The sequence below is a fragment of the Brevibacillus sp. AF8 genome (assembly GCF_021270385.1).
Lineage (GTDB): Bacteria > Bacillota > Bacilli > Brevibacillales > Brevibacillaceae > Brevibacillus.
This window is the reverse complement of sequence record NZ_JAGQDN010000008.1, coordinates 115,343-225,126: the sequence shown is the minus strand read 5'-3', so window position 1 is coordinate 225,126 and position 109,784 is coordinate 115,343. Positions and strand designations below refer to the sequence as shown.

Annotated in this window: 115 protein-coding genes, 4 tRNA genes and 1 pseudogene (1 of these 120 cut by a window edge); 88 read left to right on the top strand and 32 right to left on the bottom strand. The window is 47.3% G+C overall.

Annotated features, from left to right (window positions below; all coding sequences use genetic code 11):
• The first annotated feature begins 78 nt into the window (after positions 1-78).
• Positions 79-166, top strand: a tRNA-Leu gene (locus KB186_RS13570).
• 14 nt (positions 167-180) lie between these two features.
• Positions 181-254, top strand: a tRNA-Gly gene (locus KB186_RS13565).
• A 291-nt stretch (positions 255-545) separates the two neighbouring features.
• Here KB186_RS13565 and KB186_RS13560 read toward each other — a convergent pair.
• Positions 546-1,712, bottom strand: a complete 1,167-nt coding sequence (locus KB186_RS13560) for a sensor histidine kinase (RefSeq protein WP_173612245.1) — start codon at positions 1,710-1,712, stop codon at positions 546-548.
• 213 nt (positions 1,713-1,925) lie between these two features.
• Here KB186_RS13560 and KB186_RS13555 point away from each other — a divergent pair, with 213 nt between their 5' ends.
• The 13 genes from KB186_RS13555 (at position 1,926) to ytfJ (ending at position 11,048) form a co-directional block, all read left to right on the top strand.
• Positions 1,926-2,576 carry a TerC family protein gene (locus KB186_RS13555; protein ID WP_173612246.1) on the top strand — a complete coding sequence of 217 codons (651 nt, stop codon included), beginning with the start codon at positions 1,926-1,928 and terminating at the stop codon, positions 2,574-2,576.
• A 121-nt stretch (positions 2,577-2,697) separates the two neighbouring features.
• Positions 2,698-3,282: a YkoP family protein gene (locus KB186_RS13550; protein WP_173612247.1), complete on the top strand. Its 585-nt coding sequence runs from the start codon at positions 2,698-2,700 to the stop codon at positions 3,280-3,282.
• Positions 3,282-4,403, top strand: a complete 1,122-nt coding sequence (locus tag KB186_RS13545) for an MGDG synthase family glycosyltransferase (RefSeq protein WP_173612248.1) — start codon at positions 3,282-3,284, stop codon at positions 4,401-4,403. The genes KB186_RS13550 and KB186_RS13545 overlap by 1 nt, the downstream gene beginning before the upstream one ends.
• Positions 4,404-4,491: 88 nt before the next feature.
• On the top strand, positions 4,492-4,698 hold the full coding sequence (locus KB186_RS13540) for an alpha/beta-type small acid-soluble spore protein (protein ID WP_047068578.1): 207 nt from the start codon (positions 4,492-4,494) through the stop codon (positions 4,696-4,698).
• Between the two features lie 150 nt (positions 4,699-4,848).
• A complete protein-coding gene (locus KB186_RS13535; protein ID WP_007717150.1) occupies positions 4,849-5,055 on the top strand; it encodes a DUF1657 domain-containing protein in 207 nt (68 codons plus the stop codon).
• Between the two features lie 82 nt (positions 5,056-5,137).
• Positions 5,138-5,998, top strand: a complete 861-nt coding sequence (locus KB186_RS13530; protein WP_173612249.1) for a DUF421 domain-containing protein — start codon at positions 5,138-5,140, stop codon at positions 5,996-5,998.
• A 15-nt stretch (positions 5,999-6,013) separates the two neighbouring features.
• Positions 6,014-6,487: a stage V sporulation protein AC gene (gene spoVAC / locus KB186_RS13525; RefSeq protein ID WP_173612250.1), complete on the top strand. Its 474-nt coding sequence runs from the start codon at positions 6,014-6,016 to the stop codon at positions 6,485-6,487.
• Between the two features lie 3 nt (positions 6,488-6,490).
• Positions 6,491-7,507: a stage V sporulation protein AD gene (spoVAD, locus tag KB186_RS13520; protein WP_173612251.1), complete on the top strand. Its 1,017-nt coding sequence runs from the start codon at positions 6,491-6,493 to the stop codon at positions 7,505-7,507.
• Positions 7,508-7,511: 4 nt separating this feature from the next.
• Complete coding sequence (spoVAE, locus tag KB186_RS13515; protein WP_007717126.1) at positions 7,512-7,862, top strand: stage V sporulation protein AE; 351 nt, start codon at positions 7,512-7,514, stop codon at positions 7,860-7,862.
• 94 nt (positions 7,863-7,956) lie between these two features.
• Positions 7,957-8,604, top strand: a complete 648-nt coding sequence (gene sleB, locus KB186_RS13510) for a spore cortex-lytic enzyme (RefSeq protein WP_232773785.1) — start codon at positions 7,957-7,959, stop codon at positions 8,602-8,604.
• A gap of 146 nt (positions 8,605-8,750) precedes the next feature.
• The gene (locus tag KB186_RS13505) at positions 8,751-9,731 is read left to right on the top strand and encodes an S-layer homology domain-containing protein (protein WP_229088102.1); all 981 of its coding nucleotides are present in this window, start codon (positions 8,751-8,753) and stop codon (positions 9,729-9,731) included.
• 66 nt (positions 9,732-9,797) lie between these two features.
• Positions 9,798-10,457: a DUF2953 domain-containing protein gene (locus KB186_RS13500; protein ID WP_173612253.1), complete on the top strand. Its 660-nt coding sequence runs from the start codon at positions 9,798-9,800 to the stop codon at positions 10,455-10,457.
• 108 nt (positions 10,458-10,565) lie between these two features.
• On the top strand, positions 10,566-11,048 hold the full coding sequence (ytfJ, locus tag KB186_RS13495; protein WP_173612254.1) for a GerW family sporulation protein: 483 nt from the start codon (positions 10,566-10,568) through the stop codon (positions 11,046-11,048).
• A gap of 68 nt (positions 11,049-11,116) precedes the next feature.
• Here ytfJ and KB186_RS13490 read toward each other — a convergent pair whose 3' ends face one another.
• Positions 11,117-11,803 (bottom strand): hypothetical protein, encoded by a 687-nt coding sequence (locus tag KB186_RS13490; RefSeq protein WP_173612255.1) that lies wholly within the window; start codon positions 11,801-11,803, stop codon positions 11,117-11,119.
• Positions 11,804-11,876: 73 nt separating this feature from the next.
• Positions 11,877-15,323 (bottom strand): pyruvate carboxylase, encoded by a 3,447-nt coding sequence (locus KB186_RS13485; RefSeq protein WP_232773784.1) that lies wholly within the window; start codon positions 15,321-15,323, stop codon positions 11,877-11,879.
• Positions 15,324-15,435: 112 nt separating this feature from the next.
• Between KB186_RS13485 and KB186_RS13480 the strand changes: the two genes are divergently transcribed.
• From KB186_RS13480 to KB186_RS13425, 12 genes are all read left to right on the top strand, one after another.
• A complete protein-coding gene (locus KB186_RS13480) occupies positions 15,436-15,879 on the top strand; it encodes a gamma-glutamylcyclotransferase family protein (protein ID WP_232773783.1) in 444 nt (147 codons plus the stop codon).
• A gap of 48 nt (positions 15,880-15,927) precedes the next feature.
• Positions 15,928-16,461 (top strand): hypothetical protein, encoded by a 534-nt coding sequence (locus KB186_RS13475; RefSeq protein ID WP_173612257.1) that lies wholly within the window; start codon positions 15,928-15,930, stop codon positions 16,459-16,461.
• A gap of 89 nt (positions 16,462-16,550) precedes the next feature.
• Positions 16,551-17,072, top strand: a complete 522-nt coding sequence (gene tpx / locus KB186_RS13470; RefSeq protein WP_015892342.1) for a thiol peroxidase — start codon at positions 16,551-16,553, stop codon at positions 17,070-17,072.
• A 177-nt stretch (positions 17,073-17,249) separates the two neighbouring features.
• The gene (locus tag KB186_RS13465; RefSeq protein ID WP_173612258.1) at positions 17,250-17,879 is read left to right on the top strand and encodes a TetR/AcrR family transcriptional regulator; all 630 of its coding nucleotides are present in this window, start codon (positions 17,250-17,252) and stop codon (positions 17,877-17,879) included.
• Positions 17,880-17,886: 7 nt separating this feature from the next.
• The gene (locus KB186_RS13460) at positions 17,887-18,591 is read left to right on the top strand and encodes an MBL fold metallo-hydrolase (RefSeq protein ID WP_232773782.1); all 705 of its coding nucleotides are present in this window, start codon (positions 17,887-17,889) and stop codon (positions 18,589-18,591) included.
• 74 nt (positions 18,592-18,665) lie between these two features.
• On the top strand, positions 18,666-19,145 hold the full coding sequence (locus tag KB186_RS13455) for a hypothetical protein (RefSeq protein WP_232773781.1): 480 nt from the start codon (positions 18,666-18,668) through the stop codon (positions 19,143-19,145).
• Positions 19,146-19,228: 83 nt separating this feature from the next.
• Positions 19,229-20,149 carry an RluA family pseudouridine synthase gene (locus tag KB186_RS13450; protein WP_173612261.1) on the top strand — a complete coding sequence of 307 codons (921 nt, stop codon included), beginning with the start codon at positions 19,229-19,231 and terminating at the stop codon, positions 20,147-20,149.
• A gap of 391 nt (positions 20,150-20,540) precedes the next feature.
• Positions 20,541-21,458, top strand: coding sequence for a fumarylacetoacetate hydrolase family protein (locus KB186_RS13445; RefSeq protein ID WP_173612262.1), 918 nt, complete (start codon positions 20,541-20,543; stop codon positions 21,456-21,458).
• Between the two features lie 25 nt (positions 21,459-21,483).
• The gene (locus tag KB186_RS13440) at positions 21,484-22,644 is read left to right on the top strand and encodes a homogentisate 1,2-dioxygenase (RefSeq protein ID WP_173612263.1); all 1,161 of its coding nucleotides are present in this window, start codon (positions 21,484-21,486) and stop codon (positions 22,642-22,644) included.
• A gap of 19 nt (positions 22,645-22,663) precedes the next feature.
• Positions 22,664-23,284 carry a flavin reductase family protein gene (locus tag KB186_RS13435; protein ID WP_173612264.1) on the top strand — a complete coding sequence of 207 codons (621 nt, stop codon included), beginning with the start codon at positions 22,664-22,666 and terminating at the stop codon, positions 23,282-23,284.
• A 115-nt stretch (positions 23,285-23,399) separates the two neighbouring features.
• Positions 23,400-23,750, top strand: coding sequence for a PspC domain-containing protein (locus KB186_RS13430; RefSeq protein ID WP_173612265.1), 351 nt, complete (start codon positions 23,400-23,402; stop codon positions 23,748-23,750).
• 149 nt (positions 23,751-23,899) lie between these two features.
• Positions 23,900-24,079: a hypothetical protein gene (locus KB186_RS13425; protein ID WP_047068559.1), complete on the top strand. Its 180-nt coding sequence runs from the start codon at positions 23,900-23,902 to the stop codon at positions 24,077-24,079.
• Between the two features lie 65 nt (positions 24,080-24,144).
• Here the strand turns inward: KB186_RS13425 and KB186_RS13420 are convergent, their stop codons facing one another.
• The 3 genes from KB186_RS13420 to map all read right to left on the bottom strand — a co-directional run bounded on the left by KB186_RS13420 (position 24,145) and on the right by map (position 26,707).
• On the bottom strand, positions 24,145-24,741 hold the full coding sequence (locus KB186_RS13420; RefSeq protein WP_232773780.1) for a TetR/AcrR family transcriptional regulator: 597 nt from the start codon (positions 24,739-24,741) through the stop codon (positions 24,145-24,147).
• Positions 24,742-24,755: 14 nt separating this feature from the next.
• A complete protein-coding gene (locus KB186_RS13415) occupies positions 24,756-25,781 on the bottom strand; it encodes an LLM class flavin-dependent oxidoreductase (protein WP_173612267.1) in 1,026 nt (341 codons plus the stop codon).
• 179 nt (positions 25,782-25,960) lie between these two features.
• Positions 25,961-26,707, bottom strand: coding sequence for a type I methionyl aminopeptidase (gene map, locus KB186_RS13410; protein ID WP_173612268.1), 747 nt, complete (start codon positions 26,705-26,707; stop codon positions 25,961-25,963).
• Between the two features lie 132 nt (positions 26,708-26,839).
• On the opposite strand from map, the gene nadE reads away from it, so the two are divergent.
• The 3 genes from nadE to KB186_RS13395 all read left to right on the top strand — a co-directional run bounded on the left by nadE (position 26,840) and on the right by KB186_RS13395 (position 28,705).
• On the top strand, positions 26,840-27,592 hold the full coding sequence (gene nadE, locus KB186_RS13405; RefSeq protein ID WP_173612269.1) for an NAD(+) synthase: 753 nt from the start codon (positions 26,840-26,842) through the stop codon (positions 27,590-27,592).
• Between the two features lie 2 nt (positions 27,593-27,594).
• Positions 27,595-28,419, top strand: coding sequence for an MBL fold metallo-hydrolase (locus KB186_RS13400; protein WP_173612270.1), 825 nt, complete (start codon positions 27,595-27,597; stop codon positions 28,417-28,419).
• 64 nt (positions 28,420-28,483) lie between these two features.
• Complete coding sequence (locus tag KB186_RS13395) at positions 28,484-28,705, top strand: hypothetical protein (RefSeq protein ID WP_232773779.1); 222 nt, start codon at positions 28,484-28,486, stop codon at positions 28,703-28,705.
• A 63-nt stretch (positions 28,706-28,768) separates the two neighbouring features.
• On the opposite strand, the gene KB186_RS13390 is transcribed toward KB186_RS13395, so the two are convergent.
• Complete coding sequence (locus KB186_RS13390; protein ID WP_173612271.1) at positions 28,769-29,254, bottom strand: DUF2062 domain-containing protein; 486 nt, start codon at positions 29,252-29,254, stop codon at positions 28,769-28,771.
• 225 nt (positions 29,255-29,479) lie between these two features.
• On the opposite strand from KB186_RS13390, the gene KB186_RS13385 reads away from it, so the two are divergent.
• The 7 genes from KB186_RS13385 to KB186_RS13355 all read left to right on the top strand — a co-directional run bounded on the left by KB186_RS13385 (position 29,480) and on the right by KB186_RS13355 (position 36,845).
• Entirely contained in the window at positions 29,480-30,097 is a 618-nt protein-coding gene (locus tag KB186_RS13385) for a DedA family protein (RefSeq protein WP_255688732.1), read from the top strand.
• Positions 30,090-30,608, top strand: a complete 519-nt coding sequence (locus KB186_RS13380) for a YkvA family protein (protein WP_173612272.1) — start codon at positions 30,090-30,092, stop codon at positions 30,606-30,608. The genes KB186_RS13385 and KB186_RS13380 overlap by 8 nt, the downstream gene beginning before the upstream one ends.
• 18 nt (positions 30,609-30,626) lie before the next feature.
• Entirely contained in the window at positions 30,627-31,574 is a 948-nt protein-coding gene (locus KB186_RS13375; protein WP_173612273.1) for a 3'-5' exoribonuclease YhaM family protein, read from the top strand.
• 123 nt (positions 31,575-31,697) lie between these two features.
• Positions 31,698-33,260: a YcdB/YcdC domain-containing protein gene (locus KB186_RS13370; RefSeq protein ID WP_173612274.1), complete on the top strand. Its 1,563-nt coding sequence runs from the start codon at positions 31,698-31,700 to the stop codon at positions 33,258-33,260.
• A gap of 166 nt (positions 33,261-33,426) precedes the next feature.
• Positions 33,427-34,422: a hypothetical protein gene (locus KB186_RS13365; RefSeq protein WP_173612275.1), complete on the top strand. Its 996-nt coding sequence runs from the start codon at positions 33,427-33,429 to the stop codon at positions 34,420-34,422.
• On the top strand, positions 34,419-34,694 hold the full coding sequence (locus KB186_RS13360) for a hypothetical protein (RefSeq protein WP_173612276.1): 276 nt from the start codon (positions 34,419-34,421) through the stop codon (positions 34,692-34,694). The genes KB186_RS13365 and KB186_RS13360 overlap by 4 nt, the downstream gene beginning before the upstream one ends.
• An 81-nt stretch (positions 34,695-34,775) precedes the next feature.
• A complete protein-coding gene (locus tag KB186_RS13355; RefSeq protein WP_232773778.1) occupies positions 34,776-36,845 on the top strand; it encodes a YecA family protein in 2,070 nt (689 codons plus the stop codon).
• Between the two features lie 71 nt (positions 36,846-36,916).
• On the opposite strand, the gene KB186_RS13350 is transcribed toward KB186_RS13355, so the two are convergent.
• Positions 36,917-38,134 carry an MFS transporter gene (locus KB186_RS13350; RefSeq protein WP_221868813.1) on the bottom strand — a complete coding sequence of 406 codons (1,218 nt, stop codon included), beginning with the start codon at positions 38,132-38,134 and terminating at the stop codon, positions 36,917-36,919.
• A gap of 228 nt (positions 38,135-38,362) precedes the next feature.
• On the opposite strand from KB186_RS13350, the gene KB186_RS13345 reads away from it, so the two are divergent.
• The 9 genes from KB186_RS13345 to KB186_RS13305 all read left to right on the top strand — a co-directional run bounded on the left by KB186_RS13345 (position 38,363) and on the right by KB186_RS13305 (position 47,223).
• Complete coding sequence (locus KB186_RS13345) at positions 38,363-39,316, top strand: carbohydrate kinase family protein (RefSeq protein ID WP_232773777.1); 954 nt, start codon at positions 38,363-38,365, stop codon at positions 39,314-39,316.
• 57 nt (positions 39,317-39,373) lie between these two features.
• Positions 39,374-39,511, top strand: a complete 138-nt coding sequence (locus KB186_RS13340) for a hypothetical protein (RefSeq protein ID WP_007717021.1) — start codon at positions 39,374-39,376, stop codon at positions 39,509-39,511.
• Positions 39,512-39,741: 230 nt separating this feature from the next.
• Positions 39,742-41,190 carry an LCP family protein gene (locus tag KB186_RS13335; protein ID WP_173612280.1) on the top strand — a complete coding sequence of 483 codons (1,449 nt, stop codon included), beginning with the start codon at positions 39,742-39,744 and terminating at the stop codon, positions 41,188-41,190.
• A gap of 174 nt (positions 41,191-41,364) precedes the next feature.
• Entirely contained in the window at positions 41,365-41,679 is a 315-nt protein-coding gene (locus tag KB186_RS13330) for a hypothetical protein (protein WP_007717017.1), read from the top strand.
• Positions 41,680-41,754: 75 nt separating this feature from the next.
• Positions 41,755-42,225 (top strand): hypothetical protein, encoded by a 471-nt coding sequence (locus tag KB186_RS13325; protein ID WP_173612281.1) that lies wholly within the window; start codon positions 41,755-41,757, stop codon positions 42,223-42,225.
• Between the two features lie 147 nt (positions 42,226-42,372).
• Positions 42,373-44,376, top strand: coding sequence for an FAD-dependent oxidoreductase (locus KB186_RS13320; RefSeq protein ID WP_173612282.1), 2,004 nt, complete (start codon positions 42,373-42,375; stop codon positions 44,374-44,376).
• A 165-nt stretch (positions 44,377-44,541) separates the two neighbouring features.
• Positions 44,542-44,838, top strand: coding sequence for a hypothetical protein (locus KB186_RS13315; protein WP_173612308.1), 297 nt, complete (start codon positions 44,542-44,544; stop codon positions 44,836-44,838).
• Positions 44,839-44,911: 73 nt separating this feature from the next.
• Entirely contained in the window at positions 44,912-45,760 is an 849-nt protein-coding gene (locus KB186_RS13310) for a YtnP family quorum-quenching lactonase (RefSeq protein ID WP_221868817.1), read from the top strand.
• 227 nt (positions 45,761-45,987) lie between these two features.
• Positions 45,988-47,223 carry an MDR family MFS transporter gene (locus tag KB186_RS13305; protein ID WP_173612284.1) on the top strand — a complete coding sequence of 412 codons (1,236 nt, stop codon included), beginning with the start codon at positions 45,988-45,990 and terminating at the stop codon, positions 47,221-47,223.
• Here KB186_RS13305 and KB186_RS13300 read toward each other — a convergent pair.
• Positions 47,215-48,003, bottom strand: coding sequence for a GDSL-type esterase/lipase family protein (locus KB186_RS13300; RefSeq protein WP_173612285.1), 789 nt, complete (start codon positions 48,001-48,003; stop codon positions 47,215-47,217). The two genes, KB186_RS13305 and KB186_RS13300, sit on opposite strands and share 9 nt — an antisense overlap.
• A gap of 129 nt (positions 48,004-48,132) precedes the next feature.
• Between KB186_RS13300 and KB186_RS13295 the strand changes: the two genes are divergently transcribed.
• The 3 genes from KB186_RS13295 to KB186_RS13285 all read left to right on the top strand — a co-directional run bounded on the left by KB186_RS13295 (position 48,133) and on the right by KB186_RS13285 (position 50,582).
• Complete coding sequence (locus tag KB186_RS13295) at positions 48,133-49,092, top strand: ABC transporter ATP-binding protein (protein ID WP_173612286.1); 960 nt, start codon at positions 48,133-48,135, stop codon at positions 49,090-49,092.
• Complete coding sequence (locus KB186_RS13290) at positions 49,058-50,053, top strand: ABC transporter permease (RefSeq protein WP_088908637.1); 996 nt, start codon at positions 49,058-49,060, stop codon at positions 50,051-50,053. The genes KB186_RS13295 and KB186_RS13290 overlap by 35 nt, the downstream gene beginning before the upstream one ends.
• 88 nt (positions 50,054-50,141) lie before the next feature.
• Positions 50,142-50,582 carry a small multi-drug export protein gene (locus tag KB186_RS13285; protein WP_173612287.1) on the top strand — a complete coding sequence of 147 codons (441 nt, stop codon included), beginning with the start codon at positions 50,142-50,144 and terminating at the stop codon, positions 50,580-50,582.
• A 48-nt stretch (positions 50,583-50,630) separates the two neighbouring features.
• Here the strand turns inward: KB186_RS13285 and KB186_RS13280 are convergent, their stop codons facing one another.
• Positions 50,631-51,089, bottom strand: a complete 459-nt coding sequence (locus tag KB186_RS13280; RefSeq protein ID WP_173612309.1) for a GNAT family N-acetyltransferase — start codon at positions 51,087-51,089, stop codon at positions 50,631-50,633.
• 146 nt (positions 51,090-51,235) lie between these two features.
• Between KB186_RS13280 and KB186_RS13275 the strand changes: the two genes are divergently transcribed.
• Positions 51,236-51,496, top strand: a complete 261-nt coding sequence (locus tag KB186_RS13275) for a DUF2573 family protein (RefSeq protein ID WP_047068533.1) — start codon at positions 51,236-51,238, stop codon at positions 51,494-51,496.
• 46 nt (positions 51,497-51,542) lie between these two features.
• On the opposite strand, the gene KB186_RS13270 is transcribed toward KB186_RS13275, so the two are convergent.
• The 4 genes from KB186_RS13270 to KB186_RS13255 all read right to left on the bottom strand — a co-directional run bounded on the left by KB186_RS13270 (position 51,543) and on the right by KB186_RS13255 (position 55,487).
• Positions 51,543-51,701 (bottom strand): DUF1835 domain-containing protein, encoded by a 159-nt coding sequence (locus KB186_RS13270; protein WP_173612288.1) that lies wholly within the window; start codon positions 51,699-51,701, stop codon positions 51,543-51,545.
• A gap of 124 nt (positions 51,702-51,825) precedes the next feature.
• Positions 51,826-53,220, bottom strand: a complete 1,395-nt coding sequence (locus KB186_RS13265) for a hypothetical protein (RefSeq protein ID WP_173612289.1) — start codon at positions 53,218-53,220, stop codon at positions 51,826-51,828.
• On the bottom strand, positions 53,201-53,770 hold the full coding sequence (locus tag KB186_RS13260) for an RNA polymerase sigma factor (RefSeq protein ID WP_007716978.1): 570 nt from the start codon (positions 53,768-53,770) through the stop codon (positions 53,201-53,203). Before KB186_RS13260 ends, KB186_RS13265 begins: the two co-directional genes overlap by 20 nt.
• Positions 53,771-53,822: 52 nt before the next feature.
• Positions 53,823-55,487, bottom strand: a complete 1,665-nt coding sequence (locus KB186_RS13255; protein WP_232773776.1) for a DNA repair helicase XPB — start codon at positions 55,485-55,487, stop codon at positions 53,823-53,825.
• Positions 55,488-55,628: 141 nt separating this feature from the next.
• Here KB186_RS13255 and KB186_RS13250 point away from each other — a divergent pair, with 141 nt between their 5' ends.
• The 5 genes from KB186_RS13250 (at position 55,629) to KB186_RS13230 (ending at position 60,987) form a co-directional block, all read left to right on the top strand.
• Positions 55,629-56,948: a hemolysin family protein gene (locus tag KB186_RS13250; protein WP_221868824.1), complete on the top strand. Its 1,320-nt coding sequence runs from the start codon at positions 55,629-55,631 to the stop codon at positions 56,946-56,948.
• Between the two features lie 133 nt (positions 56,949-57,081).
• On the top strand, positions 57,082-58,086 hold the full coding sequence (locus tag KB186_RS13245) for an ABC transporter substrate-binding protein (RefSeq protein ID WP_221868825.1): 1,005 nt from the start codon (positions 57,082-57,084) through the stop codon (positions 58,084-58,086).
• Between the two features lie 91 nt (positions 58,087-58,177).
• On the top strand, positions 58,178-59,233 hold the full coding sequence (locus tag KB186_RS13240) for an ABC transporter substrate-binding protein (protein ID WP_173612293.1): 1,056 nt from the start codon (positions 58,178-58,180) through the stop codon (positions 59,231-59,233).
• Between the two features lie 28 nt (positions 59,234-59,261).
• Positions 59,262-60,197 (top strand): ABC transporter permease, encoded by a 936-nt coding sequence (locus KB186_RS13235; RefSeq protein ID WP_173612294.1) that lies wholly within the window; start codon positions 59,262-59,264, stop codon positions 60,195-60,197.
• Positions 60,190-60,987, top strand: a complete 798-nt coding sequence (locus KB186_RS13230) for an ABC transporter ATP-binding protein (protein ID WP_173612295.1) — start codon at positions 60,190-60,192, stop codon at positions 60,985-60,987. Before KB186_RS13235 ends, KB186_RS13230 begins: the two co-directional genes overlap by 8 nt.
• A 10-nt stretch (positions 60,988-60,997) precedes the next feature.
• Here the strand turns inward: KB186_RS13230 and KB186_RS13225 are convergent, their stop codons facing one another.
• A complete protein-coding gene (locus KB186_RS13225) occupies positions 60,998-62,221 on the bottom strand; it encodes an MDR family MFS transporter (protein WP_221868826.1) in 1,224 nt (407 codons plus the stop codon).
• Between the two features lie 134 nt (positions 62,222-62,355).
• On the opposite strand from KB186_RS13225, the gene KB186_RS13220 reads away from it, so the two are divergent.
• From KB186_RS13220 to KB186_RS13190, 7 genes are all read left to right on the top strand, one after another.
• Positions 62,356-64,158, top strand: a complete 1,803-nt coding sequence (locus tag KB186_RS13220; RefSeq protein ID WP_232773775.1) for an SgrR family transcriptional regulator — start codon at positions 62,356-62,358, stop codon at positions 64,156-64,158.
• A 100-nt stretch (positions 64,159-64,258) separates the two neighbouring features.
• Positions 64,259-64,690: a tellurite resistance TerB family protein gene (locus KB186_RS13215; RefSeq protein ID WP_173612298.1), complete on the top strand. Its 432-nt coding sequence runs from the start codon at positions 64,259-64,261 to the stop codon at positions 64,688-64,690.
• Between the two features lie 108 nt (positions 64,691-64,798).
• Positions 64,799-65,620 (top strand): 5'/3'-nucleotidase SurE, encoded by an 822-nt coding sequence (gene surE / locus KB186_RS13210; protein WP_221868828.1) that lies wholly within the window; start codon positions 64,799-64,801, stop codon positions 65,618-65,620.
• Positions 65,621-65,623: 3 nt separating this feature from the next.
• Complete coding sequence (locus KB186_RS13205; RefSeq protein ID WP_173612300.1) at positions 65,624-66,664, top strand: hypothetical protein; 1,041 nt, start codon at positions 65,624-65,626, stop codon at positions 66,662-66,664.
• A gap of 149 nt (positions 66,665-66,813) precedes the next feature.
• A complete protein-coding gene (locus KB186_RS13200) occupies positions 66,814-67,296 on the top strand; it encodes a hypothetical protein (protein ID WP_173612301.1) in 483 nt (160 codons plus the stop codon).
• A 64-nt stretch (positions 67,297-67,360) separates the two neighbouring features.
• A complete protein-coding gene (thpR, locus tag KB186_RS13195) occupies positions 67,361-67,957 on the top strand; it encodes an RNA 2',3'-cyclic phosphodiesterase (protein WP_232773774.1) in 597 nt (198 codons plus the stop codon).
• Positions 67,958-68,006: 49 nt separating this feature from the next.
• Positions 68,007-68,675 (top strand): hypothetical protein, encoded by a 669-nt coding sequence (locus KB186_RS13190; protein WP_173612303.1) that lies wholly within the window; start codon positions 68,007-68,009, stop codon positions 68,673-68,675.
• Between the two features lie 66 nt (positions 68,676-68,741).
• On the opposite strand, the gene KB186_RS13185 is transcribed toward KB186_RS13190, so the two are convergent.
• Both KB186_RS13185 and KB186_RS13180 read right to left on the bottom strand, forming a co-directional pair.
• Entirely contained in the window at positions 68,742-69,221 is a 480-nt protein-coding gene (locus KB186_RS13185; RefSeq protein WP_173612304.1) for a chemotaxis protein CheW, read from the bottom strand.
• Positions 69,222-69,363: 142 nt separating this feature from the next.
• Positions 69,364-69,885, bottom strand: a complete 522-nt coding sequence (locus KB186_RS13180) for a hypothetical protein (protein ID WP_015892281.1) — start codon at positions 69,883-69,885, stop codon at positions 69,364-69,366.
• 86 nt (positions 69,886-69,971) lie between these two features.
• Here KB186_RS13180 and KB186_RS13175 point away from each other — a divergent pair, with 86 nt between their 5' ends.
• On the top strand, positions 69,972-70,652 hold the full coding sequence (locus tag KB186_RS13175; RefSeq protein WP_173612305.1) for a TerC family protein: 681 nt from the start codon (positions 69,972-69,974) through the stop codon (positions 70,650-70,652).
• A 41-nt stretch (positions 70,653-70,693) separates the two neighbouring features.
• Here the strand turns inward: KB186_RS13175 and KB186_RS13170 are convergent, their stop codons facing one another.
• Entirely contained in the window at positions 70,694-71,782 is a 1,089-nt protein-coding gene (locus tag KB186_RS13170; RefSeq protein WP_173608349.1) for an HD-GYP domain-containing protein, read from the bottom strand.
• Positions 71,783-71,936: 154 nt separating this feature from the next.
• Entirely contained in the window at positions 71,937-72,554 is a 618-nt protein-coding gene (locus KB186_RS13165; RefSeq protein ID WP_221868831.1) for a MerR family transcriptional regulator, read from the bottom strand.
• A gap of 232 nt (positions 72,555-72,786) precedes the next feature.
• On the opposite strand from KB186_RS13165, the gene KB186_RS13160 reads away from it, so the two are divergent.
• The 3 genes from KB186_RS13160 to fabI all read left to right on the top strand — a co-directional run bounded on the left by KB186_RS13160 (position 72,787) and on the right by fabI (position 74,589).
• Positions 72,787-73,512 (top strand): ZIP family metal transporter, encoded by a 726-nt coding sequence (locus KB186_RS13160; RefSeq protein WP_173608347.1) that lies wholly within the window; start codon positions 72,787-72,789, stop codon positions 73,510-73,512.
• A 54-nt stretch (positions 73,513-73,566) separates the two neighbouring features.
• Positions 73,567-73,719 (top strand): hypothetical protein, encoded by a 153-nt coding sequence (locus KB186_RS13155; protein WP_173608346.1) that lies wholly within the window; start codon positions 73,567-73,569, stop codon positions 73,717-73,719.
• 96 nt (positions 73,720-73,815) lie between these two features.
• Positions 73,816-74,589, top strand: coding sequence for an enoyl-ACP reductase FabI (gene fabI / locus KB186_RS13150; RefSeq protein WP_016742464.1), 774 nt, complete (start codon positions 73,816-73,818; stop codon positions 74,587-74,589).
• A gap of 150 nt (positions 74,590-74,739) precedes the next feature.
• On the opposite strand, the gene KB186_RS13145 is transcribed toward fabI, so the two are convergent.
• Both KB186_RS13145 and KB186_RS13140 read right to left on the bottom strand, forming a co-directional pair.
• Complete coding sequence (locus KB186_RS13145; RefSeq protein ID WP_232773787.1) at positions 74,740-77,157, bottom strand: UvrD-helicase domain-containing protein; 2,418 nt, start codon at positions 77,155-77,157, stop codon at positions 74,740-74,742.
• 71 nt (positions 77,158-77,228) lie between these two features.
• Entirely contained in the window at positions 77,229-78,593 is a 1,365-nt protein-coding gene (locus KB186_RS13140) for a hemolysin family protein (protein ID WP_232773773.1), read from the bottom strand.
• 284 nt (positions 78,594-78,877) lie between these two features.
• On the opposite strand from KB186_RS13140, the gene KB186_RS13135 reads away from it, so the two are divergent.
• Both KB186_RS13135 and KB186_RS13130 read left to right on the top strand, forming a co-directional pair.
• Positions 78,878-79,600: a YitT family protein gene (locus tag KB186_RS13135; RefSeq protein ID WP_232773772.1), complete on the top strand. Its 723-nt coding sequence runs from the start codon at positions 78,878-78,880 to the stop codon at positions 79,598-79,600.
• 9 nt (positions 79,601-79,609) lie between these two features.
• A complete protein-coding gene (locus tag KB186_RS13130; protein WP_232773771.1) occupies positions 79,610-80,539 on the top strand; it encodes an MBL fold metallo-hydrolase in 930 nt (309 codons plus the stop codon).
• Here KB186_RS13130 and KB186_RS13125 read toward each other — a convergent pair.
• Positions 80,509-80,871 (bottom strand): hypothetical protein, encoded by a 363-nt coding sequence (locus KB186_RS13125; protein WP_047068510.1) that lies wholly within the window; start codon positions 80,869-80,871, stop codon positions 80,509-80,511. The genes KB186_RS13130 and KB186_RS13125 overlap by 31 nt on opposite strands.
• Positions 80,872-80,978: 107 nt before the next feature.
• Between KB186_RS13125 and KB186_RS13120 the strand changes: the two genes are divergently transcribed.
• Complete coding sequence (locus KB186_RS13120) at positions 80,979-81,824, top strand: PHP domain-containing protein (protein ID WP_173608342.1); 846 nt, start codon at positions 80,979-80,981, stop codon at positions 81,822-81,824.
• A 62-nt stretch (positions 81,825-81,886) separates the two neighbouring features.
• Here the strand turns inward: KB186_RS13120 and KB186_RS13115 are convergent, their stop codons facing one another.
• Positions 81,887-82,309, bottom strand: coding sequence for a DUF3995 domain-containing protein (locus tag KB186_RS13115; protein WP_232773770.1), 423 nt, complete (start codon positions 82,307-82,309; stop codon positions 81,887-81,889).
• A 109-nt stretch (positions 82,310-82,418) separates the two neighbouring features.
• Positions 82,419-82,934: a TetR/AcrR family transcriptional regulator gene (locus tag KB186_RS13110; protein ID WP_173608340.1), complete on the bottom strand. Its 516-nt coding sequence runs from the start codon at positions 82,932-82,934 to the stop codon at positions 82,419-82,421.
• A gap of 201 nt (positions 82,935-83,135) precedes the next feature.
• On the opposite strand from KB186_RS13110, the gene KB186_RS13105 reads away from it, so the two are divergent.
• Entirely contained in the window at positions 83,136-84,035 is a 900-nt protein-coding gene (locus KB186_RS13105) for an NAD(P)-dependent oxidoreductase (protein WP_232773769.1), read from the top strand.
• 106 nt (positions 84,036-84,141) lie between these two features.
• On the opposite strand, the gene KB186_RS13100 is transcribed toward KB186_RS13105, so the two are convergent.
• A complete protein-coding gene (locus tag KB186_RS13100) occupies positions 84,142-84,597 on the bottom strand; it encodes a GNAT family N-acetyltransferase (protein WP_173608338.1) in 456 nt (151 codons plus the stop codon).
• 76 nt (positions 84,598-84,673) lie between these two features.
• Positions 84,674-85,183 carry a YjcG family protein gene (locus tag KB186_RS13095; protein ID WP_173608337.1) on the bottom strand — a complete coding sequence of 170 codons (510 nt, stop codon included), beginning with the start codon at positions 85,181-85,183 and terminating at the stop codon, positions 84,674-84,676.
• A 145-nt stretch (positions 85,184-85,328) separates the two neighbouring features.
• On the opposite strand from KB186_RS13095, the gene KB186_RS13090 reads away from it, so the two are divergent.
• Positions 85,329-85,487, top strand: a complete 159-nt coding sequence (locus KB186_RS13090) for a hypothetical protein (protein WP_173608336.1) — start codon at positions 85,329-85,331, stop codon at positions 85,485-85,487.
• 2 nt (positions 85,488-85,489) lie between these two features.
• On the opposite strand, the gene KB186_RS13085 is transcribed toward KB186_RS13090, so the two are convergent.
• A complete protein-coding gene (locus KB186_RS13085) occupies positions 85,490-86,194 on the bottom strand; it encodes an alpha/beta hydrolase (RefSeq protein WP_173608335.1) in 705 nt (234 codons plus the stop codon).
• Positions 86,195-86,371: 177 nt separating this feature from the next.
• Between KB186_RS13085 and KB186_RS13080 the strand changes: the two genes are divergently transcribed.
• From KB186_RS13080 to KB186_RS13055, 6 genes are all read left to right on the top strand, one after another.
• Positions 86,372-86,965 (top strand): phosphatidylglycerophosphatase A family protein, encoded by a 594-nt coding sequence (locus KB186_RS13080; RefSeq protein ID WP_173608391.1) that lies wholly within the window; start codon positions 86,372-86,374, stop codon positions 86,963-86,965.
• Positions 86,966-87,329: 364 nt separating this feature from the next.
• Positions 87,330-87,406: transfer RNA gene (locus KB186_RS13075), tRNA-Ile, on the top strand.
• A gap of 25 nt (positions 87,407-87,431) precedes the next feature.
• Positions 87,432-87,507, top strand: a tRNA-Val gene (locus KB186_RS13070).
• A gap of 945 nt (positions 87,508-88,452) precedes the next feature.
• Complete coding sequence (locus KB186_RS13065; protein WP_173608334.1) at positions 88,453-88,941, top strand: hypothetical protein; 489 nt, start codon at positions 88,453-88,455, stop codon at positions 88,939-88,941.
• 1,053 nt (positions 88,942-89,994) lie between these two features.
• Positions 89,995-90,204, top strand: a complete 210-nt coding sequence (locus KB186_RS13060) for a hypothetical protein (protein WP_173608333.1) — start codon at positions 89,995-89,997, stop codon at positions 90,202-90,204.
• A gap of 311 nt (positions 90,205-90,515) precedes the next feature.
• Positions 90,516-91,883, top strand: coding sequence for a DJ-1/PfpI family protein (locus tag KB186_RS13055; RefSeq protein WP_173608332.1), 1,368 nt, complete (start codon positions 90,516-90,518; stop codon positions 91,881-91,883).
• Positions 91,884-92,879: 996 nt separating this feature from the next.
• Here the strand turns inward: KB186_RS13055 and KB186_RS13050 are convergent.
• Positions 92,880-93,371, bottom strand: coding sequence for a hypothetical protein (locus KB186_RS13050; protein WP_221869029.1), 492 nt, complete (start codon positions 93,369-93,371; stop codon positions 92,880-92,882).
• Positions 93,372-93,509: 138 nt separating this feature from the next.
• Between KB186_RS13050 and KB186_RS13045 the strand changes: the two genes are divergently transcribed.
• The 6 genes and pseudogenes from KB186_RS13045 (at position 93,510) to KB186_RS13020 (ending at position 97,970) form a co-directional block, all read left to right on the top strand.
• Positions 93,510-94,154 (top strand): hypothetical protein, encoded by a 645-nt coding sequence (locus KB186_RS13045; protein ID WP_221869030.1) that lies wholly within the window; start codon positions 93,510-93,512, stop codon positions 94,152-94,154.
• Positions 94,155-94,443: 289 nt separating this feature from the next.
• Positions 94,444-94,860 (top strand): annotated as a pseudogene (locus tag KB186_RS13040) (DUF4280 domain-containing protein); the annotation flags it as partial.
• 824 nt (positions 94,861-95,684) lie between these two features.
• Positions 95,685-96,197, top strand: a complete 513-nt coding sequence (locus tag KB186_RS13035; protein ID WP_173608330.1) for a DNA polymerase III — start codon at positions 95,685-95,687, stop codon at positions 96,195-96,197.
• Between the two features lie 463 nt (positions 96,198-96,660).
• A complete protein-coding gene (locus KB186_RS13030) occupies positions 96,661-97,317 on the top strand; it encodes a hypothetical protein (protein WP_173608329.1) in 657 nt (218 codons plus the stop codon).
• Complete coding sequence (locus KB186_RS13025; RefSeq protein ID WP_173608328.1) at positions 97,310-97,846, top strand: accessory gene regulator ArgB-like protein; 537 nt, start codon at positions 97,310-97,312, stop codon at positions 97,844-97,846. The genes KB186_RS13030 and KB186_RS13025 overlap by 8 nt, the downstream gene beginning before the upstream one ends.
• Positions 97,836-97,970 carry a cyclic lactone autoinducer peptide gene (locus KB186_RS13020; protein ID WP_173608327.1) on the top strand — a complete coding sequence of 45 codons (135 nt, stop codon included), beginning with the start codon at positions 97,836-97,838 and terminating at the stop codon, positions 97,968-97,970. Before KB186_RS13025 ends, KB186_RS13020 begins: the two co-directional genes overlap by 11 nt.
• Before the next feature lie 310 nt (positions 97,971-98,280).
• Here the strand turns inward: KB186_RS13020 and KB186_RS13015 are convergent, their stop codons facing one another.
• The 4 genes from KB186_RS13015 to loaP form a co-directional block, all read right to left on the bottom strand.
• Positions 98,281-98,691, bottom strand: a complete 411-nt coding sequence (locus tag KB186_RS13015; protein WP_173608326.1) for a hypothetical protein — start codon at positions 98,689-98,691, stop codon at positions 98,281-98,283.
• A gap of 161 nt (positions 98,692-98,852) precedes the next feature.
• Positions 98,853-99,671, bottom strand: a complete 819-nt coding sequence (locus KB186_RS13010) for a lipase family protein (protein WP_173608325.1) — start codon at positions 99,669-99,671, stop codon at positions 98,853-98,855.
• A gap of 38 nt (positions 99,672-99,709) precedes the next feature.
• Positions 99,710-100,540 (bottom strand): lipase family protein, encoded by an 831-nt coding sequence (locus KB186_RS13005; protein ID WP_232773768.1) that lies wholly within the window; start codon positions 100,538-100,540, stop codon positions 99,710-99,712.
• Positions 100,541-100,803: 263 nt separating this feature from the next.
• Entirely contained in the window at positions 100,804-101,337 is a 534-nt protein-coding gene (gene loaP / locus KB186_RS13000) for an antiterminator LoaP (RefSeq protein ID WP_173608323.1), read from the bottom strand.
• Between the two features lie 592 nt (positions 101,338-101,929).
• Between loaP and KB186_RS12995 the strand changes: the two genes are divergently transcribed.
• The 5 genes from KB186_RS12995 to KB186_RS12975 form a co-directional block, all read left to right on the top strand.
• Positions 101,930-102,469, top strand: a complete 540-nt coding sequence (locus tag KB186_RS12995) for a 4'-phosphopantetheinyl transferase family protein (RefSeq protein WP_232773767.1) — start codon at positions 101,930-101,932, stop codon at positions 102,467-102,469.
• Between the two features lie 83 nt (positions 102,470-102,552).
• Positions 102,553-105,855, top strand: a complete 3,303-nt coding sequence (gene fabD / locus KB186_RS12990) for an ACP S-malonyltransferase (RefSeq protein WP_232773766.1) — start codon at positions 102,553-102,555, stop codon at positions 105,853-105,855.
• A 38-nt stretch (positions 105,856-105,893) separates the two neighbouring features.
• The gene (locus tag KB186_RS12985) at positions 105,894-106,688 is read left to right on the top strand and encodes an alpha/beta hydrolase (protein WP_173608321.1); all 795 of its coding nucleotides are present in this window, start codon (positions 105,894-105,896) and stop codon (positions 106,686-106,688) included.
• Between the two features lie 8 nt (positions 106,689-106,696).
• Positions 106,697-107,512 carry a methyltransferase domain-containing protein gene (locus KB186_RS12980; protein WP_173608320.1) on the top strand — a complete coding sequence of 272 codons (816 nt, stop codon included), beginning with the start codon at positions 106,697-106,699 and terminating at the stop codon, positions 107,510-107,512.
• 20 nt (positions 107,513-107,532) lie between these two features.
• On the top strand, positions 107,533-109,784 hold the 5' end (the start) of the coding sequence (locus KB186_RS12975) for an SDR family NAD(P)-dependent oxidoreductase (RefSeq protein WP_232773765.1). It continues 5,962 nt past the right edge of the window; 2,252 of the gene's 8,214 nt are visible here — the first part of the coding sequence; its start codon is at positions 107,533-107,535; the stop codon falls past the right edge of the window.

Sequence of the window (109,784 nt, the reverse complement as noted above, 5' to 3'; positions counted from 1 at the left end):
GTACTTGGCTTGGGACCAAGGGGTCGCAGGTTCGAATCCTGTCTTCCCGACCATGATTTGCCCACGTTTTACAGGTTTGCCGGGGTGGCGGAATGGGCAGACGCAACAGACTTAAAATCTGTCGGGAGTTTCTCCCGTACCGGTTCAAGTCCGGTCCTCGGCACCAGCATCTATTTTGATGCGGGTGTAGTTCAATGGTAGAACTCCAGCCTTCCAAGCTGGTCGCGTGGGTTCGATTCCCATCACCCGCTCCATACATAAAGCAGAGAGCCAATAGGTTCTCTGTTTTTTTGCGTCTAGGAAAGCAGGCCTATTTTTACTTAAGGCAAAAGTATGAAGGCTTATCCAACAGTTGAATAGATAAGCCTTTGTTCAATACAGGTATAAAAGTTTGTCGAAAGCTGTCTGACGTTTTCTATGGTAGCAACATATGTTTTCGTGTACAGTAAAACTAAGATCGCTTACCGATGAAGTTGGTAACGGATCTCTTGCCTTGCCTCCTGCATTGTCAGGGGGCTTTTTTGCGTGGTTCAAAAAAGAGCAACCTAGAGAGCTTCCATTCGCGGACCAACTTCCTGGGCATTTGCAATCGGCAGAGAAACGATAAAGCGTGTGCGTTTTTCATTGGAATCACAATGGATCGTGCCCTGATGCTTTTCGATAATATTTTTGCAGATGGACAAGCCAATACCCGTCCCATTTTGTTTAGTCGTAAAGAATGGTTGGAAAAGATTCTCGACGATCTCGGGTGGAATCCTTTCGCCGTTGTTTTCCACACTCAAATAGAGCCATCCATCAGAAGAAGTGGAAATGACATGAATATACTTGTCTGTGCGATTTTGCACGGCGTCAATGGCATTGTTTAATAGATTGACGACAACTTGCTTCAAGCCTTCTTCATAACATGCGAGTAAGCAGGGGTGGATTTGTTTTTCAAAACGTATGTTTTCTCCCACGAGGCGAGGGGTAATCAGCATCTCTACTTCTTCAAGCAGTTCTTCTACTTGAACGGTTTTAAAAATTTCATCGAGAATTGGTTTTTTGGAAAAGCTGAGGAATCCGGTCAGTTGCCGATGTAAATTCTCAAACTCATGCATGACGACTTGGATATACGTCTGAAGCTGGGCCTGTTCCCGTGTAGACTCGCCGATCAGCTTTAGGAACCCTTCAATGGCGCACAATGGATTGCGCAGCTCATGAGCCATATTGGCGGCAATTTTTCCGAGCATGGTCAGTTTGTCGTTATGCAAATAGGAGATCGTTTCTTCCTTCTGGACGAGCTCTTTATTCATCATTTGTTCAAAGTGATAGACAGCCCAGAAGACACTTTCATCCATGGCCTTACCCAGTTGGCTTTCCAAATAGTGCATTTCTTGTGAAGAGAGGGACCATCTCTGTAATTCTGGTTGGAGAACCCGCCAGAATACATTCCGGTACAATTGATATGTGCGCAAAATGGAGGAGAAGGGGAATTCCTGAGAACGAAGCCACTCTCCCATATCTAATGCCCAAGTCTGCATGTCATGATCTACATCCTCAACCAGATAGCGAGCCAAGAGCACTGTTCGTTTTTCTGCAAAATCGCGAGGAATGGTTACAGGAATTTCCATGCTGCGAACAATTTCTTGCAGCCATATTGTGGTGATACTTGGTGTTAAGTCTAAAATCTTTCTTGAAACGTCATAAAGGTTTAGCGTCACAGTCTCCACCATCTCTTATCCACCCCACTAAAATCGTAAGGGAAAATGCCTAATTTAGACAAGGTATAATTAGCCTGATTTCGCAATAAAATGTATTTTTTTCGGAAGTTTTTATCTACAAAATCCGCTGAAAACCGCCTTTTTTCGGAAAAATATTCAATCATGAGTCCGATTCCAGTCGCATAAAGTAGAATGGACGAACTTTATTGGACCAGGGAGGCAGGGATGGGCGAGTATTTTTGGCTGGGTCTTGTACACATCTTCATGATCGATCTGGTATTAAGCAGCGACAATGCTGTGGTCATAGGTATGGCCTGCCGCGGACTCCCGAGAAATGAGAGAAAACGGGCAATTTTATATGGGACAATGGGTGCAATCCTCTTGCGGATTGTGCTAACGACAATGACTACCTGGATGTTGGATATTCCTCTCGTGAAGGCAATCGGGGGAATATTATTGCTATGGATCGCGTGTAAACTGATGCTGGGCGAGAATGAAGAGCTCGCAGACGTATCGCATAATCAGACAATTGGTCAGGCAGTCAGGACCATCATAGTAGCAGATTTTGTCATGAGTTTGGACAATGTTTTGGCAGTTGGTGGAGCGGCACATGGCGATTTATGGTTAGTTTTGCTGGGGTTAGCGATGAGCATTCCGTTATTAATGTGGGGAAGTGTGTGGATTGCCCGCATGATGAATCGTTTTCCCAGTATGGTCATCATTGGGGGCGGAATTCTTACCTTTACAGCAGTGGAGATGTGTCTTCAGGATCCGTATGTCTGGAAGTGGGTGAATCCTTTGCTTCTCAACCATATGTGGCTGCCCGTATTTGCTGCCGTCGTGGTCATGTTTTGGGGGCGCATGAAAAGGACGTGAAAAGGTGATGAAGATTGCCCATTCTTGGGCATACTACAACAAAGGTCATGACCGTTTTGCGAAAATGTAAGTGGTCACATCCAGCTTAATGAAAACATAGCGGGAAAGGAACTTTTTCGAAATGAATACAAGCCTCTTGATGCTATGGGGATACTGGGATGAAATCTACCAGCGCTGCACCAGACTTACCTATATTGAGAAAGGGAAAAATATATTTCGGGTTGTGGTTTTACGCTATCGGGGAGAGCCACTCGTTACTACCGATAATTGCACCATTCATGACGGGGATTTGATCTTGAAGTTACATATACACAATTATTACTTTGCTACCCTGTGCAAAGAAGTGAAGGATGAACTGCGCGTGGCACTTCTTTTGCGAAGACATATCCTCCAATCCCTGCCGAAGCTGGCCGCGTTCCTGAATTCGATGGAAAATAAGGATCAAATAAAAGGGATAGTGGGAACGACTATGCTACATAAAGGGGTAACACCCTTGGGCTTCTCGATCTCGGATGTACCCATGACCTGGTTTTTTCGATACAAGCGATGGTACTTGCGTCTCATGCTCAGAATCGTGCATCCCAATGGAAAGCGACGATTGCAAACATTGAATTATGAAATGCCCCTAAAGCGTGTTTATATGTCCAAGGAATTTTTACTCAATCGATATGCTGACGGTAAGCAGCCTCTAGGAGAGTCCTACTAATGGCAAAGCGGTTTCTGTTAGTGACAGAGGAATGGGCAGGAAGTGGTCATCGCATGGCTGCCGAAGCTTTGCAAGAGGTTTTACTGGAAAGTGAGGGTGCACGATCGGCACGAGTGGTGGGAGGACTGAAAACCGCCAGTCCAGGCTTACGTGTACTCTCTCATTTTTTTTATCGCAATATGCTTCGCTACGGCCAACCAGTCTGGCAACGCATCTATGAACAAGAAGAAATGCTGGGCAGTGCATTGACTAAACCACTCGGATGGTGGCTATCCGCTCGATTAATCAATCAACTGTTGCAAGAAGAGATGCCGGATGTCGTCATCGCTACGCATGCATACTGCTTGTCCGCATTGGCAGAAGCGAAGAGAAGGGTGTCCAAGCCTTTCCAGCTCGTTTGTGTACCCACGGACTTCCATATTAATCGGTTTTGGGTTCATCCAGAAATTGATGCGTACATGGTGGCACATGAGCAAATTGGACAAATGCTAATCGAGCGCTATGGGATTTCCCCTGAAAAAATCCATGTTTATGGCATTCCAGTTCGGCCTGCCTTTACTACAGCGCTTCATACCGACAAAGCGGCTTGGAAAAAACAGCTTGGACTCGTGCCAGATCAATTCACCGTGTTGATTGGTGGAGGAGAAGGCGGTCATGGTGGAGTGGAGCAGGTCGTACGAGAGTTGCTGTTGGAAGAGCAACCATTGCAGATGGTAGTCGTGACAGGGAAGAATACAAGCCTGTACAGACGCCTAGCGGGCTTGCTAAGTACAGAGAGCAAAGGCCATCGGTTTATATTGAAAGGTTTTGAGCCGCAAATGTGGCAGTGGATTGGAGCAGCTGACGCCTATATAACGAAGCCAGGCGGCATTTCGTGCGCGGAGTCACTTGCTCTTAAGACACCGCTCATTTTATTCCACCCATTGCCCGGACAGGAAATGCATAATTGTTCCTTTTTACTCGAGCAACAAGCAGCGATCTTGGCTGAAACACCGGTTGAAATCAAAGAAATCATCAGATCATGGCGTCAGCCTGAAAAAAGGGACGCTTTTGCAGGATGTTTGGACAAGCTGGGGAGACCAGACGCAGCTTACCAAATTGCACAAGCCCTTCTTCAATGAACAGACTAAAATTGGAAGAAAAAAAGGACGCATGAACAAGCAAAACTTCACACATATTAAACTTACCAACGACGAGGAGGTGATATAGATGGCTAACAACAACAGCGGATCTCGTAACAACTTGCTGGTTCCTCAAGCAAACCAAGCTCTGGATCAACTGAAATACGAAATCGCATCCGAATTCGGCGTTCAGCTCGGAGCAGACACCACTTCCCGTCAAAACGGTTCAGTTGGAGGAGAGATTACAAAACGTCTTGTCTCCTTTGCTGAGCAACAATTGGCTGGACGTGGCTAATCTAATAAGCTGGATGAAGGGAGGCACCCATGGTGTCTCTCTTTTTATTTTTCCAGCAAAAGGGAAATTATTGACAGAAGAAAATGAGGGAGAGCACCGCATAAATAATGGGTGGAGGCGGATTCTATATGTGTTAGGAGGTGAGTGGATATGACAGTAGGAGCACAAGTGAAACAAACGCTTGCCAGCTTGAAAGGCGCACAAGCAGATTTTGAAACGTTTGCTCTTAGCACGCAAAACAAGAAAGCGAAGCAATTGTATTCGCAAGCAGCAGAGCAAACGCAATCCATCGTAGATAACCTCCAGCAGCGTGTAACGGAGCTGGAAAAGGAAGAACCACAGTTTAAGGGATTCTAGTGGAAGTGTTGGGAAAGGGAGAGGGACTTCCTCTCTCTTGGTTTTACAATCAAAAAATCACCTCAGGTGATGGAGGTGGCTTATGCCTGATTGGTTATCAATCCTTTTGCGCTCAATAGGCGCTGTTGCTTACTTATTTCTTTTGACAAAGATCATTGGGAAAAGGCAAATCAAACAACTTACATACATCGAATATATCGTCGGTATCAGCATCGGTTCGATTGCTGCTTTTATGGCAACCGAAATGGATGGGCCGGTCTACCATAGTTTAATCGCCATGGGGATTTTTGCGCTTTTTCCTTATTTAATGGAGTGGCTCTCACTCAAGAGCAAGTTTCTCCGCGACCTATTTGAAGGGAAATCAACGGTTCTTATCAAGGAAGGCAAGATTTTGGAAGACAATCTGAAAAAGGAACGCTTGACCGCGGAAGACTTGATGGAACAATTACGAATCAAAAACGTGTTCCGAGTAGCCGATGTAGAGTTTGCATTAATGGAAACAAGCGGGGAGGTCAGTGTCCTCTTAAAATCAGAGAGTCAGCCCGTAACCCCCAAACATCTTGAATTGACAGTGGCTCCTTCGGAAGAGAATCAAGTGGTCATTATGGATGGGATAATCATGGACGAGCCCCTGGCAACAGCAGGTCTAAATCGCAGATGGGTTCGCACAGAGCTGCAAAAAGCAGGAGTGGCTTTGGAAAATGTGTTCCTCGGCCAAGTAGACAAAGGTGGAGAGCTCTATCTCGACCTGTATGACGATAAACTGATGGTTCCTGGTGCCCAAGCGACGAAGCTGGCTTTTGCTACGTTGAAAAAATGCCAGGCGGATCTGGAACTATATGCACTCAATACAAAAAATGAACAAATGAAACGTACCTACCAAACCGATTCGGAAAAGCTCCAACAGATAATCGATCAAGTAAAACCGTTCATGATACGGTAAAAAGGAGTGAGTGGCATGGCGGATCAAAAAAAGAAAAAGCTGACCCCCGTCCAGCAAGAATATCAGCAATTGGCAAAAACGCACGAGCCTCCGCGACCGCTTTTGCGCAATTTTACCCGTGCCTTTTTAGTAGGTGGTGGCATTTGTGTGATCGGACAAGGGATACAAGAAATGTTCATTCACTACTTCGATTTTACGGAGAAAACCGCTGGGAATCCTACAGCAGCTGTCTTGATTATTCTTTCTGCCCTTTTGACCGGTCTAGGACTATACGACCGGATTGCCCAATGGGCTGGGGCAGGAACGAGTGTGCCAGTTACAGGTTTTGCCAATTCGATTGCCTCTGCGGCCATCGAGCACCGCAGCGAAGGATTTGTGCTGGGGGTCGGTGGTAACATGTTCAAGCTGGCAGGGTCAGTGATTGTGTTTGGAGTGGCGGCGGCATTCGTCGTTGGCTTGATCAAAACATTGTTTACGATGGGAGGCTGACGGATGCGCCAAGGTCATCAGTCTTGGGTCTTTCCTTTAAAACCTGTCATTCTCGGGCACGCTGCAATTGGTGGGCCTTTTGAGGCTAAGGGACCGCTAGCCGACGACTTTGATATCCTGCACGGTGACTTGATGATTGGGCAAGACAGCTGGGAAAAGGCAGAGAAGGTCCTGCTGGAAGAAGCGTGCTCGAAAGCGGTAGAGAAAGCGGGGCTCACCAAAGAGCAAATAAACTTTATGCTTGCCGGGGATTTAATGAACCAGATCATATCTGCCAGCTTTTCGGCCCGGACGCTTTCGATTCCGTTTCTGGGGATATTCGGCGCGTGCTCAACAGCAATGGAAGGCTTGGCCTTGGCTGCTCTCATGGTGAATAGTCAAGCTGCTGATTACGTCTTGGCTGCTACCTCCAGTCACAATGGGGCTGCGGAAAAGCAATATCGTTATCCAACGGAGTACGGCTCCCAGAAGCCCCCAACAGCACAATGGACAGTGACAGGTGCAGGGGCTGCTGTTGTAGCCAGTCAGGGTAAGGGGCTGCGGATTACGGGAGCTACCATCGGGCATGTCGTCGATATGGGATTGACAGATCCATTTAATATGGGAGCGGCGATGGCTCCAGCCGCATTATCCACGATTGAGTCGCATTTCCGTGACTTTCAGCTCCCTCACGACCATTATGATTTGATCGTAACAGGCGATTTAGGACGAACGGGCCATGCCATTTTATCTGATCTGTTGCCCAAGCATCACATGCACATCCCACTAGAGCGTTATGTCGATTGCGGGAAACTCATTTATGGAGAAAATCCGAATGTGTGGTCAGGGGGGAGCGGATGTGGCTGTATCGCGACAGTGACCTACGGGCATCTACTTCGGCGGATGAAGCAAGGAGAATGGAAGCGGATCTTGCTGGTTGCCACGGGAGCCCTCTTATCCCCGCTGACCTTCCAGCAGGGAGAAAGCATTCCTTGCATCGCGCATGCCGTGGCTGTTGAGTCGGAGCAACTTGGAGAGTGATACCATGATGTTTTTATGGGCGTTTCTCGTAGGAGGAACGATTTGCTTAATCGGTCAATTTCTCATGGATGTCGTCAAGCTCACACCTGCCCATACGATGTCCTCTCTTGTTGTCACAGGGGCAGTGCTAGACGGACTCGGTCTATACGAGCCACTAGTTAATTTTGCTGGAGCAGGAGCAACCGTACCTATCACGAGCTTTGGAAATGCACTCGTACACGGGGCAATGGCGGAGGCCGAGAAGCATGGAGTGATTGGCATCATCACTGGCATTTTTGAAGTGACGAGCGCGGGGATTTCGGCTGCCATCGTCTTTGGATTTATCACGGCAGTCTTGTTCCGACCAAAAGGATAGCATCAGGCATATGTTTCCACTTGTGCCAAAATACTTGAATTGAACCTACTTTCGCCAACTTGTAGAATGGGTTGGGTAAAGGAGGGTACAATTTATGTGGTGGAGCAAGAAAGTAGTAACAACCTTGCTTGCTGCCTTTATGGCTGTAGCATTTATTTTCCCGGCCGACTCCCTGGCAGCCACACAGATTCAGCGTGGTAGTGTGAACGGGGATGTATGGGATTTGCAGTATCGCTTGCAGATGCTGGGCTACTATGATAGCAAATTGGATGGCATTTACGGAGCAAATACAGCAAAGGCCGTCAGACAGTTTCAAAAAGCATACGGATTACAGATTGACGGTATCACTGGTCCAAATACATGGCGCGTTCTCAAGAAAGTGTCAGTAAATAAAGCGGAGATGCAGATGCTGGCGCAGCTGGTCTATTCCGAAGCTCGTGGAGAACCTTATGAGGGCCAAGTAGCTGTGGCAGCGGTCGCGTTGAACCGTGTCCAGTCCAAAAACTTTCCCGATACACTTGCGGGTGTCATCTTTGAGCCATTAGCGTTTACCGCTGTAGATGATGGACAATTCTGGTTGACTCCTGACAAGACTGCTTACCAGGCAGCTTGGGATGCTGTACGAGGATGGGACCCAACCAACCATGCTCTTTACTACTTTAACCCTGTTACGGCGACCTCCGATTGGATTTGGTCTCGTACCCAAGTGAAGAAGATCGGCAAACACATTTTTGCCATTTAACCATTGTTCATGCAGCCCTTGAAACAGTCTTCGTCATGTTGCTGTTCGAGGGCTTTCCTTTTTACTGGAAACTATTGTTCATTGTTTTTGCAAAATAGTTCGATAAAATGATACGAAAGGAATCGCATATTTCCCCATGGAGGTTGATGATGAAGAAACGGATGATCCTTGCCTCGCTGGCAGCCTTTTTGCTTATAGGCACACCAGTTACACCAGTTGTCGAGGCAGAAACAGCTCACATGAACGAAACACCTTATGTAGACATTAGTGGCCATTGGGCAGAAAAAGAAATCAAACAACTATACATAGCCGACGTAATTGGTCAAAACGAATATTTTCGACCTGATGACAACGTGACATTGGGTGAACTGCTCACGATGTTTGTGAATGCGAAAGGAATTGAACCTCTGGGTAACAAGCAATCATCCTTTGCGGACGTACCAGCAAACAGCTGGCTGTCGTCCTATGCCGAGACAGCTTATCGACTGGGAATTGTCCATGGGCAAAAGCAGGGGAATCACCTGTATTTGCATCCAGATGCCCCAGTAAAAAGAGCGGAGCTCGCCTCTATTCTGGTAAGAACGATGGGGGACAGCGGAGCAGTCAATAACTTGAAGTGGTCTACGACGATTCAGACATTGAACCAATACCCGGATGGGAACAACGTGAAAGAAAAAGAGCAGCGCCCACTCGTTTACGCCATGCAAAACGGGCTAATGAGTGCCTACGAGGACGGTACATTACAGCCGAACAAGTATATGACGAGAGCCGAAGCAGCCACATACGCTGCCCTTCACTTGCTTCCGAATAAGCCGAGAACATCAAAAGCCCTCGCAAACGGTACACCTTTTCGCCAGGAATTAACGGTACAGACGACTGCTTACAGCTACAAGAACGACAAGATTATGTCGTATCTGGAGTATCCACTGCGCGAAGGTGTTGTCGCGGTTGATCCAAATGTCATCCCGCTTGGTACACACTTGTACATCGATGGCTACGGTTATGCAGTGGCAGCTGATATCGGTGGTGCGGTAAAGCAACGACATGTGGATCTGTATCTTCCAACGTTGAACGAAGCTGAAAATCACGGCTTGCAAAAAGGCGTCAAAGTATACGTGCTTGATTAATAAAAATACTGAACATATTTCCTGCTCTTTCCACTCATACTAACGTGGAAGGGGTGGGATTTTTTGATGGTATGGGTGTTGTTAGGATTGCTTGGTTTCATTGTCCTATTAGTGATCACGCCAATACAATTGACGTGTTTGTACAGTCGCGAGGGCGATAATGATCAATTGGATATTACGATAGCAGCTTGGGGAATCATTCGCAGGAAATACGAAATACCCATTCTCCTTGTGAAAATGACAGAAGCTGGTCCTGAGCTTGTCGCGAAGGTAGAAACCATCCAACAGGGAAGCAAGCTTCGGGAGAGGGTCAAAGATTTTACACGGAGGCAAGTGAAAATATGGTATCGGAATTATCGGGATGTGCTGGAAAGAGTACGTGATTTGCTGCCTTTGATAAAAGATTTGTTCAGACAAATTCGTTGTACGAAGTTAGAATGGCATACATTGCTGGGAACAGGTCAGGCTGCTGAAACAGGGGCGCTGACAGGAATAGTCTGGGGAGTGAAAAGCCTGGTTGTAGGGATCCTCTCCCACTCCATCTCTTTACAGACGATGCCTGCCATCAGTGTACAACCTGTTTGGAACCAAGCACTTCTACATACGAAGGTTCATGCGGTGTTGCATTTTTATTTGGGTCATTTCGTTTTCTCTTCGCTAAAAGTATTTCTGCGGATTCGAAAAAGCAAGCAACGAAAATGGCAGACTTCGCCTACGCGCGCCTAAATACAAATGTGGCAGCAAACATATTTATTCCTTTGTGCAAGGTACATGCTCCGGATTTGTTGGGGGAATGATAAAACATGACACAGACAGGAAGGAGGAGCGACAAAAATGGCAGACCACCCGATTCAAGGCCTGATGAGAACAGCGATGGAAAACCTCAAGCAAATGGTGGACGTGAATACAATCATTGGTGATCCCGTTGAGACACCTGACGGTAGTGTCATTCTTCCAATCTCCAAGGTAGGATTTGGTTTCGCGGCCGGGGGTAGTGAGTTCCAATACGATCACCATCATAATGGGCATCAAAACCATCAACAATTTGAACCTGCTAGTCACCCGTTTGGCGGGGGTAGTGGGGGCGGTGTCTCCATCACACCTGTAGCCTTTTTGGTCGTTGGCAAACAAGGAATTCGTTCGATTCCGCTTGAAAATACGACCCATCTCTACGACCGGATTTTGGATTCTGTTCCGCAAATCGTGGATAAAGTTCAGGGGATGTTTACCAAATCAGATGAACCCACTGTTTATTCCAATACGATTATTGCCGGAGCAGAAGAACAAGATTTGGAAGACCTTATGGATCGAAAGTAAGAAAAGCACAAAACAGGTATGCTCCATAAAAGGGGCATACCTGTTTTTTCGGTAGTAGGCGTATGGCATTACCAGACTTCGTTTACATACAAACCTGTCTTCGCAACATGCTGATAATGAAGGCTTGAGCTGGAGGAGGCGATATAAGGATGGAGGGCCATTGCTTCCTCGTAGTAACGTGAAAAGGAGCCAAAGGGTTTGCTTTGCAATCCCAATATACCTGCTCTGAATGCTTGAGCTACACGCTCCATTGAATTTGTATAGTCCACATAGCGGGTCCGTACAGCTTCCAACCATTTCTCATCGTCCATTTCCAGTTGTCCATCTGGTAACAGCTTGATTCCAAAGGATTGGAGTTTTTCCTCTGCGTTTTTTGCCACTTGAGCGAATGCGTCCAGCTTTTGCGTCGCCAAGGTATCTGCTTTTTCTGCAAGAAATAGCTGCAGGCGATTGTATTTACTTACTAACGAGTGTGTGCGTTCCTGTAATAGCTCAATGTCAGTTTCAGCCTCGCTGTCTTTCCCCGCGGCAATAAATTCTCGTGCACTCTTCTCCAAATCTGAGGAAAACCGGTACAGACGAGATAAGGAATCGGAAAGCTCCGTTGTCCATTGCTGCTGACGAGTGTAGAACGGCTGCAAATTAAAACTGAGAATCGGATTGACTGGCGTGCTTAATTTTGCCTGAAGCATATGGGAATGATAGCGGCCTACCCGCTGCGTAAATGGAACATGGCTGACTCGATTCGTTTTCATGTCGGTCACCTCCTCAAAAGCTAATGGAATGAATCCCCAGGAACAATTTACTATCTCTTATTATAGACGATGCCTACTCCATTTCAATGAGCAGATCGCCAGTTTGAATGGCTTCACCTGCTTTCACATAGACGGCTTTAATTTTTCCGTCGAGTGGAGCCTGAATCGTCGTCTCCATTTTCATCGCTTCACTCACCAAAAGATGTTCGCCTTTACGAACCTTGTCACCTTCTGCTACAAGCACCTTGAGCACTTTTCCTGGCATGGAGGCACCGAGGTGGGCAGGGTTTTGCGCTTCTGCTTTTCGGCGGATCAGTTCAGAGACTTTTGCCGATTGATCTCGGATGAAGATTTCACGTGGCTGTCCATTCAGTTCAAAATAGATGATGCGTCGGCCATCTGGATGAAGCTCTCCGACTGCGACCAGTTTGATAATCAACGTTTTACCGCGCTCGATCGTAATGGCGGTTTCCTCACCCGGACGCAATCCGTAGAAGAATGTTCCCGTATTCAATACCGACAGGTCACCGTATTCCTTCAGGCGTTGTTCAAATTGCAAATAGACTTGCGGATACATGATATAAGACAGGACGTCTAAATGACTGGGCTCACGTCCGATTTTGCCTTCCAGCTCAGCAGCAACTTGCGTAAAGTCAATGGGTGCGAGCAATTCACCAGGACGAGCAGTAAAGGCATCGCGACCTTTTAGCACGAGTTCCTGCAACTTCTTAGGGAATCCGCCAGGCGGTTGGCCAAGATACCCTTGGAAAAATTGAATGACGGAATCCGGAAAATCGAGGCGTGTTCCTTTCTCCCAAATGTTTTCTTCATTCAAGTTGTTTTGGACCATGAACAGTGCCATATCACCGACGACCTTGGAAGAAGGGGTCACTTTTACAATGTCGCCGCACATTTGATTGACGACGGCATACATGTGCTTCACTTCGTCCCAACGACCTTCCAGTCCAACCGCTTTGGCTTGCTGCTCCAGATTGGTGTATTGTCCGCCTGGCATTTCGTGTACGTAGACCTCCGTGTTGCTCGCTTTCATGCCGCTTTCAAAGCCTTGGTAGTACGGACGTACATCCTCCCAGTAATCAGACAGCTTGTTGAACGATTCAAGAGATAAACCAGTCTCACGCTCCGTGTGGGCAAGGCTTGCGATCAATCCGTTCAAGCTTGGTTGGGAAGTGAGTCCAGACATGGAACTGACGCAAGCATCGACGATATCCACGCCTGCTTCGATGGCTTTCAGAAGCATGGCGCCAGCATTCCCTGATGTATCGTGCGTGTGCAGATGGATCGGAATGCTGATTTCTTGTTTTAAAGCAGAGACAAGCGAATAAGCAGCATACGGCTTCAAAAGACCTGCCATATCCTTGATTGCGAGAATATGGGCACCTGCTTTTTCCAATTCCTTTGCCAGATCGACATAGTAGGCCAAGGTGTACTTGGTCTTGGTCGGGTCCAGAATATCTCCAGTGTAGCAAATCGCTGCCTCGGCCACTCTGCCGGATTCACGAACGGCTTCAATGGCTGTTTGCATCCCGGGAAGCCAGTTCAGGCTGTCAAAGATCCGGAAGACATCAATGCCATTTTCAGCAGAGGCTTTGACGAAAGCGTGAATCACATTATCCGGGTAGTTGGTGTAGCCTACGCCATTTGCTCCGCGCAAGAGCATTTGGAACAGGACGTTTGGTATGCGCTGGCGAAGGATTTGCAGCCGTTCCCAGGGAGATTCCTGCAAAAAGCGCATCGTTGTGTCAAAAGTGGCGCCGCCCCACATCTCCAACGAGAAGAGGCCAGAACCGAGCTTGCCTGTCGCCTCTGCAATGGAAGCGAGATCGTAGGTACGCACACGCGTAGCAAACAAAGACTGGTGGGCATCGCGGAAAGTCGTGTCTGTGACGAGCACGTGTTTCTGCGCCTGAATCCACCGTACCAGACCGTCGGCACCTTCTTTATCCAGAATTTGCTTCGTACCGTCCGGATATGGCTGGGTAAATGGTGTCCGCGGGATGCGGGGCGAGTCGAAGTGCGGCTTTTTCTCCGATTTCTGGAGACCGGGATATCCGTTGACAATCGTGTCTCCGATATAAGATAGTAATTTGGTACCCCGGTCTTGACGGCCAGGGAAGACGAACAGCTCTGGTTTGGTATCAATAAACGACGTATCGTAGTTGCCACTCAAAAAATCAGGATGTGTCACGACATTTTCCAAAAACGGCAGGTTCGTTTTCACGCCACGAATACGGAACTCTCGCAATGTGCGGAGCATTTTGCGAGCGGCTTGATCAAAGCTCGCGCCATACGTGGAGATTTTGACCAGTAGCGAATCATAAAACGGTGTAATGATCGCGCCTGGATAACCATTGCCTCCATCGAGCCTTACTCCGAAACCGCCACCGGAACGCCAAGCGGACAAGCGACCAGCATCTGGCAGGAAGTTGTTTTCTGCGTCTTCTGTCGTGACACGGCATTGGATGGCAAAACCACTCATTTGGATATTGTTCTGCCCACTGATGCCAATCTCTTCATCGGAGAGGGCATGACCCTCGGCTACACGAATCTGCGACTGAACGATGTCGATTCCAGTGATGAGCTCCGTGATGGTATGCTCTACTTGAATGCGTGGATTGACTTCTATGAAATAAAAACGCTTGTCCGGCGTTAACAAAAACTCGACAGTACCAGCGTTCGAATAGCCGGCTTTTTTCATGAGTGTGAGAGCAGCCTGGCAAATATCTTCACGCAGCTTGTCATCCAAAGATAGGCTCGGTGCTACTTCGACCACTTTTTGATGGCGCCGTTGAACAGAGCAATCGCGCTCATACAGATGGACGATGTTTCCGTGGTTGTCACCGAGAATTTGGACCTCGATGTGTTTGGGCTGTTCCAAGTATCGCTCCAAATACACCTTGGCATTGCCGAAGGAAGAGCGGGCCTCGGAACGGGCACGATCTAACGAATCTTGCAATTCCTCCTGACTGCGAACGATGCGCATGCCACGGCCCCCGCCGCCAGATACGCCTTTAATAATGATGGGGTAGCCGTATTCTTTGGCAAAGAGAAGCGCCTCTTGGAGTGTTTCGATTGGCTCAGGAGTGCCTGGAATCACTGGGATTCCCGCTTCAATCGCCAGACGACGTGCTTCTACCTTGTCCCCGAATTTGTCGATCAGCTCAGGGGATGGTCCAATGAAAATAATGCCTTCCTCTTGGCAGCGCTTTGCAAAATCAGCATTTTCAGCAAGAAATCCGTAGCCTGGGTGAATGGCATCAATATCGTTGCGCTTGGCAATTTCGATGATACTCTCGATATCGAGGTAAGCCTCGATAGGCCCTTTTCCCGCTCCGACCAAGTAAGACTCGTCAGCCTTGAAGCGATGGATAGAAACGTTGTCCTGCTCGGAGTATACGGCTACCGTACGTATGCCGAGCTCCGTTGCTGCGCGAAAGATTCGAATGGCGATCTCACCGCGGTTTGCTACCAGTAGGCGATTGATTTTTCTCTTTTTCATTATTCTCTCCCCCTAACGTCTCGGAAAAAAAGACGTATTAAAATTATATATAGAACAAATATACAAAATTTTCTCGACGCAAGACACACTTTTTTCGATCACAGGAGGATGGATGAGCGTGAACAATCAGAACGACAAGCTGCCTGTATTTGTGTACGGCACACTTTTGGCGGGCTTTGGAAATCATAGGAATTACGTGAAACCGTATCAACATGAGGCAACATCTGCGACGATTCAAGGTGAGATCTATCATTTACCGGCAGGCTATCCGGGATTGCTGAAAGGAGAGCAGGAGGTTGTGGGGGAGATCGTTACGTTTGCCCCTGACGTGTACGAGCAAGCGCTAGCTGGACTGGACGAGCTGGAGACGTACTATGGCGAGGGTGATCCGCGCAATGAATATGAACGGATCATCATTCCAGCGACCATGGAAGGAACAGGTCAGGTCGTGAATGTCTTTGTTTATCGTTATTTGGATCAAGACATGGTCAAGCAAACAGGGGTGCACATTGCGGATGGAAATTGGCGACGCTACATGCAGGAGCTGCCTGAATAGCCAGTGCTAGTTTTGCCAAAACTGGTAGGGAAAAGGAGGGACCCTGCCATGGAATTACTCCATTGTGAACCCGCACAAATCTGGCGTTACCTAATTCCGCAAAATCACTGGATGTTTGCCGACGAAGTTCCAGAAGATGAACTGATCTTTCATTATCGCGACCATATTTATTTTGTAAACAATGACGGCTCAGTTTTGTCCATGCCACAGCCCGCTTGCTTCGATACGCTCGATATGGGGACCTTGCTGGAGTATTTGGCAACATCGGACGACACCATTGATTTTGACGATGAAGGACAATTCGATTACGGTCATGTCCTAAAGCGTATGGGGTATATCGTGCCAGTCAGGGACAAGCGGGAAAAAGCCACATATCAAATTGAGATTATCAACACGGCATTGCCGAAAGCTTATGGAACGCGGTACGAAATGAAGCAGGTGACCTTTGCATTTGCCCTCTATCACGCGCTGATGCGCTGTCATGAACTGAATGCGAAAACGGATTGGGAGTATGAGCATGAAGTGAAGCGAATCGCTGAGGTCCAAGCCAAGCGAAGCGGGAAAGTGCAAGTGAATCTGTAATTTCTACTATTGGCATAGTGAAAAAAAGTGAATGATAGGGTATGATAATTGATGTACATACTGAAAGATTTGGTGAGGAGGAAGAAATCATGACAACTGCTGTTGAGCGTCAAGGCGCGTTTGTATTCAAAGGTGGTCCTGTAACACTGCTCGGTCCTGAAATCAAAGTAGGAGATACTGCTCCTAACTTTACTGTAGTAGGTGGCGATCTGTCCCCTGTAACTTTGGAAGATTCCAAAGGCACTGTTCGCATCATCTCCGTAATCCCTTCTATTGACACTGGCGTGTGCGATGCACAAACTCGCCGTTTCAACGAAGAGGCTGCGAAATTGGAAGGCGTTACTGTGCTGACTGTTTCCGTTGACCTGCCATTCGCGCAAAACCGCTGGTGCGGTGCTGCTGGCATCGACAAAGTGAAAACAGTATCTGACCACAAAGACCTGAGCTTCGGTACAGCTTACGGCGTAGCGATCAAAGAATTCCGTCTCTTGTCTCGCGCTGTATTCGTAATCGACGCAAACGACAAGGTTGTACACGCTGAGTATGTGGCTGCCGCTGGTGAGCATCCAAACTACGAAGCTGCGATTGCTGCTGCACAAGCTGCGAAATAAGCAATTTTCATAAGTAAGCTCCCTTTTTGTCCAAGGACGAGAAGGGAGTTTTTTTTATTTGCAGCAAGTGGGAAAATTAGTCTTGACGGATTTTATAACCAGTGGTTATATTATAACCAACGGTTACTAACCATCGGTTATAAAATTTTAAAAGAGGTAAGGAGCTGAATATCTCGCATGGCAAGCAAACAGGAAATACGCTCGGAAGAAACGAAACGGGCCATTTTGACGGCGGCAGCAGACCTTTTCGCTACCCGAGGCTTTGATACGGTATCTATCAGGGAAATCGCCAAAGCAGCCGGCTGTTCCCATACAACCCTCTATATTTATTTCAAGGACAAAGAAGCACTGCTTCATCATCTGTCTAAAGAACCTTTGCAGAGCTTGGCTCTACAAATGGAAGAAACACTGTCCAAACAAAGAAGAACACCAGAAGAGATTCTGCGGGAAATCAGCAGTCAGTTCATCCACTTTTGCTTGCGCAATCGAACCATGTATACCTTATTCTTCATGATCAAAGCCTCTCGGATTGATGTAGAGGAACCGGAAAAAGAATTGCAAACGCTGCGCAATCAATTGTTTGGTTTGTTGAGGGAGGCTGTAAGACGTTGCTTGCCAAGCGAGATAGAGGAAGAAAAAGCGCTTGCCCATGCACGGATATACTTCTACATGTTGCATGGCATCGTCGGTACGTATACACATTCCGAGGAACCATTGGACAGCTTGATGGAAAGGCTAGCCCCTACATTCGCTTTATCCATAGATGTTTTTCTTGCAGGCAGTCAAAAAATAATGAACAGGGAGTGACGAAAGAATGATCAGAGTGGAGCAAATCTCAGCGAACATTTGGTGTATCAAAGCGTGGTTGTTGATTCCTTTGCGGGTCTGGATTGTCAGGGAGGAGGATGGTGTTACACTTATCGATGCAGGAATGCCATTTATGGCGAAACGGATTATGGCTTTTATCAAGCAGTTGAATGCAGGACCACTCAAGCGAATTTTGCTGACGCATGGTCATTCGGATCATGTTGGGGCGGTAAAAAAAATCACGGAGGCAGAATCTGTACCAGTCTATGCGCATCGAATCGAGATTCCGTATATGGAAGGGAAAGAGCTATATCCTCGTCGTAAAAAGCTGGAAGCAAACGTACAGCCTGGCTTGGCGCAGCCTTTGCCAGAGGATGCCGAAGGAAATATAGCTGCCGTTGGCGGGCTGCAACCTTATCTGACACCCGGTCATTCTCCGGGGCATGTGGTTTATTTTCACGAAAAGGATGGAGTGCTTTTGGCGGGAGATTTGTTTACTTCCAAACACGGCAGATTGCATCGTCCCATGCCGATGTTTACGGCGGATATGGCGCAAGCACTCAAAAGCAGTCTGATCGTCCGCCAATTGCGACCACGGCATTTGGAAGTATGCCATGGCAAGCCAATCCAAAATCCGGCAGAACAGCTCGATGATTACTTGAAAGAGGTCTCTACTTCTTTTTCGATTCCAACAAGTGTTTGGCAATCATAAGGAAATGATCGACCGGAGCCAAGTCGGATGAAACGAATCCCTTTTTTGTCGCGTCATAGGTTTGAGGTGATTGGATGAAAAAGGTAGAATGGCTTGGTCAACTATTTCTGATAGCGACACTGTTATTGACGGGGTGTGGGAATGGATCGTCCGCGCAAGGGACTGCGCAGCTTGCGGAACCACCACAGCCAGTCATTGAATGGCGCGGAAAAACAGCTGCGACGGTGCCGGCATCTTCCTGCTGGAGCTATAATAGCGAGGCGATCTGCAAGGATACGGCGGCACCACCGGAACTCGTCGCAGAGCAAAAGCCTGCACCCCTGCAAGTAAAGCCCGGGGCGACGCTGACTATCACTTTTGCCCAGCAGCCAACTGCAAATACGCTCAAGGTAACCCAATGGGACGGCGTGAAAGAAGTTGAGCAAGCAGTGGAAAACGGCAATCAGTGGAAGGCACCCGAACAGCCGGGCTGGTATTTGTTCGATGTTCGCGGTCAGTGGACCCAAGGCGATGCAGGTCATGCATTTGTTATCGAAGTGAAAGACAACATATGATAGACATCCAAACGGTCGTGGCCAAACAGCCTGATCGTTTTTTGCTATACTGAGGAGAAGGGAAGACTTAAAGGAGAGACAACATGCTGGAAGAATTAATTAGCTTCACGGTTGATGAGGCAGATGCAGGGCAAACCGTGCGAGAAGTATTGCAAAAGCGGTATGGTGTATCGCGGCGCTTGCTCATTCGTGCCAAGTTTAAAGGCTCTATTACACGGAATGGCGTCCTCGTATTTGTAAACGAAAAATTGCAAGCCGGCGATAAAATAGCAGTCATGGTTGAAGAAGAGGCGGAAGAGACCGTCGCGCCAGAGGATATGCCGCTCTCCATCCGTTACGAGGACGAGGATTTGATGGTCATTGCAAAGCCAGCGGGATTGGTTGTTCATCCGACAGGAAATCATCCTAGCGGAACCTTGGCAAACGGGATGATCGCTTATTGGAAAAGTCGTGGCGAAAACAGAAAGTTCCGAGCGGTGAACCGTTTGGATAAAGATACATCAGGCTTGATGATCGTAGCCAAGAATCAATGGGCACATGAACAATTCAGTCGTATGCAGCAGATCCGGACGTTGCAGCGGACTTATCGAGCAATTGTTCAAGGAATCGTGGAGTCAGACGAAGGTACGATTGATGCGCCGATTGGCCTTGCGGAAAATTCGTTTATCACCAGACAGGTAAGACCGGATGGGCAGACGGCTGTTACCCATTATCGTGTGCTTGCCCGAGGGGAAGGTATGAGTTTTGTCGAGGTAAAGCTGGAGACGGGGCGCACGCATCAGATTCGCGTACATATGAGCAGTAAAGGGCACCCACTCGCCGGAGATGATCTGTACGGAGGAGAACGGGAGCATATCGGCAGACAAGCTTTGCATGCATGGGGGCTATCTTTTGTCCATCCGCGCAGCGGTCTTGCGATGAGCTGGGAGGAGCCGCTGCCAAGTGATATGGAACAGCTAGTTCAACAATTTTTTCCCGATGATCCATGCAAGGAAATGACTTAGGCGAAAAATTTCGTCATTTCCCTCTGGAAAGCTGTAAGCGTTTTCGATATGATAGAAGAAATTCAATTCAAATATGTGGAAACATAACAGAGAATAGCTGGCTGTCTGCGGGGGAAAATCCCGCAAAGATTTTTTTCAGTAGCAGACGAGACCCAGCTTGCGCCTGATGCCTGTTTCGGATCGTTTTGACAAAGAGGGCTTCCCTTTTTATTTGTCATGCGCCGGAATTGCCTTGGGGGTGAGCTGGGTTTTCTTATCATATCGGAAAGCATACACCTCTTCGGGTTTCTTTCCGATAGTACGGAAAACATTCCGCTAATACGCGGTCGCTCATCCTTGAGCAAGCCTCGATATAGGTTTTCTTATTTGCCCAAGAGAAGGAGAGGGTTTCATGAAGCTGGTTTCCTATCGAGAAAGGGAAAGGGATGCTTGGCGAGCGGGGCTCGTGCGCGAAGGAAAAGTCAAAGATATTGCGCATGCGTGTCCGGGGGCGCCGAGTACAGTGCTAGGTTTGCTCGAGGAGTGGGCAAACTGGCTACCCGTTATTCAAACCGCGTACGAGGCAGAGGAAGGCTGGGATTTGGAGCAAGTCGAGCTAGGCTCGCCACTTCCGCGTCCCGCCAGCTTTCGTGACTTTTACGCCTTCGAGGCTCATGTGAAGACAGCGCGAGCCAAACGCGGACTTCCGATGGTGCCCGAATGGTACCATTTCCCCGTCTTTTATTTTTCGAATGCAGCAGCTTTTACGGGGACGCAAGCGAATATTCGCAGACCCAAAGCAACCGAGTGGCTGGACTATGAGCTGGAAATTGCCTGCGTGATTGGAAAAGCTGGAGTAAACATTCCAGTAGAACGAGCGGAAGAGCACATCGCTGGATATTGTATTTTAAACGACTGGAGCGCCCGGGATATACAACGGGAGGAGGTCAAGGTTGGCTTGGGGCCAGCCAAGGGCAAAGATTTCGCAACGTCCATGGGTCCCTGGCTGGTTACACCGGAGGAGCTTGCGGATGTACGCATCACAGGCGAGAAGGGCAGCCGCTACAATCTGGAAATGGTGGCACGCATTAATGGCAGAGAGTATTCAAAAGGAAACTTCAAGGACATTCACTATACATTCGCAGAAATGATTGCCCGTGCTTCGGAGGATTGCTTCTTGTATCCCGGAGATGTTATCGGATCGGGAACAGTAGGGACTGGCTGCATTTTGGAGCTGGGAACAGAGCAGTATGCTTGGCTTGCGCCAGGTGATGTAGTGGAGCTAGAGGTGGAACGCCTCGGTGTGCTTCGCAATACGATTTGTGAATAAGGATGAAAAAAGGAGGAAGGAACGTATGGCTTTTTATCAACGAATGGGGGAAGTTCCAAAAAAGCGGCATACGACGTTTTACAAGCCGGATGGGGGACTGTACCGCGAGCAAGTGATGGGAACAAAAGGGTTTTCCGGGATTCAATCCATTCTGTATCACCACAATCCGCCTACCCAAGTGAGGGAGACGCGCAAATACGCAGACGTCCGCTTGGAATATGTGGAGCAGGTTGATTTGAAGCATCAGCATTTTAAAACGTTTGATGTTCAGCCGGGCGGAGACCCGATTTTCGGACGTCGCTACATGCTGGGGAATAACGACGTCGTCATGGCTGTGTGCGCACCAACAGAACCGATGGATTACTTTTATCGCAATGCAGATGGGGATGAAGTTGTTTTTGTCCATCAAGGTGAGGGAGAGCTGCAAACGATTTTCGGTACGCTCACTTACAAGCCTGGCGACTACCTTGTCATTCCGATTGGCACGACCTACCGGATAGTACCGTCTGTGCAGAGTCGTTTTCTTGTCATTGAGTCCCAGAATGAGATCGTGCCACCAAAGCGTTATCGCAACGAGCATGGTCAATTATTGGAACATTCGCCGTTTTGTGAACGTGATATTCGTGTACCGGAAAAATTGGTGACGCATGTGGAAAGCGGAGACTTCGAGGTGCGAGTCAAACGCCAGTCCGTGGTCTACAGCTACTTCTTTGACTTCCATCCGTTCGATGTGGTGGGGTGGGACGGTTATTTGTATCCGTATGCACTGAGTGTTCATGATTTTGAACCGATTACTGGACGCATTCATCAACCGCCACCTGTCCATCAAACCTTTGCCGGTCAAAACTTTGTCATCTGCTCATTCGTTCCGCGGATGTACGACTATCATCCGCAAGCGATCCCTGCGCCTTACTATCACAGTAATGTAGAAAGTGACGAGGTGTTATACTACGTAGATGGCAATTTTATGAGCAGAAAAGGGATTTATGAGGGGTCTATCACCCTGCATCCAATGGGGATTCCACATGGGCCGCATCCAGGCAAGGTAGAGGCGAGCATTGGGAAAAAAGAAACGCAGGAGCTGGCTGTCATGCTGGACACATTCCACCCGCTACACGTCACAAAGCAAGCGTTGGAAATTGAGGATGACGCATACATGGCAAGCTGGTTGCCACCGAAGGAATAGAAAGAGGTGCAAAAACGCAATGGAAATCGCCATTCATGAGATTGAGCGGCAGGAAAAATACAAGCTTTTGATCGGGTGTATCGTCCCGCGGCCGATCGCTTGGGTTACCTCGTTAGCGGAGGGAGGAATCGTCAATGCCGCTCCTTTCAGTTATTTTAATGTTGCCAGCATTGAACCGATGATGGTCTCGGTTGCGGTCATGCGCAAGCCGGGAAGTGTCCCAAAAGATACGGCACGAAACATCATGCAAACGGGAGAATTCGTGGTCAATATGGTGGACGTACACAATGTGGATGCAGTCAATCAGACTTCTGCTGATTATCCACCGCAGATCAGTGAGGTAGAGGCATTGGGGCTGGAAGTCGCACCATCCGTTCGCGTCAAGGTGCCAAGGCTGCGTGCATCCCGCATCCATTTTGAGTGCAAGCTGCATCAGATTGTGGAATTAGGGAGTCCAACGACTTCGGATTTGATTATCGGGGAAGTGGTGCATGTACATGTAGTGGATGAGTTGTATCATGCAGGACGGATTGATGCTACAGCATTTGCACCCGTCAGCCGATTAGCGGGTCATACGTATGCGACGCTGGGCGAACAGTTTGATCGTCCACGTCCCGTTTATGAGCCACCTGTCAAATGATTGATCTCCGTCCAGCGACGGAGGACAAATCCCTCTACGGACCATTTTACCGAAATCGCCTATCGGGTATCCTGTAGATACAAGGCAAGCGGATACTGTAGAGAGGGTGGAAGCAATGATGGAAAGACGACTATATCGTTCGCATCATGATAAACGGTTATTTGGAGTTTGTGGTGGGGTTGCGCAGTTTTTGCGCATTGACTCTACGCTGGTACGTATAGGAGTTGTCGTTCTTACTGTTTTTACAGGAGTACCGATTCTGCTTTACTTGCTGATGGCAATGATCATGCCAAAAGAACAGCAGTGGTCATACGCTTCTGACAGCTTCCCAATGTATGATGCGCCATATAGTGGACATGCACGTATGAATGATTTGGATCAAGAGATTGACCGTCTGGAAAAGCGTGCCTTGGTACAGGAAGTGTATCGCCTGCGCGAAGAATTGGGCAAATACAAAGGGCTTTAAAGCAAATAAGAGACTTCCTGGGCATTACGCTCAAGGGAAGTCTCTTTTCACGTTTACCTATTTTGATCCTACCAAAAAAATGGTCGGCAACTTCCGGAAATCGCTGCATAACATATAAGGTGGAAAACCTACATAGGGAGGGAAAAGCAGTGTATCTCGGCGTGTTCGATTTGAATCAGCGTTTGGAGCAAACCCGCAAAATCCTGCGGGAAAAGCAACATCTGAAAAAACTGATTGAAGAAGACATCCATGACTTGGAACAAGACGTCAAAGAATTAGAAGCAATGACGGCGAAACAAGAAAAGTATGCGACCAGTGCTCAGCGCTAAGCATCTTTCATGAGCGACAAAAAGAGGAAGTGGCAACTGCCGGAAGAAGGCAGGGAGCCACTTTTTTAATGGGGAAGCGCTTGGTCCAAAACTTTTTCTACGATGCCAGGAACCATGCGGATCGCTGCACTATCGGTTCCGTACGTCTGGCTATCCGCGTAAGTACCTTCCATCAACAAGATCAGCGTATAGGCCAACTCGCATGGATTCGCAGCGCCAAGGGCAGTCGTGCGTTCCAAAAAAGCGTCGCGGATTTGTTTCTGATGGGAGCAAACCAGCTCGCGAACTGGATGAACCGGATCAGGAAACTCGACAGCTATATTAATAAAGCAACAGCCGCGAAATTGCTCGTTGGACGCGCGCGCAGCCAGATCAGCAAAAAACTGAATAAGTTGCTCTCGTGGCCGATTGGGATGTTTGGCGATGCTCTCTTCCCACTCTTGCCAAAAAACGTCTTGCTTGCGCTTCATGTAGGCGAGAATCAGGTCTGTTTTCGAGGAAAACTGCCGATAGACGCTCATTTTATTCATTCCGGCACGCTCAACGATGGCGTCTACACTGACGGCATGGATCCCTTCTTGATAAAACAATTCTTCAGCAGCGTTCAAGATGATCTCTTGTGCTTTTTCACGAGGCACGCGAGGCCGTTTTGCTTCCGTCATATACCATCCCCCATTCAGGACTTCCAGACGTCGGCGACAATTTCAAAAGAGCGCACACGGTCGGCATGATGGTACATTTGCGTTGTAATCATGAGCTCATCTGCTCCTGTGGCATCGAGCAACTCTTGCAGTTTGCTTTTCACGGTAACAGGGCTACCAATGATGGAGGAACGCAGTTGAGCTTGGACAGACAGTTTTTCGAATTCGCTCCACAGTTCATCCATATTGTCCACAGGTGGTTGGATTGGCTTGAGATCACCGCGGACGAGATTTAAGAATGCCTGGTAATGGGAAGTGGCGAGTCGATTCGCGAGCTCATCCGTATCGGCTGCCATCACGTTGACCCCAACCATGGCATATGGCTGATCCAGTACTTCCGATGGACGGAAACAATGGCGATACGTCTGCAAGGCGGGCAAGGTGAAGTTCGGTGAAAAATGCCCAGCAAAAGCAAACGGCAATCCGAGCATGCCCGCGAGTCGCGCTGAGAAATCGCTGGAACCGAGCAGCCAGATCGGGATGTTCAGACCTTCGCCAGGGATAGCGCGGATGGCTGATGCCGACTCGTCTGTTCGTGGACGAAGATATTCACGCAGCTCCTCCAATAACTCTGGAAAATCCTCTCCGCCAACCCGCAAATCGCGGCGTAGCGCACGTGCTGTTCGCTGGTCCGCCCCGGGTGCCCGTCCTAGACCTAAGTCGATCCGGCCTGGATAGAGGGACTCCAATGTCCCGAATTGCTCGGCGATCACGAGTGGAGCATGGTTGGGCAGCATAATGCCGCCTGAACCTACACGGATTTTGCTGGTGCCGCCGGCAATGTAACCAATGAGAACGGAGGTGGCAGAGCTGGCTACGCTGGGCATTGCGTGGTGTTCGGCGAGCCAATAACGTGTAAAGCCCCATTTTTCCACTTGTTGCGCCAGATTGAGACTGTTTTTATACGATTCAGCAGCGTTGCTACCCTCCGTAATAGGTGCCAAATCGAGAACAGACAATGGGATATCTCGCAGTTGCTTAGATGAGATTGTATCGGACATGGGATGGAACCCTCCTTGTGCTTAGCGGTTGCTGGTCGGATAAGTTTGTTACTGAGTAGTAACAAAGCGTACTTGAATCATACGGAGCGGCAGAAGGGATGTCAACGTTTGGATGTGCGACAGAGCACATTGGGAGAAAAAGAAAAAGCCCTGACAATGCAAGGGCTCTTCGTACATCCTTATTGTTTTGTTAAGATAAGAGGTCCATTCGCGGTAATAGCGAGGGTGTGCTCGTATTGAGCGGACAGCTTCCCATCGCGAGTACGTGCTGTCCAACCATCTTCATCGACCGTTGCATGATACGTCCCGATGTTCAGCATGGGTTCAATGGTAATGACCATGCCTTCTTTGAGGCGTTGACCTCTCCCGGGAGGGCCAAAGTGAGGAACGAACGGCTCCTCATGCATTTCCTGACCGATACCATGTCCGGTAAAATCGCGCACGACGGAGTAGCCTTGTGCTTGCGCATACGTTTGGATGGCGTGTGAAATATCGCCGATCCGATTGCCTACGACAGCTTGCTCAATACCGAGATACAGCGATTTTTCAGTGACTTCCAGCAGTCTTTTCGCTTCCGGAGACACGGTTCCCACTTCATAAGACCAAGCGGAGTCAGCCAGCCAACCGTTTTTGCGAACAACCATGTCGATGGTAACGATATCGCCATCACGCAGAGGCTCTTTTTTCGGGAAGCCATGGCAGATGACATCATTTACTGAACCGCATGTGGCATAAGGATATCCATGAAACCCTTTTTGCTCAGGGGTCGCGCCATTTTCAGCCAAAAATTCTTCAACGAATTGATCAATCTCCCAGGTAGAAATGCCTGGACGAATCATCTTGGCAATCTCACGATGACAAGCAGCCAAAATCTGACCTGCTGCATGCATGAGTTCAATTTCTTCAGGTGTCTTGAGGATAATCATCGACTCTCTCCTTCTCCTCGTTAGTCAAGAACTCTCTATAGTATATAGTGTAGTCCTGTTCTGCGCCAATTGCCACACCGAAAACGGCATGGTAGGATGAGGAAGAAATAATCAACCTTGGGGGTAGGTAGCGTGGACAAGTTTCAAGAACATCTGGCGAACTACCAGATTCATGTAAAAGAAGACGTGGAAAAACGTATTGCCTTTATTCGTGAGCAAATTGACGGAAATGGCCTTGGCGGTGCAGTCGTTGGTATCTCTGGTGGGATTGACAGTGCCGTTACAGCAGCGCTGTGTGTGCGTGCATTAGGTTCAGAACGCGTCATTGGCATTTGGTTGCCTGCTTACTCGCAAACCGTTCATGAAACAGATTCCAAGCGACTTGCTGAAGCGATTGGATTGAATTTGCACACGGTAGATGTAGGGCCTGCCTACGATGCTTTGGTACCTGCGATCGAGGGTGTACTTGGGCTTGATGACAAAACAAAGGGAAATACAAAGGCTCGCTTGCGCATGACAGTGCTGTACGCCATCGCTAACCAAAAAGGATACTTGGTAGCGGATACGTGCAACCGCAGCGAGATTCATGTTGGTTATATGACAAAAGGCGGAGACGGTCTTGCCGACTTTAATCCAGTAGCTAGCTTGACGAAGCATGAGATGCGAATTCTTGCTGCTGAGCTCGGGGTGCCTGGAGAAATCATCACGAAGCCGCCTTCTGCCGATTTGTGGGAAGGACAGACGGATGAACAGGAGATGGGTTTCACTTATGAGGATCTGGATCGTTTGCTGATTACAGGGGAAACTCGACCGGAAGCCAAAGAACGCATCGATTACCTGCATCGAATCTCTGAGCATAAGCGCAATATCATGCCAGGCATATAGATATGGCAAAATCCTACAAGCTGTTTACAAGTTGTCTATGGCAAACGACCAGTGCAGTCGTAGCAACCGAGCAACGTCTCTACTTGTTTGATCCGGCCTATTTTCCTCATGAGATAGAGGCGATTGCTGACTATGTGCAAAGTGAGAGGAATGGAAGAGAGCTCGTACTTGTCCTCACTCACGGAGATTGGGATCATGTTGTCGGAGTAGGCAAGTTTTCGGATGCCACAGTCATTGCGCAAAAGGAAATCCTGACCGATGGACGGATCGAGAGTAAGCTAAACAAAGCGAAAAAGTTTGACGGGTCGTATTACGTGGTCAGATCGTATGAAGTAGGAATGCCGACATTCACGAAATTAGTGGACGATGCACAAGAGTGGCAGGAAGTCTTTTTCTTGCCTGTACCAGGACATACAGCCGATCAGATGGCGACCTTGTTCCGGGAGCAGAAGCTGCTTGTTGTCGGTGACATGCTATCCAATTTGGAGTTTCCGTTTATCGATGACAGCGGTGCCTATTTAGAAAGTCTGGAAAAGATCGAACGGTTGGTTCTCCAAGGAGAAGTGGAAGAAGTCATTCCTGGGCACGGAGTACCTGCCAAAGGACGCGAGGAAATCCTGCATCGGATTGAACGGGATCGCCAGTATTTGTTGGATGCACGTGCAGTTGTTTTCGAGGGTATCGCCAATAACGTAGAGGAAGATGTACTCAAAGAACAGTTTTCCCAACTGACGTATGATGGTGTATCGATCGATGAACATCTCCGTTCTTCCCATGAGCAAAACTGGGATCAACTATGCAAGGAAGCTCTTTCGCAGAAAGGTTGATTATTCCACGGTTTTATAAGATAATAGGGGTTACGCAAATCTTTCTAGGAAAGAGGTGGAACAGATGTCTACGACTGAATTGATGCTGAGAACAAGTCTGGAAGGACGTGTGAAGCGTACGTTGCAAACGTACTTCCGTCGCCCTAACGACGTGTTGATCAAGGAAAGCCTCGGAGCGAACGGTTTGTCCCCAGAGCAAGTGGAAGTAACCGTGGAGCTCTTGAAAGAAGACAAAACTGTTGCCGAAATCATGAAGCACCTGCACGATAAAGGCTACTTTGCATAACATTGCGAGCAAAAAAGACCGGACTGACATCGATTGTCGGACCGGTCTTTTTCGTTCGAGCAATTAGGGATTAGGACTTTCCTCAGGTAATGAGCGCCGTAGTTTCTTGCGGCGATACCATTGAAGGCCAGTTAAAACGAGAAAGTAGCTCGCGAACGCGACAAAAAGCCCCATGATGGCACTCCCGGTGAAAAAGACAAGTCCTTTTTCCCTCACCCAGACAAGCCATTGCATCCCAGACTCGTGATGGTTCGAATGCCCTTGTAACGGTTTGCCGATCAACACGTATCCAATATTGTAATTGAAAAGAATGAAAAGCGGTAAGATGAGCTTTCCGATGACAAACGCAACCAAACCAGCAGGCAAACTGGCACGAAACAGCTTGCATAGCGGGAAAAGCAACAGAAACGCGATGCCAAAAGTAGGCAGAGTAATGAACTCAATGAAGATTCCGAGCGAAAATCCGCGGGCGACAAAAGCTGGAGCCCCTTTCATTCTCAGCACCTTGTAGTATTCGAATTTTAGCTTTCGATATGCTTTTTTCCACATCCGTGCTATCCCTCGTTTGTCCCAAGTCATTTGTCCGCAAAATTCCCTAAGGGTATGGCGAATGGTGAAGCTGGATTCGTTTTTTTGGTTGTTGTTGTAGAGTATCTCCCAATTGGCAAAAATTAATAGTTGCCATAGGAGCTCTGATTTGTGAATGCGCCTTTCTTTTGGCATAATGGAAGAGGGCAGCTTGCTGGAAAAGTGGTGACATTCGTGGAAGGTGTAATGGGAACCTTTGGTGACTATATTTCGCAATATGGGTATGGCGCCTTGTTTGGATTGTTCTTTCTAGGAATTTTGGGAATGCCCTTGCCTGAAGAAACGCTGCTCGTTTTTTCCGGATTTCTTGTCTCAACGGGAAAATTGGATTATTGGCCTACTTTTTTCGTCTGCTTTCTCGGTTCTGTCACGGCGATGACGGTGGCATACTGGATCGGCAGAACATTAGGTTACGCTTTTCTCGAACGATATGGAAAACGATTGGGGATGGGCTATACCGTTTACAAAAAAACGGAAGAATGGTTTAATCGCGTCGGTAAATGGGCGCTTCCGTTAGGCTATTTCATCCCTGGTGTTCGCCAGTTTACGGCCTATTTTGCCGGGATCACGCGATTGCCATTTCCGACTTTCATGCTCTATACCTATTTGGGTGGGCTATTTTGGAGCTTGCTTTTCGTGACGCTGGGCTGGCAATTAGGAGAACGCTGGGATGAGCTGTTTGATTTGATTGCCCGTAACCTTGCGATCTTCTTTATCGCTTTGCTGGCATTGATCGCAGCCTGGTCGTATTTCAGGCACAAGGCAAATGTAAAAAAGCAATTACGGAGGGATCAGAATGAGTGAAGAAAACCGCAACGAAAATCTACTGCCTGTGGTTCACAAGCCAACCGAACTGGTTCCTGTAGTATTACCGGAAAAACATCAGCGATTTTATGATAAATTGCGTGAAAAAATCGAAGCGTTCATTAAAGACAAGGGAGTCAATGATTCTGTAGCCAACTTTATTTTGCTTGCACCAGATTTGTTTGTTCTCTTGGCCCGCCTTCTGCTGGACAAGCGCGTAGGTGTTCAATCAAAAGCGTTAGCGGGTGTAGCGGTTGCCTACTTCATTACGCCGATTGATTTTATTCCAGAGGTATTAGTCGGCGGATTCGGACTTCTGGACGACGTCATTCTGGCTGTTTATGCTTTGCGCAAGATTTTGGTGGATATCGATGAGTCGATTGTACGCGAGCATTGGAATGGCGAAGAAGACCTCTTGGCCGTCATTACGAAGGTGATTCGATCAGCGGATGATTTGGTCGGCAAAAAAATAGTGAAAAAGCTGGAAGAAACCCTGTTCCGAAAAAAATAAGCTAGGATGGGCAAATAGATGAAATATTTATTGGATTATCAAGAGGGAGAGCGTGTTGTCGCCTTTTGCCTGATCAAAAACAAGGAAGCGGGCGTAGCGAGTAATCAGAGTGAATACTTAAATCTGGAGCTGGGAGACCGCTCCGGTACGATCATGGCAAAGCTGTGGGATGTCAATGCAGAAATGAAGGAATGGATTAACGTCAAGTCTGTCGTGAAGATCGACGCTGCCGTCCAAATGTACCGTGGGAAAAAGCAACTAGTGATTCAACGGATCAGACCGGCTGCCGCTTCAGACGAAGTTCAGATGGAGTCGCTTATTCCGATCTCGCCCGTTCCAGTAGATGAACTGTGGACAAAGCTTACCCATGCAGTCGAAAGCCTGCGGAGTGCCACGCTCAAGGCCATTATTCAAGAAGCGTTGGCAACAGAGGAGATTCAGGATCGCCTTCGCCATTATCCGGCTGGCGTTCGTATGCACCACAACTATTATCACGGTTTGCTCGAGCATATCGTCTCTCTGTTGACAGCGGCACAGAGCCTCTTGCCACTGTATCCCCAAGTAGACAGGGATGTACTGATTGCGACTTGCATCTTGCACGATATTGGAAAACTGTACGAGCTATCTGATCCCATCGCTCCGGATTACACCACGCCAGGTCAGCTAATTGGTCACTTGGTCATGGGAGTCGAGATGGTAAGCGGCATTTGCCGCAAGCTCGATATTTCTTTAGGGGACGCGGAGGTTCTGCATTTGAAGCATTGCATTTTGAGTCATCATGGAGAGGTAGAGAACGGCTGGGGAAGTGCTGTATCCGGAAAAACGCCTACAGCTGTCATGTTCCATTACCTGGACCAGATCGACAGCAAAATGAACGCTTTGAGCCAAACACTAGCGGACATGCCGGAAGAAGAGGAATGGGCGTATGCTGGCGTGCTTAGACGAAAAGTCTGGCGCGGGTATTAATCCATGGAACAAAAAGCCAACTGCCAAGCAAAACGAAGCAGTTGGCTTTTTTTAGATAAATCAGAAACGTTTTTGCAGGAAGCTCGTCTTAACAGTAATGTCTTGTAATGAGGAGGTATTCCTATGAAAAAGCGAAACAGAGCTGCCATGCTTGTCTTGGCAGTCAGCATGGTCACGACACCAGTGGCACTTCTGCATCCGTTGTCTTCCTATGCGTATGATGGCAAATCGAGTCTGGAACCGATTGAGTTGCCAGAAGACATCGTCCACTTGTTAACAGAATTGAAAGAGGACTATGTGCCTCTCATGAAAGACCTTCATGTGGACTCATACGGAGGGACAAGCAACTCGGGGTATGTCATTAATCTTTCGGACCGAAGGAGTGTCATTACCACGAATACAACGCTCACTATCTCCACAAATGCAAAAGGAGATTTGACCAGTTTTGTCCTGTATGATGTGAATCGGGACAAAACAACCAAAATCAATCAAAAGGAAGCCTATCAAAAGGCTGTGGACTTTATCCGGAATTACATAACAGTTGATCATGTTATTTCCCCGCAAGCGATGCTTTCTTTCGATCGCGCATCTGAGCTGGATCATCTGGCCGTTGTCAGTGTCTACCCACAGTTGAACAATACATGGGTGGATAAAGAGACAGCGCGGGTCATGGTTGACGCAAAGGGTCAGGTTGTCCATTTTCAGCAAGAAAAGCTAAAGCTTCCAACCGCAGGAGAAGTAGCGGACCCAAGCAAGGCTGTACCGCTAGAGAAGGCAATGAAGGAGTGGCAAGACAAGGTATCCTTGGAATTGGTCTACGATGAGTCAGCGGGCAAGCTCGTTTACGTCCCTGACCAATTGCCAACAATAGATGCTCTGTCTGGTGAAGAAGTTCCATCTGTTTATAAAACAGCGAATAAGACGATGAAAATCAAAGGAACAGCAGACATGGGAGTCTGGCGAGATACGAAAAAAATGGAGCAGATGCTCGAAAAGGATTTTGGCCTGAAGCTGAATCAACGCACGTACAAAAATGTAAAAGCGGACAAAAAGTATAAAAACAGTGATATCGATCGCCATGAATGGAATGCGAATTCGTATCAAAGCGCGTGGATTACGCTCGACCGTAAAACAAAATCACCTATTGAATTCAAACTGGACGGTCCCGTAGAAAAGGAGCTTGAGAAGCCGCTCACGCATGATGAGGCAAAAAACATCGCCGTACAATTTGTGGAGAAATACTTATCGTCCAAAGAACAATCCTTCTTTGTAAAGGAGACGAGTCTTGTAGAAAATCTGCCAGGTTGGGCAGATCAAAATCTGGTGCGGCCGATCAGTAGCTTTGCTTTTCACCCTGAGATTGACGGTATCCCTACCAAGAGACCACTGTTCTACCTGGAAGTGGACGCAAAGAAGGGCAATGTAGTCCTTGCTCAAGTAAATGACCTGCCGTCCATGCCTGCTACCTTCAGTAAAGACGGTATTGTGAAGGGTGAGAAAGCAAAGGATGCGTATGTCAAAGAAGCAAATCTGCGCTTGGCTTACTGGTATCCGAAGGTAGGGACGCATTCTGCGAAACTGCCGCAGCTGGCCTATTTACCGACAGCCGATGCCAAGTCTCTGCAGATTGATGCTGCAACGGGTGCGGTGGAGGAAACCTGGCTGGAATGGAAAGCTACCCAATAACCAATACCCGATATGGTGTAGAAGCCACGTCGGGTTTTCCTTTTCATCATTATCGGAATTCATAAACACTTCAAGGCAGGTAGGATTTTTTTTCTTTTTGTAGAATAACTTCTTGATTCCCATTTGATTTGGCAAACAATGCCGATCACGAGAAGGAGAAAGTGCAATGAAACGGCCAACTTATACCCTACCAAGTATTGTAAAAAAGGTATTCCGGCCCGGTGAGCGCTCCCTTCCACGTACGGAGATCTGCTCCCGGATGGAAGCGAATGAGCTGAATGCTTTTTTGGATCTGGACTGCAAGACAATACTGGATAAAGTGTTGAACATGGAGCAGTCTCCAGTGCGAGTTGGAAGCTCAGAGGCGATCGTAGAGGTCACTCACCAGCCGCATCAAGTGTACGACTTGGCTCATCGCTATTTGCGCGATAGCCAAACACCAAAAAAGCTTGAGCAAATTGTCGCAGAGCTGCGTCGTCAAACGCAGTTTGGTTGGAATCAGATTCTTCGTATGCTGCAATTGGAACGCGATCCTCGCTTTGTGCAATATCAAGGCGACAGCAGATGGTTTTTGGCAGAGTGGACTTTGGGCAATGACCAAGTGTATGAGTTTTGCCGCGACAATGGCATTACGCAGGTTTCTGCTCGCACATTAGTCCATTTTCTGGAGCAGGAAGTAGGCATTGCTGCAGATGCTGCTTTTCTCCCAGCGCAAGATGACCGCTTCCGCATTGACGGTGATACCATGTACATCATTGCTCGTAGCGAAGATTCCAAGGAAGAGCAGGCGGCCCTCGAGGTTGCTGTTGCTGCCCCTTCTGTATCGATAGGAAACAGCGAGTCCGTCTCAGAAGAAATTGCATCGGAAGAACCAGCGAATCCCTTACACCAGGTGGAAGAACAACAAGAACGATTATTTACTAAGGAGGAAGCTACTATGTCTACCATTACCAACCAGCAAGTTCTCGAGGAAGTACAAAAACTGATGCAAGAAGCTATCAGCCGCTTGGAGACAAGAAACCAAGAAATGTCCCAAGAAGTTGTCGCTCATTTTCAACAAAGCAATATGCAAGCTATAGAAGTGCTCATGAAAGAGAAACATAAGCATGAGCAGATCGTACTTGGCATTCAACAGGTGCTAGCGACCAGTGAGCAACAATGAGTCAACTTGAGGCTACGATCCGGTTAGAGCAGAGATTTGCCATCCTGCGCGAGGTTATCGCGGGCTATCGGATTCGCCTTCAAGAAATGGAGAAGGAAGTGGTCGAGCTTTTTGCCACGAACCAACTCTCTGCTATTTCAGCATGCATGGGCGAGAAGCAGCGCATCGTCAGGTTGATGAATCGTCTGGAACAATTTATTGTCCAATGGGAAAGCAACAACACGGATGTGGGTATCGCACATGAACCAAAGCGAGAACACTTGAACACATGACGAGTAATGCGGTAAAATAGGGGGATTGTGCATGATTCCCCGCGCATGCCGCGTGGGATGGAAAGGAGATCCAAACCCTCTATGTCGGTAGGAAGAAACGAACTGTGCCCTTGTGGGAGCGGAAAAAAATACAAAAAATGCTGTGGGGTTGTTACTCCTATTACGGAGCTGCGTAGCCGCCACGAGCAAAAGCTGCAAAAAGAATACGCTGGCTGGGTCGAAAGACTGAATCATTTTGTCGGCGCAAACGTAACCAGTGAGACGATTCAAGAAGCACGCAATCGTTTTGCCGAAGAAGTAGGCTTGACCCAAGAGAGCGTCGCACGTCCTGAATGGGCTGCCCATTTCTTCAACTGGTGTGTATTGGACGTCAAAACAGGTGGAAGCACGCTGCTTGAGAACTATATCAAACAGCATGGACGTCGGATGGAGCCTGATCTTCGCCGTGCGTTTGCTGGATTGCACCTGAATGTTTATGAAATCGTGGAAGTGGAGCGTGATGTCATCACGGTTCAACACCCGATTTCGGAAGAAAAACACTATCTGCTTCGTGCCAATACGTTGAATGTTGTCCCTGGACAATTGATCGTAGGGCGCCTGCTGAATCTAGGTCTGCGTGATATGCTCTTCTCTGGCAGCATCATCTTGCAGCCACATGTCAAGGAAAGCCTGCTCGAGTGGTTACAACAGCATCCAGAAGTAGAAGCTGCGAAGACAGATACGGGCAAGAGAAGCTATACGACAGAGCTGTATCATTTCATCGTTCAATTTGGTGAAGCGGCAAGCGAGTCGGAAGCGCCGAAGCAAGAATCGCTTCTGCGTCGTACCTATGCTATGCCAGACCGTAAACAGCTATTGAAAGTAATCGAGTCGAATCCTTCATTTGAGCTGAAAAAACGGGATGGTGCTCGTGAGACATGGGTATATGCGACACGCAAGGAAGAGCATTTGTTCCCGAATTTAAAGGATGCCTTGCTGGAGCTATACGAAGTACAAGCAGAAGTGATTTTGCAGGATGACAGCCTGATTCTGGAAGGGTATGCACCGCAGTTGGACGAAGTCGCAGAGCTTTTGCTGCTGCTTGCATTTGAGAACGAAGAGGAGATTCGCGTCCTTACTTCAACGGGCTCTCGTTTATCCAAAGGAACTCTGTTTATCACGAGTCAGCCTACCTTGCCACCAAAAGTGTTGCAGTGGGCAGTCCAAACTTTTTTTGCTGAAAAATGGCTGGTTACTTCCCATGAACAGCTCGATGATTTGGCTCCGCTCTTGGTTGCGGCTACTGAAAACGAGGAGTTGCATGAAAAACTCCACAAACTGATGGAGCAAATGGAACAGGATCATAAAGTTGGACAAGGATTGGCTCGCTTTATCCGAATGGACATGCTTCGTCCTCGTCTCTCGTTGTCAAATGACAGCCTGCATGTGCATAACCTGCTGCGCCGTCCGTTGATCGAGGGATTGCCGGAGAGTGTGTACACTGTACATCCTGACAGACTTGCGGACATCAATCGCTTCGTGCAAGAGATGACCGATGGCAAGTCGGAAGCAACCGTCAAAAAGTACGATGAGGTCATGAACAACTTCCGTTCATTCGTCAGAGGAGCGTTTGGCCCATCTTTCACATGGGAGCAGTTGCGCAGAGAGGACCTGGTATACTTCCTCGTCCACGACATTTTCACGCGCACGGACGCAACGACCAAAACGTTGGCAACCAATCTGATGTCTGTTTTGACGGCGTTCTTCAAGTGGCTGGATAAGCAAGGACCATACACGCTTTATCCTGTCATGCAGCCACTGTTCGCCGAGTTGAAGGAAACATTGCCGGAATCCTATCGCTTGCGTGGTGTGCTGGAAAAAGAAGCGACTCAAAATCTTTACAGCAACACGGTGGCGCTCAAAAATATCACGGAAGAATCCTTGCTCGTGCAAGAGATCACTGCATCTGGTTGTACGGCAAAACGTGCGAATGGCGAGACAATCAAGCTGTCTATTGGCGTTGATTGGGGTACTATGCTGTCAGCAGATTGGATGATCCATGGCTTGTTCGGTCAAGGTGAGGATGGTACTTGGAGACTGTATGGTACGCCTGAAGTGTATCCGCCAGTCATTGCCCAAGTGCTGGGCGCACCAACAGGTGTATTGGTCTAGCTTCCCTAACATGAAGTAAACCCGAGGATGTGTGTCCTCGGGTTTTTGTTTTGACTTTTTATTGGTATAGATTAGTGAGCCCATTCGCGGAGTGTTTTGTCTTTCGGCAAGAAAAAGCCCATAAACCCGATCAACGGGAGGAACGAACATAACAGAATGACAAAGCTCAGACTGTAGAGATCGGCGAGATAGCCGAATACGAGAGCGCCCATGCCTCCCATTCCGAAGGCAAGTCCGATAATCAGCCCGGATACGGTACCGATTTTGCCAGGCAATAGCTCTTGGGCATATACGACCGTGACGGAGAAGCTGGAAAGCATGATAAAGCCGCTGATCACCAGTAATGGAAAGGCCCAAAAGCCGGAGACGTAAGGGGTCAGCAATGTCAGCGGCAGTGAACCGAGTGTGGAGAGGATGAGCAAATTCCTTTTTCCGAACCGGTCCGACAGCGGTCCACCAAAAAATGTCCCAATCGCTCCTGCGAAAAGAAAACCAAAAATGACAAGCTGTGCGTTGGCATAATCCATATCTTTCACATACATCAAATAAAACTGGTAAAAGCTTTGATAACCAGCATTCATCCAGGAACGCACACTGACGATGACAATCAGGAGGCCGAGAGCAATCAGCCGCTTGTTTCGATTGGTATACGTGAGAGGTGCGGCAGTGGCCTTTTTCAAACGCTGTTGTCCACGATACCAGAGTGCAACATAGAGCAAGATGCCGCTAGCTAATAGCCCGGGCAGCAGAAACCAGGCAGCTCCTGTCTGTCCCAGGTTCGCAAAGACCAAGATCGTCATCAAGGGAGCGAGTGCTTGACCAGCATTTCCCCCAACTTGAAAAATAGATTGACCCAGCCCTCTGCGAGGACCAGATGCCAAGTGGGCGAAGCGTGAGGCTTCTGGGTGGAAGATGGCTGAACCAATTCCAACACAGGCGACTGCTGCGAGTACGAAATAGTAATTGCCAGAGAAAGCGAGTGCAAGCATCCCCAATCCCGATACGATCAACGCCAGAGGTGGCAATAAAGGGATCGATTTGCGATCGGAGAAGTAACCGACGAATGGTTGCAAAACAGATGAAGTAAGATTCATGACAAGCAAAATCATTCCGACTTGTGTAAACGTTAATGCTAGATTCTTCTCTACAATAGGAAGCAATGCAGGGATGACTGCTTGCAAGCTGTCGTTTAACAGATGCGCAATGCTAATGGCAAAGAGCATGCGATAGACAGTCGGTGCCGCAGTCCCTGCAGGTGTAGATTGAATGGGTGTCGATGAGGCACTCATGTCAGTTCATCCCAACCTTTCTTTCGTAACTTACTTTTTCATTTTTTTCAATGTAGCACGGATTCTACAGGACGTCATCCATGAATGCTGGGAATATGATGGTTGGATATAAAGGATTTGATCTGTCAGGAAGTTTTTAAAAAGGTAGGTAAAAAGGAAGACGCTGTCGAAAAAAGAGAGAAGCACAATGGACTAGACCATGAGCAGAAGGCTAGGGGGAATGCTGGAATGCTGGAAGGTATAACAGAATACTGGCTATGCGTGGGTGGAGCCAATGTTGACGTGCAGGGAGTCACTTCTGCCAGACTGTTGCCCGGAACAAGTAATCCGGGTGAAGTGCATCAAGCGGCAGGCGGCGTAGCTCGAAACGTGGCGGAAAATCTGGGATGGCTAGGAGAAGAAGTGCAGCTGTTTGCTTTGGTTGGAGAAGATGCAGATGGCGAGTGGTTAAGACAGGTCACAGCAAGTAGTGGAGTGGCTACCCATGGCATGTTGCGAATCGCAGGGAAATCGACTGGGCGCTACTTGGCTATTCGTGATCGTGATGGTGAATTGTACACGGCTGTTGCTGATATGGAACTAAATGAAGAGTGGCCAGCAGAGATTGTCCAGCAAGGTCTTAAGTGCTTGCCTCAGGCTGCAGGCTTGTTTCTTGATGCCAATCTTCCCGTCGAGGTTATGCGGGCATTTTTGGCGGAAGCGAGGAGACTCGACAAAAAGGTCATCGTAGACCCTGTTTCTGTGAAAAAAGCAGAAAAATGGAAAGGGTTACTTGAAGGCGTTCATATACTCGTCGCGAGCATTGATGAACTGGAAGTGTTAGGTGGCCAAACCCTTCATTCCTATAATGATGTAGAAGTATGCGCGAAAAAATTGGTGGCTGAAGGTATTCATCAGGTCATGGTCATTTGTGGGGAGGCAGGGCTGTGGCTGTGCACTGAACGGGAGAAAAAATGGCTTGCTGCCCCGGCTATGCCGATTCGAGAGTCTGCGGGAGATGCGTTTGCTGCCGGGATCATTTATGCGCAAAACAAAACGTTGTCCCTTGCAGAACAAGTAGCCTTCGGCGTTGCTCTGGCCGAAATGCGAACAAAAGGAAATGGACGATACGATATCGATGTCCTTTTGGCACGAAAAGATTACTATGCCGCTAAAGAAAGACAGTTCCTCGACAGGGAATGAAAATACATAGCTTGACGTACACTACCCGTTAGTTGGTACAGAGGAGGAGTGTATATCATGGAAAAGAAATCGAATGATGTGAACGGGAAACAAGAGAGCCATGTTCGACAGGGCGGAGATTCACACCGCTCCAAAAACAAACGTCCTGAAGGTCCTGTGCAGGGATTTAGTCAGGCACCACGCGGCTTGCAATAAGCCAAAAGTGATATGTGAAACTAAAGTCCCCCTTATCGACAAAAAGATGGGGGACTTTTCGTTTAAAGGAACATTTTTCTACAAATGCAGACAACGTTATGGTACAATACCTGAATCAGAGTATTGCCAACTGAAGAAAAAAGTGGTGCATATTGTCGAGTGGCACAATTCAAAATCGTGCCTCCCTTTACTTTGTCAAAAAGCGTGCGCGAACAAGGAGACTGATTCATATGCCAGATACTGTTGTGAAAACACGCGCTTCAGCTTCTCGAAAGAAACAGCCGAGCCGTAGTCGAAAAATACGTAAACTCGTGATATCCTTCACATTGATCACCTTGCTGCTGGTTGGTGGTGTGGCTGGAGCAATTTATTGGAAAATTGAAGACACTCTGACGGAAGTAACGAGCCCTACAAACAGTGGATTTACTTCGCCAGTATCCCAAAATGTCGATCCTGTTTACCACTCGGATAAGCCAATGTCGTTTGTATTGCTTGGTTCTGATTCCCGTCCTGAAACAGGTTCCATGAATACAGACGTAATGATCGTGGCAGTTGCTAACCCGAAGACGAAGAAAGTTACCATGGTATCGATTCCGCGGGACACACGCGTCAAGATCCCAGGCTATCGCGACTACCATAAGATCAATTCTGTCTATGCCAATGGCGAAGCAGAACGCAGGCAAGCAGAGCGCAATAACCAGACGGTTACCGAAGATGGTATTTCTTTAACAAAGAAAACGTTGAATGAAATACTGGGTATCCCAATTGAGCACTTTGTAGCCATTGATTTTGATGGTTTCAAAGCGGTCATTGATGAATTGGGTGGAGTAGAAGTCAATGTGGATCGCAGACTGGTATACGATGATCCAACTGACGATACACACATCAATCTCCAGCCAGGACTTCAAAAATTGAATGGCGAGCAAGCCCTTGGTTATGTACGACATCGTCATGACAACCGTGGAACGAAGTACTATTCCAGTGACTTCGACCGTAACCGCCGCCAACAAGAGGTCATCAAGGCTGTCGTGGACAAAGCGGCTTCTCTTGAAGGCTTGACGAAGATATTTAACGTTATGGACGTAGGTGCCAAGAATATACATACCGATCTTTCCAAAGATCAGATCAAAGGATTGGCCTACGATTTCAAAGGATTTAATTCCTCTACGGTCACTGCATTGGATAATGGGGCATATTGGCAGGGAGGATATACGTATCTCGAAAAAGAAAAGCTTGAGTCTGTTCGCGATTCCTTGCAGTCTGAGATGGGAGTGACCGGGAGTGCAGTAGCGTTTAACAATTCCCCGATACTCGGTTCTGGTGAAGCGGTTGCGACAAGCAACAAGAAGAGCGTTAAGAAGAAAACGACAGAATCAGCTGCGTCAACGTCAGCAAAACATAAAACGGAGGCTCCGAAAGAACAAGAGCCGACAAATTCAACAGGCAATCAAGATGGTACAGCAGATGAAGGCGCAATGCCGCCACCTGATGTCGTAAACCCAGAAGGGCAAGGTCAGTCGACAAATCAAGGTCAGGGAGCACAGACGCCTGCGACTGATCCAACACAAACTGTACCAGCAGGTAATAACGGCAACAACTCTACTCCACCGCCGGACATCCCGCCGTCCAATCAGGATGCTGGTCCTTCAACTACAGATGCTCCGAGCACGAATTCCTAACAAGTACGAAAGCACCCGTTCATCACGAGCGGGTGTTTTTTATTTGTCGATTCATATAAATTTTTAAAAATTCGTTTATGGAAAAGGTTTAGAAAACACCAATTTCGTGGTACAATAATAATATGCTGATAAGACAGATTAATCAGATAATTATTACTGACTGGAGGGATTTCTATGACGATTTTCTTGGTGAACCTGTTCTTGGTGATTGCTTTTGTGTACCTGATCAGCCGCCAACAAAATGAAGAGTTTGTGTACGATGAAGATTTTTTCCTCCAGAATCCTTCAGCTTTGGAAGAATATCAGCAGATGCCGATTGATTTCCAGCACGCCTTTTTCCGCAAGCATAAAGAGTGGATTAAGGAAAAATATATGCGCGGAGAAAGCTACATTTTAGGCTACTGTCCAAACAAAGAAGTACGTCGTGCGTGGCTGTCAGAATTCATGAATCAAAAAAATATGAACAATACACCGACCCCTTCCTCGTGAAGGGGTTTTTCGCATCTGTAGAAGTCGTGCTATACTGCTACGAGAGGATATCGTGAAACAGGAGGAAAGAAGTACGTGCTACAATTTATGGTGGAAAAACTAAATCAACAGTTACATCTGCATGGAATGATCTCAGATATCGTTTTGCGCTCTGATCATTCTTTGTTGGAAGAATCGGAAGGGCAAGAGGTTCTGATCACATTTTCCGAGGCGGAGAACGAGAAGCAACCAACGGCTACCATTCATTTGTTTCCGCTTGCGGAAGAGGACAGCTGTGAAATTGAGGTGGAAATTGTCTATCCTTATAGCTTGCAAGATGAGGAGATTCAAAAATTATGGACGCAAGCAAAAAGCTTGGTAGCTGAGTGCTCACTGACAGAAAAGCGCCGCTTTGTGGAGTCTGGCATGCAGGCAGAAGCGAATGTCGTGCTGGATTATCACTTTATCGTGCAGATGCCGCAAACAGAAGCGGAGGATATGGCATTTACAGAAACCATCGCCAGGTTTTCCGGGGATTTGGGGATGCTCGTCAAACTCGGCACATAAGAAAATAGGTTGTACATAAGGAAAGCTCAGGCGTAATGTCCTGAGCTTTTTGCATGAAAGGCGAGTAAGGAGGAATATGAGGAGGAGAGAGAGAATCGTATAGATAATGAAAATGAATGAGCATTCACTCGTTGGGAGGCGTTTAACGTGGAACTTTCAAAAGTATGGGAACCGATTCAGATTGGTTCGATGACGTTGCCAAATCGGATTATGATGGGGTCCATGCACGTTGGATTTGAAAAGCTGCAGAATGGTGTAGCGCGGCTTGCTGCCTTTTACGCAGAGCGTGCAAATGGAGAGGCAGGTCTGATCGTGACTGGAGGGGCTGCCGTACATCCAGAAGGCGGCATGGGCGACGAGTATTGCAATGTATACCAAGACGAGGATATCGAGAAATTGCGCCTGATCACGAAAGAGGTTCATCAAGCCAATGGAAGAATTGCGTTGCAGCTGTTCCATGCCGGGCGTTATGCGTACAAGGAAGCGACAGGATTAGACCCGGTAGCCCCATCGCCATTGCAGGCGCCGATTAACCGTTGGAAGCCGAGAGAGTTACGCGCAGAGGAGATCGAATCTACGATCCAATGTTTTGCTGATGGTGCCGTCCGCGCCAAAAAAGCTGGTTTTGATGCCGTAGAAATCATGGGTTCGGAAGGATACTTGATCAATCAATTTTTGTCCCCTGTGACCAATAAGCGAGAAGATGAGTGGGGTGGGGACTTTTTACGCAGAGCACGTTTTGGCATTGAGGTGGCTAAGCGTGTCCGCCAAGCAGTGGGACCGGATTATCCGATCATCTACCGTATGTCGGGATTGGACTTGATGCCAGATAGTACGACGATGGAAGAGACATTGCAATTTGCCAAAATGCTGGAGGAGGCAGGTGTTGATGCTCTCAATATCGGAATTGGCTGGCATGAATCACAAGTACCGACGATTGGCATGATGGTGCCGCGTGGAGCATATGTATGGGTAGCCCAGCAAGTCAAGCAGGTCGTGAACATCCCGGTTATCGCCAGCAATCGAATCAGCGACGTACGTCAGGCTGAAAAGATTTTGTATGAAGAATGCAGTGATATGGTTTCGATGGCCCGTCCATTTTTAGCGGACCCGTATATCGTTCAGAAAAGCAAAGAAGGACGCTTTGATGAGGTAAATACATGTATTGCTTGCAATCAAGCTTGTCTCGACCATATTTTTGATGGGAAGGTAGCCTCCTGTCTGGTCAATCCTCTCGTCGGCAGAGAAGCAGAGTGGCAGTTGGTTCCGGCGGAAAACTGCAAGAAGGTAGCTGTAATCGGCGCGGGTCCTGCCGGCTTGGAGGCAGCTCGTGTGCTGGCTGAACGAGGGCACCAGGTGGTCATCATGGAGGCCAAAAAACAGATCGGTGGACAATTAAACTACGCCAAACAGGTGCCTGGTAAAGAGGAATTTAATGAAACGCTTCGCTATTATCAGACAGAGCTTGCGCGTCTTGGTGTCGAAATCAGGCTGGGAACACTGGCAGAGGCAGAAGCTTTGATCGAAGAGGGCTTTGCAGAAGTTGTGGTGGCAACGGGAGTCATTCCACGGCGTCCAGAGATTCCAGGTATGGAGCTCGGACATGTGAAGGGATATGATGCGGTATTTGAAAAGCGCGCCAAGGTAGGTAGACAAGTGGTCATCGTCGGTGCGGGAGGAATCGCGTGTGATTTGTCCCATTTGCTGATGCACGACGAAACGATCTCACCGAAGGCAGCGGAATACTTGCAGGAGTATCGGATACTTGATGGAAAAGCTGTACAGCAACTACAACAGCGAAAACGAAAAATCAGCATGCTGCGGCGTGGGAAGCATGTCGGATCGGGCTTGGGCAAGACGACGCGCTGGGCAGTTCTCGCCAACCTGAAGAAACGTGGCGTGGAGATGCTGACACAAATTGAATATAGCCGGATTGCAGAAGAAGGGGTATATTTTATTCAGAACGGCGAGGAACGCATGATACCCGCTGATACGGTCATTGTAGCGGCTGGAGCGACCTCCAACAATGCGCTATACCACGCATTGCTTGATCGGCTGCCTGTGCACCTCATAGGCGGGGCGAAAGAAGCGGGAGAGCTCGATGCCAAGCGAGCTATTTTGGAGGGTGCGACCGTCGGAAGAGCGATTTAAGGTGCTGAAAAGATTTTCTATTTCGAAAACAAGGCGAATCGGATATGATTAAGAAAAGTATGTCGTCTTTTTAGAAGTTTTGTCGAATCGCTTTTCAACCACCGCTAATTTTTGCAAAATGAAGTTATACTGTTCAAATTCATTTGATTGGGGGCTCTCGCCTTGATGAACCATAATGGCATTCTCTTAGGGAAACGTTACTTCCTGTACTCGTTAGCACCGTTAGTAGAGGTGGAGGGATGGACGTTTACGATAGCCCCGGGGTTTAAGTTGATCGCGGGCGGGAGTGCCAATCCATTACAGACATTAATCAGCGTTTACCGAGAGACTGAAAAGGTAGCGCAACTCGTGCTTCATCATAGACGAAGTGATTCAGATGTCACAGTGCAGGCTGTATCGAGTGATCTCCTGTTAGAAATCGCCCCGGCGACTAGAACTGTAAGTGTAGCAGAAAAGCTGTAGGCACCCTGAACGGGGTGCTTTTCGCTTTCGAACTTCAATCATCATTCCGAGCAATCGAGGAGGCGTCAGGATCATGGTAGGGAACGAGTGGCAGGTAGGTCAGTTTCAATTGTCTTGGCTGAGAGGGGGGCTCACGAAGCTGGATGGAGGCGCCATGTTTGGAGTGGTGCCCAAGCCGCTATGGAGCAAAAGATACCCATCGAATGATCTCAATCAAATCCCTTTGCGTGCCGACCCGATCCTGGTACAGGCTCATGGCAAGCGTATTTTGATTGAATCAGGTATAGGGAATGATCGGCTAACGGAAAAACAGAAGCGCAATTTTGGCTTGGAAGAAGAGTCTCGAGTGGTGGAATCCCTTGCCGCGAAAGGGTTGACTCCTGCCGATATTGATATTGTCATCATGACACATATGCACTACGATCATGCCAACGGACTTGTCTCTATACGTGATGGACAACTTGTCTCTACATTTCAAAAAGCCGTCATCTACGTACAGGAGCAGGAATGGGCGGAGATGAGAGAGCCGAATGTTCGCTCGAAAAATACATATTGGGAAGAAAACTGGCGTCCGATTGAGAATCAGGTGAAGACGTACGGAGCTTCGCACGAAGTTGTGCCAGGAATCACGCTTCATCATACAGGTGGTCACAGCCAGGGACATGCTATCGTCCGGATGGAGACAGAGGGGCAGGTGCTTTTGCATCTGGCGGACATCATGCCTACACACGCTCACCAAAATCCATTATGGGTGATGGCCTACGACGATTACCCGATGACCTCCATCTATGCAAAAGAAGAATGGATCATCAACGGGATCAAGCAAGGCGCTTGGTTCACGTTTTACCATGATAGCGTTTACCGTGCGGTGAAATGGAACGAACAGGGAGAAATAGTTGATCGTATCGAAGTTGTTTTATAAAAGGAGAGGCAAAGACCGTCAGCGCTTTCTGGCGGTCTTTTGCGTTGTCCAGGGTTAGCGTGTCCAACCTTATCGAATTTTTGATTACTCTCATAGAAAAGTTTCATAATCAAAAAATTTTGAATGCTCATTGACGAACGACCATTGCCTCTCTACAATGGGAACATCACAGAGCATCTGTTCTGGCAGAGGTGGGAGTACATAACAGTCGTGGGGAGAGAGAGAAAATGAGCTGGATCAAGATGCGTTTACAGGAGTTTCACCCGATCGTCTGGTCATTAGTCGTCGGGACCGTGTTCGTCCGGGCTGCCAGCTCGATGAGCATGCCGTTTTTGTTTTTATACTTGTCCAATCAAACAGATATGAGCTTGGCAATGATCGGATTGACGATTGGAGCAGGACCGCTCGCGGGTACAATCGGGGGTTTTATTGCGGGAGCATGGTCGGACAGAATCGGGCGCAGACGAGTCATGCTAGGTGCGTTGTACGTGTGGACGCTCGTGTTCGTCGGATTTGCGCTTAGTAAAGACCCGTGGATTCTGCTTTTGCTCAATATAGCAGGGGGACTCTGTCGATCCTTCTACGAACCGGTCTCACAGGCGCTGATGGCAGATGTAACGCCACAAGAGAAGAGGCTTCGTGTATTCGGTATCCGCTACATGGCGATTAATGTTGGGGTAGCGGTAGGGCCTATCGCAGGGGTAGTGCTTGCGAAAAGCTCTGTCGCTCTGCCTTTCCTGGTGACTGCACTGATATATCTCATTTATGTGATTAGCTTGCAAGGATTATTGAACAAGTTCGGCATTAAGCAAATTGAAGGCCAAAAGAAAGAAGTTGTTACATTCGGCCGAGCATTCAGTGTGGTGGTGCAAGATAAAGCGTTTCGTTTGTACATGCTCGCCGGTGTTTTAGGAGCAATTGGCTACTCGCAAATGTCTTCTACGCTGGCCAAATTCGCAGAAATGACGGTCGTGAATGGAACAGAGCTGTTTGCCATCCTGATGACAGTCAATGCGATTGTCGTCGTTGTGATGCAGCTTCCGTTGACGACCTGGGCAGAAAAAAAGACGCCTCTCACCGCCATTTTGGTGGGAAACGCCATGTATGCAGTTGGTGACGTTGGGTATGCCTTTGCCAATTCGTGGCTGATATTCATTGTGGCAATGGTGTTTTTTACGATTGGCGAAATCCTTACGTTTACCGCAGGAGACGTCCTGATCGACCGAATGGCCCCAGAGAATATGCGGGGCAGTTATTACGGTGCGAAAAGCTTCAGCAACCTCGGCCAGTTCATCGGTCCGTGGATGGGCGGATTGCTGTTGGCGCATTACGGAGGCACGACCTTGTTCCTGGTGGTAGCAGCGACTTCAATGATGAGCAGTGCCTTCCAATGGGCGGGTGCCCGTGCTTTTGAGGCAACCCGGGGCAAATCCTTGAATGAAGCGAGGGTTGAATCACTCTAGGGCTTGCAAGATGCGATCAGCCATCCGTTTATAGCCTTCAGCATTCGGGTGGAAGTGGTCTGTATACAGGTAGTTTTGTTCCTTACGCAAGAATAAGTCGTAGGTCGGCACCACGAATACTTGCGGGTATCGTGAGGCGATTTGGGACGCCTGATTGTTCCAATCGAGCACGGGCCCGATGGTGTCGACGGATGCTTCCGTATTGCCAAAAGGGTTGTACAGGGAAGTGTAAACGATCGTCGCGGTCTTGTTAACGCTGCGAATTTGTTTGAGAATCTCTTCATAGTTGACCGCGAGCTTATTAAGAGCCGTGGTCACTTTTTCTTTTTCAATGGTATACAGCCCGCCTGTCTGCCTGAACAAGTCATTGCCGCCGATGGTAAAAAGAATCAGATCGGCTTCAGCGAGGAGCTTCTTCACTTGCTCCTGGGACATTTGCTTGAGCAGCTCAGATGATTCCTGTCCATTTATCGCGAGGTTTGTGAACGTAATCGACTGTCCCGATTTTTTCTCCAATGCTTGGCGAACGAGTCCGACATAGCCTTGGCCGTTTGCGTCTCCGGCACCGCGCGTGAGGGAATCCCCTAGAGCGACTACTTTGTGGACACCCTTTTCTGGTAAAGGAGAGGGTGGCTGCTCTTTTTGCGCAGGTGGGTTAGCTGTGGATGGGGCCAGCTGCTGCGGATTCATCGCGAGGACAAAACCTGTCGCAAATAAGAGAAAGGAGAGTAAAGACAAGAGACCTGCCGTGCGCCAAAGAAATTGGCCGGATGTGCGCATCGGGTATCCTCCTATTCGTTGTAAAGTGTATGGTCATGGTATAATGTGGATGGACATCTTATGACAGTGTACCATAAACAGAACGCCATCGTCAGTTGACGAGGGGAGACTCAGATAGGAGGGCGCACATTGGCCGAAACGGTCCTCTCAGTAAAAGGATTGCAAAAAGCGATTGGCAAAAAGCCGATCATTCATGATATTACGTTTGACGTTTTCGCCGGAGAGGTATTTGGATTTCTCGGGCCGAATGGCGCAGGCAAAACGACCACGATCCGCATGCTCGTTGGATTGGCAAAAGCGGATGGGGGAGATATTCGCATCGGAGGCATCTCCCTTCAGGAACAGTTTCCGCAAGCGATTGCCCAGGTTGGTTGTATCGTCGAAAACCCGGAGCTGTACAAGTTTTTGACGGGCAGAGAAAATCTGGAGCAGTTTGCGAGAATGAGCGGTGGTATTACGCCTGAGCGTATTGAGGAAATTGTTCGCTTTGTTGATTTGGAACGGGCGATTGATGATAAGGTAAAAACGTACTCACTCGGAATGAGACAGCGCCTTGGGATAGCGCAGGCACTTTTGCACCGGCCGAAAATATTGATCCTGGACGAACCGACGAACGGTTTGGACCCGGCAGGAATTCGTGAGTTGCGTCAGTTTATTCGCAAGCTTGCCGAGGAGGAAGGGCTCGCTGTCTTTATTTCGAGCCATCTTCTCAGTGAAATCGAAATGATGTGCGACCGGGTGGCGATTATCAGCCAAGGAAAAGTCATCTCGGTTGGATTAGTCAAAGAACTGATGGAGCAGTTTGCTGATCAGGTCGATTGGACAATCCCGTCTTCCTATATACAAAAGGCCGAGCAGCTCTTGCGAAACCTACCAGCAGTGACAGAAGTGTGGGTGGTCAGTGAAGAGCGTCTGAAATCCCGCATGGATATTGAAAAAGTAAGCGAGGCTAACCAAGCGTTGGTCAATGGCGGCATACCTGTGATGGGAATTGCGACGAAGACGGTTACACTGGAAGACCTGTTCCTTACATTGACGGGAGGAGGGGGAAGTCATGGAGCAGAGCATGGTGGGGCTCGTACAGAATGAAACCATAAAATTGCTGCGCAGGCGCCGTTTTCTCGTTGTTGTGCTCATCTTGGCGATTCTGATTCCGATTTTTACATACGCACAGTACCGCTCGGTTGTCACTGCACAAGAACGAATGGGGACGACCGACTGGCGCCCGCTCTTAACCCAACAAATCGTCGATATGCAAAACAGGCTGGCATCAAGCCGTCTTCCAGAAGAGTGGAGAGATTTTATCAAGGTCCGGATCGCACAGCAGCAATATTATTTGGATCACGACATTAACCCGATGGCGCCAGGTGGACCTACTTTTGCCCGTGGCTTTATGGACCAAGCCATTTCGATGTTTTTGCCGATGATTATCGTTGTACTCGCAGTTGACCTCGTATCTTCTGAGTTTAGCGAGGGGACAGTCAAGCTGCTATTGACGCGGCCTGTACGGCGTTGGAAGGTGCTGACCAGCAAATACATCACCCTGTTGCTATTTACCTCTCTAACGGTTCTCACGACACTAATTCTCGCTTATTTGCTCTCTGGGGTCGTGTTTGGCTATTCGGGTTGGGACCTTCCTATTTTGACTGGCTTTGAAGTATCGGGAGGAGAACTGGAGACATCTGGGGCTTTCATGCTGCCACAATGGCAATTTTTGCTGATGCAGTATGGTCTGGGCTGGTTCGTCTGCGTTGTGGTTGCAACGGTAACACTTATGGTCTCTGTTTTGGTTCGGAGTGCGGCTGCGGGGATGGGAATTATGATGGCCGCGTTAATTAGCGGAACGATCCTGACGCAGATGGCATCCTCCTGGGAATCGTCCAAATACTTGTTCGTGGTTAATTTGCAGTTGACGGATTATCTCAATGGAACACTGCCTCCGATTAAGGGGATGACGTTGCCTTTCTCGCTGACCGTGTTGAGTGTATGGGCGATCGCAGCGCTGATCATTGCGTACGCAACCTTTATCCGAAGGGATGTCACATCCTAATTTGACCTTTTTCGTTACTTTATCCCAAGGCGGCTCGTCTTTATCATGACGAATGAAATAGACAGCGAGAGGAGAAAGGCGAAATAGAATGGATGTATTATGGAAAGCAGGCTCGGTGACACTATCTGGCATGTTTGAACTGTGGGCAGCGATCCCTGTAGGTTTTATGTTGCAGCTACCACCGATTCTGATCGGAATATTTAGTGCGGTGGGTGCGATTATCAGCGCAGGTGCTGTTATTTTTGTGGGAGGTTCGTTGCGCAACTGGCTTTTAAAGCGTGTAGAGAAACGGAGCAATCGTCAGGGGCGCATGTGGCAGATATGGGATAAATACGGAGTGGTTGGTCTTGGTCTCGCTTCGCCGCTCTTAACAGGAGCCCCGCTGGGTGCTGCTATCGGTATCTCGCTGGGAGCCCCTACGAAAAAGCTCATGCTGTGGATGTCGGTGGGCATTATTATCTGGAGTGCACTATTGACGGCAGGAGTGGCATTTGGTCTTTTGCAATTCATGGTACCAGAAACGAAATAGCTATACGCATGAAAACCGCCAATTTCTGGCGGTTTTTGTTCATGCAGTTCATAATGTGAGTCTGTAGACAATCTCTCCATCGTATACGTCGCCCGTTTCTTCAAAACCGGTTTGACTGTATAAATGTCTAGCACCTGCATTGTCCGGGCATACGGTCAGGTTGATAAATCTGCTCTGTGGGAAACGGTTCCGAACCGTATCCAGGATCGCTACGAGAGCCGCTCTGCCATATCCATTACCTTGGTACCGGTGATCGATCAAAAAACCGTTGAACCAGTAACACCAATCTGTTGAGGCGTCATAGGTAATCATGACAAACCCAACCATTTTATCAGCATCATACAAGCAAAATGGTTCATATTCGCAGTTGTCACCATCAGGTCGGATATGGACCTTCGCCAGTGAAACGGCAACAGACGGAACAAAGCGCTGCTGCTCATCTTGTACCTGCAAGCGTAATGCATCTTGCCAGTTATCTCTGGTTGTTGGCACCAGTCGAATACGAATGCTATTGATAAGTCTTCACCTCGATCCTCTGATAGCTTAAGCGTAACCGATTCCACCTGAAAAATCTTCCTTTTCCGCGTGGGTGTTTTTTCGTAAAATAAACCAAGGATACAAATAGAAAAGTTCCCGAAAGTGAGGTAACTGACATGGACGAGAAAAAAGAAGCGTTGGTCCCTGAATTGGAGGATCTAGTTCATAAATTTACAGAGCTGTTGACAGGAGAAGCGACCCCTGAGCGCGTAGAGATGGTGAAAATATGGTGCCTGTACACGACAATGGCAAAAGCAATGCCACCGCTGATTCAGCATTGGGGAAGCGAGCCTGAGCATATGGAAGCACGCAATCAAATTCGGGAAATCATCGAGCAGATCAAGCAGTGGAATCAGGAGAAAAATCAAAAGCATTAAAAGTAGGAAAAAACGCTGTCACTTTGCGAAAGAGGACAGCGTTTTTTTACTTCAATCGAATCTCTAACCAGCGTAGAGGTGGTCCAACTGAAAAATCATCCTCGATACAGATGATGCTTTCCGTTTGTAGTAGATTCTGTTTGCGGAAGACGGATCGAAGTGTACCGTAGGCAGATAGGCCGAAGCAGATGTGAAATTTGTCCATTTGTTAGCTCCTCAGAATTATCTTCCTTCAATATATCGTAAATTGGATTTGATCAAAAGACTGAACAGAAAAAAGACACGATCCTGAAAATCAAGTCGTGTCTTTTCTAATCATAGGGATCTTTTTACGGATTCCATGTGATATGTTTGGCAGCATCCATTAATTCATTTAAGGTGACACCATGTGCCGTCATGACTACATACAACGATTGGTTGTCGGATTGAGCGTTAAAATGAGCCGAGTGCTGGGCTGTTGATGCTTTTGAATCCGTTTGATCAAAAGAAACAGCAATAGCTTGCTCTCCGTTGACCGCGAACAACTGAGTAGCCGAGAAAGTACCTGGGATAGAGAGGCTGCGCTTGCCTTCAGTATTTCGCACAACATCTATGCGAATCCAGTCGTTGTTTCGCTTGTAATCTGAAGTTAAGCGAGTCACCTTCTGGCTGGTTTCGGATTCATATTGGACCGATACCGTACTCATCGAGAACCCATTCGGTGATTGCGACAGGGCTGGAACGGGCATATCTGATGCTTGTACAGCGGTGTTCAAATCTGTGAAGGAAGAGAGCGTAATGGGCTGCTTCGCTGCCGTTGGCAACGTTGGACCGACCAATGCGTTCTCAGTCGAACCGCCATCAGCTGTGTCTGGTTCCAATTGGGAAGCGATCCCAAATGTCGTAGGATTCTCAGCAGCAGCGCCATTGGCTTCCTTAGCGGCTATATGGTTACCCGTATTAGCTGACTCCGCTGGAACTTCTGATTTCGCTTTTGCCGCTTGATCAGCTGAGTTCCCCTGTAATCCGCGAGATGCCACGCTGTTCTGCCCGTCTTTATTGATCGTACGTGGCTCTGGTGTGGTTGCTTTTTCCTCAGGTTTCACCATTGCAATCGCATTGTTCGATTGGGCAGGTGAGGCAGGAGGTGTATCTTTTGCAGGCGCAGTCGGAGCGACTTGCGATTGTGTAGCCGCAGACTCTGGATTGCTTTCTGCTTTTTTCATCGCCGGACTATCAGCGGCTGCTGGTAGGGAAGCGATAGCAGGTGCTGGAGCTTGCGGTTCCGATTTTGATTCCGTTTCGTCGTATGCAATCGTGTTCCTGGTGTCTTTCATTCCGTTTTCTTGTATGGCAGCCATTTGAATATTACTTGGTGTCAGTTGTTGGTAACCGACGAAACCGACTGCGAGCAAGACTGCCGCTGCGCTAACCCAGGCGTATGAAGGGAAGCCTTTGGTCCAACGCTTGTTTGGCTTTGAAATCACTGTACTCGTTTGTTGTTCTGAAGATGCAGTAGCGGCGTGAGGGGGTACACCTTTTCCGGCGGTCTGGTAGATTGCTTGCATGATTCTGTCTTCCAGGTTCGCTTGAGGCAGTGGAACCTCCTTCAAGAACTGCACCTCCTCTTCTGTTGTCATTTGCGTTTCTATCCAAGCGATGCATTCGTCACAGGTTTCAATATGTGAGTATGAATCGCTATCTGTGTCATCTAGCCATGCTTTTCTAAATGCCTGGCAGTTCATGTACGAGCCCCCCTTCCTTGCGGGATAACAATTTTGCGAGTTCCTGACGAGCACGCAAGTAACGGACGCGAGCTGTAGATTCGGCGATGCCGAGGAGTGTAGCTATTTTTTCAAACGGATATTCGTGCGTACAGCGAAGGACGATCACTTCACGATAAGAATCTGACAGTAGAGCAAAGGCTTCCTGAATTTCTCGACGTTGCTCTTTTGTCATGAGCGATTCCTGAGGGGATTCGTCCCGTGTATTAGATGGCACATAGGCCAATTGTTCATCCGAGTCATGATACTTTCGGCGACGCAAGAAGTCGATGCTCTTATTTCGGGCAAGCGTATGTAACCAAGAAGAAAACTGGCTGTCCCCACGGAATGTGGACAATTTTTCATACGCTTTAACAAATACTTCTTGAGTGAGATCCTCTGCATCAGAGCGATTGTTTACCATTTTGTAAATGAAAACGTATATCATATGCTGATATCGCTGGATGAGGTCGCGATACGCTTCGATGTCGCCTTGAAGAATCCGCTGAATGATTTCGGCGTCGGATTGCATTGAATCTTTGGCCTCCCTTCCCTCTATGAGACGCTGGTTATTAGTAAACGTTTCAGACCAGCGTTTCGATTTCTATAATATCGTATGGATAGCCCTGTTCGACCAGAAAAAGCTGGCGATGGAGCGAAAACTCCTGTTCTCTCGTGTCTCGCGTTACCAATGTATAAAAATGGGCGGTGTTGTCGTCTGTTTTGGGCCTTAAGATACGTCCCAGGCGCTGTGCCTCTTCTTGTCTGGAACCATACGTCCCGGAAATTTGGATCGCGACGTTGGCGTCAGGCAAATCAACCGCAAAGTTGGCTACCTTGGATACGATCAGGCGTGTAATTTCCCCTTTTTTAAACTGCGTGTACAAAAGCTCGCGTTCTTTGTCCGGTACTTTTCCTGTAATGAGTGGCAGTTGAAGGGCCGTTGCCATTTGTTCAAGCTGATCGATATATTGCCCGATGATCAAAACGCGATCATGGGCGTGCCTCTCCAATAGCTCGCGGACGACCTCCAGTTTTTTTGGATTTTCCGCTGCAATGCGAAACTTTTGACGAGTGGATGCATGTGCATAGGCCTCTCGCCACTTCGGCTCAAAGGGGAGTCGAATTTCTCGGCAATGCGCCTCTGCGATCCAGCCTTGCTCTTCCATGACTTTCCACGGAACCTCGTACTTTTTTGGACCGATTAGCGTGAAAACATCTTCTTCCCGCCCGTCTTCCCGAACGAGAGTAGCAGTCAGCCCAAGTCTGCGAGTGGCTTGAATCCCAGAAGTTACACGAAAGATGGGTGCGGGCAACAAATGCACCTCATCGTAAATAATAAGCCCCCAGTCGCGCTCTGAAAAGAGTTTCAGATGAGGAAAATCATCTTCGGCGGTGGGGCGGTATGTAAGAATTTGATAAGTTGCCACAGTTATTGGCTTGACTTCTTTGTTGTCACCAGTGTATTCCCCGACCATATTTGGATCAAGTCCTGTTTTGTCCAAGAGCTCAGCGATCCACTGGCGAACCGATGTCGTATTCGTGGTCAAAATGAGGGTGGCTGTTTGCAATTGGCAAATGGCACCAAGTCCAATGACTGTTTTTCCTGCACCACAGGGCAGGACGAGAACGCCGCTTCCCCCGGTCACAGCGCCTCCGGAATAGAAGGCATCGACAGCTTCTTTTTGATAAGAACGCAAAGAGAATGCTTTGCCTCGAGATGTCGTTTCCCGCAAGCTGACTGCACAGGATTCGCCTTCTGTATAGCCCGCCAAATCTTGTACAGGAAACCCGAGCTTGATCAGCTCTTGTTTGATCAACCCGCGCGCATAGCTTTTGATGACAAATTCACTCTCAAAAAGAGCAGCGATTGATTGATAACTAGTCACCTCTGCTAAAAGAAGCGGGTCTTCACTCATTAATACGAGTTGATCACCAATGCGTTCCAAACGAAACAAGCCGTATTTTCGCATCGTATCTTCAATTTCTTTGACAATGGTTGGCGGGACACCGTATTTGCTGTAGTTGCCAAGCACGTCTGTTACCTCTTGTGATGTGAGACCGGATGCAGCCGCATTCCAAAGCGATAAAGGGGTAATCCGATAGGTATGGATGTATTCTGGGTTCTTGATTAGCTCAGTAAAACCGCTGATAGCTTGTCTGGCCTCGGAAAATAAAGGATGTTGCGTTTCCAACAATATCGTCCGATCGCTTTGAACGATCAAGGGCAGGTCTGGACGGTAGGACAATAGACTCACCTCGTTACAAAAGGCATAGGAATCAGCACTATGGTATCACAATCTCAAAAAGAAAGAAAAACGAACAGGTAACATTTTGGCTACGATGGGAAACAATATCCCAAAGCATGGATGGAAAGGATGGAGGGGAGCATGGCAATTTGGGGAAGCTTGTTTAATTTGATCTTGGTCATGATCCTCGTACTCCTGAACGGGTTCTTTGTTGCGACTGAATTCGCGATCGTAAAAGTAAGGGAGTCGCGCATTGCACAGCTCGCAGCGGAAGGAAACAAGCGCGCTGTCGACGTCGAGAGGGTCCTGCACAATTTGGATGCCTACCTCTCTGCGTGCCAACTTGGCATTACGCTTGCTTCATTAGGACTCGGTTGGCTAGGAGAGCCTGCTGTTGCGCATCTTCTGCATCCCGTTTTTCGATACTTCCATTTAAATGAAACGGTTGTTACCAGTATTTCCTTTATTATTGCTTTTTCGGTGATTACGTTTTTGCATATTGTACTGGGGGAACTGGCTCCGAAGACATTGGCTATTCAATACTCCGAAAAGGTGGTACTGGCAGTAGCGAAGCCGATCCAACTCTTTTACAAAATCATGTATCCCTTTATTCAAATGCTGAACTGGTCCGCGAGCCATTTTCTTGGGCTTTTTCATATATCTTTGGAGCCGCATCAGGAAGCACATACAGAAGAAGAGATACGCATTCTTGTCAATGAAAGTCATAAAAGCGGCTTGATTGATCAAACCGAGCTGATGCTGGTTGACAATATTTTTGATTTCTCGGAGACGATGGCAAGAGAAATCATGGTTCCGCGTACGGATATGGTTGTCCTGAACCTGCGCGATCCTTTTGACGAGAACGTGAAGCATGTCCAAAACGGACGTTTTACCCGTTATCCAGTAGTGGATGGTGACAAAGATCATGTTGTGGGGAGTTTGCACATCAAGGATATGCTGACAGGGCTTCTGGAAGGAGAGAGTCATGATCTTCAGACCTTCATGCGTCCGATTTTGACGGTACCGGAGACGATTTCGATCAGCCGATTGTTAACCATGCTGCAAAAACAACGAGGTCAAATGGCAATTATCATTGACGAGTATGGGGGCACTGCGGGCCTGGTGACCCTGGAAGATATAATGGAAGAAATTGTTGGTGACATTCAGGACGAGTTTGACGATGAACGCCCAGAGGTAGAACGAAGCGACGGCATGCTGTCATTGGACGGGCGTATGTTATTGGAAGAAGTGGGCGATTATCTGGACATCGAATTGGAGTCGAGCGATGTGGATACACTTGCTGGCTGGATTTACATGCAGATCGACCATCCGCCGCGCGTGGGAGATCGGGTAAAAGAGGGAAAGTACGAATTTGTCGTGGGAGAGGTCGACCATTACAGAATCACCAGGGTATATGTAAAGAAAGTCGGCAAAGCAGAGGAAGAAATCGGTTCCACGTAAGTGAGGAAAGGGGGCTTCTCAATGCGTAATATAATTGCTATAATGGGACACAAGTTGCATAGATGGCAATGAGCCTAATTACTTAGGGTGATTAGGAGCAGCGAAAGAGCAGAGACTAGAGGAGGAAGTACAGATGAGACGAGCAGTCAGTATGGTACTGACCGCATTGCTGGCGTTTTCTTTGGCAGCATGTGGTAACGAAACAGGTGGGAAAACAGAGACAGCGGCAACGACAGGCCAAGGGCAAACAGTGAAGCTGGGGCTGACGCAATTCGTGGAGCACCCTGCGCTGGATGCTATTCATAAAGGAATTTTGGATGGTCTGAAGGACGCTGGCTACGAAGAGGGCAAGAACTTGGAGGTAGACTCCCAGAACGCCCATGGTGACATGAACAATACAGTCTCGATCGCACAGAAGTATGCCGGAGATAAGAAGGATATTGTCGTAGCGATTGCGACGCCATCCGCTCAGGCTGCAGCCAAGGCGATTGCTGACAAACCTGTTATTTTCAGTTCCGTAACAGACCCGATCTCGGCTCAACTGGTTGGCAGTCTGGAAAAACCAGACAAAAACGTGACCGGGACGTCCGATAAAGTATCGATGGAACAACAATTGAAGCTGGTGAAAACCTTTCTGCCTGAGCTGAAAAAGCTGGGCGTGATCTATACGACTTCCGAAATTAACTCAGAGGTACAGGTCAAAGAATTGGAAGACGCAGCGCAAAAAGAAGGCGTAGAAATCATCAAGGCAGGCATTTCGCAGTTATCCGAAGTGCAGCTTGCAGCTCAAAGTCTTGCTAGTAAAGCAGATGCCATTATTATCCCAATTGACAACACCGTCGTATCTTCTTTTGAAGCGGTACTGGGAGCAGCAGAGGAAAACAAAATTCCTGTATTTGCTTCTGATACCGATACAGTGAAACGTGGAGCGGTTGCTACTTACGGGATTGATTACTACCGAATCGGTAAACAAACAGGCGATATGGCTGCCCGTATCTTAAAAGGGCAGACGGTTGCTGATACTCCTGTAGAGATTTCGAAACAAGCTGATTTGTATATTAATGAAACAGCTGCTGCAAAGTTTGGGCTCACTATTTCTGAGGCACTCAAACAACAGGCGAAAGAAATCATCAAGTAAAAAGAGAGCGTCATGCTCTCTTTTTATTCTTTTAAAACCGTTTTATCCATGTTAAACTGTAAAAAAAAATTCACGAGGGGGAATTCACTAAATGTTCAAACAAAAGAAGAGTATTAAAATTTTTCAGAGTTTTTTATTTCCTTTATTGCTTTTGTCTGTTACCGCTTGTGGACAGCAAAGCACTACCCCTGCAAACAATTCTACACCCGCTCCTGCTACCACGACGGCGCCTGCTCCGTCTACTGAAACCAAGCAGTTGACAATTGGGATTGCCCAATTCGTTGAACACCCTGCTTTGGATGCAGCGAGAGAGGGCTTTATCAGCCAACTGGCTAAAAATGGTTACGAAAAAGACAAGCAAGTAAAAATCGATGTGCAATCCGCTCAAGCGAGCATGGATACAGCCATTCAGATTGCCCAAAAATTCGAGGCTGACAAAGTAGATTTGGTGCTGGCCATTGCGACTCCAACGGCACAGGCTGCTGCACAAACCAGCAAAGAGATTCCGATCCTCTTTACTGCGGTAACAGACCCGGTAGAAGCTGGTCTGGTAGCAGCGATGGACAAGCCGGGAGCAAACGTAACTGGTACATCGGATATGAATCCAGTTGAAGAGCAATTGAAGCTGATCAAAGAAATGAAAGCTGATGCGAAATCTGTTGGAATCATTTATAGTTCTGGCGAAGTCAACTCCAAAGTACAGGTAGATGCGGCAAAAGCAGTAGCCGGCAAGCTTGGTTTAGAGATTAAAGAAGCGGCGATTACGAGCGCGACAGAAGTGAAGCAAGCAGCTGAGTCCATGGTCGGCAAAGTAGATGCTTTCTACGTACCGACTGACAACATGGTCGTCTCTTCGATTGCAGCTGTTATCGGTGTCGCTGAAGCACAAAAAATTCCGGTCATCGCTGGTGAAGAAAACTCTGTGAAGAGCGGAGCGATTGCCACTTACGGGATCGACTACACAAAGCTGGGCGAGCAAACAGCTGATATGGCAACAAAAATCCTGAAGGGTGAAGCGAAGCCGGCTGATATGGCTGTTGAAGTGCAAGCAGACATGAAGCTCGTATTGAACAAGAAAGCGGCGGAAAAAATGGGTGTGACGATTCCGCAAGCCATGCTCGACCGTGCTGGACAAGTGATCGAGTAATAAATGCAGTAATTGGAGGATTTCTTCTATGAATCAACTGGCAATAATGGGAGCCATTGAGCAAGGTTTATTATTTGGTATCTTGGCTCTCGGTGTATATCTGACCTTCCGAGTCCTAAACGTTCCTGACTTGACCGTAGATGGTAGTTTTGCCTTGGGAGGCGCAATCGCAGCCAAATTCATTATCGATGGTACCAATCCGTTTTTGGCCACCCTGCTGGCTTTCATCGTAGGTGGTTTGGCAGGAGCTTTTACGGGCGTCTTGCATACCAAAGGAAAGATTAACGCACTTTTGGCGGGGATCTTGACGATGATTGCCTTGTACTCGATCAATTTGCGTGTCATGGGAAAAGCGAATTTGCCTCTTTTGCGGGAAGATACCTTGTTCACTTATGTGAAGGATATGGGCATTCCGAACCTGGCCGTAGGTGGAGTTACCTTGCTGACAGGTGTAGCAATCGTCTTTATCGTAGGTGTTCTGGTGTTGAAGCTCATCATTGACTGGTTCCTTCATACGGATATGGGTCTGGATTTGCGTGCGACAGGTGACAATTCGAAGATGATCCGCAGCTTTGGGGTAAACACGGATTCGACAACGATTATCGGTTTGGCTCTCTCCAATGGCTTGGTAGCGTTAGCTGGTGCGTGGGTAGCCCAATACCAAGGCTTTGCGGATGTAGGAATGGGGATCGGGATGATCGTCATCGGTCTCGCTTCCGTTATTGTCGGGGAAGTATTGTTTGGCAGCTCTTCGATTTTCCGAGTGACGCTTGCTGTCATTCTCGGCTCGATTGTGTACCGCTTGGTCATTGCCCTTGCTCTGGATGCAGGACTCAATCCTTCTGACATGAAGCTGATTACTGCCCTGATTGTTATCATCGCCCTGACAGTACCTACTGTGGCAAAAGGCATCTGGAAAAAGCAAGCGGTACGCTCGGCAAGGGGAGGAAGCAGCGATGCTTAAAATTACAAACGTCAACAAAGTATTCAACGCAGGAACTGTGAATGAAAAGATCGCGCTTCGAAACGTCAATCTGCACGTTAAGAAGGGAGAGTTCATCACCGTTATTGGTAGTAATGGTGCCGGTAAATCGACGATGATGAACATGATCTCTGGTGGACTGACGCCAGATAACGGAAGCATTACGATTGACGGCAAAGATGTCACCCGCTTGGCAGAGCACCAACGCGCAGGTCTGATCGGCCGTGTGTTTCAGGACCCGATGGCAGGTACAGCGCCGAACATGACGATTGAGGAAAATTTGGCAATCGCATTGGGGCGGGGAAAACGTCGTACACTTGGATTTGGGGTGAATAACCAGAAGCGAGAGCTGTTCCGTGAGCAGCTCAAGCAGCTGGATCAGGGGCTGGAGAACCGTTTGAAGACCAAAGTTGGTTTTCTCTCAGGGGGACAGCGCCAAGCACTGAGCCTGTTGATGGCTACCTTCACGGAGCCAAAGATTTTGCTTCTCGATGAGCATACAGCAGCGCTTGACCCGAAACGGGCGCAGCTGATTGTAGATTTAACGGAAAAAATCGTGGAACGCCATAAACTGACGACAATTATGGTCACGCATAATATGGAACAAGCGTTGAACATGGGGAATCGTCTGTTGATGCTCCACGATGGGGGAATCATCCTCGACATTCCGGATGAGAAAAAACGGACGATGAAACCGCAGGATCTGCTTCGCGCATTCGAAACAGCCCGCGGTGGAGAAAGCTTCAGTGAAGATCGCTTCTTATTAACCTAATCGGATCGAATCAGCCTTCCTGTTCAAACGGGGAGGCTTTTTCGTTGGTGGAAAGATACACATACATGAATCCAGCACCGCTCAAGAGAATGCCTGCGACAATGGTGAAAAGGATCGTGCCGCCATAATGCAGCAAGACAAGGCTGCCCAAGTACGGTCCGCACGTACGGGAAATGTCCCAGTGCGTTCCCGTAATCGCAAAGTACCGCCCGCGCATCGTAACAGGTGATATCCGGGTGACGAAGGCCATTAACTGAGTCAGACCAATACTTTCTCCGATGACGAGCAACACTTGCAAAGCGAGAAGGACAGGCACGTTGTCGATGAAGGCATACCCCAAGGATACGATGAGAAAACAAATGTAAGAGCCGCTAATCAACAGGCGAGCTGGCAAGTGCTGGGTCCATTTGACGAGCAAGTACTCGAACAGGAGCAGAAGGCCCCCTTTTACCGCAATGAGCAAAGCGAGAGTTTGCAAATAGTCTGGCAGCGTGTATTTGAGATGTAGCTGGAGATTTGTCTCGGTTTGGGCGTAAAACAAACTGATCGGCAAAGACAGCAGCATGATGGCAAGGGCTGGTCGATAAGCATGCCAGGAGCTGCGTGAACGTACGTCTGCTGCTTCCACAACGGGAGCTTCTGGCAGCGGAGTTTGCGGGATTTTCCACCAGACGGCAAGAGCATAGATTAATAGTGAGATCGCAGTAAACAAAAATGCCATAGCAGGATCGTACTTATAAATGATGACACCGACTAAAGGGCCCAATGCGGCCCCGATACTGCTGGAAGTATTGAGAAGAGCAAAGGCACCGGCCATTTGTGCAGCGGAAATCGTATCAGCAAGATGCGCACGGCTGACAGGGATAAACAGCGAGCGGCCAGCGCCGTTGATGATGTACAGGATCGCAAAGCCCAGCATAGAGTCTGCCCAAGCCATTCCCAACATGGCGAAGCCTTGCAGGAAAAGGGCGAGTAGCATGATTGATTTTCGGCGATAGCGGTCCGTGATGCCACCAGCAAATAGCGTCAGCAAAATCTCGGAGAAGGGCTGCAAACCAATGACGAGCATGGTCATGGTGACAGAGCCGCCGATGTTCTCGCTCAAGTACAATACGAGAAACGGGGCGATCATGGCGCTGGATAGTGAAGTGAGCGTTTCGCCGAATAGACGGACCCAGAGGAGTGTCGGATACGCAGCAAAGAATCGACTGAGAGCATGCGGAATGTGTGGCATAAGAAAATCCTTTCTTTCGGCTTTTTCCGGTTAGTTGGTGTTTTTAGAATTGTAAGGTGGCAAAGACCGGAGAAAAAGCGTACGATTAGGCGAATAGCTTTTTCATGTTTTATGGGCGAATTGGTGGTGGCAAGATGCAACTCGTTGAACAATACATCCGTTTATGTGCGGGGCGGCCTGTTGAAACGATAGGGCGCCCGCATGACATATCGTTAGCTGAAGTTGCTTCGCTTTTATTTTGTACGTTGCGGAATGCGACACTGACTTTGAAAAAAATGCAAAGCCATGGATGGGTAATCTGGCAGCCGGGGAGAGGGCGAGGAAACCGATCTGTTTTGACATGCTTGCTCGCGCCCGAAGACCTGATCATGAGCGTAGCCAAAGAACTCGTGCAAAAAGGAGAGATTCGTGCTGCACGGGAGATGATCGACGAATATGGGGTAAATTTGCAAGCTTTGGGTGAAAATTTTTCACGATGGATGAATAGTCAGTTTGGACATCGTGTGAAGCGGGAAAAGGGAAGTAAGGGCAGAGTCGATACCTTGCGTTTGTTTTACAGTCGACCATTCGCAGGGCTTGATCCGATTCATATTCTCCTGCGCTCCGAGTCACATATGGTCAAGCAGCTATTTGATTCTCTGGTCCAGTTTGATCCAGTCACGAGACGGATTGAACCCGCTATCGCTTTTTATTGGGAGGCTAGTGAGGAAGGAAAGCAGTGGACTTTTTACTTGCGGAAAGGTGTCTTATTCCATCATGGCCGACCACTTGTTGCCGATGATGTGCGCTTTTCGTTACTTCGTTTGATGGAGCATTCCTATAAACATCGCTGGCTAGCTGCTTCCATCGAATCGATTACCGTCAAAGATGACTACGTATTGACGATTTCTTTGCATATGCCAGATGAATTGTTTTTACAGGCACTAAGCAAGGAATATATGGCAATAGTCCCCAGTGATTACGTTCAGGAGATGGGGGAGCAATTTGCGCAAATGCCAGTAGGAACGGGGCCGTTTCGTGTAGTCCGCAACGATGATTCCATGCTCGTGCTAGAAGCGTTCACGCCTTATTTTGGGGGAAGGCCGTTCTTGGACCGAATCGAAATCTGGTGCGTACCTGGAATGGCAGTAGAAGCGCATGCAGATGAAAGCACGCTATCCGTAACGGCTTTGGATGAACATTGCGATAGGAGCTTTCTGGCATGGAGTGACGTTGGAAGATTGGAAGATTGTTTTCAATACGTCAGCTTGAACGGAGCAAAAAATGGTCCGCTGTCACATCGCGAATTTCGGAGTCTCATGGTCGCTATCATTTGTGGACAAACCTTGAGACAAGAGCTACAGGGAACGAGGGAGCATGCAGTCATCTGGGGTAAAACCGATTCGTTCCAAGAAAAAAGAGAAGTGCCGGATTCACAGGAGTTGGCTCGTATTTTCAAAGAGAGCGGGTATCAGGGAGAGGCGCTGTCACTTTATACGTATCCAGACTCCGATCATATAGAAGATGCCCGGTGGATTCAGAAAACGTGCAAGGAATACGGAATTGCCATAGAGATCAGGTATGCATCCCCGGAGGAGCTTGCCTCGCCTTCGTTATTGCGAGAGGCCGATTTAGTTGTGGATAGTGCGAATGTAGATGAAAGGGCGGAGCTGTCGTTACGAGAATTTCTACACGCTGGTGCGTTGAGTATTTCTCATCATTTAGATCCGCGTGGAAAGGAAGAGATTGCGTATTGGATGAGTCGCATGTCGTGCGCCCGAACAGAACAAGACCGACAAGCTTGCGTAGAGAGCATCATGCATGCGCTTGCGGCTTGCAGTACGTTTGTCCCGCTATATTCGAATCGGGTAGAAATGCTTGCTCATCCACGGTTATCTGGTGTAAGTCTGGATGCCTATGGCTGGATTGATTTCAGGGGCATTTTTGTTAGGGAATAGCATAAATTTGTCACATAATCATGTGAAACCGCTTTCGTTTTTCATCGTATTATCATATGTAGATATTTATTATGCTCATAAAGTTCTTTGAGGAGGAGCTATGCCGGTGTATACCAAAATCGAAAAGGACAAACACATTTTGTTTGCGTCCATTCGCTTGATGATCTGCGTCGGGCACGCCGACGGTTATATAGGAAATAAAGAAATGGATCGTATTCATGAAATCGTGAATTCGGAGCATTTTACATTGAAAGAACGACAAATTTTGATGGATGATATGGACTATCCGAAGCGTCCGGAGGTCATCGTGGAAGACCTGGTAGCCATGACCCAGGCTGAAAAGCTCGTTATGATGCGCAAGCTCTACCACATGGCATTGATCGATCGGAAGCTATCCCCGTCGGAGACAAAAGAGATTGCCCGCATCGCTTGCCTGATCGGAATCTCGGAGGAAAAGCAGCGTCAAGTAGAAGAGTGGATTCGCGAAGGGATTGTTTGGCGCGAACGATGGAAAGATATTGTAGAAGAATAGCCAGGGCCCCAATATGATTGGGGTCCTTTCGTTTTTGGGGGAAGCGTGGCGCAGCCTCGTTTTCTACAGTACAATAAGAAAAATAACGTCTCAGCAAGTGGCAACGCTATGGTTAAAGGAGGAGACCCTATTTTGCGGATCTTGGTTACGAATGATGATGGCATCGATGCTCTTGGTATCAAGCGGTTAGTAGAAGCTTTGCTCACTTTGGAGGGAGCGGAAGTCTATATAGTAGCACCGGTTGAAGAGAAAAGCGGGGTCGGACACGGAATCACTTATCGGAGTGCACTCTCGCCTGAACAGCGTGATTTTTACGGAATGCCGGTGAAAGCGTGGGCGGTCAATGGTAACCCTGCTGACTGTGTAAAAGCTGCTTACCATCTCTTGTTTGAACATGGGAAAAAGCCGGATATCGTATTCTCGGGGATTAACGTCGGGACCAATCTCGGACGTGATATTTATTACTCCGGTACGTGCAGCGGTGCCAGGGAGGCGGTAATCTTGGGTGTTCCTGGTGTTGCCCTTTCCTATGATAACTGGTTCGATCAAGACAACTACGGCGATGTAGTGGAGATGATTCGTCCGCTCGTAAAAGAATTCAGCGATCTTGCGGTCAAAGGGGAACTGGCGTCAGAGGTATTCTGGAATATCAATATCCCGCATGTGCCGCTGGCTGAGGTGAAAGGAATGGTTCCGGCCACCTTGTCCATGAACCACTATGAAGACAAATATAGCGAAGAAGCAGAAGGCTATTATTTGGCACGCGAGTATCCTCAAGTCATGCCACTGGCGGAGCCGCTGGACTATGATTTGCTCAAGCACGGTTATATTGCGATCACCCCTGTCCACATTGACGCGACAGATCGGACTCTCTTAAAACAAATGGACAATTGGGCATTGCTAAAAGACTGGGGAAAACAGGAGGAATAACGCATGAACGACGATTTTTTTCCTCCGCTAACCCCCGATGACACCCTGTGCTCTCTAGACGAGTCAACGCAGGGAGAGGTACTCGACCCCGTGGTTTATCACGATTTGTACAAGCTGGCAGAAGAAGAGGGTCTTCCTTACTTTGTCCGTCTTAGTGGCACTGGCGTAGTGGAGCTGTATTTGGTGTTCGAATCGGTGGATGCTTTCAGTGAGCAGACGAGAGATGCCGTTTCGCTCGAATTCAAGACGTATCAAAATAAACTGCTCGCGGTCATTTGGACACTTTCGGACCCGCTGAATCCGCTTGGTTTTCCCTTGACGTTCGACATAGCGCGTGCTGATGAGCGAAGCATGGCCTTGAGAATGATCGAGCAGCCGTATACTTCTTTACACTACTTGGCTTACGCGGATCGTAAACTTACCCATATCTATTCCGAGTCGGTTTCTTTTTCCCCAGCGGAAGTGGCTCGGACACGTGAGATGATTCAGGCGCTCTATGAGGGGACTCCCGATACACTCCCGGAAGAGGTGCAGGTGCGTGAGGAAGAGACTGAAAGCATCTCGGCGATGAGCTTGCCTGCATCCGTTTTTACGGAATCGGGGATGGCCTTCATATTGCGTTACAAGCACATGAGAGATGTCCATGGTGAAGAAGGGGCCCAGCATTTATTGATGAGTACTGTGCAGCAAGCAATATGGGTCATGCGCAGGCACGCCCGCAGCGAAGTCCGGGATACGTCCTTTACCGTATGGGCTGCGGAAGAGGGCGATTACGCAATGATCGTGCTGACGCCTAGTCTCTCGCATTTATTCGAGGTTGTTCACATGTCAGAGGATGAAGCGAATCCGTTCTCGCGCTTTTTGATGACCTTGCCGGAGTACGTGCAGACACAGGACGCTTCTCCCTTGCAGGTGGGCGCCTATCCACTGCTGCGTTATGAGAGCGGTCGCCTCTATCATTTGGAGCTGGATGAAGAGGTACAGGAGCATCTCGCGCAGGTGTTTTCGAAAGCGTTTCCAGGGATGCCTGTCCCTTACCTGTAATTGTTGTGAGATTGTGAAAAAAGACTCTCCCTGGAATTTTTTCGTCTTCGATGAAATATGGGTAAATAAGTCATTTTTCAACAAAGGATACGACAAGCGGGAATTCGAATTAGGTAAGACAGACATTCCATTGGGGAGAGGTGACGACGATGTACGCTGTTGAACCCAATTTGTTCCAGGCTGTTTCTGAATGCGCCCACCGTTTTCAAGGGGAGGTTGAGCAACTGGCACAACGTCATGCACTTACGATCGAAGGAGGGCTTCCTGCCTTGGAGCTGCAAGTACATCCGCAGTTTCAGGCTTTGCTCGAGTACAATCTGTGGGGAGAAGCCGGTTTAGTTGTTATCCATGGGAAATTACATAAGCGTGATCACGTTTGGACAGATTCGTTTTCTGTCATGATGAAGTTTTCCTTGACGTATGATCCGAGTATCGATATCGAAGGAAAGAAGCAGCGCATTGAAGAGTTTTTATACGGGGAAGGAGAGTACTTCTGGAATATCCCTCCCGCTGGCCATGTCGGTCATAGTGAACTGACCCTGCGCTTTACTTACCAGCCTGGAACGAACCGTCTTGCGGAATATGTCAGGAGTGTTTTGGGAATCGTAACCGGAAAGATGATGGCTGCCTAAAGCGGCATGAAAGACAAATGGCTCTCCGTCACAGGAGGGCTATTTTTTTCGAAGGAGGACAGAAATGCGTTTATTCATAGCATTGGATATTCCCGCTGAGGCTGCCGCTTATATTGCCGATGTTCAAAAACGGTTGAAGCAAGATGTGTCTGCGGACAGGTGGCAGTCCCTCGCTAATTTGCATCTGACTCTGCATTTTCTTGGTGAAGTAGATGAGTTACTCGTTCCCGCTATCAGCGAGGATATGGATATCGTCAGCGCGATCATCCAGCCATTTACCCTGGGTGTTGGCAGCTTTGGGGTTTTTCCGAATGCCCTGCATCCACGTGTGCTTTGGCTGGGACTGCGCGGCCAACTTTCTCCTCTCAAACAGCTGCATTTATTGTTGGGCAGACGGTTTGAGTTGCACGAAGGCTTGTCCTACGATCGGAAGAGGTATCGGCCACATATTACGCTGGCACGTGGTCCGCATCGCAGTGGGGATGAGCTTGCCCTCCTGGATTGGAATGAACGTTATTTAGCGCAGGAGCCGCCACAATGGAAGGCAAGGCATTTCCATTTGTATTATTCCGAGCTGTTGCGGGAGGGCGCGGTACATACGATTATCCACACGAGCACGTTTGATAAAGATCACAGCAAAAAACAAGCGTTGCCTGAATAGACTAAGAAGAAAGGATCAGGGAAGCCTTCCAGAAAGCGGTGGAAAACGGATGGGTGAGTTCACGACCGGCATTCTTTATCCACGCAAATACGAACCGAAAGTACTGATTGCCTTATCCAAGACAGAGCAGCCATACTTCCACAGAAACGTCAACAGCGACTGGAATGCATTTTTCCTGCAGGATGAGTGGCTGGAAACCTCCACGACGCTTGATTTTTTGCTGAGACTGTCCAAGCAATTCGTTCCCCTCCTCTGGTTTCATGACGCTGAGGACAACGGCTGGGGCTTTCGCTTGTTCGATGCAGGCTTCGAGGTTGCGTCAGCGACAATCAGCTACTCGCTCGATGTGGAAATGGCGGAAGCCGAGTTTGGCAGGCTTTATCCAGAAATTGACCTGCAGGAAGGAATTGTAGACAGCGAGGACGTTCGGCAAAAGTATGAAGACATACTGGAGAGGGTAGTGCGTTCGGAGTTGTATCGGCGAGAAGTAGGTAAAGGGATCACACGTATCAAGCCGCAGTCGTTTAGTCGGATCGTGGGTCCGAAGCAGATTCAGCAGTTACGTTCCCTTTTTGATTTGCAGTTGTTGACGAACGTCGATGACGACACAGGGGCTTCACTGTTGTACGACTCGGTTGACCTGTTCAAAGAAATTTTGGGAATCGAAGAGATGGTGTGGGTGAACTTTGCATATTTAGCTAGCGGAGGCAGAGAGTAGGATAGAACGAATAAAAAGAGCAAAAAGCCCAGTGCATCATCTGCGCACTGGGCTTTACACTGCCACTTACTTCTTTTTCCACTGTCCAAAAATTTCATCCACATCAAGCAGCATGATCAGCTTGTCGTTCATTCGGGCAATGCCTTGCAAATACTTGCCCTCTACACCAGCGATAATGGGTGGTGCAGGCTCGATCATGCTCTGCGGAATATTCATGACCTCAGAGACCGCATCCACGATAATTCCAATGTTCAAACCATCCATCTGCAAGTCAACAAAACGAGTATCATCTGTTTCTTCCATAGGTTCCAAATCAAACATTTTCCGCAAGTTGATGATCGGCAAGATCCGCCCACGCAGATCAATGACTCCTTCGACATAAAGTGGAGATTTTGGAAAACGTGTAATGGGCAGCGGCTTGATGATCTCACGTACGAGCGAAATCGACAGTCCGTAATATTCATTCCCCATTTTAAACAAAATCTGTTGTTCAACAGCAGCTTCTGCTTCCCAATCCGAACCGTTGCTTCTTTTCGTCATTTCCATGTGCATAATTCCTCCCCGAACCGCTTTCCATGTCTTTACCCATATTGTACCATGGACAAACCTACTCAGAACGTTTTTTTGTGGTAAGGCAAAGACTTAAAACAGACCGACAAGCATCAGGCTCGTCGGTCTGTCTTCTTGATTATGGTTCACGAAGGTCGTTCAAAGAGATTCCTTGCTCGAGCGCGAAATCAAAATCATCCACATCGTAAAATTGAACGGGCACGATATATTCCAATATCCGATCCTGATAATCAGGCTGGTCTGTGAGAAGCGGGGCCTCGAATTTCATGGCTGTCAACAATAGCTGTGTCTCTACGGGATCAAATATCTCCCCCCACATGGCGTTGTCCTCTACTTTTACGACCGTCAGGGTCACGCCGTTCGGAAAAGAAAAGGGAACCTTGGACCATGGGGCTATCAGTCCTTTTTCCATTCGTTTTCGGTTGAATGGATCGGCAAAAAATTGGCTCATTTCTTTCATAATCCGCCGGACATACTGATCATCAGCAGAGTAGGGCATGATAGGTTCAGGACTCTGGATAAATTCGTCCAATTCATAGATTGTCGACGCGGGTATCAGATATTCTACTGGTTGCGATGGGACCATCAACTCCCCGTAGATAGCCAACATGATCGCTTCTATAACGAATTGTTTCGACATTTCGACAACCCTCCTCGTTACCATCATACAAAAAATCAGGGGCACCGTACAAGGGTGGCGAGTAGGGCTCAAAAAGTTCAGGGAGGGTGCATCCTTTGTTTGAATCTGCTTTTTTTTCGTCGCTGCTACTCATCATTACCATTAACCTCGTATTAAGTGGAGATAATGCCGTGGTCATTGCCATCGCTTGCCGGAAGCTCCCTGTCGAACAACGAAAACAAGCCATTTTGTGGGGAACGTTTCTTGCTATCATCGTACGCGTAATCGCTACGATTCTTGCTGTTTATTTGCTGAAAATCCCGTATTTGTACCTGATTGGCGGAATCATTCTGCTATGGATCAGCTACAACCTGTTGCGCGAGGACGAGCGAGAGGAAGCAATCAACTCGAGTGAAGACTTGATCCAAGCGGTCAAGACGATTGTTGTGGCAGATGTGATGATGGGACTGGACAATGTACTCGCTATTGCAGGGGCAGCGCAAGGCGACGTCGTCCTCATCGTGCTGGGCCTCTTGATCAGTGTGCCTCTCATGGTTTTTGGTAGCCAGCTCATTTTAAAGGCAATGGAGCGCTTTGTATGGCTTGTTTATATTGGTTCAGGTGTCCTGGCAGTGACGGCGGCGAATATGATTCTCATGGAAAATACGATGCGTGAGTGGGTCGCAGGGATGAGTTGGCTCGAATATGTGATCAAAATTGGGTTGGTCGCTCTCGTTTTAGTTGCGGGGTATTTGCAACGTACGAAAACAACCCGTACCCACGCATGAAAAAACTGAGATGAATAATGAATCTCAGCTTTGTCGTGAGCCTATAAGGTTTTGACGATCGTTACGCTCATCCATTCTTTATCGTAGAGATCGATTTCATAGGTGGTGGCTACTTCAGATCCATCTTCATTGGTTAAAATACGGATCGTGGGCCGATTCACTGCCAATGGATTCACTTTGGAAACGACCCCGGTATGCCCTGTACTCAGCAATACAGTAGAGGCAATTGGATAAATCGCGACGTGCTGCAGGAATAGCTTGAGCAAGTCGAGGTCGAAATAGGTGTTTCCTGTAGCGAACAAGTACTCGGTAGCATCACTCGGCGAGTAGCTTTTCCGAAATGGACGCGGGGAAACCAAGGCATCGTAAACATCCGCGATTGCGACGATGCGTGCATACTCGTGAATATTTTTCTCACAGAGCTGACGAGGATATCCTGTTCCATTGTATCTCTCGTGGTGTTGCAGCGCACAGTGTGCGGAGACGACCGAGATATTATGTTGATTCCGCAAAATATGGAAGCCTTCTTCGGTATGGTATTGGACACGTTGGCGTTCTTCGGGGCTTAACTCGGTACGCATGGTCCAGAGCTCCTTAGGAACCTGTGTCATGCCGATGTCGAACAAAAGAGCACCAATGCCCAATTCCATCATCTGCTGCTGGTTGTAACCTTTGGCCATCCCTACCACACCAGACAGAACAGCGACATTGACAGCGTGGTGAAAAAGGTAACCATCCAAAACGTGAAGACTGGACAAGTTGACCAAGATGTCCTTGCGACTGCTCAAGTCTTGAAAGATTTCCCGAAAAACCTTTTGAAAACTGCTCCCGAAATCAGGTGCGGACGTACGGCGCTTGATCTGCGGCTGATCCATGAGGGTGGTCATCGTTTTGTACACGGCATCCACGGCTTCTTTACGCGTCTCATCGCGGATTACATCTTCCGGCATGATATCTTCAGTATGCTTGTCTTGAATGTAAAGGGTATCAATTCCCAATTGAACAAGGCGTTCAATGTAACGGGGAGTTAGTTGTACCCCGATCCCCAGCAGAACGTTCCCATTTTCTTGGAACACGCTCTTGGCAATGACATCGCCCGGCTTTACCGAAGTAATATGCAATTTTCTCACAACGAAAGCCCCAGTCCTTTTTTTGTGGAATGTAAATAGTCCTGATTTTCAGTCAGTTCATATAGTACCATTTTATCACAATAGAACATGGGGAGACTACCGCTGTCGAGGTTCTTCTTCTAATTGTCATTTTTTTCCGTATGAAGAAACACGATTATTGCTCGGCTGCGCGATCTGAACGTGTAAACCAGCGGAATGGATTGAGTGACCAGCGAGGCTCGTAGCGGGCATAGCGCTCCTTGCGACGAGTCAGGCGTTGTTGCATAAGATCGAGTTCAAAAGTGACACGGCGCATTTCTAAGCGGAGGGACTCTTGCATTTCTTCAATGTCCGCAATCTTTTGCAGAATGGTCGATTGCATATGATTCATAGCGGAGAGCTGAGTGAGCTCCTGCTGAAATTGGACAAGTGTCTCGTGGACGGTCATTTCCACTTCTCGCATGCCCGTTCCCAGCTTGTTTGAGGCGCTGAGCGTAACGGCAGTTTCTTCCGCACCTGTGAGTTCTTCTTCCATGAGCATTTCCTCGGAGAGGCGTCCTTCTTCTATCAGTTGGCGCTGAATATCTTTTAACGAGCTGTTGCCGTTGTCTTTTCTTTCCTTTACTTCCTTGAGCAGTTCAAAGCCTGCTTCGCTGATCAAATAGTGACCCTGCGGATTTTTCAGACGTTCCTGAGCTGGTACGAACAAGTCCAGCCAGTTACGCAGTGTACGAACATGCACATCAAGGCGATCAGCTACCTCTTTTGAAGCCATCCAAACTTGTACATCCATCCCGAATCACTCCTTTTTTTCCTCTCGGTATTCCCGGTGGACTCATTATAGCACCAAAATTTTCCGGGTAAGAGAGAATCGACAAAGGTTCTAAAAACTAGTGATCATTCGTCCGATTCGGACAGCTCGTCGTATTTTGTCAAATGTGGTTGCATGCTCATAATGACCGGGACAGGCGCGTAATATGGAAGGAGTAAGCATGTTTTTGCTCGTTGGGTGAGGAGAGGACCGGATGATGCAATCTGTTTTCTGGATTGTCCTTTTGACTGCTGCCTTGGCGAGCAGTATCGGGGGACTGCTGTTGTGCCTGCGTGCCTGGTCATCCGAGGCATTGTTTGCGATGATCAGTGCAGGGGCTGGGCTGCTGCTGGCGATTACGCTGCTAGATTTGATGCCACACGTCTTTTCTGACAAGAGCTTGTGGCTGATGCCATTTGTGCTCGTTGGCTTTGTGACACTTTTTGCCTTGGAATTAATCAGCAAGTCCAGCGGAGAGTTTGGCTCCACGGGAATGATTGGGGTCATGACGGGATTTTTATTACATGCATTTGTCGAAGGCGTCTCATTAGTCGCGAGCTTGCGGATGGATTCAGAAGTTGGTGTATCCGTGTTGGTAGCGATGCTGCTGCACAAAATTCCCGATGGTGTAACCATAGCCTCACTTTTGCTAGCGGCGACCAACTCGAGAAAGAAAGCATTTTGGGGGGCGACATCCCTCGGGATCGCGACGATTGCAGGAGCTCTCAGCTTTGGTTTTGCTGAGCGAATGTTTCCACCGAATTGGTCTGGCATTATGCTGGCCATGACGACGGGTATTTTTTTATATGTATCCGCTAGCCATCTCGTCCCTTATATCGGACAAACCAAAAAGGCACAGTACGGGGTTTATTTTGTTGGCGCGATGGCCGTGTATCTGATTTTGTCAGCTTTTTTACACGCGAATCACTTGCATGCATAAAAGGTCCCATTCCTAGCCAGTCTAGTCTGAAGGAAGGGAGTGTGGACTGACAGTATGAACCATCAAGAGCAAATGCAAACAGAAGATCACTTGCAGTTACTGACTGAATTCCCGGTCATGGGGACATCCTTGAATCCATTGCAGGAATCGTGGGCTTCCTCTGAAGCTCTATCAGCGCTAACTGATCAGGCTGGAAGTACCGATTAAATGTTTTTACACTGCCTCTCTCGTTTATTCACTCGTATCCGTGGACAAGATCGGTTATAATGCAGGGGAATAAGTTGGGAAAGGGGCAGATACATAATGAATACATTGTTGCAAGGAAAGAACATCGTCATCATGGGCGTAGCAAACCACCGCAGCATTGCCTGGGGAATTGCGCAATCCTTACATAACGCTGGAGCAAATCTGATTTTTACGTACCAAGGGGAGCGTCTGCGTGAAAACGTGGCGGCACTTACGGAAAAATTGGGAGTAGAGTCGTTGTTGGTAAACTGCGATGTCACGAAGGATGAGGATGTCGAAGCGGCATTTGCTGTGATCAAAGAAAAAGTGGGCGTGATTCATGGCCTAGCGCATTGCATCGCGTTTGCGAAAACGGAAGAGCTCGAAGGCGAGTATGTTAACACCTCCCGCGAAGGATACGCATTGGCACAAGACATTAGCGCATTCTCTCTGGTAGCAGTTGCTCGAGCTGCTCGTCCGTTGATGACAGAGGGCGGAAGCATCGTGACGTTGACTTACCTTGGCGGTGAGCGCGTGATTCAAAACTACAACGTAATGGGTGTAGCCAAAGCTGCGCTTGATGCATCTGTTCGTTACTTGGCAAACGACCTGGGCAAAGAGAACATTCGTATCAATGCGATCTCCGCTGGTCCAATCCGTACACTTGCTGCAAAAGGGATCCGCAATTTCAACTCCGTACTGAAAGAAATTGAGGAAAAAGCACCATTGCGCCGCACGATTGACCAATCGGAAGTAGGCGACACTGCTCTCTTCTTGTTCAGCAATCTCTCCCGAGGAATCACGGGTGAAATTCTGCACGTCGATGCTGGCTACAGCATTATGGGCGGCTAACCAGAAGTCAAAATTCCCGAAAAAGAATAGCAGGCCCTGCTTTCTCGCATACTATACCCAAAATGCGTGAAAGGGGGCCTGTTTTTTATGTTTCCATTGATTACGAACATGGAGGAGTTTTTGATTTATATGGGCGGCGGCTTTCAGTACTTACCTGCCCATCTCGGCGATGAAGCGGGAGGTGCGGGTCTTTCGGCCGAATCGCTCCCGGGGGATACCGATACACAAGCTGTGACGGGCCCGGGTAATCGCGACGTATAGGAGACGGCGTTCTTCTTCGAGCGCACCGGAGCTGCCTTTACGCAGCTCGTCCAATGTGTACTCATGAGGAAGGGCACCTTCTACCAGATCGGGCAAGAAAACGTGGTCGTATTCAAGACCTTTTGCCCGATGGATGCTTAAAACATGAACAGCTTCGTCCGGGAGTGGCCGCATCGTGCGCCACTCTTTTTCTTGTCGCGCCATTTGATCGATATAAGCCAAAAAATCGCTTGTCGTCGCATGGCGCTTGGAAGCTGCCAGTATTTGCTGCAGCTCGTCGCTCCAACGTTCCCGGCCATCTTCCCGGTCTTTCGCTCGTTTTTTTAGATAGTCGCGCAGTTTGCCATCCTCATAGATGAGCTCCAACGCCTGAGCGGGTGGAACATCCTTGCACGCGGTGAGAATCTCGTTGATTTGCTGCATATGCTTGCGCTGATACGGTTTGAGCTGTGTCAAATGCGGAAGAACGTGCAAAATCGGCTTGTCCTCGATGATGGCTTGGCTGCGCAAGGCATTCCACATTTCGGCTGAGATGTAGAGGGTCGACAATATTTCTTTTAGCGCATCGGTGTCATCCGGGTTTAACGCGAGCCGCAAATAATTCAGCGACCAGCGAACCGTCTGGCGTTGGTAAAAAGAATCTTCCTCTTGTGTGTAATGAAAAGGAATCCCTGCTTCGCTCAGGCGCTCCAAAATGGGGCGTGCAGATTCATTGGTACGGTATAAGATGGCGCATTCACCCAAAATGGCACCCTGCTCGCGACGATGGATAATTTCATCGACAATCCGGGAAGCTTGTTCTTCTTCGTCCTCTGGCTCAAATAAATACGTGTCGCCTTCCTCGCGATGAAAGGACTGGCATTCCTTTGCCCAACGCTCCCGATTGTGACCGATCAGCGAGTAGCCAAGACTGACGATCGAGGAATGGGAACGGTAGTTGACCTCGAGCGTAAATGTCGACGCCTGCGGAAAGTCTTTGGTGAAGCCCAAGATGTACTGCGGATCACTGCCGCGGAACCCGTAAATGGACTGGTCGTCATCCCCGATGACGCACAAATTGTTTTGTGGAGCAGCTAATAGCTTGACCGTCTCATACTGGATGCGATTGATATCCTGAAACTCATCGACCATCACGTAGGTAATGCGTTCCTGATAACGGCGCAAGAGACTTGAATCATCGCGCAGCATTTCATAGCAACCAATGAGCATGTCGTCAAAATCAAACCATTGATGTTTTTTCTTTGTGGCCTCATATAGAGGATATAGCTGGATCGCCCGCTTTTCTGCATCGTTGGTTGCTTCCCGGTACGCGACCTCCTGGGGGAGGATGTATTCGTTTTTCCAACGGCTGATAATACCGAGTGCTTCGGTGATCTCTGTTTCTTTTAACGTAGCAAGCTCGTCATGACCGAGCAGTGCGCCTGTCTCGCGCATCAACCGCCATTTTTGCCAATCCTTTTTCAAGAGGCGCTGCTGATCCCAGCGTTCTGGCTGGTGATGCAAGAGCATTCGGTAAAAGATGCTGTGGAACGTACCAGCAATCAGCTCACGTGCTTGTCCAGCGGGTAGCTGCCGGGCAATGCGCTGACGGATTTCATCGGCGGCTTTGGTTGTAAAGGTCACAACCATGATTTGATTCGGCTTTACGCCCAACTCTGAGATCAAGTGAGTCGTTCGTGCAGTCATGACGCGCGTCTTGCCACTTCCTGCTCCAGCGAGGATGAGAAAAGGCCCCTCGGTAGCGTGCACCGCTTGCTGTTGTCCCGGGTGCAGCGATTGATCACGCATTTGCTCAGCCATGTGAGAGATGGTCTTCTTCGGCATCAAGCGTTTGCGGAAAACAGGTGGCTTCGGAGCTGGCGGGGGAGGCGTCGTGCTCGAGCCAATCGTTCTCTTTTTCGGAAGGCGGAAGGAACCGATGGTCGTTGTATTTGCTTCGTCTTCGTCTATGGATGCCTCGCTGTGCTCCTTGGTTGAGAAAGCGAGTGGTTCTTTTAAGTTATCCTCGCTGTGATCCTTTTCGGCCGTAGCAGTCAAGACAGCCTGAAAGGCAGTGGCAGCCGTCTCATTAATTGCTTGCAGCGAATCGAGAGGAGCAGGACCATTTTCCGTCAGAAGCGGGCACTCTGCTCCCTCAGGATGGAAGAAATGCGGCTCAAAGCTGATGCCAGCATGAAGGCGAAGCGCTGATGCACAGGCTGGACAGCGTACCTTGTCCTGCCGGGCAGCCATGCGCCAAAACGGTATGCGGTTGTAGTTCTCAGGTAGCAACAGGATGGGTTTGTTGTCTAGTAAAGCGTAGTTCATCATGACACCTCGGAAACAAGAAGTGCCCCCTGTCGGCAGGGGACACTTGCCATTATGGTTGTTTTATTCGATTAGGAGTGCAGCGACACCATATCCTCAGGAAGAGGGGACGAATCTTCTGCTCCCAAATACGTGATGCTCACCCGTGTAATGCGATGGTTTTCCAGTTCACTAATCGTAAAAAGATAGCCTTGGAATGTGACGGTTTTGCCTTTCGCGACCTCTTCATTTAACTGGCTATAGAGCCATCCGGCAATGGTGTCGACTTCGTCGGAAATGACTTCAATCGATATATAATCATTCAGTTCTGTCAAGAGAGTTTTGCCGGAAACCGAGAGCGTATTGCTAGAGCTTTCTTCAATTTCAGGGCGCTCATTTTCATCGAACTCATCCTGAATATCACCGACGATTTCCTCCAAAATGTCCTCCATCGTTAACAACCCTGCTGTACCTCCGTATTCGTCAATCACGATGGCAAGCTGGGAACGGCGTTTTTGCATTAAGCGCAAGACGTGGCTAATTTCCATGGACTCCGGCACCGTCAATAATGGGCGGAGAAAATCAGTTAACTCTGCCTTCCCGGTCGTCAGTGCAGAGAGGTAAAAATCTGAGATGTGCACAAAGCCAATCAGCCTGTCCTTATCCTCATGAGCGACGGGAAAGCGCGAATGGCGAGACTCTCTCATAATTTCGAGGTTTTCATCAAACGTGTTGTCGTCGTAGAGGCAAATCATATCAATCCGTGGGATCATAATTTCCCGGGCAAGACGTTCGGAAAACACGAAGACATTGTCGACGAGAGCCATCTCGGTCTGGTCAATGTGACCACTTTTATGACTCTGGTTCATGAGGAGGCGGATTTCCTCTTCGGTATGAGCAGATTCGTTTTCGGTGGCGGGCTCGATTCCAAGGCGTCTGATCAGTAAATTGGCTGCTCCGTTTAAAAACCAGATGAGCGGATAACTCAGCTTGTAGAAAAACATGAGCGGTGCGGCTGTCCAGAGGGAAGTGGCCTCTGCTTTTTGGATCGCCAAAGATTTAGGAGCAAGCTCTCCGAAGACGATATGTAAAAATGTGATGATAGCAAAAGCGATCGCAAGTGAGGTCGGACCGACCAAATAAGATGGGAAATAAAAAAATGCCATGACGGGCGCGACGTAATGGGCGACGGCAGGTTCACCAACCCAGCCTAAACCTAGCGAAGCCAACGTAATCCCGAGCTGGCAGGCGGACAGATAGGCATCGAGCTCTTGTGTGACTTTTTGCGCGTAGCGGGCACTTTTGTTATTGCCTTCGCTGACGAGCTGGGTCAGACGAGTTTGGCGAACTTTTACCAACGAGAATTCTGCTGCGACGAAGAAGCCGTTCAGAAGAACCAAAAAAACCACAAGCAGCAGATTCAGCGTAATCTCCCCTATCGGACTCTCCAAGCACACCTCCGCCTCCCGCAGTGCGAAAGGTGGAGCACTCACCTCCGATACGATAATGGTATTGTACATGTACGACCAAAAAGAGATAAATATTCAATCGAAAACCTGCAATGGAATACTATTCATGAGCCGTGCCACAGGTTTTCTTGTTACTCGTAAGTATACCAATAGGTCAACCGAACAGTCAAAACGTTCCGATTTGAACGAGCGCATTCTGAGGCAATGCTTGGACATACCTGCTTCTTTTCGATCATAAACATAAACGAGCACGGTCCGAGGAGGGGAGCGACATGTACTGGCTGCAAAAAAGTGTAGCGATTCTCACAGGAAGCGTGCTTCTAGGCATTGGAGTCAATCTGTTTTTGGTTCCGCATCGCCTAATGGAAGGGGGCATGATCGGGATCGGTTTGTTGGCGACATATTACATGCAGATGCCGACGGGGTTGGTAATGATTTTGATAAGCATCCCTGTATATATCATCGTCTTTTTTTATGATCGCCGATTGTTTTTTCACAGCTTTCACGGCATGCTAATTTCTGCCTTCTTTATAGATATTCTCTCGGACATGCGTGGTTGGAATCTATGGTCAACTTCCTTTTCCGCAATTACTGGCGGTGTCTTAATCGGAATGGGTGTCGGCTTGATGCTTGCCTACGAGACGAATACGGGCGGGACAGACCTGCTCGCGCAATTTCTTGCCAGACGATACAAGCTGCGCGTTGCTTTGCTGATTTTTTTCATCGATGGGCTGATCGTACTTTGTTCTACGCAAACGATCGGGATGGAAAGAATGATTTTCTCTTTGCTGACAATCGTCGCAGTTGCGGCAACTACGCATATGTTTAGTGGGCTCGGGCGACCTTTGCCACCATATACCATCATTGGCCCGCTTATTTCGCGCAAAATGGATGATCACTCCTCACGACTCTATGTAATCACTGGCACGACATTTAGGAACAGGGGAGGGGAAGGCGATATTTTGGAGAAAATAAATAGGAAAAGGATGAAATGAGGGACTGTTTTGTCTGGACAAGCATTTCAAATGATAACGGAGCGTGTCGGCTATTTTCCCGGTCATGTTAACATAGGACTTGTCATTGGTGAGCGTGGAGCGATCCTGATTGATTCTGGTCTGGATACCCAAAACGCCAAAAAAATCAAGAAAGGACTGGACGCTATCGCCCAGCCCTTGTGTGCAATCATTCAAACGCACTCTCATGCCGACCATTTCGGTGGCAACGCCTACTTGCTCGGATGCTGGCCCGAAGCAAGGGTCTATGCGCCACCTCTGGAAGAGGCGATCATTCGGAATCCGATACTTGAGCCCATTTACTTGAACATGGGTGCAGCCCCACTTGCGGATCTCCAAAACAAGTTTTTGCTGGCGCAGCCTTCTCGGGTGGACCACCTCCTTCCACTGGATGAAGGGATCGAGATAGATGGCGTACCTTTCTTTATCCTTTCTCTGCCGGGGCATAGCTGGCAACAGGTTGGCGTCGTCTGTGACGAGATTTGCTTCGCTGCCGACAGTTATTTAGGCGAAGAGGTTTTGGAAAAGCACAAGCTGCCGTTTCTTGTAGATGCGCATGAGACCTTACTCAGTCTTCATAAACTGCTTGCAACCAACTACAAGGGATACTTGCCTGGGCACGGAGCATATACCACCACCTCTCATGATGCCGTGAATAAAAATATTGCTTGGCATGAGCGGATTTTCTCGGTGATCTGCGACATTTTCGTAGAGGAGAGAACACCAGAAGAAGCGTTAGCTCTCCTGTGTGAGCGTTTACACATTTCCATAGAAAATGCTTCGAGTTATGTCCTGTTTCGGACAGCGTTTATGGGTTACTTGGTCGGGCTGCAGAAAACAAAGAGGGTGGTATACCGGTTTGAACAAAATCGGTGGTTGTGGAGAACTGTTCAGGATGGAGCCGAGGGAGCAGAAAGGTAATCGGCGATTTCTGCTAGCTTATGCTCTGCAGCTTCGCGGACGGCCTTGGGAATGAAAAATACTTCTTCGGATGAGGTGTTCATATAGAACTTTGCTTCCAAATACGGATGACCCAGTTTGACATTCAGTTCCCCTTTTCCGGTCGTTGTGCTGGTGTAGTTCGTAGGGATGCGCAAAAAATACGCGCTGCTGCTGGCGGAGTCGTACATGACGACATCGTACGTGGGCATACTGTCCCCGCCTGATCGATGAAAGCCTTGTTGCCGCAGCATTTTGTCAACATAAGAGAGTGGCTGAACGACACCGGTAAGGGTCTTGTTTTTTAACCGCATGGACATCCTCCTCGGTTCAACCATTGAGAATCGAAGCTTAGTCTCATACTATGTACGGCAATGCCGATTCAGACTTGTAGAATAAAGAAAAGAAGGAGTGGACGAGGATGGAACTTAAGGCAGATTTACATACCCATACAAAAGCGTCAGACGGTACCTGCGAGCCTGCGGAAAACGTACGTTTGGCGAAGGAGGCAGGACTTGCTGCACTGGCGATCACGGATCACGACACGGTAGCGGGGATACCAGAAGCAATGGAGGCAGCCCGCGCAATCGGCGTGGAAATCATTCCGGGAGTGGAAGTGAGCTCCGTAGGGAAGGGGCAGGATATTCACGTTCTTGGCTATTTTGTCCCGTATGAAGACCCGGCTTTTGAAGAGCGACTCTTCCGTTTGCGAGAGACAAGACATGAGCGTAACCAACTGCTGATCGCAAGGCTGCAGGAGCTCGGCATCGACATTTCATTGGAAAAGGTATACCGCCGCAAGCAGGGCACGGACAAAAACATCGGGCGACCGCATATTGCAGAAGAACTGATTGAGCTGGGTGTCGTTTCAACGATCGCAGAGGCCTTCGATAAGTACTTGGGCAAAGGGGGAGCGGCTTATGTCAATCCTCCACGTATTACCCCGCAGGAAGCGATCACGCTGATCCAAGAGGCCGGCGGAGTGGCGGTGCTGGCTCATCCAGGTCTGTATGACGATGATGAGCTGGTCGAAGAGTTGATTGTATTCGGATTGGACGGGATTGAAGTCAATCACCCTGACAACGATGAGGTTCAAAAATTGCGCTACAGCAAGTGGGCAGCGCAATACGGACTTGTTGTAACGGGCGGTTCTGATTTCCATGGCTGGCGTGGAGAGGAGCCGTTTCATGCGATGCTCGGCTCTCATACGGCAACGATGGATGCTGTTGAACGGCTACGTGCGATTGCGGCGAAGCGGAAGGTGTAATTCATCCATACGAAACAGAAGCGACCCTCTTCTTTTTTATGGGAAGAGGGTTTTTTGTGAGCTTAAAACAATGCGAGCAAAAAGGATATCCCTAACCACAAGCATAAAGGGGTATACAATGCCGTATCTTGACGGGCAAACTTCGTATTTTTTACTTTTTTAAAAAAGCCAATATAGGTAAAGTCTCCCACAGCGCGTAGGACAAATACAGCGGCACAGGCAATGCATCCCCATTGAATCAAAGAAGGGGCTAATACAGGCGGGAGGTAACCGTTTTGGGCGAGCAAAATGTAAGCGGCACAAGCCAGCAAGCAGGCTACGACGATCGTACCGCCTTTCCCGGGGGAAAAAGTCCGGCGTGAATGATCAGCTGTTGTGGGAATGACGGAATCAGTCCCCCATTTTCCTCCGAATGCCCAATAGAAATGCAGCAAGGACACGATGACTAAGAAGATAGCAGATGAGATGGTGAAAACATGCGTCATGGGAAGGCCTCCTATGATTCGTAAGGTTTTTTTCGAAAGATACGCATTCGTATGTTTTTGGGTGAAAAAATCCCTGCGCAAGACAATCTGTCAGGCAGGAAGCGGGTATTCAAATCCAATTCATAAAATGATCCAAGGGTACGGACATATCAAAAGGCGCTTCCAGCTCTCGGCGCACGAGCCAACCAATATAGAGGAGATACGCGAGTTGAGCACGTGCCGTTGCATCGGCCGGAGCCAGCCCTTTTTTCTCATACAAGGAGGTAACGAAGCCGATCCTGCGCTGCTCGATTTCCACGAGACGCTTGGATAGGGGCGGATGCTGTTTCGCCCAGTTGTAGATGGCGGCCTCAATTTTTCGCTCGCTGCTAAAAACGCTCGACAACAGCTGTTCCAACGACATGTTGTCTGAGTGTGGCGCTCGAATGATTCGCTCCGTCGCATGCTCCTGCCAATAATCGATCATGGAGTCCAGAAGCGCTTGACGATCTGGAAAGTGATGATAAAAGCTACCCTTGCTGATCTTCAGTTTTCTGGCGAGGGGTTCCACGCGAACAGCGTCAATGCCTGCTTCAGCCAACATATCGAGCCCTGCCCGAATCCAATCTTCACGTACGTATTGCATGGCTCACCTCAAAAGATACGGCGTCGTATGTTTCTGAGTTCATGTTATTCCACCTGGTGAGAAGTGTCAAGAATCATTGAATTTTGTATTGACATTCACACTAGTGTAAAGCTTTAGAATCGCAATCAAGAGCAACAGACCTTGTATGCAGCTCTTGATCATCTCGCTTGAGAAAAATAAAAGGAATGGAGTGTCAGATCGATGAAAACAACATCAATTCCCGCGTCTGTAACAGTTATTGGCCTTGGCCATATGGGAGTAGCACTCGCGGATGCTTTTCTAAAAGGCGGTAATCCAACGACTGTCTGGAACCGCTCAGCAGATAGAGCCAAAGGTCTAGTCGAGAAGGGGGCAGTGCTGGCGGGCAGTGTAGATGAGGCAATCTCGGCAAGCAACTTGGTTGTTGTTTGCTTATCGACCTACAAAGTCATGCATGATCTACTAGAGCCCTTGAAAAATGAATTATCAGACCGTGTCATCGTCAACCTCACCACCGGAACCCCGGAGGACGCACGCAAGACAGCCAAGTGGGTAAGCGAACGCGGTGGGCAATATCTCGATGGAGCGATCATGGCTATCCCTCAAATGATTGGACTGCCCGAAACACTCATTTTCTACGGTGGGTCGAAGGCTCTATTTGAAGCATATGAACCGACATTGAAACTGTTGGGAGGTAACGCTGCCTATCTCGGTGAAGACTATGGAGTTCCGTTGATCTATGATTTGTCGCTGCTTACCATGATGTATGGGGCTTGGTATGGCTCTATGCATGCACATGCCCTATTAAGTACGGCAAACATAACAGGAACAGAGTTCCTTCCATACGCAACCAACTGGGTAAATCACTTGATTGCGCCGCTCTTGACAGACCCGGTTGCCGCACGTGCCCGTGATGAAGGAAACTTCACGACCGATGTGTCCAATTTGAATACGAACAAACTAGGACTTGAACACATCATCCATGCCAGCCAGGAACAGGGAATCCCCGTTGATTGGTTGATGCCATTGCTAGAATTGGCCACACAGAAAGTAGCAGAGGGCTACGGTGCTGACTCTTTGGATCGCGTGATTGAGGCCATCCGGAAACCGCTGGTGAAATAATTTTTTTCTCTGGTGCCAATGAAAAACAACCTCGCTTCGCATGATGATCAGCGCGAAAACGAGGTTGTTTTTCCAAATGAGGGAATGGAGCTGCACGCAGTTTCTGTTATTCGCGAATGGATTTGACCATCGCAATATGCTCGATACCTGCATCGTCAAATAAGTCGCCAAAAGGCTCATAGCCGAGCTTTTCATAAAACCGTTGGGCTTGCGTCTGTGCGTTCAGTTTCAGGCTGTCATACCCGTGTTGTTTAGCCAGCGCTTCCATCTCAAGCATGATTTGGCGGCCCAGCCCGGTACCGCGTTCTGTTTTGGCAACCGCCACCCGTTCAATTTTTCCCACGCCTGGTGCGTAGGTGCGGATACGGCTTGCGCCCACTGGCTTTCCATCGCGGTAGGTCACAAAATGAATCGTCTCGCCATCCAGTGTGTCATGCTCATCGATTTCCAACTCTTCCGGTACTTCCTGTTCCTCGATGAAAACGACACGGCGTACAGACAGGGCATCCGCCAATTCTTGTTCAGTGGTGACTCTTTGGATCTGGTAGGTTTGCAGGTTCATCGATATTCGTCCTTTGTTAGAAAATATCCCTCCCTACGATATTCGCAGGGAGGGTTGGTGGTTAAGGATAGGGTGTTTATTTTTTGAGAAGGAAAGTCTGGTAAACGCTCCAGATGCCATCCTCGAGCTGATAAATCAAGTGGAAGCGATCAATTTCGCTGTTCAGGTCAATTTTTGCCATACTCAGTTGGCCGGTTACATCCCGCAGCTCATCGTCGGACAGGTCGCGCCCGATGGTCAGATGCGGTACGTATGCGTAGGTTTCTTTTTCATTCACACACTGATTGGCAATCTTTTGATGCAACTCGTTAAATGGTTCCTTGTTTTGCACAGCCAAATAGATCACGTTGGTGGTAGGGTGGAAAGAAGATACCCGATGGAAATGAGCCGAAAAGCTGTCGGTAGAGGAGGCAACCTGCTCCAGATGGCTCACAAGCTCAGGAAGCTTGGCTTCGTCCAGCTCAAAGGCTTCCTTCAAACGAATATATGGAGGAACCAAAGCATAGCCCGGGTCATAACGTTTCCGGTAAGAGTTGGCTACTTCTTGCACCTTGCTAGATGGGAATATTACGATACTGTACATCATCAGAACCACTCCTCCTTACTATCTATCATGCTCTACAAGATCTTATTTTAACAGAAAATTCTTCATTTGTGTAATGTTAAGCGTGGGTCCGTATATTCCTTGCGACAAAGGAAAGACTGTGTAGTGCAAGGAGGTGCCGCACTGCATGCATACGGCTATGATGATCACATTCATTTTTCTCGTCCTGCTTCTATTGTCTGTGCTGACCTTCACGATCTTGACTGCGATACGAAAAGGAGAGTTCGAAGATGCTCTCGTATCGACGATTAAGGATGAAGGTCCGCAAGAAGAACAGCCACGGTAAGTTTACCCGTAAAGCGTCTTTAGCATACGCGGTAGATTGCGCTGCCAGTGGCCCCACGTATGGTCACCCTCAAACGTTTCATAAACGAGGGTGGCTTTTTTCGTGCCCAAAATCTCGCGCAGCTCTTCATTGGCCGCAAGAAGATTCAATGTGCCGCGCCCTGTGCTTACTGCCGTTTCCTCCGTCCCGATCTCCAAATAAATGGTCTGCGGTACGGAAAAGTCAGTGTCAGCTACCAAGCGATTTAGCTTTGCGTCCATGGCAATCGACTGGCAGGCAACTTGTCCAAACGTATGTGGATAGTTGAGCGCCGTGAACAGAGAGACAACTCCGCCCAAAGATTCGCCAAGAAGTGTTCGTGCGTTGCCCAAAGGATGTGTGGAGTAATGCGTATCGACATAGCTCACGACTTCTTCGGCGAGGAAGCGACGGTAGGCCATGTGCTCCTTGCCATCCGGATGATAACGGTCGTTCCGTTTGCTTTTCTCGACAGGGAGAAAGACAGCGATGATATCAGGCAATTCTTTGTCCCCATTCAATTGATCCAGCAAAGAAGCCATTCTGCCCATTGCCAAGTAATCTTCTCCATCTTGTACGAAGAGGACTGGATACGAGTAGAGTGGCGAGTAGCGTTGGGGTGTGTAGACAATCAGCTTTTCCGGCGTCCCCAAATGCCGGCTTTCCAAGATGATTTCCTCAAGGGCCACTGCGGTGTCCTCCTTATTGGGATATTCCTGTTCATTATTATACAGGAGCGAGCGGGCGTGCCCAAGAGTTTGGGTGCAGAGTCAGGCTTTGGGCGAAAGATTGTCGCAATTTGGTCAGCGTGTGATACTATGGTAGGAAACGACTTCACTCGATTTGTGGAAGGGGTTGTCTCTTATATGAAGAAGCAAGTACACAGCATCGAAGTCAGAAACGCTGCTCTCGCACGTTTGGCAGAACGCGGAGTGACGGTGGATGATATCGCAGAAATCGTCTATCTCATGCAATCGCCTTACCATCCAGATCTCACGATGGCGCAGTGCATCGAGAGCGTGAACGCGGTCTTGGAAAAAAGGGAAATGCAGCACGCCATCCTGGTTGGCGTTGAGTTGGATACGTTAGCAGAGAAGGGCCTCTTGTCTGAGCCGCTTCAATCCATTATCGCGTCAGATGAAGGACTGTTCGGATGCGACGAAACATTGGCGCTAGGCTCCGTATTTGGATATGGAAGTATCGCAGTTACCACCTTTGGACATTTGGATAAGCACAAGGTCGGGGTGATTAAAAGACTGGATACCAAGTCGGCAGAGGGACGCGTTCACACATTTTTGGACGACCTCGTGGCGAGTGTGGCAGCCAATGCATCTAGCCGCATGGCGCATCGGATGAGAGATGAGCAGGAGGCGGACTTGGTACGAAGCGAGGCGTTGAAGCAACAGGAAGCCGAGTTGCGTGTCGAGGAGAAAGGGAAAGGTACGGAGCAGGCGGGGTAGGTTAGGTTTGGGATGATGGAGTATGTTTCAATCGTTACCTAATTATCTTGTTTCTTTTTGTAACCTTTCTTGGATTGCCTTAAGTCTGTCAGGAGCCAATTCTTCACCGGTGGAGCTTAAGTGCCTTGATGCAGTCATGTATGATGCGATGCCATCATGCAAGGAATCCCATGTTTTGGTAGGGGATGTGGGCAGCAGCGGTGGGGAATGGCTTTTTACAGGTAAAAACAAGCCTGATTTCACTGGGTTTCTTAGTGTTCTTTTGGTACGAGTGAAAATTTTTACAAGAAATTATTCATTTCCTCTTGAAATCCATTTTACGATGCTGTATAGTAATAAATGTGATCGACGTCCGATACGATTCGGGCCCTTAGCTCAGTTGGTCAGAGCGGTCGGCTCATAACCGATTGGTCGTAGGTTCGAGTCCTACAGGGCCCACCATTAAACGATCACACATATATCCCATGATCCGGTAGCTCAGTTGGGAGAGCACCATCTTGACAGGGTGGGGGTCGCTGGTTCGAACCCAGTCCGGATCACCATAATATAAACGCTAGAACCCTTGAGAAATCAAGGGTTTTTCTTATGTTTATAACGACCCCACTAGTTCCCTTTTTTACGATCAAGAGCAAATTGGTGCCGAAGTGGTGCCCTTTATTCGACTAAAGATTTTTTGGTGCCATTTGGTGCCGAAAAGAACATTTCCCCGAAAGCATCCGCTGTTTCCTTTTGCATGTGTGGTGTAATGTGCGAGTAGCGATCCAGCATCTTCACACTTGACCATCCCATACGCTCCGCTATGCGTTTATTGTTCTCTCGCATTTTCAAAGCATAACGACATGAGTATGACGTAGATCGTGAAATCGAATTCTTTTCAGTCCTGCTTTTTCAGTAAGGCGATGAATGGTTAGTAATTACTTCTGATTTATGAAAAAGTTTGAAGCATAGATTAGACCGCCTACGGGTGGTCTTTTCTTTGAAAGAGATTTGCATTCTTAGTTAGGTGTGCCATGTGTACAAGTGAATTCAGGTTCTATCAGGTTTCCGTCTTGTCAGCTTTATGCGCAGTTGAAGTGTCTGCCTTTGGCCAGGCAGTTGTAAATTTGGCCTACGTCTGTGGCAATCAGATTGAAATCGCAAAACGACACACAATTACGCCGAAGGACGGGTTTGGTGATTGCAGGATCACCTGCGATGTTTATAGATGCTCTGCCGATCCAAAGGCTTGCGTTCCTACGTGTGTCGGGAAATCGTAATGCAGTGGAGGAAACAAAACAGCCTACTCCTTGTTTGATAGGCTGTCTTCGAAATTCATAGTAGTATATAACGTTCTTAAGCTGTCTTGCATTTTATCGTGAGTCCAATCATATGAAAAAAACTCATCATATCAATCTTTTTGGGATATCCACCAAGATGTATCTGCTTGCCATTGAGTATTTGCTATTAATTTCGATAACTTGTACGAAAAGTTAGGCTATCGTTTTATCATGGAACGCTCCAAGTATCTACGTGCAATTATCTTGTCAAAGACTGGTCATTATCAGGAAGCAATACCATTGCTCAGGGAGTGTGTAGGGGAAGCGACAAAGAACAATCTAATCCATAGAGTCAACGACCTAATAGAAGCATTGCTTTACGTTAATGACGTAAACTCCATCGAACAAGTTATCAACACAGAGGAACATAACTTCTCTTTTGATTTTAATAATGCTTACAACTTTTCAGGAATAGGGAATTATTACAAAAACAAAGGAGCCTTCCTTGTTAGTCGCGGTCATTTCAATGAGGGCATGGATGCTTATCTACAAAGTATTGTGTATTACGGAAAAATCAATCGAATCGAAGAAATAATGTCTTGGGCTGTTGAGATCAACATGCATCATTGTGAATTAAAAAAAGATATGGATTTGGAACTTCTGAAAAAATTGAATGAAGTATATAATATGGTTAAATTCGGTAAAAGAAATGAGGGGTAACATATGAGGAAGTTTTTAGCTGTCCTTTCAAGAATTTCACTGGTAATAGCTTGCTTTCTAGTTGTTGTTTCCACTGGTGCAAATAGCATGTCGCTCCCTAAAAAACCTCCTATTATTATGTATAGCGATAACCCACAAGGATAGATACGATAAACACAATAAAGCTCATAACAATTCCTAGCAATCAGCAGGCCTCATGTGTCTGTTTTCTTTTTGTTTACAAAGAAAAAAGACAAATCTTAACGATCTGTCTTCTCCCCTTGTTCTGAGGTATCCCCCCACATGATAACTATCCGGAACGCATTTCTGTAGACCGACTCCGACAGCCTTTTCCAATAGTGTGAATCTCCCAAAACTTTTTTTGCTGGCATACTCCGTTCAACGTTGAATAAAGGAGCGTCAAATTTGACACTCCCCTCAATTTTGAGGGCAGCAGCGAGGGATTCCATTACACAGTCACCTTGTTAAGAAAAGTTAAGGTTCACGTGCGTATTAGCAGTTGTTAGTATTCACGTGTGTATAACCGTGTGGATGCCCAAATAAGTGAGGCGCAATTACTTGGGAGGTTGCGGCTGTGGGTCCTTCTGACAGGGTAGGCCCTATGCGGGTCGAGCGAGCCCCGAAATCTCGCTAGATTTATTTTCGAAAAATTACTTTCGCTTTTGCTTAACCTGATCCCAGAGATGACATTTTCAAATTTTTGCATCATCAGATGACCTGAAAATCGGATCACTACAATACGAGCTTAAAACGAAAGTGAGGTGAAAAATTTGGCGAAACCAAAGGCGAAAACTGATCAGCTGCAACAAAGGAAATTTCCAAGTCAAAATTGGCTTTAATAGTTGGTAAATCACCGCAATGGATACGCCAATTGACTAGAGATAATCGGTACGTAAAAAAGATGGTAAATGGGAAGGGCGAAACCCACAGGCGAATGCAAAGGCCCTAAAGTCTGGCGGTTATGCATCTGACCCGGACTATCCAGGAAAGTTGGTCAGCCTGAGCGAGAAGTATGAGTTGCACTAGTATGATATTGATAAGTCTGACAACTCTGTGGATAAAGAACAACCAGAATTAAAGCTGGAGGACTGGAAACGTGAATCAGGATTGAAGGCAATTGACAGTCTTGCTTGCAAAGGTCTACTGAATGATCCAGATAAATGGAAAAAGCGATTGACCGACGATCCAGTAGGAGTCCTAAACGAATTGCCCTGGCTCATGTTTACAATGTTGGACCGAGTAACAGAAAAAGCAACGAAGTAAAAGCGATAGCCCTCCTTCGGATTCAGAGTCCGGGGAGGGCTTTTTTATTTGAACAACATTATGATCTATCGACAGACCTCTTCATAAACCAGCTTGAACGAGGTAGCTCCATTTTGGTTACCATATATCATTTAAAAACATTTTTTGCATATAGCCCTATCGAGTCACGTTTAGAAAAGGAAAGAGACCTGGGTCCATAGGTGGTTCCTACATTAGGCCAGCCCCGTAATCGGGCTACAGACTGATGATAAGTATATATTGGTTTGTTACATTTTATGGGTAAGAAATTTAGCCTGAGGGAGAGTAAGCATGTGAAAACTGTATGGCGAATCAGTATTTATCTCATCGTTTTTGTTGTCTTAGTAGGAGGTGCAGGCACACTCGGGTTCGTCAATACAATGAATGAGGTAATGTCGGTTTACGATAAAGCCGCACCTGCATTGACGAATGTGCAGGTACCGAAATATGACGCAAACAAACCGACAGTGGCAGTGTTACTGGCGAATGAATCAACAGAAGTGTTCGATTTTCTCGTCCCATACGAGATGTTTGCGATGACGGAAGCTTACAATGTATACGGCGTTGCACCCGATCGTGAAATAAAATCACTAACCGGCGGACTCGATGTCGTTCCGCATTATTCGTTTGACGAAATGGATGCGATGCTCGGCAAAAGCCCGGACATTATCGTCATACCGTTTATGCCGATTCTAGATGAGAAAAAATATACGCCTGTCCGCGAATGGATTCAGAAGCACGCAAGCGACAAGACTTTATTGCTTTCCATTTGCAATGGGGCAGAAAACCTGGCTGATACCGGCTTACTTAACGGCAAATCTGCCGCGACGCATTGGGGAGACATCGACCGACTCATTAAACAATATCCGAAAGTCCAGTGGGTGAAAGATCTGCGCTACGTCCCACAAGGCAATATCATATCTTCTGCGGGTCTGACATCGGGAATTGACGCTACACTATATGTCATCTCACAGCAGTTGGGTGAGGAGGCGGCGGAGAAAGTAGCGGTAGAGATGAACTATCCATCTTACGATTACGTGAAAAAACCGCAAATGGAACCGTTCACTGCCGGGCTCAGCGATATAACGTTCATACTTAACAACGCTTATCAATGGAACAAAGTAAAAGCGGGCGTTCTGCTGTATAACGGCGTTGATGAACTAGATTTGTCCGCCGCATTCGATACGTACGCTGCTTCTGGCACGACTTCGACGTTGACTGTTTCCGGTGCAAACGAACCGATCGTAACGAAGCATGGCCTTAACTTAGTCGCGCGCTATCAGATAAAAAACGTGCCGAAACTAGCGAAAATGATTGTCGTCGGTGCCGATGCCGAATCAGCCGCCGCCAAAGACATCAACCAATGGAACGAAAGCGGCAACAGCGCGGAACTACTGTACTTACATCGCGAAGCAATGGATCGGTTTGCAATGGATCCTGCATTCGAGGATTTGGCCAAGCAGGAGGATATTGGGACGGCGAAATTTGCTGCAAAGCGGCTCGAATATCGCGCCACCGATCATCTGAAGCTAGAAGGTAGAACCTTCTCTTTTGAAGCGTTTGGCGTACCAATTTTGCTCGGCATCCTATCCTTGATCGTTGCTTTTTTCATCGATCAGCGCTTCTTCCGCAGGAAAAAAGATATAAGCGCATCAAGGTAGTGACATTCTATCCGACTTGAAGGTTTGCCGATCAGGGGTGCTGGCTGAAAGAATAGACTGTTTTCTACGCCCCTCCATCTGTCCGATGAAAAAATGATTGATACTGGTGTTGTTGATCTAGTGATTTCTTAACCATAACTGCTCGTTAGTTGGATAACTTGCCGTCAGATTTTTGCATGGAGCACAACCATTTCAACTAATGCGGAAGCCCTCCCTTGGACAATAATCCTGGGAGGGCTATTTTATTTTGCAATGGACGTTTGATGGGAATTTGGATCAAGAGGCACAAGCAAAAATACAGGGTAAGCTGCAAGGATTAGTTGGACAGTGATAAAGTAAACCGTTTTTTATATTTTTAGTTATTAAATCATCGGATTTTTAGCTGGATTGTTGAAATGAAAGGCTGCTCTTATGGTAATGAGAGGCCGGAAAGCAGGAGGAGATATTAGGGATTGCAATCACAATGGAACAATGATTTGAAAATTCTGTGAAATTAAAAAATCCTCATCATTATGAGAATTGGCAGGTGTAGTTTCTTTTATTTTTAGTTCTTTAAGGTCACAGCAATACCAAGAAAAATTCATCTTGATATTGACTGAAGCTAGTCATGGTGTGGTAAAAATCTGGATGGTACTTTCTTTGGCTTTCGTTGCAATAGAACGGGTTTCACCGCTCTATTTGAACCATTACCGCCAAAGAACTACTGCTAATGCCAGTGCAGTGTTCAAAGTCGATTGTAACGTGCAGCAGACAGCCAACAGAACAATGTGCTTGTTCAGCATGAGTACACCCCCTTTGTCATTGTCGGTGACTCATTTTCCAATCTATAACATTCTGTAAATAATGTCAATTTCACACAACAATAATTGAAAAGAACGGGGGCAAAACGGTGTACAAAACTTTTCATGCTTCGGTAATGTCTCTATTAGGGGTAGCATCATTGCCTCACAAAAGTAAAAAAGAGCCGTAGCTTACACGGCTCCAATAATTATTTTCCTATGGACCACCTACACCTGTATCGGAAGCCCAGACAGGATACCAACCTTGATTCAAGTCCGTTGTGTTATACAGAACTAAATTTCCATCATCTTGCATAATCAGAATGTCGCCTCTAAGGTTTGCAGGTGGTTTACCTTGATAATGGATATTGCTCCATGCAGCGTTATCTGAGTACCAAGCTGGATCACCATTCGCACGGCTCAAAACGAGTTTTCCGCTATAATAATCAATTTTGAGATAGTGGTTCCCCCATTTGTCGTTTGTTTGCTTGGTCCATAAGAGGGTTTCTGGTCTGGGAAATCTCTTCCATAATTCAAGGTTTCCTCTCCATATTTGGATGTAGTAAGTATTGTTACTTGACTGTAGCAAACAACCATTACAAAGTTGTTCACCAACCTTAATACGGTCAGACCCAAAAGCAAGTGCTGCAGAAGTGAAATGGAGTTGTAGCATGAAAACCGTAAATAATAGCAAAATAATCTTTTTCATAGATAACCTCCTATTGGGTTTATTTTACAGATTATACTAAATTTTAACACACATCCATTAAAGAATGGGGAATTTTCAAAAAGTAATCAAATCACTCGATTTGTTAAATGAGAATTAAGAAAAGGGTAGATGGTGTAGGTGAACGATAAGCTGATCGAAAAAGTTTGTGAAAAATGTCCAGCTGCTCAATGGGGTAAAAAAACAATCTGTAGTGTCTACAACCTCCACGTTGGTAAGATCGAAGCCTGCCCGGAGTGGGACAATTACATTATAGAGAGTCAAGGGTTGCTTGATCGGAGCGGGCAGCTCGGTTTTATCAATCTCGAGCCAGCGCTTGAAGTAGTGCAGAAAGTCGAAGAAGAAATCAAGGATTATCATTGGATGGTCAAAGAGGTAGAACGTCTGAAGAAGGAAATTGATAAGGCGATTGCCTCAAATCCAGCGATTCAACAGAAATTGGTTGCTACTTATGGTGATGCAGCCGGTATGCCGAGCGGGAAAGGCTTACGCCTGTCCACCTTGACTATTCCGGAAGAACGGTATGAAAAGCGAATCGAGCGAATGAAAAGCTTTGAAGAGAAGGTGCGGCAAATAAACGATTTTGCAAATAATCTTGAGGATAACAAGTACAGAACAGTCCTTGAATGTATGATGGACGGGATGCGTATGAACAGCATTGCCCGACATGTAGGAGTTTCCCGACAAAGAATAAATGAGATGAAGCGGGATATCGTTAACCGATTAGCAAAGGAGCTGTACAGTGAGGAATTGTTAGGTTCCTGAAAGGTTGGCGGAATGACGTTTTTAAAGAAGAGCAGATGCATATATACTCAGGTAATCTATGATGAAGAAGCCCTCGGGAATGAACCGAGTGGCTTTTTGTGGTTCTAAAAACCTATGGTTATAATGGTGTGTTTGTTACTTTGTGTCTATTGTTAGTGTGCGTTCCACATCCGATACTTCATTACGTGGGCATTATTTCCTTTTTATATATAGATTGGATATCGGATGTATCGATCAACATGAGAATCTCCCATCTGTATAGAAACCTTTACAGAGAGGAGGAGACTGTTTGCCCAATATTGAAGGTATCAATATCCAGCAGTCAAGTGCTGAACGCAAGAGCTACGTGGTTGTGGGAGCCATTTTATCATGCAGCAGCGGAAGTAAACAGAGTCGGCTGAAAATGCCGTTCAGCCATGGTGTTTTTGTAAAAGGAAAGCCGCAAATGAACATCATGGATTTTGTTCCCAACGTAAATATCATGCCATTCGGAAAGTGCAGCAGCTTACAAAATCCCACAGTCGCTTCTGCCACAGCAGCCAACAATGGTGTACTTAAACCAATGCCGTGCACACCTCTGACAACAATGCCATGGATAGATGGAAAAGCGGACAAAATGGTCGGTGGTCATCCGGCATTGCTTAATAAATCAACAAATATGTGTTTCTATTGTGGGCAGATCAAGATTGAAGATGACGGGCAGGATTTGGGTGGTGTGACGATTGGGAATCAGTCGTCAACAAATAGCGGGCCGTCTGCTGCTGGTTTTGGACAAGGACCAGCTTGCGAAAAGCCGCAGGAAAAGCCTAGCATGTGGGATAATTTCGTCAAAGGAATCTCGATGTTGGGAGACGTTCCTGCTGCGATGCAAAAAGCGGCAAGTGAGTTGCCAGGGGCTTTGGAGAAAGCTGCTAATGATTTGCCAAAAGGCTTGAAAAAGGCAGCGGAGGATTTACCAAAGGGTATTGAAGTGTTTGTAAAGGAAGGCTTTATCGAGCCAATGCAAGAAGATTTGGATACGTTGCGGGATGAGGATATCAATCTCGAAGATGCACTTGCAATCAGCGGGCTTGCCGTACATGCACTGACGTTGGGGAGAAGTAAAAATGTTAAGGATATAGTGAATGCGTTAAAGAAGGGAAAGAAGGGGACGGGCAAAGCCCCTGTTCCTACAAAACCCGGTGGGGGAAGCAATCCCAAAGATTTTGTCAATCCACATTCTGAAAAGCACCTGTATGACCCAAGTAGACCCTCTACCCCTAATAGGTCACAATATGGGAAAGATGTTGATGTAGAGAAATTAAGGCTAGAAACAATGACTAATTCGGATAAGGCATTTTCAAACTGGCCAAATCCAAATAATCCGAATCCAAACCGGATCACCAAGTATTATAAAGAATTTGACGGAAACATCAGTACACCTGATACTCCAACGGGAAGTCACAGAGTTTTTGAACATCTAGATGATCCTACCAGAAGTTCACATTTCCCTTATGTGCCAAGAAATAAAGAGTGAGTGGGTGAGAGAAAGTGAGATTATTGTTGTATCATGCTTATTTACCTGAAAATCACGCACATTTTGTTTCGGAAGAACAAGTCATGCAAGAAGGAATACAATACTTTACAAAGTCTAATAATCGTTATAGTAACGGTGGTAGAGTACAAAATGAAAAGACTGAAAGTTTGAGACCTTTTGGTATCCCGGATTGGGTTAATTTTAAAGAAGCTATAGGTGTTGATATATCTAATCGCTTTTTTAAGTCGTTTTGTTTTCCTATGTTTACGGATAAAATTCTCGTATTTGATAGTGAGATATCTATTTCTATCTATGACCAAGCGTTCTACGATGATTTCAAGGATTTTGATGAAGAAGCCTTGAACTTTGACACGGGAGAAAGCATTGAGCATTGGATTAAGTTGTATTGGGATAGCATGATGACACTTCAAGAATACTTGCTAAAAAGACCTTATCCAAAACCAGAGATATTAGTGTTTGAGTCAATACCTAAAGAGATTATTCGAGTGTGTGAAGAAAAATCGTAAACTGTGCGTATTTGGCTTGGTAGGGCTACCCAGTGCCGAATGAGTCCTTCATCTTACAATCCCTAACATAACCTTTGTTCTTCATGAAGAGCACTTAATTATGATGATTTGAAGGTTGACGCTCTATAAGAAGGCTACACACGATGAATAAGCCGCTCGGGTAAATAACCGGGCGGTTTTTGTTTTGGGTTCACTAATGTTTGAAGGAGTTAGAGCTTTAGGAGCAGGTTTATACGTTCTGTTCAGGTTTCGAGGAGACAATGCTGTCCCTAAGGTCGTAAAAACGCCAATGTTATCATCTTGATAATTTGTACCTCAAGCACTTCTTTACTTCAAAACTCATACTTCTAAGCTCAATGACACTCGAACGCTCTAAAATGTCAAATCTGGTAAATTAAAGCAGGAATCTGTCGTTTCTAGTAGAATATAACCCTCATATAAGTAATTGAGGTGAAAAAGTTCCATGCTGTTTGTCCTATTTTCAACATTGGAATACCTTGCAATATTTGCTCTTATGACTACGCTATTTAGGTTCGGTTTTTTTGTGCATATCAATCGGATTCTCTTTGTGAGTCTGGTATTAATGCTTTTCTCGTTTGGGCTGCGACAATTTACGCCATATGGAGACTATGCAACCATAGCTCAAGTCGTCATAATCTTTGGGGCATTAATCCTGGTATGGAACGTGAATTGGGGACATGCTGCCTTAATGACTATTATAACAGCAGGAATCTACTTGGGGATTCAGATGATGGAAGTGTTCTTCCTGACCGTCATAGGAACCTTAGAGACAATTGAAGCTTTAGAGGATCGAACCATCAACACGGGGTTCATATTCCAGACAATCTCCGCACTTCTTACCTTTGCATTATGCTATGGACTTAGGAAATTTGGACTGCAATTTACATTTGTCAGAGACGGAGCGCCTTTCTTTATTTACCATAGAATCAACATGGTGATTTTGTCACTGATCATTGTAACAGGTGTATTGATAACGGTCTTGTTTAAATTAGCAAGTACATATGGAATTGCTTCCTTAGTGTGGATTTTCTTTGGGATGGCAATCGGAATCACGATACTGGCATGGCTGGCTATAAAAAGGGATGGGGAATATGATTGAAACTCTTGCTGAAAGAATAGCCATACAACTAAAGTCGATCAATCCACATGAAACAAAGTCAGTCCCTACCATGAAATTTGGGCTAATCCTCATCATAAACATGCTGCTCATCATTACGATTAGCCTCATCATTTCACTCGTGGTAGGGACCTTTCAGGGAACATTACTCACATTGGCCGGATTTTTGATACTACGTCAATTTTCAGGAGGATTTCACTATTCATCGTCTGTATACTGCACCATGACAAGTATAGTGGGAGCTGTATTCATCCCTCTTATTCCTCTACCTAATGATTTTGTCACCCCGATTATTATCATCACATTAGTCCTGGTAGCACTTTTTGCTCCGCAAGATATGGAAATGCAATCACGACTATTCAAACAGAATCAGACTGTACTCCTCAAGATCATCTCAATTACCATCGTTAGTTCATTATTTTTCATAGAAAGCGAGACACTGGTTAAAACCTTTTTTGTGCAAGCACTGACGCTAATTCCACTGAAAGGAGGTGGAAAAGATGAGAAATAAAGCGATGATGTTCGTAGCGAAGCATGTTTCAGCAATTGCTTCATTCGTTGCGGTACTGGCAGTAACTACAGCATCCTTTGGATTCGTGGGGAAACCTGAAATTCCAGAAGAATTAAAGAAATAAGGAGCAATGAGCGACACAGACCATTTCCCACTCGACTTCAATCGAACGGGGAAAAATGGTTGCCCCATTTGTAAATTTTAACTTTATAAACGGATCATTCATGTATGATTGTATGGTACTTATAGACTGCTTCTTTCAGAGCGTTACAATTTATCTCACCCCCTTGGTAGACAAGGGGGTTTCTTGTTTTTTGAGCCTATTTCCTTAGCGTCGACAACTTTGTTTTATGAATCAGTAATGAATGTAAGCGGACTGTCTCTTAGTGGAAAAAGCGACTTTTGAGACAGCCCCTTACTATTTTTACATACGCCTAACGCTTAGAAAGTGAGAATTTAGCTGTAAAATTCATTTTCTTCATATAGGAAGAATTCGCTCCAGCTTGAAATTGTACAGAAATATTGCCGTCTTTTTCTACTTGGAAGACGCGTCCGTACGGTGAATTAGCAGGGTATGTACCAATCACTTGATTATCCGCATCAAAGACTGTATAAGAGATCGGGAATCCTGAATTGTTTACAAATATCGTCAGTTCTTCTCCCTTTTTAAGCGAAAAAGATTCTTTTTGCGTCACTTCGTATGAACTCAGAGAATAGTATTTCGTAACCTCTTGCATGTCTAAAGCCGTTGTTGCTGCGCTAGCTTTTGAGACTTCCAATCCTGGCAAATATCCACCAGTAAGTACTGCGATACCTAATGCCCCTGCTAAAATAGCTTTTTTCATAATCGTAATGCCTCCTTTTTTGCTCATTCAAGAGCGAAAGTAAATATTTGGAAATTATAACCATTATAGTCTTGTTGAAAATGATTATCAATAATTTTTTTAAGAGATTACTCTCCGGCGTGGATAAACAGGGCATAAAAAAAGAGAGTGATTCAATGGAATCAACATCCCCCTAAAAACGGCACACACATCCCTGTATCCGGACAAAAACCCTCATTCTCCACGCACAGCCTCTCCGTAAACCCGGGCTCCTCCTGCGCCAGAAACTTAAAATAACAAACAATTTCATGATTCCTTACTGCTAAACTATTCAACTGAAAATCCAACAAATACTTCCGATCCACATGCTGGTAGTACAATCCTTTTTTCGTAAACGGAGGAGGGTACACCTTGGAAGGCAAAGTCGGAATAATATCATGAACATTCACGATCCGAATACTGTTCGCTACAGTCTCATTAAACCGGGAAGCAAAGACAGGATCTCCGACACGAGGGCTCCCATACGTATACACAAAAGGTCGCGTAAACCTCGTATTCACGGCAATATCCAAGCCAGCAAGTACGGCCAAACCTCCCCCTAAACTGTGCCCCGCAACAAATAGTCTTTTCGATCTAGAGAGCTTGCTCAACTCCCGAATTAATTCATCTCGTGCGGATTGATAAATGCAAGTAAACCCGCGGTGGGTCTTTCCTGCCTTTCTGACAAAACCATAGGGGACTTGATACAAATCTTGATCAGACTCATTGTCGTTAAACGTGCGTGTTCCCCGAAAAGCAACCACGATACTATCTGATGACTCGGCTACAAAACCAAATACCTCTGGCTCCGGCGTCTCAACCCCAGCCAATGCTCGAATCGTCAAGCGCTGAAGGTACCCTTTTGGCAAGACAAGAGAATCTGCTTCAAAAAGCTGATAGGCCTGATGGACCATGGCCGCAAGTAAAATCGCATCTTTGCTGTTATATATACGATCGATCATTCATGTGTCTCCCTTTCTAGGTTTCAAGGTTGTGAAAGCTAGCATTTCCCTTGAAACGGAATACACGTATCGGTATCGGGACAAAACCCCGGATTTTCCACACAGAGCGTTTGGGCGTAATCAGGGTCAAACTGAGTGAGGCTTTGGAAATAGCAGGCGATACTATCGTTGCGAGGTGTATTATTCAGTTGAAACGAGATCGGAAACTTGTTTTTTACATGTTGATAGTAGATGCCTTCCTGGGTAAAAGGAGGCGGATACTTTTGATCGGGGAAGGTAGGGAAAGAGTCGTGAATATTGACAATCCGCAGACTATTTGGAACGACTTTATTGAAGCGAGAAGCGAAGTGGGGGTCACCAATACGCGGACTGCCATAGGTATAAACGATTGGGTGTCTAAACTGCGTGTTTACCGCAATATCTAAAGCTGCCAGTACAGCCAGTGCGCCACCGTAGTTGTGGCCAGTAATTAACAGCTTTTTTGATGCAGAAAACTGATTTATTTTTCTGAGTAACCGATCTCGTGTTGACTGATACAGGCATGTAAATCCACGTGAGGTTTTCCCTGCCTCTGTAACAAAAGGATAGGGAATTTGTAGGATGTCGTAGGCTGCCAAAAGGTCTGCCGGATATGCTGCGTACCCTCTGAAGGCAATGATGATTTCTTCTTTTGATTCGGCCACAAAACCATACATATGTTCAGTAGGATTCTCTACGTCAGCCGAAGCTCGAATGGTGTATCGGAGTTGAAAACCTTTGGGTAAGATAAGCTCCCCTTCAAAATATAGTAGATAAGTCTGATAGCTCATGGCTGCAAGGAAAATGGCAGCCTGACTAGTAAACATGTTGTCTTCGTCCGAGAAAACCATGTAGACAATTTCCTTTCCAAACAAGAATAAGGAGCTAACACTTTTGAAAGATCGAACATCGAACGTTTGTCTGCCCCTCCCAATTGAAAGCAGGGCAATCTTATTCGAATGACACCTACCATGAGCCTATGTTTTTACGATGGAATGCGTGCTTGTATAAGGAAAATATATGACTGCTTGTCGGACAGGAGGGGAGGTTACAATGTCGAACAATAAAGTGATGAGGAAGAAAAAGGAAAAGGGCGCGTACGCGACGCACCCCATTACAAAGGTTTTGAAAGAATTTCAATTCCCACATCAATTGTTTTCTCTACTCCCATGAAGGATAAAAATATTTTAGCCCTGTTTTTGTGCTTGTCCACTTTTTTGATAATGCCTTCCAGTCCTTTGAGGGGGCCAGACTCTACGATCACTTTTGAATTTTCTACATAAACTTTTGAATAATCGACAACCTCACCGTTCCCCATGAGCTGGAGTATCGGGGTGATTTCTTTTTCGTCAATGCTCGAATAATAAGCGCCCTGATCTTGCGAATAGTAACTACCGTTATTGACCAAACGCAAGCTTCTAGGAATTTTTTTGATTTTGTGGAACATTTCGTTAGTCATTTCAGTCTTAATAAGTACATATCCAGGAAAAATATTCTTTAGGACATTATACACAATGCCTGACTTTTTCTCAGGAACCAATCTCTTCGGCACAACGGACTTTAAAGACTGCTCATTAAAATAGAGTTTGAGGTACTTTTGAACGACTTCTTCTTTACCGGATTCTACAAAGATGGCATACCATTTCAAGATGAGCAATCCTTTCATTATGAAGTAGATTCGTAAGTATTTGGAGTGCTTACTGCTTTCTCAAAAATAGGAATGATTGAGTAGATGAATTCTCAAATTTTGTGGTATTATACTAAATATATCCAATTCTTTCGCGTTATGCAATAAATGCGGTTGTTGTAACATTCTGTATAAATAGAAAGAATCAGCTACATAAGCTTCTTTTCGAAAGTAAAATCTCTTAGGGAATTTAATCGATGTTTCGGCACGTTAAAGGAACGAGGGAGGTCATACGGAGAAACGGTAGTGTGTAATTATTTACCCACGAACCGGGGAAGCTCTGCCCTTTGGCATAGTCGTAGAACGAGAGAAGGCGGAGATTGGATTGCATGTGTTCCCACAGATTTTTACGAAAGAATTCGTTATAAAAAGTACAGATAAAGAGTTTCGTGCCAGTTTGTGCATGGGCTACTTTTCTCTTCCCGTAGATTTTTTGAAAATAGTAAAATTCTTGCACCCCAAAGAATTCGAGTACTATTTTCGTCTGGAATTTGAGCGGAGAGTAAAGAGCTACCTGACAGGGAGATATGTCGCCAAAAGAGCCATTTCGTTTTTGACTGGAGAAGACAGCTTAGATCGCATATGTATTGAACAGGGCATTTTTCATCACCCTGTCGCAAGCCTGCCGAATACAACCAATGTCCAAGTGAGTATCACCCACTGTGATGATTTTGCCGCTGCCATTGCTTTTTCGGAGGAACTACCGATGGGGATTGATATGGAGAGAATTAGCGTTGATAGAAATAAAGTTCTGGAGACGCAAATGACTGTGAAAGAGAGCAGCTTGTTGTCATCCTTGCCTTATTCCTATGAAACGACCCTCACTCTTTTTTGGACGGTCAAGGAAGCGTTATCCAAAGTTTTGAAGACTGGCTTAACAACTTCTTTTCATATCTATGAAATAAGCCAAGTAGAGGTAAGGGATGAGGTGGTGTTTAGTCTTTTTGACAACTTTCCACAATACCGTACTGCCTCCTATATCCTTGGTGACTATGTATGTTCGATCACCTATCCGAAAAAAACGGAGTGGAGTGTTGCTGTAGTAAAGGATCTACTTCAGGAGATAGAACAATCCATGACAAATCGCTTATGAATTCCCCATTAGCGGTCAATTGACCAGGCTGTGGGGAGTTTTCTTTATAAAAACCTTTTATAAAAACAAGGGGTGCATCATACATGGAAAAGCCTTTGGTGTTTATGTTTTCTGGACAGGGGTCTCAGTACTACCAAATGGGAAAAGACCTTTTTGATCAAAATCCGGTATTTCGCAAATGGATGCTTCGGTTAGATGAAAAGGTACATACCCTGATCGGGGAGTCTGTCCTTGCCCAGTTATATGATGACACGAAACGACGAGATGACCTATTTGATCGCACCCTTTATACGCATCCCGCCATTTTTATGGTGGAATACGCTCTGGCCCAGGTTCTCATGGAAAGCGGAATAAAGCCCGACTATTGTCTGGGGAGCAGCTTGGGGGAGTTTGCGGCGGCGGCTGTGTGTGGGATCATGCCCGTGGAAGAATTGCTGCAACTCGTGGTTGAACAAGCCACCCTTTACGAAACGTATTGTCAGAAAGGGAGTATGCTTGCGATTCTCCACAATCCCGATTTGTATGACCAAGACCCGCTCTTGCATCGAAATAGCGAGTTGGTAGCGGTAAATTTTCATTCGCATTTTGTCATTGCCGGAAGCAGTCATCAGCTACAACGCATGGAGGATTATGTCAAAGGCAAAGGGATTATTTGTCAACGACTACCCGTATCTTACGCTTTTCACTCCTCTTACATCGATCCGGCTGAGCCACATTATCGGGAGGTATTGAAACAGAAATCATTTGGAATTCCCCAGCTTCCCTTCGTATCGTGTGTTCATGGTGAAATTATGAAGGAACTACCAGTTGACTACTTTTGGCAAGTGGTGCGAAAGCCAATGCAGCTTCCAAAAGCTGTCCAAGAGCTGGAGAAACAGCAAAGCTACATCTATTTGGATTTGGGGCCAGCAGGAAACTTGAGTAATTTTACAAAGCGAAATCTGCGGCAAGATTCACAGTCAGAATGCTACTCGATTATCACGCCATTTAAAAAGGATAGCGAAAATGTAGAGCGCATTAAGCAGTTATTCTCAAAGAAAAGTTTGAAAACAAATAGAAAGGATGGCAGAAAAATGACCACATATGTTTTCCCAGGGCAGGGCTCCCAAATAAAAGGAATGGGGGGCTCTCTTTTTGATGAGTTTCCAGAAATAACGGCCAAAGCTGATCAGATATTAGGTTATTCCATCAAAGAACTATGTCTGCATGATCCGGACAAACAATTAGGTAAAACGCAATTTACCCAGCCTGCTCTGTACGTGGTAAATGCGCTTAGCTATCTGAAAAAAGTGAAGGAAACCGGGAAAAAACCTGACTATGTGGCGGGGCACAGCTTGGGTGAGTACAACGCGCTTTTTGCATCAGGGGTATTTGATTTTGAGACAGGACTGCATTTGGTGAAAAGAAGAGGCGAGTTGATGAGTCAGGCCGTCGGTGGAGGGATGGCGGCTGTGATCGGGTTTACTTTGGGGCAAGTGGAACGCGTATTACATGAAAATAATCTGACCAGCATCGATATTGCCAATCACAATTCTCCCTCCCAATTTGTGATTGCAGGTCGGAAAGAAGATATCGACCGTGCCAACCCCATTTTTCAGGAAGCGGGCGTAAAAGTATACATACCGCTCAAGGTGAGCGGAGCATTCCATTCCCGTTACATGAGTGATGCGAAGCAGAGCTTCGAGAACTATTTGAATCAGTTCGCGTTTTCCAGTATGACCATTCCTGTGATTTCCAATGTTCATGCAAGACCCTATAAGCAGAACGATGTGAAACGGAATTTGGTTGAACAAATTACACACCCAGTGAAGTGGAATGACACCATTCGATATCTCCTGGCCGTGGGGGAAAACGAAATAGAAGAAGTCGGCCCTGGTACTGTGTTGACCAAGTTGGTTACTACGATCCGAAATGAAGCAGAGCCGCTGATCATAGACGTGGAAGAAGAGCAGGAAAACATGGAACAAGAGGCAAAGCCGGTTGCTATCACTGTACAGGCGGAAGAGATATCGAACAACGTGGAGCAGCCAAAAGGGATTACCGCTTCTTCGCTGGGAAATCAGCAATTTAAACAGGACTACAATCTGAAATATCCCTACCTGGCAGGAGCGATGTACAAGGGAATTTCATCGGAAAAGCTGGTCATAAAAATGGGGAAAGCCGGGATGATGGGCTTCTTCGGAAGCGGTGGCTTGCAGCTGGATAGAATCGAGCGAGCCATCCAACAGATTCAACGTGAACTACAGCAAGGGGAGCCATACGGGATGAATTTGTTGCATCATCCAAGTGATCCATCCATGGAAGAAAGAATCGTTGATCTGTATCTTGCCTATCAAGTGAGGGTGATTGAAGCATCTGCGTTTATGGCGATTACCCCTGCGTTGATCATCTATCGGGCTAAAGGATTAAGACGAGGGATGAACGGGCAAGTGGAGGCGGCAAACAAGATTTTTGCCAAGGTATCTCAGCCTGAGGTAGCAGAAGCCTTTTTAAGTCCTGCACCTGAGTACTTGATAGAAAAATTAGTGCAAGAACAAAAGCTTACAAGGGCAGAAGCGAGTCTGTTACGAGAAGTTCCGATGGCGGATGAGTTAACGGTGGAGGCGGATTCAGGAGGGAATACTGATCACGGCGTAGCTTCTGCTTTGATGCCTGCAATGATCAGGCTCCGAGATAACCTCATGCAAAAGTACGGATACCGTAAGCCGATCAGAATCGGGGCTGCAGGTGGGATTGGAACTCCTGAGGCTGCTGCGGTCGCTTTTATGCTTGGGGCAGATTATATTGTCACAGGTTCGATTAACCAGTGCACAGTGGAGGCGGCGACCAGCGAGTCGGTGAAGGATGCATTGCAGTTGGCCAATGTTCAAGACACTGAGTATGCCCCAGCGGGTGAGATGTTTGAAATGGGAGCCAAAATTCAGGTGTTGAAAAAAGGCTTATTTTTTCCAGCGAGAGCGAACAAATTGCACGACCTTTATCGTCAATACAACTCGCTTGATGAAATCGATGAGAAAACCAAGCAGCAGCTTCAGGAAAAGTACTTTAAACGCAGCTTTGAAGAAGTGTATGAACAAATAAAAACGACTTGCCCACCTCAGGAACTGAAAAGAGCGGAACGAACGCCTAAATACAAGATGGCGCTACTTTTCAAATGGTATTTTAACCGCTGTTTTGACTGGGCTTTGGATGGGGCCGAAAGCTATAAAGTAGATTATCAGATTTACTGCGGTCCTGCGTTAGGTTCTTTTAATCAATGGGTGAAGGGAACCGCTGTTGAAAGCTGGAGAGCTCGTCATGTTGATCAAATTGGTGAAATGCTGATCAAGGAGACAGCCAACCTTTTGAATCAGCGTATCTACGCCTTAACAGGTTCGAGCAAGTAAAGAAGGAATGACTCTCAAATAAGAAAGGAACGGCGAAAATGAATTTGGAACTAGTAGAATACCATCCTGAGGGCGTTTCTAGCGAAGCGCCTCTTCTTTTTGTGCATGGAGCATGTCATGGAGCATGGTGTTGGGAAAAAAACTTCCTTCCTTATTTTGCGAACAAAGGCTTTTCTTCCTATGCGCTGAGCTTTCGTGGGCACGGTGAAAGTGACGGCTTTGACCATCTTCATACCTACACCCTACAGGATTACACGGATGATGTTCTTGAAGTGATAGGTCGTCTAAAAAACAAGCCAGTCCTAATCGGGCACTCCATGGGCGGAGGAATTGTGCAGAAGATCTTGCACCAGTATCCAGATATAATCTCGGGTACCGTACTCGTTGCCTCGATTCCTCCACATGGCGGGATGCGTGACCTATTCCGATTGATGTTCAAAAATTTTAAAGAAGCTATGCAGTTGTTTACATATAACGAAAAAAGAGATGCCTCGCTGCTTGCCAATGTCTTTTTTTCCAAGGAGCTGCCGATGGAAAAAAAGGACGAGTGGGTGAAGCTCTTGCAGCCAGAATCACTGAAAGCAAGAACTGAGATGAATGGAAAAATTGTTCCAAAAACCATCAGTGCGAAAGCTCCGATGCTGGTTATCGGCTCCAAGCAGGATCGGATGATTTCTGAGAAAACAACGCGCCGAATTGGCAAAGCATACGGAATCGAGCCTGTTCTTTTCCCAAATATCAGTCATGATATGATGCTTGATCCTGAATGGGAAGCTGTTGCGGGCGAGATTTTGGCTTTTTTAAACGAATCGATATCTGAACAGCGGAGGTAGGGAATAACATGGAAGGTTCTTATCAAATCGCAAACATTGCAACGAATGTTGAGGTAGAAATAGAACGCTTGAAATCGCAGGTGGAGCTGTTCTGGGATAAGGAGCTGAAGCATTATATTGAGTTTGGTCTGACAGATGGGATGTCGGTCATAGAGCTGGGCTCGGGCCCGGGATTCGTGATGGAAAAGGTCATGCAGGCGTTTCCGAATGGCAGAGTGACGGGATTGGAGATCGATCCTCTTCTCGTTGATTATTCCCAAAACTATTTGACAAAAACGCAATCGGATCGATTTGAGATTGTCGCGGGATCGATTATGGAAACGGGCTTACCCAGCGATTCCTATGATTTTGCCATTACGCGACTTGTATTGGAGCATTTGCCCGACCCGGTTGGTGCGGTTCGTGAAGTAGCGAGGTTGTTAAAGCCAGGTGGCAAAGCGGTATTCATCGACAATGATTTCGAGATGCATATCATGACCACCCCACATGTACCAGAATTGCGAGAACTATATGATGCCTACTGTGCGGCACGCTATGCGGAAGGTGGCAACCCGAAAATCGGTCGTGAACTGCCAACGGTGCTAAAACAAGGCGGACTCGGAAAAATAGATTTCGAAGTCATTTGCGCTCACAGTGAGCTTCTCGGGTACGAAATGTTTCTAAAGTCGGAGGGTGTAGGCATACCTGTGCAGTTGGTGCGTGACGGTTATTTGTCCAGTAAGGCGCTGGGCAAGCTATCTGTGGCATGGCGAAACATGCTGAATACGGAAGGTCATTCCATTCTCAGACAGCTGTACATGGCTGTTGGTGAGAAAACGGTGTAGAAGAAAGGGGGGAGTCGAGTATGAAGGTACTTTTTCATTCATTACATGATGTGGAAACCATAGTGAAAGAAGTAATGACCGACTTGTTAAAAGATACGACGAATCCCTTGGATTTCGATAAAAGTTTTGTGGAATTGGGTATCAGCTCGGTATTGTCAGTAGAAATGGTAGAGATGATGAATAGGAAGCTAGGCATTGACTTGGGGATTGAGGTCGTTTTTGATCATGAGAATACCAAGCTGCTAGCCGCGCATATTTTCGAAAAATATCAGCCAGCAAGTCGTACCCAGTCCGATAACGGTTCATCAACGATTGCGAGCAAGATAGGTAAAATCATTGCTCACCTATTGGATACACCTGTGGAAGCCTTGAATTTCGATAAAAGCTTCATCGAGCTCGGCATCCATTCTGTATTAGCGGTCGAATTAATAGAAGCAATCAATGCTGACTTGGGGATCAATCTTGGCGTAGAAGCTATTTTTGATTATACAGAGGTGGGTGAGCTGGCGGAATATATCTCTCTGCAATTTGCAACCGAGATGGCAGCAGACGAGAGCCAAATCCTGCCTACTGTTTTCGCAAACGAAATTCGTCACTCCGATATCGCGATTATCGGTATAGCTGGCAGATTTGCTGGCTCGGATTCGGTTGAAGAGTTTTGGGAGCATCTTGCGTCCGGAGACAGTTGTATTGAGGAAATAACGCGCAGTGGCTGGGAAGCAGATCAATATTACGGCGGTCTTCTCAAGGACATTGATCAATTTGATGCATCCTTTTTCAATATTACCCCTGATGAAGCAAAAAGTATGGACCCTCAACAACGGTTGTTCCTGCAAGAGTCCTATAAAGCTTTTGAAGATAGCGGATACTCGGTTGAACAGTTATCGGGGAGAAAATTAGGTGTATTTGTCGGGGGACGCCAATCAGACTACAAAGAAAAATCCATGTTGGCCGAAGGTGTCTCTTCACAAACGATGCTAGGCAATGAAATGTCGATGCTAGGGGCAAGACTCTCCTATTTTTTCAATCTCAAAGGCCCCAGTCTTGCTGTTGATACAGCTTGTTCCTCTGCTTTGGTAGCCATTCATTTGGCTTGCGACAGTCTTCGCAGGGGAGAAACCGAAATGGCTCTTGCAGGCGGCGTGGCGATTCACAGCTCCCCTGAATTTTTTGTGATGTCCTCCCAAATGGGGGTGGTCTCACCGGATGGAACATGCAACACCTTTGATAATGCTGCAAATGGCATGGTGTTTGGAGAAGGCGTTGGAGCGGTCGTACTGAAACCAGTTGCGAAAGCAGTGGAAGATGGCGACCATATTTATGCAATCATCAAAGGCTCAACGGTGAATCAGACAGGAAAGTCAAACGGGATTACCGCACCCAGCATGCTTGCCCAAAAAGAATTGATTGTGGATGCCTATGAAAAGGCAGGGGTTGATCCGGAGACGATCAGTTATATCGAAACGCATGGGACTGGAACGCAGCTGGGTGACCCTATTGAAGTGAAGGCGTTAATTGAAGCATTTCGTTCTTTTACGGATAAAGCACAGTTTTGCGCGATTGGGTCACATAAGCCCAACATCGGTCATGCCACGATGACATCGGGACTGGCGAGTCTGTTTAAAGTCGTCATGGCGATGAAATATAAAAAGATCGCTCCGACGATCAGCGTCAAAGAAGTCAATAAACATATCAAATTGAGCGGAAGTCCCTTTTTCATCAATACCGAGCTCATGGAATGGAATACCAGTGATGCCACTCCGCGAAGAGCAGGTGTGAGCGCTCTAGGATCGAACGGAACCAATTGTCATCTGATTCTGGAAGAAGCGCCGACGGTACAGCCGCAATCAAGCAATCATCAAGCAGGAGCTTATTACTTGTTCCCGTTTTCAGCGAAGAGCGAGTCAGCTCTCACGCAAAAACTGGATGAAATGTCCCGGTGGTTAGCAAAAGAAGCGGGACGTTTTCACGAACAAGATATTTCCTATACCTTATTCACAGGAAGAAGTCATTTTTCGCACCGTTGCATGTTTATTGCCAAGGACGCAGAGGAATTACGGCAAAAAATCACGGAAGTAAAAGAAACGGGAACAGCTGCTGATTATTTTGTCCAGGATGAAGCGGATTCTGTGCGGCTAGATGCGAGCTTGAAAGAGTTCGGAGAAAAGTTAATGGCTGAAGTAGCAGAGAACCGTTCGCTAACCAACCAGTCAAGGAAAGAAATGCTGTCCACGCTTGCCGATTTATTTGTAAAAGGATACAAACTGGATTG

Bases quoted from the DNA above. Each gene is read 5' to 3' on its own strand.
- KB186_RS13235 (WP_173612294.1), top strand. From the start codon at position 59,262: ATGAATCAACTGGCAATAATGGGAGCCATTGAGCAAGGTTTATTATTT.
- KB186_RS13445 (WP_173612262.1), top strand. From the start codon at position 20,541: ATGAAGCTGGTTTCCTATCGAGAAAGGGAAAGGGATGCTTGGCGAGCG.
- KB186_RS13450 (WP_173612261.1), top strand. From the start codon at position 19,229: ATGCTGGAAGAATTAATTAGCTTCACGGTTGATGAGGCAGATGCAGGG.
- KB186_RS13160 (WP_173608347.1), top strand. From the start codon at position 72,787: ATGATGCAATCTGTTTTCTGGATTGTCCTTTTGACTGCTGCCTTGGCG.
- KB186_RS13185 (WP_173612304.1), bottom strand. From the start codon at position 69,221: ATGGAAATGACGAAAAGAAGCAACGGTTCGGATTGGGAAGCAGAAGCT.
- KB186_RS12985 (WP_173608321.1), top strand. From the start codon at position 105,894: ATGAATTTGGAACTAGTAGAATACCATCCTGAGGGCGTTTCTAGCGAA.
- KB186_RS13025 (WP_173608328.1), top strand. From the start codon at position 97,310: ATGATTGAAACTCTTGCTGAAAGAATAGCCATACAACTAAAGTCGATC.
- KB186_RS13460 (WP_232773782.1), top strand. From the start codon at position 17,887: ATGATCAGAGTGGAGCAAATCTCAGCGAACATTTGGTGTATCAAAGCG.
- KB186_RS13380 (WP_173612272.1), top strand. From the start codon at position 30,090: ATGAGTGAAGAAAACCGCAACGAAAATCTACTGCCTGTGGTTCACAAG.
- KB186_RS13285 (WP_173612287.1), top strand. From the start codon at position 50,142: ATGGATGTATTATGGAAAGCAGGCTCGGTGACACTATCTGGCATGTTT.
- KB186_RS13110 (WP_173608340.1), bottom strand. From the start codon at position 82,934: ATGCAATACGTACGTGAAGATTGGATTCGGGCAGGGCTCGATATGTTG.
- KB186_RS13370 (WP_173612274.1), top strand. From the start codon at position 31,698: ATGAAAAAGCGAAACAGAGCTGCCATGCTTGTCTTGGCAGTCAGCATG.
- KB186_RS13340 (WP_007717021.1), top strand. From the start codon at position 39,374: ATGGAAAAGAAATCGAATGATGTGAACGGGAAACAAGAGAGCCATGTT.
- KB186_RS13395 (WP_232773779.1), top strand. From the start codon at position 28,484: ATGTCTACGACTGAATTGATGCTGAGAACAAGTCTGGAAGGACGTGTG.
- fabI (WP_016742464.1), top strand. From the start codon at position 73,816: ATGAATACATTGTTGCAAGGAAAGAACATCGTCATCATGGGCGTAGCA.
- KB186_RS13400 (WP_173612270.1), top strand. From the start codon at position 27,595: ATGGCAAAATCCTACAAGCTGTTTACAAGTTGTCTATGGCAAACGACC.
- map (WP_173612268.1), bottom strand. From the start codon at position 26,707: ATGATTATCCTCAAGACACCTGAAGAAATTGAACTCATGCATGCAGCA.
- KB186_RS13265 (WP_173612289.1), bottom strand. From the start codon at position 53,220: ATGAACTGCCAGGCATTTAGAAAAGCATGGCTAGATGACACAGATAGC.
- KB186_RS13485 (WP_232773784.1), bottom strand. From the start codon at position 15,323: ATGAAAAAGAGAAAAATCAATCGCCTACTGGTAGCAAACCGCGGTGAG.
- KB186_RS13500 (WP_173612253.1), top strand. From the start codon at position 9,798: ATGGTATGGGTGTTGTTAGGATTGCTTGGTTTCATTGTCCTATTAGTG.
- KB186_RS13345 (WP_232773777.1), top strand. From the start codon at position 38,363: ATGCTGGAAGGTATAACAGAATACTGGCTATGCGTGGGTGGAGCCAAT.
- KB186_RS13385 (WP_255688732.1), top strand. From the start codon at position 29,480: ATGGGAACCTTTGGTGACTATATTTCGCAATATGGGTATGGCGCCTTG.
- KB186_RS13115 (WP_232773770.1), bottom strand. From the start codon at position 82,309: ATGACGCATGTTTTCACCATCTCATCTGCTATCTTCTTAGTCATCGTG.
- KB186_RS13050 (WP_221869029.1), bottom strand. From the start codon at position 93,371: ATGAAAAAGATTATTTTGCTATTATTTACGGTTTTCATGCTACAACTC.
- spoVAD (WP_173612251.1), top strand. From the start codon at position 6,491: ATGCGCCAAGGTCATCAGTCTTGGGTCTTTCCTTTAAAACCTGTCATT.
- sleB (WP_232773785.1), top strand. From the start codon at position 7,957: ATGTGGTGGAGCAAGAAAGTAGTAACAACCTTGCTTGCTGCCTTTATG.
- KB186_RS13375 (WP_173612273.1), top strand. From the start codon at position 30,627: ATGAAATATTTATTGGATTATCAAGAGGGAGAGCGTGTTGTCGCCTTT.
- fabD (WP_232773766.1), top strand. From the start codon at position 102,553: ATGGAAAAGCCTTTGGTGTTTATGTTTTCTGGACAGGGGTCTCAGTAC.
- spoVAE (WP_007717126.1), top strand. From the start codon at position 7,512: ATGATGTTTTTATGGGCGTTTCTCGTAGGAGGAACGATTTGCTTAATC.
- KB186_RS13120 (WP_173608342.1), top strand. From the start codon at position 80,979: ATGGAACTTAAGGCAGATTTACATACCCATACAAAAGCGTCAGACGGT.
- KB186_RS13020 (WP_173608327.1), top strand. From the start codon at position 97,836: ATGAGAAATAAAGCGATGATGTTCGTAGCGAAGCATGTTTCAGCAATT.
- KB186_RS12980 (WP_173608320.1), top strand. From the start codon at position 106,697: ATGGAAGGTTCTTATCAAATCGCAAACATTGCAACGAATGTTGAGGTA.
- KB186_RS13250 (WP_221868824.1), top strand. From the start codon at position 55,629: ATGGCAATTTGGGGAAGCTTGTTTAATTTGATCTTGGTCATGATCCTC.
- ytfJ (WP_173612254.1), top strand. From the start codon at position 10,566: ATGGCAGACCACCCGATTCAAGGCCTGATGAGAACAGCGATGGAAAAC.
- KB186_RS13215 (WP_173612298.1), top strand. From the start codon at position 64,259: ATGCCGGTGTATACCAAAATCGAAAAGGACAAACACATTTTGTTTGCG.
- KB186_RS13200 (WP_173612301.1), top strand. From the start codon at position 66,814: ATGTACGCTGTTGAACCCAATTTGTTCCAGGCTGTTTCTGAATGCGCC.
- KB186_RS13125 (WP_047068510.1), bottom strand. From the start codon at position 80,871: ATGCGGTTAAAAAACAAGACCCTTACCGGTGTCGTTCAGCCACTCTCT.
- KB186_RS13100 (WP_173608338.1), bottom strand. From the start codon at position 84,597: ATGAACCTGCAAACCTACCAGATCCAAAGAGTCACCACTGAACAAGAA.
- KB186_RS13355 (WP_232773778.1), top strand. From the start codon at position 34,776: ATGTCGGTAGGAAGAAACGAACTGTGCCCTTGTGGGAGCGGAAAAAAA.
- KB186_RS13230 (WP_173612295.1), top strand. From the start codon at position 60,190: ATGCTTAAAATTACAAACGTCAACAAAGTATTCAACGCAGGAACTGTG.
- surE (WP_221868828.1), top strand. From the start codon at position 64,799: ATGGTTAAAGGAGGAGACCCTATTTTGCGGATCTTGGTTACGAATGAT.
- KB186_RS13480 (WP_232773783.1), top strand. From the start codon at position 15,436: ATGAGCGTGAACAATCAGAACGACAAGCTGCCTGTATTTGTGTACGGC.
- KB186_RS13240 (WP_173612293.1), top strand. From the start codon at position 58,178: ATGTTCAAACAAAAGAAGAGTATTAAAATTTTTCAGAGTTTTTTATTT.
- KB186_RS13335 (WP_173612280.1), top strand. From the start codon at position 39,742: ATGCCAGATACTGTTGTGAAAACACGCGCTTCAGCTTCTCGAAAGAAA.
- tpx (WP_015892342.1), top strand. From the start codon at position 16,551: ATGACAACTGCTGTTGAGCGTCAAGGCGCGTTTGTATTCAAAGGTGGT.
- KB186_RS13390 (WP_173612271.1), bottom strand. From the start codon at position 29,254: ATGTGGAAAAAAGCATATCGAAAGCTAAAATTCGAATACTACAAGGTG.
- KB186_RS13260 (WP_007716978.1), bottom strand. From the start codon at position 53,770: ATGCAATCCGACGCCGAAATCATTCAGCGGATTCTTCAAGGCGACATC.
- KB186_RS13435 (WP_173612264.1), top strand. From the start codon at position 22,664: ATGGAAATCGCCATTCATGAGATTGAGCGGCAGGAAAAATACAAGCTT.
- KB186_RS13245 (WP_221868825.1), top strand. From the start codon at position 57,082: ATGAGACGAGCAGTCAGTATGGTACTGACCGCATTGCTGGCGTTTTCT.
- KB186_RS13065 (WP_173608334.1), top strand. From the start codon at position 88,453: ATGGAACGCTCCAAGTATCTACGTGCAATTATCTTGTCAAAGACTGGT.
- KB186_RS13270 (WP_173612288.1), bottom strand. From the start codon at position 51,701: ATGGACAAATTTCACATCTGCTTCGGCCTATCTGCCTACGGTACACTT.
- KB186_RS13105 (WP_232773769.1), top strand. From the start codon at position 83,136: ATGAAAACAACATCAATTCCCGCGTCTGTAACAGTTATTGGCCTTGGC.
- KB186_RS13205 (WP_173612300.1), top strand. From the start codon at position 65,624: ATGAACGACGATTTTTTTCCTCCGCTAACCCCCGATGACACCCTGTGC.
- KB186_RS13550 (WP_173612247.1), top strand. From the start codon at position 2,698: ATGAATACAAGCCTCTTGATGCTATGGGGATACTGGGATGAAATCTAC.
- KB186_RS13290 (WP_088908637.1), top strand. From the start codon at position 49,058: ATGGAGCAGAGCATGGTGGGGCTCGTACAGAATGAAACCATAAAATTG.
- KB186_RS13225 (WP_221868826.1), bottom strand. From the start codon at position 62,221: ATGCCACACATTCCGCATGCTCTCAGTCGATTCTTTGCTGCGTATCCG.
- KB186_RS13015 (WP_173608326.1), bottom strand. From the start codon at position 98,691: ATGAAAAAAGCTATTTTAGCAGGGGCATTAGGTATCGCAGTACTTACT.
- KB186_RS13535 (WP_007717150.1), top strand. From the start codon at position 4,849: ATGACAGTAGGAGCACAAGTGAAACAAACGCTTGCCAGCTTGAAAGGC.
- KB186_RS13190 (WP_173612303.1), top strand. From the start codon at position 68,007: ATGGGTGAGTTCACGACCGGCATTCTTTATCCACGCAAATACGAACCG.
- KB186_RS13145 (WP_232773787.1), bottom strand. From the start codon at position 77,157: ATGAACTACGCTTTACTAGACAACAAACCCATCCTGTTGCTACCTGAG.
- KB186_RS13530 (WP_173612249.1), top strand. From the start codon at position 5,138: ATGCCTGATTGGTTATCAATCCTTTTGCGCTCAATAGGCGCTGTTGCT.
- KB186_RS13440 (WP_173612263.1), top strand. From the start codon at position 21,484: ATGGCTTTTTATCAACGAATGGGGGAAGTTCCAAAAAAGCGGCATACG.
- KB186_RS13155 (WP_173608346.1), top strand. From the start codon at position 73,567: ATGAACCATCAAGAGCAAATGCAAACAGAAGATCACTTGCAGTTACTG.
- KB186_RS13310 (WP_221868817.1), top strand. From the start codon at position 44,912: ATGGTAGGGAACGAGTGGCAGGTAGGTCAGTTTCAATTGTCTTGGCTG.
- KB186_RS13415 (WP_173612267.1), bottom strand. From the start codon at position 25,781: ATGTCCGATACAATCTCATCTAAGCAACTGCGAGATATCCCATTGTCT.
- spoVAC (WP_173612250.1), top strand. From the start codon at position 6,014: ATGGCGGATCAAAAAAAGAAAAAGCTGACCCCCGTCCAGCAAGAATAT.
- KB186_RS13505 (WP_229088102.1), top strand. From the start codon at position 8,751: ATGATGAAGAAACGGATGATCCTTGCCTCGCTGGCAGCCTTTTTGCTT.
- KB186_RS13165 (WP_221868831.1), bottom strand. From the start codon at position 72,554: ATGGATGTACAAGTTTGGATGGCTTCAAAAGAGGTAGCTGATCGCCTT.
- KB186_RS13560 (WP_173612245.1), bottom strand. From the start codon at position 1,712: ATGGTGGAGACTGTGACGCTAAACCTTTATGACGTTTCAAGAAAGATT.
- KB186_RS13220 (WP_232773775.1), top strand. From the start codon at position 62,356: ATGCAACTCGTTGAACAATACATCCGTTTATGTGCGGGGCGGCCTGTT.
- KB186_RS13455 (WP_232773781.1), top strand. From the start codon at position 18,666: ATGAAAAAGGTAGAATGGCTTGGTCAACTATTTCTGATAGCGACACTG.
- KB186_RS13430 (WP_173612265.1), top strand. From the start codon at position 23,400: ATGATGGAAAGACGACTATATCGTTCGCATCATGATAAACGGTTATTT.
- thpR (WP_232773774.1), top strand. From the start codon at position 67,361: ATGCGTTTATTCATAGCATTGGATATTCCCGCTGAGGCTGCCGCTTAT.
- KB186_RS13545 (WP_173612248.1), top strand. From the start codon at position 3,282: ATGGCAAAGCGGTTTCTGTTAGTGACAGAGGAATGGGCAGGAAGTGGT.
- KB186_RS13095 (WP_173608337.1), bottom strand. From the start codon at position 85,183: ATGATGTACAGTATCGTAATATTCCCATCTAGCAAGGTGCAAGAAGTA.
- KB186_RS13010 (WP_173608325.1), bottom strand. From the start codon at position 99,671: ATGATCGATCGTATATATAACAGCAAAGATGCGATTTTACTTGCGGCC.
- KB186_RS13305 (WP_173612284.1), top strand. From the start codon at position 45,988: ATGAGCTGGATCAAGATGCGTTTACAGGAGTTTCACCCGATCGTCTGG.
- KB186_RS13540 (WP_047068578.1), top strand. From the start codon at position 4,492: ATGGCTAACAACAACAGCGGATCTCGTAACAACTTGCTGGTTCCTCAA.
- KB186_RS13005 (WP_232773768.1), bottom strand. From the start codon at position 100,540: ATGGTTTTCTCGGACGAAGACAACATGTTTACTAGTCAGGCTGCCATT.
- KB186_RS13360 (WP_173612276.1), top strand. From the start codon at position 34,419: ATGAGTCAACTTGAGGCTACGATCCGGTTAGAGCAGAGATTTGCCATC.
- KB186_RS13030 (WP_173608329.1), top strand. From the start codon at position 96,661: ATGCTGTTTGTCCTATTTTCAACATTGGAATACCTTGCAATATTTGCT.
- KB186_RS13490 (WP_173612255.1), bottom strand. From the start codon at position 11,803: ATGAAAACGAATCGAGTCAGCCATGTTCCATTTACGCAGCGGGTAGGC.
- KB186_RS13180 (WP_015892281.1), bottom strand. From the start codon at position 69,885: ATGTCGAAACAATTCGTTATAGAAGCGATCATGTTGGCTATCTACGGG.
- KB186_RS13350 (WP_221868813.1), bottom strand. From the start codon at position 38,134: ATGAGTGCCTCATCGACACCCATTCAATCTACACCTGCAGGGACTGCG.
- KB186_RS13315 (WP_173612308.1), top strand. From the start codon at position 44,542: ATGAACCATAATGGCATTCTCTTAGGGAAACGTTACTTCCTGTACTCG.
- KB186_RS13365 (WP_173612275.1), top strand. From the start codon at position 33,427: ATGAAACGGCCAACTTATACCCTACCAAGTATTGTAAAAAAGGTATTC.
- KB186_RS13080 (WP_173608391.1), top strand. From the start codon at position 86,372: ATGAAGAAGCAAGTACACAGCATCGAAGTCAGAAACGCTGCTCTCGCA.
- KB186_RS13420 (WP_232773780.1), bottom strand. From the start codon at position 24,741: ATGACGGAAGCAAAACGGCCTCGCGTGCCTCGTGAAAAAGCACAAGAG.
- KB186_RS13300 (WP_173612285.1), bottom strand. From the start codon at position 48,003: ATGCGCACATCCGGCCAATTTCTTTGGCGCACGGCAGGTCTCTTGTCT.
- KB186_RS13275 (WP_047068533.1), top strand. From the start codon at position 51,236: ATGGACGAGAAAAAAGAAGCGTTGGTCCCTGAATTGGAGGATCTAGTT.
- KB186_RS13465 (WP_173612258.1), top strand. From the start codon at position 17,250: ATGGCAAGCAAACAGGAAATACGCTCGGAAGAAACGAAACGGGCCATT.
- KB186_RS13330 (WP_007717017.1), top strand. From the start codon at position 41,365: ATGACGATTTTCTTGGTGAACCTGTTCTTGGTGATTGCTTTTGTGTAC.
- KB186_RS13090 (WP_173608336.1), top strand. From the start codon at position 85,329: ATGCATACGGCTATGATGATCACATTCATTTTTCTCGTCCTGCTTCTA.
- KB186_RS13555 (WP_173612246.1), top strand. From the start codon at position 1,926: ATGGGCGAGTATTTTTGGCTGGGTCTTGTACACATCTTCATGATCGAT.
- KB186_RS13475 (WP_173612257.1), top strand. From the start codon at position 15,928: ATGGAATTACTCCATTGTGAACCCGCACAAATCTGGCGTTACCTAATT.
- KB186_RS13135 (WP_232773772.1), top strand. From the start codon at position 78,878: ATGTACTGGCTGCAAAAAAGTGTAGCGATTCTCACAGGAAGCGTGCTT.